The organism is uncultured Agrobacterium sp. (genome assembly GCF_913777885.1).
Lineage (GTDB): Bacteria > Pseudomonadota > Alphaproteobacteria > Rhizobiales > Rhizobiaceae > Agrobacterium.
Map to the genome: position 1 here is coordinate 1 of NZ_CAJYTV010000007.1, position 108,672 is coordinate 108,672.

Annotated in this window: 90 protein-coding genes, 1 rRNA gene and 1 pseudogene; 41 read left to right on the forward strand and 51 right to left on the reverse strand. The window is 57.9% G+C overall.

Annotated elements, in window-relative coordinates:
• The 11 genes from QZ869_RS05130 to treZ form a co-directional block, all read right to left on the reverse strand.
• A 16S ribosomal RNA gene (locus QZ869_RS05130) occupies positions 1–390 on the reverse strand; the annotation flags it as partial.
• A gap of 505 nt (positions 391–895) precedes the next feature.
• Positions 896–1,990, reverse strand: coding sequence for an acyltransferase (locus QZ869_RS05135; RefSeq protein WP_296102985.1), 1,095 nt, complete (start codon positions 1,988–1,990; stop codon positions 896–898).
• A gap of 72 nt (positions 1,991–2,062) precedes the next feature.
• Positions 2,063–3,142 carry a D-TA family PLP-dependent enzyme gene (locus tag QZ869_RS05140; protein WP_296102988.1) on the reverse strand — a complete coding sequence of 360 codons (1,080 nt, stop codon included), beginning with the start codon at positions 3,140–3,142 and terminating at the stop codon, positions 2,063–2,065.
• Positions 3,143–3,269: 127 nt separating this feature from the next.
• Complete coding sequence (locus tag QZ869_RS05145) at positions 3,270–3,686, reverse strand: carboxymuconolactone decarboxylase family protein (protein WP_296103121.1); 417 nt, start codon at positions 3,684–3,686, stop codon at positions 3,270–3,272.
• Positions 3,616–4,050 (reverse strand): MerR family transcriptional regulator, encoded by a 435-nt coding sequence (locus tag QZ869_RS05150; RefSeq protein ID WP_296013844.1) that lies wholly within the window; start codon positions 4,048–4,050, stop codon positions 3,616–3,618. The genes QZ869_RS05145 and QZ869_RS05150 overlap by 71 nt, the downstream gene beginning before the upstream one ends.
• Before the next feature lie 129 nt (positions 4,051–4,179).
• A complete protein-coding gene (locus QZ869_RS05155; protein ID WP_296102991.1) occupies positions 4,180–5,217 on the reverse strand; it encodes an NAD(P)-dependent alcohol dehydrogenase in 1,038 nt (345 codons plus the stop codon).
• A 148-nt stretch (positions 5,218–5,365) separates the two neighbouring features.
• A complete protein-coding gene (rutD, locus tag QZ869_RS05160) occupies positions 5,366–6,142 on the reverse strand; it encodes a pyrimidine utilization protein D (RefSeq protein ID WP_296102994.1) in 777 nt (258 codons plus the stop codon).
• Positions 6,143–6,147: 5 nt separating this feature from the next.
• Complete coding sequence (gene rutC, locus QZ869_RS05165) at positions 6,148–6,537, reverse strand: pyrimidine utilization protein C (RefSeq protein ID WP_296102997.1); 390 nt, start codon at positions 6,535–6,537, stop codon at positions 6,148–6,150.
• Positions 6,538–6,555: 18 nt separating this feature from the next.
• On the reverse strand, positions 6,556–7,293 hold the full coding sequence (gene rutB, locus QZ869_RS05170) for a pyrimidine utilization protein B (RefSeq protein ID WP_296103000.1): 738 nt from the start codon (positions 7,291–7,293) through the stop codon (positions 6,556–6,558).
• Positions 7,290–8,381, reverse strand: a complete 1,092-nt coding sequence (gene rutA / locus QZ869_RS05175; RefSeq protein WP_296103002.1) for a pyrimidine utilization protein A — start codon at positions 8,379–8,381, stop codon at positions 7,290–7,292. Before rutA ends, rutB begins: the two co-directional genes overlap by 4 nt.
• 368 nt (positions 8,382–8,749) lie before the next feature.
• Complete coding sequence (gene treZ / locus QZ869_RS05180; RefSeq protein ID WP_367115311.1) at positions 8,750–10,534, reverse strand: malto-oligosyltrehalose trehalohydrolase; 1,785 nt, start codon at positions 10,532–10,534, stop codon at positions 8,750–8,752.
• A gap of 252 nt (positions 10,535–10,786) precedes the next feature.
• On the opposite strand from treZ, the gene treY reads away from it, so the two are divergent.
• The 3 genes from treY to QZ869_RS05195 all read left to right on the forward strand — a co-directional run bounded on the left by treY (position 10,787) and on the right by QZ869_RS05195 (position 15,788).
• The gene (gene treY, locus QZ869_RS05185) at positions 10,787–13,318 is read left to right on the forward strand and encodes a malto-oligosyltrehalose synthase (protein ID WP_296103005.1); all 2,532 of its coding nucleotides are present in this window, start codon (positions 10,787–10,789) and stop codon (positions 13,316–13,318) included.
• A gap of 202 nt (positions 13,319–13,520) precedes the next feature.
• Positions 13,521–14,720, forward strand: a complete 1,200-nt coding sequence (locus QZ869_RS05190; protein ID WP_296013856.1) for an MFS transporter — start codon at positions 13,521–13,523, stop codon at positions 14,718–14,720.
• A gap of 273 nt (positions 14,721–14,993) precedes the next feature.
• Positions 14,994–15,788: a 2-keto-4-pentenoate hydratase gene (locus tag QZ869_RS05195; protein WP_296103007.1), complete on the forward strand. Its 795-nt coding sequence runs from the start codon at positions 14,994–14,996 to the stop codon at positions 15,786–15,788.
• Positions 15,789–15,967: 179 nt separating this feature from the next.
• On the opposite strand, the gene QZ869_RS05200 is transcribed toward QZ869_RS05195, so the two are convergent.
• Together QZ869_RS05200 and QZ869_RS05205 are read right to left on the reverse strand one after the other, a co-directional pair.
• Positions 15,968–16,789: a bifunctional allantoicase/(S)-ureidoglycine aminohydrolase gene (locus QZ869_RS05200; RefSeq protein ID WP_296038316.1), complete on the reverse strand. Its 822-nt coding sequence runs from the start codon at positions 16,787–16,789 to the stop codon at positions 15,968–15,970.
• 125 nt (positions 16,790–16,914) lie between these two features.
• Positions 16,915–17,940: a class I SAM-dependent methyltransferase gene (locus QZ869_RS05205; protein WP_296103124.1), complete on the reverse strand. Its 1,026-nt coding sequence runs from the start codon at positions 17,938–17,940 to the stop codon at positions 16,915–16,917.
• Between the two features lie 332 nt (positions 17,941–18,272).
• Here QZ869_RS05205 and QZ869_RS05210 point away from each other — a divergent pair, with 332 nt between their 5' ends.
• Positions 18,273–20,255 (forward strand): GGDEF and EAL domain-containing protein, encoded by a 1,983-nt coding sequence (locus QZ869_RS05210; protein WP_296103010.1) that lies wholly within the window; start codon positions 18,273–18,275, stop codon positions 20,253–20,255.
• Between the two features lie 139 nt (positions 20,256–20,394).
• Here QZ869_RS05210 and QZ869_RS05215 read toward each other — a convergent pair whose 3' ends face one another.
• Positions 20,395–23,124 (reverse strand): DNA translocase FtsK, encoded by a 2,730-nt coding sequence (locus QZ869_RS05215; RefSeq protein ID WP_296103012.1) that lies wholly within the window; start codon positions 23,122–23,124, stop codon positions 20,395–20,397.
• A gap of 315 nt (positions 23,125–23,439) precedes the next feature.
• On the opposite strand from QZ869_RS05215, the gene QZ869_RS05220 reads away from it, so the two are divergent.
• Genes QZ869_RS05220 through QZ869_RS05250 form a run of 7 tightly spaced genes read left to right on the forward strand, consistent with a single transcriptional unit; the run spans position 23,440 to position 30,206 of the window.
• The gene (locus QZ869_RS05220; RefSeq protein WP_296103015.1) at positions 23,440–24,324 is read left to right on the forward strand and encodes a dihydrodipicolinate synthase family protein; all 885 of its coding nucleotides are present in this window, start codon (positions 23,440–23,442) and stop codon (positions 24,322–24,324) included.
• 12 nt (positions 24,325–24,336) lie between these two features.
• On the forward strand, positions 24,337–24,996 hold the full coding sequence (locus QZ869_RS05225; RefSeq protein WP_296013867.1) for a GntR family transcriptional regulator: 660 nt from the start codon (positions 24,337–24,339) through the stop codon (positions 24,994–24,996).
• 55 nt (positions 24,997–25,051) lie between these two features.
• Positions 25,052–26,380, forward strand: a complete 1,329-nt coding sequence (locus tag QZ869_RS05230; RefSeq protein WP_296103017.1) for a sugar ABC transporter substrate-binding protein — start codon at positions 25,052–25,054, stop codon at positions 26,378–26,380.
• 2 nt (positions 26,381–26,382) lie between these two features.
• Positions 26,383–27,318 (forward strand): carbohydrate ABC transporter permease, encoded by a 936-nt coding sequence (locus QZ869_RS05235; RefSeq protein ID WP_296101066.1) that lies wholly within the window; start codon positions 26,383–26,385, stop codon positions 27,316–27,318.
• On the forward strand, positions 27,318–28,139 hold the full coding sequence (locus tag QZ869_RS05240; RefSeq protein ID WP_062423513.1) for a carbohydrate ABC transporter permease: 822 nt from the start codon (positions 27,318–27,320) through the stop codon (positions 28,137–28,139). The genes QZ869_RS05235 and QZ869_RS05240 overlap by 1 nt, the downstream gene beginning before the upstream one ends.
• Positions 28,140–28,181: 42 nt before the next feature.
• Positions 28,182–29,240, forward strand: coding sequence for an ABC transporter ATP-binding protein (locus tag QZ869_RS05245; RefSeq protein WP_296013874.1), 1,059 nt, complete (start codon positions 28,182–28,184; stop codon positions 29,238–29,240).
• Between the two features lie 6 nt (positions 29,241–29,246).
• Positions 29,247–30,206: a sugar kinase gene (locus QZ869_RS05250; protein WP_296103020.1), complete on the forward strand. Its 960-nt coding sequence runs from the start codon at positions 29,247–29,249 to the stop codon at positions 30,204–30,206.
• Positions 30,207–30,228: 22 nt separating this feature from the next.
• Here the strand turns inward: QZ869_RS05250 and QZ869_RS05255 are convergent, their stop codons facing one another.
• The 12 genes from QZ869_RS05255 to QZ869_RS05310 all read right to left on the reverse strand — a co-directional run bounded on the left by QZ869_RS05255 (position 30,229) and on the right by QZ869_RS05310 (position 42,155).
• A complete protein-coding gene (locus tag QZ869_RS05255; RefSeq protein WP_296103022.1) occupies positions 30,229–32,367 on the reverse strand; it encodes a sodium-translocating pyrophosphatase in 2,139 nt (712 codons plus the stop codon).
• Positions 32,368–32,570: 203 nt separating this feature from the next.
• On the reverse strand, positions 32,571–33,791 hold the full coding sequence (locus QZ869_RS05260) for an MFS transporter (protein WP_296103024.1): 1,221 nt from the start codon (positions 33,789–33,791) through the stop codon (positions 32,571–32,573).
• Positions 33,792–33,888: 97 nt separating this feature from the next.
• Complete coding sequence (gene nusB, locus QZ869_RS05265) at positions 33,889–34,386, reverse strand: transcription antitermination factor NusB (protein WP_296103027.1); 498 nt, start codon at positions 34,384–34,386, stop codon at positions 33,889–33,891.
• A gap of 4 nt (positions 34,387–34,390) precedes the next feature.
• Positions 34,391–34,837 carry a 6,7-dimethyl-8-ribityllumazine synthase gene (gene ribH / locus QZ869_RS05270; protein ID WP_296013881.1) on the reverse strand — a complete coding sequence of 149 codons (447 nt, stop codon included), beginning with the start codon at positions 34,835–34,837 and terminating at the stop codon, positions 34,391–34,393.
• Positions 34,838–34,973: 136 nt separating this feature from the next.
• The gene (locus QZ869_RS05275) at positions 34,974–35,609 is read right to left on the reverse strand and encodes a LysE family translocator (RefSeq protein ID WP_296103028.1); all 636 of its coding nucleotides are present in this window, start codon (positions 35,607–35,609) and stop codon (positions 34,974–34,976) included.
• 57 nt (positions 35,610–35,666) lie between these two features.
• Positions 35,667–36,278 (reverse strand): riboflavin synthase, encoded by a 612-nt coding sequence (locus QZ869_RS05280; protein WP_296013884.1) that lies wholly within the window; start codon positions 36,276–36,278, stop codon positions 35,667–35,669.
• Complete coding sequence (gene ribD / locus QZ869_RS05285; RefSeq protein WP_296103031.1) at positions 36,278–37,366, reverse strand: bifunctional diaminohydroxyphosphoribosylaminopyrimidine deaminase/5-amino-6-(5-phosphoribosylamino)uracil reductase RibD; 1,089 nt, start codon at positions 37,364–37,366, stop codon at positions 36,278–36,280. Before ribD ends, QZ869_RS05280 begins: the two co-directional genes overlap by 1 nt.
• A 4-nt stretch (positions 37,367–37,370) precedes the next feature.
• Positions 37,371–37,850: a transcriptional regulator NrdR gene (gene nrdR / locus QZ869_RS05290; RefSeq protein ID WP_296013887.1), complete on the reverse strand. Its 480-nt coding sequence runs from the start codon at positions 37,848–37,850 to the stop codon at positions 37,371–37,373.
• Between the two features lie 12 nt (positions 37,851–37,862).
• Entirely contained in the window at positions 37,863–39,152 is a 1,290-nt protein-coding gene (gene glyA / locus QZ869_RS05295; RefSeq protein ID WP_296038337.1) for a serine hydroxymethyltransferase, read from the reverse strand.
• Between the two features lie 188 nt (positions 39,153–39,340).
• A complete protein-coding gene (locus tag QZ869_RS05300) occupies positions 39,341–40,672 on the reverse strand; it encodes a murein L,D-transpeptidase (RefSeq protein WP_296101073.1) in 1,332 nt (443 codons plus the stop codon).
• 303 nt (positions 40,673–40,975) lie between these two features.
• Positions 40,976–41,485 (reverse strand): winged helix DNA-binding protein, encoded by a 510-nt coding sequence (locus QZ869_RS05305; protein WP_186330162.1) that lies wholly within the window; start codon positions 41,483–41,485, stop codon positions 40,976–40,978.
• Positions 41,486–41,717: 232 nt separating this feature from the next.
• Complete coding sequence (locus QZ869_RS05310; protein WP_296013891.1) at positions 41,718–42,155, reverse strand: DUF6163 family protein; 438 nt, start codon at positions 42,153–42,155, stop codon at positions 41,718–41,720.
• Positions 42,156–42,488: 333 nt separating this feature from the next.
• On the opposite strand from QZ869_RS05310, the gene hemB reads away from it, so the two are divergent.
• From hemB to QZ869_RS05335, 5 genes are all read left to right on the forward strand, one after another.
• Entirely contained in the window at positions 42,489–43,502 is a 1,014-nt protein-coding gene (gene hemB, locus QZ869_RS05315; RefSeq protein WP_296013892.1) for a porphobilinogen synthase, read from the forward strand.
• 64 nt (positions 43,503–43,566) lie between these two features.
• Positions 43,567–44,025 carry an RDD family protein gene (locus tag QZ869_RS05320; RefSeq protein ID WP_296103034.1) on the forward strand — a complete coding sequence of 153 codons (459 nt, stop codon included), beginning with the start codon at positions 43,567–43,569 and terminating at the stop codon, positions 44,023–44,025.
• Between the two features lie 124 nt (positions 44,026–44,149).
• Complete coding sequence (locus QZ869_RS05325) at positions 44,150–44,908, forward strand: arginyltransferase (RefSeq protein ID WP_296038347.1); 759 nt, start codon at positions 44,150–44,152, stop codon at positions 44,906–44,908.
• Positions 44,909–44,967: 59 nt separating this feature from the next.
• On the forward strand, positions 44,968–45,189 hold the full coding sequence (locus QZ869_RS05330) for an AbrB/MazE/SpoVT family DNA-binding domain-containing protein (protein ID WP_296103037.1): 222 nt from the start codon (positions 44,968–44,970) through the stop codon (positions 45,187–45,189).
• Positions 45,186–45,581, forward strand: coding sequence for a type II toxin-antitoxin system death-on-curing family toxin (locus QZ869_RS05335; RefSeq protein WP_296103038.1), 396 nt, complete (start codon positions 45,186–45,188; stop codon positions 45,579–45,581). Before QZ869_RS05330 ends, QZ869_RS05335 begins: the two co-directional genes overlap by 4 nt.
• Before the next feature lie 45 nt (positions 45,582–45,626).
• On the opposite strand, the gene parC is transcribed toward QZ869_RS05335, so the two are convergent.
• A complete protein-coding gene (parC, locus tag QZ869_RS05340; RefSeq protein ID WP_296103042.1) occupies positions 45,627–47,882 on the reverse strand; it encodes a DNA topoisomerase IV subunit A in 2,256 nt (751 codons plus the stop codon).
• Positions 47,883–48,107: 225 nt separating this feature from the next.
• Between parC and QZ869_RS05345 the strand changes: the two genes are divergently transcribed.
• The 3 genes from QZ869_RS05345 (at position 48,108) to QZ869_RS05355 (ending at position 51,111) form a co-directional block, all read left to right on the forward strand.
• Positions 48,108–49,298: a hypothetical protein gene (locus QZ869_RS05345; RefSeq protein ID WP_296103045.1), complete on the forward strand. Its 1,191-nt coding sequence runs from the start codon at positions 48,108–48,110 to the stop codon at positions 49,296–49,298.
• A 230-nt stretch (positions 49,299–49,528) separates the two neighbouring features.
• Positions 49,529–50,404, forward strand: coding sequence for a pyridoxal kinase PdxY (gene pdxY, locus QZ869_RS05350; RefSeq protein WP_296103048.1), 876 nt, complete (start codon positions 49,529–49,531; stop codon positions 50,402–50,404).
• 65 nt (positions 50,405–50,469) lie between these two features.
• Positions 50,470–51,111 carry a carbonic anhydrase gene (locus QZ869_RS05355; protein ID WP_296013902.1) on the forward strand — a complete coding sequence of 214 codons (642 nt, stop codon included), beginning with the start codon at positions 50,470–50,472 and terminating at the stop codon, positions 51,109–51,111.
• Positions 51,112–51,174: 63 nt separating this feature from the next.
• Here the strand turns inward: QZ869_RS05355 and QZ869_RS05360 are convergent, their stop codons facing one another.
• Together QZ869_RS05360 and QZ869_RS05365 are read right to left on the reverse strand one after the other, a co-directional pair.
• Entirely contained in the window at positions 51,175–51,990 is an 816-nt protein-coding gene (locus QZ869_RS05360) for a lytic transglycosylase domain-containing protein (RefSeq protein WP_296013903.1), read from the reverse strand.
• Positions 51,991–52,185: 195 nt separating this feature from the next.
• Positions 52,186–53,220, reverse strand: a complete 1,035-nt coding sequence (locus QZ869_RS05365) for an aspartate-semialdehyde dehydrogenase (RefSeq protein ID WP_296038358.1) — start codon at positions 53,218–53,220, stop codon at positions 52,186–52,188.
• 534 nt (positions 53,221–53,754) lie between these two features.
• Here QZ869_RS05365 and QZ869_RS05370 point away from each other — a divergent pair.
• Positions 53,755–55,287, forward strand: a complete 1,533-nt coding sequence (locus QZ869_RS05370; RefSeq protein WP_296103051.1) for a YifB family Mg chelatase-like AAA ATPase — start codon at positions 53,755–53,757, stop codon at positions 55,285–55,287.
• A gap of 431 nt (positions 55,288–55,718) precedes the next feature.
• Complete coding sequence (locus tag QZ869_RS05375) at positions 55,719–56,225, forward strand: cupin domain-containing protein (RefSeq protein ID WP_296103053.1); 507 nt, start codon at positions 55,719–55,721, stop codon at positions 56,223–56,225.
• A 14-nt stretch (positions 56,226–56,239) separates the two neighbouring features.
• On the opposite strand, the gene pbpC is transcribed toward QZ869_RS05375, so the two are convergent.
• From pbpC to QZ869_RS05390, 3 genes are all read right to left on the reverse strand, one after another.
• Positions 56,240–58,321 (reverse strand): penicillin-binding protein 1C, encoded by a 2,082-nt coding sequence (gene pbpC, locus QZ869_RS05380; RefSeq protein WP_296103055.1) that lies wholly within the window; start codon positions 58,319–58,321, stop codon positions 56,240–56,242.
• Positions 58,318–63,759, reverse strand: a complete 5,442-nt coding sequence (locus QZ869_RS05385) for an alpha-2-macroglobulin family protein (RefSeq protein WP_296103057.1) — start codon at positions 63,757–63,759, stop codon at positions 58,318–58,320. Before QZ869_RS05385 ends, pbpC begins: the two co-directional genes overlap by 4 nt.
• A 70-nt stretch (positions 63,760–63,829) precedes the next feature.
• Entirely contained in the window at positions 63,830–64,369 is a 540-nt protein-coding gene (locus QZ869_RS05390) for a GNAT family protein (protein ID WP_296103060.1), read from the reverse strand.
• Positions 64,370–64,631: 262 nt separating this feature from the next.
• Between QZ869_RS05390 and QZ869_RS05395 the strand changes: the two genes are divergently transcribed.
• The gene (locus tag QZ869_RS05395) at positions 64,632–65,351 is read left to right on the forward strand and encodes an outer membrane beta-barrel protein (RefSeq protein ID WP_296021121.1); all 720 of its coding nucleotides are present in this window, start codon (positions 64,632–64,634) and stop codon (positions 65,349–65,351) included.
• A 122-nt stretch (positions 65,352–65,473) separates the two neighbouring features.
• Here the strand turns inward: QZ869_RS05395 and QZ869_RS05400 are convergent, their stop codons facing one another.
• Positions 65,474–66,139 carry a GntR family transcriptional regulator gene (locus QZ869_RS05400; RefSeq protein ID WP_296101081.1) on the reverse strand — a complete coding sequence of 222 codons (666 nt, stop codon included), beginning with the start codon at positions 66,137–66,139 and terminating at the stop codon, positions 65,474–65,476.
• Between the two features lie 259 nt (positions 66,140–66,398).
• Here QZ869_RS05400 and QZ869_RS05405 point away from each other — a divergent pair, with 259 nt between their 5' ends.
• The 9 genes from QZ869_RS05405 (at position 66,399) to ligD (ending at position 76,715) form a co-directional block, all read left to right on the forward strand.
• Complete coding sequence (locus tag QZ869_RS05405) at positions 66,399–67,655, forward strand: NRAMP family divalent metal transporter (RefSeq protein ID WP_296103061.1); 1,257 nt, start codon at positions 66,399–66,401, stop codon at positions 67,653–67,655.
• A gap of 73 nt (positions 67,656–67,728) precedes the next feature.
• Positions 67,729–68,490, forward strand: coding sequence for a 5-oxoprolinase subunit PxpA (locus QZ869_RS05410; RefSeq protein WP_296103064.1), 762 nt, complete (start codon positions 67,729–67,731; stop codon positions 68,488–68,490).
• 16 nt (positions 68,491–68,506) lie between these two features.
• The gene (locus tag QZ869_RS05415) at positions 68,507–69,313 is read left to right on the forward strand and encodes a putative hydro-lyase (protein WP_296103066.1); all 807 of its coding nucleotides are present in this window, start codon (positions 68,507–68,509) and stop codon (positions 69,311–69,313) included.
• Between the two features lie 7 nt (positions 69,314–69,320).
• Positions 69,321–70,916, forward strand: a complete 1,596-nt coding sequence (locus tag QZ869_RS05420; protein WP_296103069.1) for a 5-oxoprolinase/urea amidolyase family protein — start codon at positions 69,321–69,323, stop codon at positions 70,914–70,916.
• A gap of 17 nt (positions 70,917–70,933) precedes the next feature.
• Positions 70,934–72,661 (forward strand): biotin carboxylase N-terminal domain-containing protein, encoded by a 1,728-nt coding sequence (locus QZ869_RS05425; protein WP_296103073.1) that lies wholly within the window; start codon positions 70,934–70,936, stop codon positions 72,659–72,661.
• 142 nt (positions 72,662–72,803) lie between these two features.
• Positions 72,804–73,034 carry a hypothetical protein gene (locus QZ869_RS05430; RefSeq protein ID WP_296085882.1) on the forward strand — a complete coding sequence of 77 codons (231 nt, stop codon included), beginning with the start codon at positions 72,804–72,806 and terminating at the stop codon, positions 73,032–73,034.
• A gap of 75 nt (positions 73,035–73,109) precedes the next feature.
• Positions 73,110–73,379 carry a hypothetical protein gene (locus tag QZ869_RS05435; protein WP_296034769.1) on the forward strand — a complete coding sequence of 90 codons (270 nt, stop codon included), beginning with the start codon at positions 73,110–73,112 and terminating at the stop codon, positions 73,377–73,379.
• 3 nt (positions 73,380–73,382) lie between these two features.
• Complete coding sequence (locus QZ869_RS05440; RefSeq protein WP_296103075.1) at positions 73,383–74,216, forward strand: Ku protein; 834 nt, start codon at positions 73,383–73,385, stop codon at positions 74,214–74,216.
• Positions 74,217–74,219: 3 nt separating this feature from the next.
• The gene (ligD, locus tag QZ869_RS05445; RefSeq protein WP_296103077.1) at positions 74,220–76,715 is read left to right on the forward strand and encodes a DNA ligase D; all 2,496 of its coding nucleotides are present in this window, start codon (positions 74,220–74,222) and stop codon (positions 76,713–76,715) included.
• 15 nt (positions 76,716–76,730) lie between these two features.
• Here the strand turns inward: ligD and QZ869_RS05450 are convergent, their stop codons facing one another.
• Positions 76,731–77,513: a Ku protein gene (locus tag QZ869_RS05450; RefSeq protein WP_296101089.1), complete on the reverse strand. Its 783-nt coding sequence runs from the start codon at positions 77,511–77,513 to the stop codon at positions 76,731–76,733.
• Between the two features lie 76 nt (positions 77,514–77,589).
• Complete coding sequence (locus QZ869_RS05455; RefSeq protein WP_296101090.1) at positions 77,590–78,261, reverse strand: phosphoribosyltransferase; 672 nt, start codon at positions 78,259–78,261, stop codon at positions 77,590–77,592.
• Between the two features lie 148 nt (positions 78,262–78,409).
• Between QZ869_RS05455 and QZ869_RS05460 the strand changes: the two genes are divergently transcribed.
• Positions 78,410–79,582, forward strand: a complete 1,173-nt coding sequence (locus QZ869_RS05460; RefSeq protein WP_296103079.1) for a M20 aminoacylase family protein — start codon at positions 78,410–78,412, stop codon at positions 79,580–79,582.
• Positions 79,583–79,588: 6 nt separating this feature from the next.
• On the opposite strand, the gene QZ869_RS05465 is transcribed toward QZ869_RS05460, so the two are convergent.
• The 7 genes from QZ869_RS05465 to QZ869_RS05495 form a co-directional block, all read right to left on the reverse strand.
• Positions 79,589–81,382 carry an adenine deaminase gene (locus QZ869_RS05465; protein WP_296103081.1) on the reverse strand — a complete coding sequence of 598 codons (1,794 nt, stop codon included), beginning with the start codon at positions 81,380–81,382 and terminating at the stop codon, positions 79,589–79,591.
• The gene (locus QZ869_RS05470; RefSeq protein ID WP_296103084.1) at positions 81,379–82,305 is read right to left on the reverse strand and encodes a nucleoside hydrolase; all 927 of its coding nucleotides are present in this window, start codon (positions 82,303–82,305) and stop codon (positions 81,379–81,381) included. Before QZ869_RS05470 ends, QZ869_RS05465 begins: the two co-directional genes overlap by 4 nt.
• A gap of 1 nt (position 82,306) precedes the next feature.
• A complete protein-coding gene (locus QZ869_RS05475) occupies positions 82,307–83,332 on the reverse strand; it encodes an ABC transporter ATP-binding protein (RefSeq protein WP_296103087.1) in 1,026 nt (341 codons plus the stop codon).
• Positions 83,325–84,104: an ABC transporter permease gene (locus tag QZ869_RS05480; RefSeq protein ID WP_296021087.1), complete on the reverse strand. Its 780-nt coding sequence runs from the start codon at positions 84,102–84,104 to the stop codon at positions 83,325–83,327. The genes QZ869_RS05475 and QZ869_RS05480 overlap by 8 nt, the downstream gene beginning before the upstream one ends.
• Positions 84,101–84,928 (reverse strand): ABC transporter permease, encoded by an 828-nt coding sequence (locus QZ869_RS05485; RefSeq protein WP_296103090.1) that lies wholly within the window; start codon positions 84,926–84,928, stop codon positions 84,101–84,103. The genes QZ869_RS05480 and QZ869_RS05485 overlap by 4 nt, the downstream gene beginning before the upstream one ends.
• Positions 84,929–85,012: 84 nt before the next feature.
• Entirely contained in the window at positions 85,013–86,035 is a 1,023-nt protein-coding gene (locus QZ869_RS05490; RefSeq protein ID WP_296103092.1) for an ABC transporter substrate-binding protein, read from the reverse strand.
• Positions 86,032–87,099, reverse strand: a complete 1,068-nt coding sequence (locus tag QZ869_RS05495; protein WP_296103094.1) for a LacI family DNA-binding transcriptional regulator — start codon at positions 87,097–87,099, stop codon at positions 86,032–86,034. Before QZ869_RS05495 ends, QZ869_RS05490 begins: the two co-directional genes overlap by 4 nt.
• A 310-nt stretch (positions 87,100–87,409) precedes the next feature.
• On the opposite strand from QZ869_RS05495, the gene QZ869_RS05500 reads away from it, so the two are divergent.
• On the forward strand, positions 87,410–87,934 hold the full coding sequence (locus tag QZ869_RS05500; RefSeq protein ID WP_296103096.1) for a flavin reductase family protein: 525 nt from the start codon (positions 87,410–87,412) through the stop codon (positions 87,932–87,934).
• 129 nt (positions 87,935–88,063) lie between these two features.
• Here the strand turns inward: QZ869_RS05500 and QZ869_RS05505 are convergent, their stop codons facing one another.
• The 6 genes from QZ869_RS05505 to bcsN form a co-directional block, all read right to left on the reverse strand.
• A complete protein-coding gene (locus QZ869_RS05505; protein WP_296038117.1) occupies positions 88,064–88,507 on the reverse strand; it encodes an Rrf2 family transcriptional regulator in 444 nt (147 codons plus the stop codon).
• Between the two features lie 296 nt (positions 88,508–88,803).
• Positions 88,804–91,101 (reverse strand): cellulose synthase, encoded by a 2,298-nt coding sequence (locus QZ869_RS05510; RefSeq protein ID WP_296103098.1) that lies wholly within the window; start codon positions 91,099–91,101, stop codon positions 88,804–88,806.
• On the reverse strand, positions 91,092–92,087 hold the full coding sequence (locus QZ869_RS05515; RefSeq protein WP_296103101.1) for a glycosyl hydrolase family 8: 996 nt from the start codon (positions 92,085–92,087) through the stop codon (positions 91,092–91,094). The genes QZ869_RS05510 and QZ869_RS05515 overlap by 10 nt, the downstream gene beginning before the upstream one ends.
• Before the next feature lie 50 nt (positions 92,088–92,137).
• Positions 92,138–94,630, reverse strand: a complete 2,493-nt coding sequence (locus QZ869_RS05520) for a cellulose biosynthesis cyclic di-GMP-binding regulatory protein BcsB (protein WP_296103104.1) — start codon at positions 94,628–94,630, stop codon at positions 92,138–92,140.
• A complete protein-coding gene (gene bcsA, locus QZ869_RS05525; RefSeq protein ID WP_296103105.1) occupies positions 94,627–96,819 on the reverse strand; it encodes a UDP-forming cellulose synthase catalytic subunit in 2,193 nt (730 codons plus the stop codon). The genes QZ869_RS05520 and bcsA overlap by 4 nt, the downstream gene beginning before the upstream one ends.
• A 113-nt stretch (positions 96,820–96,932) precedes the next feature.
• Positions 96,933–97,808 (reverse strand): cellulose biosynthesis protein BcsN, encoded by an 876-nt coding sequence (gene bcsN / locus QZ869_RS05530; protein WP_296103106.1) that lies wholly within the window; start codon positions 97,806–97,808, stop codon positions 96,933–96,935.
• Positions 97,809–98,163: 355 nt separating this feature from the next.
• Between bcsN and QZ869_RS05535 the strand changes: the two genes are divergently transcribed.
• From QZ869_RS05535 to QZ869_RS05570, 8 genes are all read left to right on the forward strand, one after another.
• Entirely contained in the window at positions 98,164–99,369 is a 1,206-nt protein-coding gene (locus QZ869_RS05535; protein ID WP_296103108.1) for an AGE family epimerase/isomerase, read from the forward strand.
• A 212-nt stretch (positions 99,370–99,581) separates the two neighbouring features.
• Positions 99,582–101,189, forward strand: coding sequence for an ABC transporter substrate-binding protein (locus QZ869_RS05540; protein WP_296103126.1), 1,608 nt, complete (start codon positions 99,582–99,584; stop codon positions 101,187–101,189).
• 34 nt (positions 101,190–101,223) lie between these two features.
• A complete protein-coding gene (locus QZ869_RS05545; RefSeq protein ID WP_296103128.1) occupies positions 101,224–102,180 on the forward strand; it encodes an ABC transporter permease in 957 nt (318 codons plus the stop codon).
• Positions 102,177–103,007, forward strand: a complete 831-nt coding sequence (locus tag QZ869_RS05550) for an ABC transporter permease (protein ID WP_296103110.1) — start codon at positions 102,177–102,179, stop codon at positions 103,005–103,007. Before QZ869_RS05545 ends, QZ869_RS05550 begins: the two co-directional genes overlap by 4 nt.
• On the forward strand, positions 103,004–103,810 hold the full coding sequence (locus QZ869_RS05555) for an ABC transporter ATP-binding protein (protein ID WP_296103111.1): 807 nt from the start codon (positions 103,004–103,006) through the stop codon (positions 103,808–103,810). Before QZ869_RS05550 ends, QZ869_RS05555 begins: the two co-directional genes overlap by 4 nt.
• Positions 103,810–104,598 carry an ABC transporter ATP-binding protein gene (locus tag QZ869_RS05560; protein WP_296085842.1) on the forward strand — a complete coding sequence of 263 codons (789 nt, stop codon included), beginning with the start codon at positions 103,810–103,812 and terminating at the stop codon, positions 104,596–104,598. Before QZ869_RS05555 ends, QZ869_RS05560 begins: the two co-directional genes overlap by 1 nt.
• The gene (locus QZ869_RS05565; protein WP_296103112.1) at positions 104,591–105,700 is read left to right on the forward strand and encodes an aminotransferase class V-fold PLP-dependent enzyme; all 1,110 of its coding nucleotides are present in this window, start codon (positions 104,591–104,593) and stop codon (positions 105,698–105,700) included. The genes QZ869_RS05560 and QZ869_RS05565 overlap by 8 nt, the downstream gene beginning before the upstream one ends.
• Before the next feature lie 232 nt (positions 105,701–105,932).
• Positions 105,933–106,121 (forward strand): hypothetical protein, encoded by a 189-nt coding sequence (locus QZ869_RS05570; RefSeq protein WP_296103114.1) that lies wholly within the window; start codon positions 105,933–105,935, stop codon positions 106,119–106,121.
• Between the two features lie 8 nt (positions 106,122–106,129).
• Here QZ869_RS05570 and QZ869_RS05575 read toward each other — a convergent pair whose 3' ends face one another.
• The 3 genes and pseudogenes from QZ869_RS05575 to QZ869_RS05585 form a co-directional block, all read right to left on the reverse strand.
• Positions 106,130–107,704 carry an FGGY-family carbohydrate kinase gene (locus QZ869_RS05575; RefSeq protein ID WP_296103115.1) on the reverse strand — a complete coding sequence of 525 codons (1,575 nt, stop codon included), beginning with the start codon at positions 107,702–107,704 and terminating at the stop codon, positions 106,130–106,132.
• 68 nt (positions 107,705–107,772) lie between these two features.
• Positions 107,773–108,477 (reverse strand): HAD family hydrolase, encoded by a 705-nt coding sequence (locus tag QZ869_RS05580; protein ID WP_296103118.1) that lies wholly within the window; start codon positions 108,475–108,477, stop codon positions 107,773–107,775.
• A 4-nt stretch (positions 108,478–108,481) separates the two neighbouring features.
• A pseudogene (locus tag QZ869_RS05585) lies at positions 108,482–108,672 on the reverse strand (mannitol dehydrogenase family protein); the annotation flags it as partial.

Here is a 108,672-nt window from a genome sequence, read left to right on the forward strand (position 1 = left end):
CCTAAGGCCTTCATCACTCACGCGGCATGGCTGGATCAGGCTTGCGCCCATTGTCCAATATTCCCCACTGCTGCCTCCCGTAGGAGTTTGGGCCGTGTCTCAGTCCCAATGTGGCTGATCATCCTCTCAGACCAGCTATGGATCGTCGCCTTGGTAGGCCTTTACCCCACCAACTAGCTAATCCAACGCGGGCCAATCCTTCCCCGATAAATCTTTCCCCCGTAGGGCGTATACGGTATTAATTCCAGTTTCCCAGAGCTATTCCGTAGAAAAGGGTATGTTCCCACGCGTTACTCACCCGTCTGCCACTCCCCTTGCGGGGCGTTCGACTTGCATGTGTTAAGCCTGCCGCCAGCGTTCGTTCTGAGCCAGGATCAAACTCTCAAGTTGAGAATTCAATCTTAACTAAATCACGTCGTTCTGAATCGACGAGAACTCACACCCATTACAATCGCATATCCATGCGCTCATAATGAGGTGTATTCTCTCATAAAACGTGACCGTCAAAGTCTATTCCAGAAACCCCAGATTACTCCAGGATCCCGCAAGCCTCGCCGCCCACGTTTCTCTTTCTTCTCATATTCAATTGTCAAAAAACAGACACCAATCAAGTGTCAAAAAATCAAACCCCTCAAGTCAACCTCGACCCAAGAGCAACAAGCATTAGCTCATCTTTTCCGATTTTCTCTAGAACAAAGGACTTCGTCGCCAGCAGCGCCGCCGCCCTCGTCAGTGAGCGGACTTATAAGAGAACACCCCCAAACAAGTCAACACACGTTTTTCATAAATCTGTCGTTTTTCTATAAGTGTATGTAATTAATGGTGTTTTTCGAACTGTCAGATGTTGGCGACTTTGGCCTGCCTCTCGTCGCTGTTGAACAAACCGCACAGCTCATCAGAAAGGCGTTGCATTCGCCATCTTTACCCGTTGTCTCAAGCGCCTCTGCATCGGCTGGTCGAAGTATCGCGTTAGAACCCACGCAAAGACGGTCGCGAATGCAGTGAAGAGCAACCCCGCAGGGTAGGCGATCCATCCGATTCCTGACCAAGGCATGAGGAAAGCAGCCCATGCAAGCAGCGGAATGTGGAGCACATAGAGACCATAGGACGCTGTGCCGAGAAATGCGGAAACCGCTGCAAGCCAGCCATCCGGCGCTATCTTGCTGGCAACCGTCAGCAGCACAGGCCAGACCAGGAAGACGACGAAGAGATCGAAGAAGGGGCGGACATCCTTCGTGATCGGAAGGAAGAGGATCAGGCAGACCAGCGCCAGGCACAGAAGAGCCAGGTACTGATGAATGATCTGCGCACCGCTGTGATAGCGATAGATCATCACGCCGACGAAGAAGGAAAAGAACACGCGGGCCATCCCGGCATACATTTCATGCCAGCGAAAACCTGCGTGCAATTTGCCGAATTCGATGGCGGCAATCACTAGACCCACAGCGGCGACTGAGATGATGATCGCCAACGCGCCGCTTTTCCAGCGCGCACCCCACCTTGCGTAGATGACGTTGGCCACAAGTTCATTGAACAGGGACCATGCGGGGCTTACCAGAAAGAGCGCACCGTTGAGCGTGAGGGTGAATGGCGCAGGCAGGAAGAGAATACTTGTAAGCAAAGCGAAAGCCAGCTCACCGAGGCTGATCTTTCTGTGCAAGTCATCAACCGGGGTCGGCAGATCAAGCGCGGAGAGGCACACGAAGAAGGCGGCCATCATCGTCAGTGCGATGATGTAGAGCGGGTAGAGTCTGTAGAAGCGGGCCTTCATGAAGGTGAAGGTGGAAATCTTGCCGGTGCGCAATCTTTCGCCGTAGGCATGCGCAAGAACGAAGCCACTCAGGGCGAAGAACAGATCGACGGCAAGATAGCTGGATGCATCTGGACGTCCGAAAAAGAATTCGGCGTGACGGTGAACGATCGCGACCGCCGCGACGCCTCGAATCCCATCAAGTAAAACGAAGCGCTCGGGCTGAGGGGTCGTGATCATCAAAACTCACAGAGGTCAATCAGGCACGCAAACGCGTAAGCCGCTCTCCGGTTCATCTGGCTAATCAAAATTTCAGACAATGAGGCCGCGGGCCGCGACCGGCCAGACTTCCGGCTCAGACATCCCTTGGCTGATTACCGTCAAGCTATCGACCAGGTTGGTAACGACGCAGGCGTGGTTCGGGACAATACGAAGCTTATCGCCGACTTTGAGCCCGATCGCTCCTTCGGTCACGAGGCGCCCATGCTCCTCTGACAACTGATCGATGGTAATGTCCTCACGGCCAAGCACATGGCCATAGCCAGTGAGCCCCAAAAGATCCGAAGTCAGCGCCTTCGAGCCAGCATCAATAATTGCGCGGTTTTCTGCCGGGACCGAAACAACAGTTGCAATCACGTTCAAGGCGCATTCGTCCCAGCCACAGACGCCGCGGCTCACAAGCGACCGATCGTTATAGACATACGTTCCGGGACGATATTCCGTAACAACCGGTGCCTTGGCCGCATGCATCATCGACGGCGTGCCGCCAGAGGTGATCACAGGAACCGCAATGCCTTTGTCTTCGATCAGTCGCTTGGCGTCTGTCATAAAGTTTTGGACATTCGCCTCGCCCGAAGGCGCTGGATAGGTCATCAATCCGCCGAATACCAAGCCCGGTGCTTGATCGATGATCGCAGCCAGTTCGGCGGCGGCTTCGGTCGTTGACACGCCGCAGCGATTCGCGCCGGTATCGCACTCGACCAGAACGTTCAGCGGTGCGTCGCTGTCAGCAAAGGTTCGCGACAGACCCTGGACAACGTCGGCACTATCGGCAACGACCGACAGGCGAACCTTACATGCCAGCGCGCGAAGTTGCTTCAATTTGGTAGAGCCAAGAATGTTATAGGTGATGAGAACGTCCTTGATCGCAACGCTTCCAGCAACCATAGCCTCGGCTTCCGACACCTTCTGACAGGTGATGCCGACCGCCCCGGCGGCAAGCTGCATTTCCGCAACAGCCGGCAGCTTGTGCGTTTTGATATGCGGCCTCACCTTCAGCCCGTGGGTATCGGCATAGTTCTGAAAACGGGAGATATTCTCCTTGGCGATGTCAAGGTCCACGACAACGGCGGGCGTGTTGAGTGCGGCAATCTGCTGGTCGGATAAGGGCATGACATCCTCGAAGGCAACTCTGGTTGGGCGGCGGGACGCTATATCCCTTTTTCTCCCATTGCTACAGGAAGATGGAGAAATAGCGCCCGTAATCAGTCTACACCGAGCGGGCCTCGAACGCTTGTCGTCACGCCACCGCCGCCTCGCGCTCGGCAACCAAAGCAAACACATCCTTGGCGGCAAACAGACCATTCAACGCGGCTGGAAATCCGGCATAGACCGCCATCTGCATGATGATTTCGGTAATCTCGTCACGCGAGAGCCCGACATTCAGACCCGCTTCGATGTGCACCTTCAACTGTGGCGCGGCATTGCCCATGGCTGTTAGTGCGGCGATGGTTGCGATTTCCCTTGCCTTGGTATTGAGTCCAGGCCTGCTGTAGACGTCGCCGAAGGGAAATTCGAGCAGGTAGGTGGCAAAGTCGGGCGCGATGTCGGCGAGCGCCGCCACCACCTTTTCTCCGGCCTCCCCGTCAATCTCCGCGAGTGCGCGCTTGCCCCTTTCCAGGCGAGTTTCGTTTGGGATTTTGTGTGACTGCGTCATCATCCGTCATCCTCTGATTTTCGCCGGCATATCCGGCTATCTTCTGGTCGAGGACGAGGAGGCACTGCTGGAGTTCGGCAACCCGATCACGAACCTCGTCGCGATGCGCTTCCAGCATCGCCTGCCGTTCAGGCCCGGTAGCACCACCCTGCTTTCGCAAAGCGGCATAGCGCAGCATATCCCTGATCGGCATTCCGGTCGTTTTCAGCCTTCCGAGAAATTCGATCCAGACAAGAATGTCGGGATCGTAATCGCGTCTGCTCGAGCGGTCACGATCGGCATAGGGTAAAAGCCCGATCCGCTCGTAATAGCGGATCGTGTAGGCCGAAAGGCCAGAACGTTTTGCCAGTTCACCGATCTTCATGAGCACCTCTTCGTCACAACGCAGAGGAAGCTACAAGTTAGAGCGCACTCTAGGTCAATAGCTGAACGGACCTTTAGAGCAAAATAGCTGAAAGGATGCCAAAGGGGTTTGCCTGCGTCATCGCCATCATCATTGCGGCATGAGGATTTGCAGCTTCACATCGGTTTCGCGGGCTTCCACCGCGCGGTCGAAACCGGAGATGCTGTCGTCGAAGGGGATGGTGGCTGAGATCAGCGGCTTCAGATCGACCTTGCCGGAACCGATCAGCGCGAGCGCCCGGTCATAGACGTTGGCGTAACGGAAGACAGTCTCGACACGCAGTTCCTTGGCCTGCAATCCCACGATATCCACCGGCACCGGATCGACCGGCATGCCGACAAGCACGACGGCACCGCCAGGACGCGCGAGCTTCGCCATCCCGAGAATGGCAGGAGCCGCACCAGAGCATTCAAATACGATATCGCAGCCCCAACCGTCCGTCGCTTTAGAGACTGCATCCGGCAGGGATGTCTCGCGGATATTCACCGTCTCGATACCATCGTAGGCGCCGATGATATCAAGTTTGGGCTGAGCGAGATCGGCAACAATGACCTTGGCGCAACCGCCTGCAAGTGCTGCAAGCGCAACCATCATACCAATCGGACCCGCCCCCGTGACGACCGCTACATCGCCCGGCTGAATCCGTGCCCGAAGCGCTGCCTGCATGCCAATGGCGAAGGGCTCGACCATGGCGCCTTCGCCGAAGGAAACATTATCGGGCAGTTTGTAAGTAAAGGCGGCCGGATGGATAACTTCCGGCGTCAGGCAACCGTGGACCGGCGGCGTTGCCCAGAAGGTCACAGCCGGATCGACATTGTAAATGCCGAGTTTGGCCGCACGTGACGTAGGGTCGGGAATGCCGGGCTCCATGCAGACGCGGTCTCCGACTTTGAGATGCGTGACGTCTGAGCCAACCTCGCAGATAGTGCCGGCCGCCTCGTGGCCGAGCACCATCGGCGCGTTGACGACGAAATGACCGATCTTTCCATGGGTGTAATAATGCACGTCCGATCCGCAAATGCCGACGGTGTGGGTGCGGATTTTCACATCTTTCGGACCGAGTGTAGCGGGAATGTCGAAATCGCGAAGCGACAGCTTTCCCTTTTCCTCCAGAACCAGCGCCTTCATAGTTTCCTCCTTAAACATCCAAGATGTGACACACGTTTATGAGAAGGTGATGAAACGTCAGGCTGCGGAAAGCAACCCCTTCATTGCACCATGATTCTTTTCGGGAGACGAGTGTTTCTGCTGGCCGCGACAGTGTCCAGGCGGAGCCTCAGGCGGGTTGTAAAAAATGCAGCACAGAGGTGTTGAAAGCGTCTGGCGCCGTGACGTTGATGGCGTGGCCACCAAAGTCAACGAGCTGCAGTTGACTGTTTGGCAAACCCTCTGCGAGACGTATCGACCGTGTGTAGGGAACCAGAAGATCATCGCGCGTGGCAATAACCAGCGTTTCTACCTCTACATCTTGCAGGCGGAGATCGATATCGAAAGCGCGCAACGCTGCGATACGGCGTAGGACATTGGCGCGGCCCTGAAAATGCTCGATCGCGTGTCGCTCCTCGGCTTCCAGCCGTTCGGCATTCTCCGACATCCACACCGCCGGATAAAGGAACAGAGGCTGTGCCTTGACGAAGGCCGTAACGCCCGATTTTTCCAGAAGCTCGATGCGTACGTCAAAGCAACGTCCGGAATGCGGATCGGCCTTGCTCCAAGCGTTGATCAAAACGAGCTTCCCAATTATCCCAGGCTTGCGAAGGGCGATATCAAGGCCGATCAGGCCGCCCAAGGCATGCCCCATGAAATCGAAGCGAGTGAGCCCCAGTTCCTCTGTAATCTCCAGCACGTCATCGGCCATGGCTGCGATCCCGCCATCATCTGGCACTTCGCCTCCGGTTCGCCCACAACCGCGATGATCGTAGGTGACGACCCGATAGTCGTTCGATAGCGCCACAAGCTGCGGCGCCCAGTAACTTGCGGAACCGCCGAGGCCCGACGACAGGATAATCGTCGGGGCGTCGGCATCCTGTCTTCCATGCAGATCGAAGTGCATCGCGTTTACGGCTTGCCGATATGAGCGACGGTTGCGATTTCAACCAAGGCGTCCGGCTTCACCAGACCGCATTGAATGCAGTAGCGGGCCGGCTTATCGCCCGGAAAATACTCGGCATAGACGGCATTGACCGCCTGATAATTGGCCCAGTCGGTGATGAAGATGTGGTTCATCGTTACGTCTTCCATCGTGCCGCCCGCGGTCTCGATCACCGACTTGATTGTCTCCAGCACATGGCGGGTCTGGGCGCTTGCATCACCCAAATGGACGACGTCGTTGTTCTTGTCGAATGGCAGCGTTCCAGACACGTACACAATCCCATCTGCCAGCGTACCGGGAGAAAAGGGTGCGATTGGCTTCGATGTGCCTTCGGGAACGATGATCTTTTTCGGCATGAGATGGTCCTTCTTCCTTCAGGAATTGGCAGGTGCTGCCTGGCTGATGGCACCGCAGAAATCATTGACGGTCGCCACCCATCCGAAAAACTTTTCGACGTTGTAGACGGTCGCCTGTTGAATGAAATCCGGGCCGAGGTGATGGGTGGCGTCTTCAAGCATGACGCCGAAATATTCGAGATGGAAGGCGTCGCGAAGCGAGCTTTCGACGCAGACATTCGTGGCGATGCCGACGAAGACGAGGTTGCGGATGCCTCGGGCTCGCAGGATGCTATCCATTTGGGTGTTGAAAAATCCGCTATAGCGGGTCTTGGGCACCAGAATATCGCCGGGCTTCGGCTGAAGCTCGTCGACGATTGCGTAATCCCAGGTGCCTTTTGCAAGCAGCTTGCCCTGCGCGTCCGGATTGGCTCGCATATATTTCAGCGCGTTGGATTTATGCCAGTTCGGCGAGCCCGGACCGCCAGCCTCGACATAATCCTTGTCCCAACCATTTTGGAAGTAGACCACCTGCACACCGGCAGTACGTGCCGCATCCAGCGTCTTGCGGATATTGTCGATGGTGCCTTTGGAGCCGGAAATGTCGAAGCCCGCAAGATCCACGTAGCCGCCTTCTGTGGAGTAGGCATTCTGCATATCGACGACGACGACGGCGGTTTCTTCGGGCTTCAGCGTGATCGGCTCTGGTCGCGCCGGCAATGTCACGCTTTTGCTGTGAACGGCGGGCGCTTGATATCCTGTTGTCATGGTGCTCATTCTGCCGCCTCAAGAAGGGGCTTGATGTGTTTGCGGCACGCCATCAGTGGCTGGATCTTGGTGCCGAAATCTTCGACGCCTTTGACGAAATCATCGAAAGTCAACAGCACACCGCCCGTTCCAGGCACAGTCGGAACCTCATCCAGAAGCCGTGCCACGGTTTCATAGGAGCCGACGAGCGTTCCCATATTGATATTGACGGCGGAAACGGGGTCGGCCATCTGCCGCACATTGGTGTCCGAGCCAGATTTCGTGTCGGCCGCACCCTGCACGCCAAGCCACTTGATGGCCTCCTGGTCGGCACCGGCTTTATAATGCTCCCACTTGGCGCGTGCAGCCTCGTCCGTCTCATCCGCAATGACCATGAAGAGAACGAAGGATGAAACGTCGCGTCCGGTCTTCGCGGTCGCTTCCCTCAGTCTCTCGGCGGCGGGCGCAAATGCGGTCGGCGTATTGACGCCAACACCGAAACAGAAATTATAATCGGCATATTTCGCCGAGAACTCCATGCCGGCATTGGACGAACCGGCACAGATGACCTTCATATCGGCCTGCGGCTGCGGCGAGAGGCGGCAATCATCCATCTGAAAGAAATCGCCCTTGAAGTCGCTCTGCCCCTTTTCCCACAATTCGCGCAGGATCGTGGCGTATTCAGCGAGATAGGCATAGCGCTTGCCGAAATACTCGTCGCCCGGCCACATTCCCATCTGCGAATATTCCGGCCGTTGCCATCCGGTGACGAGGTTGATGCCGAAGCGTCCGTTGGAAATGCTGTCTATCGTGGATGCCATTCTCGCGACGATGGCCGGCGGCATGACGAGCGAGGCGGCTGTGGCAAAAAGCTTGATGCGTGTGGTGACGGCGGCGAGGCCTGCCATCAGCGTGAAGGACTCCAGATTATGATCCCAGAACTCGGTCTTCCCCCCAAAGCCGCGAAGCTTGATCATCGACAAGGCGAAATCGAAACCGTATTTCTCAGCCTTGAGGGTAATCTCTTTATTCAGCTCGAAGCTAGGCTTGTACTGCGGCGCGTTCTCCGACAACAGCCAGCCATTATTTCCAATCGGGATAAAGACTCCAACTTCCATGAATATGCCTTTCTTCGAACGGTACCGATAATGCTCTGTGACTTGCATACCGAGGCGGCCATTGCTGCAAAACAGCTTCAAGCCTCGGCGGATCGACTATTTCGACGGCAGTTTGTTTTTGAGTCTTATCATCCCTCTCGCGCTGAAATCGATCAAAAAAATAGCGGTCCGATCGTTTGCTCGCGAAATAAGCAAATCGATCGGAATGGATGCTCACCCGACTGAACGCAAAGATCAACTAAAAATTTTGCATGCTTGCGTAACGGGATTATCGCTTGCAAGACAGACGCGTTCGACGCAGGAGAGACTGCCGTTTCTCGTCGTCGATGATGGCGAGGAGCAGCAGGCAAAGCTGCAGCCTGCGTTCATCAACAAGCTGGATGTAAGCTCCAGCGGACCGCCCATGGCGATACGGCCCCGGCATCTAAGGAGCCAAGACTGAAAAACGTTTCGCCCGCTGCTAGGTCGGCTTCCTTCTTACCGGTCTTTCCAGAAAGATTGGCAATCAGGCGCAGCCTTGCTCCATCCCGCATTCCCCACTCCGCGGCAACAACGCCATCGCTGACGTCGTAGCGCGTCGTCTCTGGAATAATGTCCTTTAGCAATGGTACAATGTGCCTTTTGCGTAGCTCGACAAGCGTTTGGTAGAAACTGAGCAAGTTGCGACCCTCAGCATCTTCCCGCTTCGACCAGTCGAGCTTGCTGGCTATAAAAGTCTCTCTCGCAGTGGGATCAGGCAGATCATCACCATCGAAGCCTGGCAGACGAGACAGCTCTTCGCGTCGACCATCCCTCACTTTCTGATTCAAGTCTTCGTTGAAGTCGCAGAAGTAGCGGAAGGGATCGCACGAACCCCACTCCTCGCCCATGAACAACATGGGGATTTGCGGCGCGAGCAGATAGATTGCGGTGATCGCTTTCAATGACGCTTGCGGAGCATATGCCTGCATCCTGTCGCCAAGCGCCCGGTTGCCGATCTGATCATGATTTTGAATGAAGGAGATGAAGGCTGTCGGCGGAAGATGCGCGCTCGGCTTACCCCGCTCCTCGTCACGATAAGGCATATGCTCGCCCTGAAATGCAAAGCCCTCTGCAAGAGCGCGGCCAATCTTGTCATCGTCGCCGGAATAGGCCTTGTAGTAACCGAAGGTTTCACCCGTCGCTGCGATGTGAAGCACGTGGTGAATGTCGTCGTTCCACTGCGCCGTGAAGCGCTCCGGCCGGCCCTGTCGATCCCTACTGAGCAGATCGCTGTCATTGTCTTCGTTTTCGACAATGAGGTGGATATGGCGGTCGGGTGCTGCAGCAAGGACACGACGCGCTAGCTCTGTCAGCAAGTGTTCGTCGTTATCATCGACGATCGCATGCACGGCATCCAAGCGTAAGCCGTCGAAGCGGAACTGCGTGATCCAGTAGATGGAGTTTTGAATGATGAATTCGCGTATATGCTCGGACTGTTCGTCATCGTAATTCACGCCCTGCCCCCAAGGGTTTTCGTGCCGCGCGGAAAAAAGTGGCGCGTAGTTGGGCATGTAATTGCCCTCCGGGCCAAAGTGATTATAGACGACATCCAGGAAGACACAGAGCCCGCGCTCATGGGCGGCATCGATAAGCGCCATCAGGTCTTCGGGTCGTCCGTAGCTGCTGTCCGGAGCATAGAGCATTACGCCATCATAACCCCAATTGTAGCCGCCCGGAAAATCTGCGACGGGCATAATCTGGATTGCCGTCACTCCGAGATCACGCAGGTGATCGAGGTGCGCTATCGCTCCCTGGAAATTCCCCTCATCGCTAAAGGTGCCGACATGGAGTTCGTATATGATCATCTCCTCCCACGGCCGGCCCCGCCATTCCTCACCGTTCCACCCATAGGCTGAGAGATCGACGACCTCGCTTGGCCCATGCACATCACGCGGCTGGTAGCGCGATGCGGGGTCAGGAACTTCCAGTCCATCCGGCATCGTAAAGCTGTAGCGAACGGTCTTGCCGGTTTTCGGCTTGCGCAGGCGATGCCAGCCGTCCTCGTCACGTTTCATCACTTCCGGCGCCTGACCTTCAATACGGAGAAGCACTTTGTCCTGCAGTGGCGCCCATAGGCGAAATTCGATGTCTTGATCGGAAATGGCTGGACCGAAGTCGAATGTGTGAACCATCGGAAACCTCATGAGAATGTGTGCAATGCAACGAACATTCGCGGATGCGAAAAGTTCACGAGTAGCCACGAAAATCCGCAGCGACGTTTTTGCCCGGGGAAAGCGCAATGACGGGTGGAACCACTCTAGCTCACATGCAGTTTGCGCAACGCTCTCAAGACGCCATCATGTCCGGACCCACGATGTCATCTATCGGTCCTTCGCCCAGATTCAACAGGCCAGCTTTTCCGGCCAACTCGACGGGATTGTCGTATGAAATTTCCGACCGCCACCTATCGCCTGCAGTTCCGCAACGGTATGACTTTCGACAGGGCACGCGACCTCGTTCCTTACCTCAAGCAACTCGGGATCAGTCACCTTTACGCGTCGCCGATTTTTACCGCGACGTCTCAGTCCACGCATGGCTATGACGTTACCGACGCAAACGAAATCGATCCCGCGATTGGCGGTCGTGGGGGATTCGACCGCATGGCAGAGGCACTGAAAGAGGCCGGGCTTGGCCTCATTCTGGATATCGTACCCAACCATATGGCCGCGTCGCTCGAAACGCCCTGGTGGAAGGACGTCATCGAGCACGGCAAGGAAAGCCGTTACGCACACCATTTCGATATCGACTGGTCCCGACGTTTAACGTTGCCTGTTCTCGGCGACGACTTCGAGGTGGTGCTCGAGGCAGGCGATCTCGCCATCAAGCCCGATCCTGAGACAGGCAAGCCCGCCTTTGCATATTTCGATGCCTTCTATCCGCTGAACCCCTCGACATATGACGGGCGCGGTACGGAGATTTTGGAAACGTCGGATAAGGCTGCGCTGGCGCAACTGCATGACCAACAGCCCTACCGACTGATGTCGTGGCGCGATGCCGCGCACGACCTGTCATATCGACGCTTTTTCGAGGTGACGGGACTTGCTGGCGTTCGGGTCGAAGATGAGGCCATCTTCGAAGACAGTCATCGTTTGATTCTGGAATTGGTGCGTGACGGGGCAGTACAAGGCCTTCGCATCGACCACATCGACGGTCTGGCAGACCCTAAAGGTTATCTCGACAGGTTACATCGGGCTGCCGGACAGGACTGTTATATCGTGGTGGAAAAGATCCTGGGCGCAAGCGAGCAGCTTCCTGCCGATTGGCCGGTGTCCGGCACGACCGGCTACGAGTTCATCGCCGCCCTCAGCAATGCCTTGGTCGATGGACAGAAAATTGAAGCCCTGCAATCTGCCTATCAAGACCTTGTGGAAGAACATCCCGACGCGAAGGCGCAGCTGCGCGCGGCAAAGCTCTTGATGACCGGCAGAAATTTCGAGGGTGAGGTGTCGGTGCTCGTAGGCTTGGCAGCCAAAATCGCCGAGGACGCCGGATGTCCACTACCTGAAAGCGACCTGAAGGCTGCACTCAGCGAAATCCTGATCGCCTTCCCAGTCTACCGCACTTACGGAACTCCCGAGGGTATGCGCGCGGATGACAAGGCCCTTCTGGACCATGTCATCGAAACTATCACGGGCTCTGATCACACAGTGTCAACCGAGGCGCTTGCCTTGATTACCGGCATCCTCAAAGGCGATGTTCCCAATTCTTCGATGCAGGGCTCGGTCACTTTCTGCACCAAGTTCCAGCAGTTGACCGGGCCGATCATGGCAAAGTCGGTCGAGGATACACTGTTTTTCCGCAACAACATGCTGCTCGGGTTGAACGAGGTGGGCGCCGAACCGATACGACCGGATTTTTCCCTCGATCACTTTCATCGGGAGATGCAGGTGCGCAAAGAGCGCCAGCCGTTTGGTATTTCCGGGACGTCCACGCATGACACGAAACGCGGGGAAGATGCCAGAACGCGCCTCTATGCCATTTCGGAGGCTCCTCACATCTGGAGTGAAGCTGTCGCAGACTGGCGCGCAATCAATTCCAAAGCCGTTCGCGAACTTCCGGACGGTCCGGCCCCGGAGCCGGAAGTAGAGTGGATGATCTACCAGGCACTCGCCGGCGTGCTCTCGCCGAATTTCAACACACAGGACGAAAAGGCGGTCGAGGAACTGAAAAAGCGCTTCCTGACCTATCTTGAAAAGGCGCTGCGCGAAGCCAAACTGAGGACCGATTGGGGGGATTCCCGCGAGGAGTATGAGGAAGCGGTTCTTGGCTACGCATCGCACCTCTTCTCTTCCTACAACAAAGATTTCCTTGGATACTTCAAGAAGACGATCAAACCGTTCCTGGAGGCCGGGCTTGCCAACAGCCTCGCCCAGACGATCATCAAACTTATGGCGCCTGGCATCCCGGATATCTATCAGGGAAGCGAGGGGTTCGATTTCAGTCTGGTCGATCCGGACAATCGGCGCGAGCCGGATTATGAAACCCTGTCGAAACGACTGGCAACAGCCCAAAAGCCGGACGCAGACGATATCTCTGTCTGGCACGATGGTTCGCTCAAGCAGTATGTCACAGCCACATTGCTGGACCTTCGTAAATCGACGCCCGATCTCTTCAATGAAGGTGACTATCTGCCAGTAAAGCCACAAGGTTCATCGGCAGCGCATGTGATCGCCTTTGCGCGGATGCATGCCGATGAGGCGGTCCTTGTCGTCCTTGCGCGCTTCACGCTTGACCGTGACGGCGTCCAAGTTCTCCCACCAAGGCTGGCCGAAGTGACGCTTGAGATGCCGAACGGGCTGCGAGACAGACGCCTCCATGATGTTTGGACGGGCGAGGAAATTGAAACGAGTGACGTTCTAGACCTAGCCGGCGCGGATAAGGCTTACCCATTTCTCGTCCTGAAGACGCTCCGGTAAACCACGCCAACGTCCTGCTCATTTCACGGCTCCGGCCCATTCGGGCCTGAGCCGCTCGCTCTCCAGTACCTCATTGCAGCAAAAACGACCGAAATTCTTATTTTGCTAAAATACTCAAAATCGGGGAATTCGACCTTGATCACAAACGGTTGAGCTCTCAGAAGGGATGGACGCGTGCAAACGCGTATGAGGAGATCCCCCAATGGCCAGAGTGACCAGTCCCGGCTTCACCCCCGAAGTCACCACATTTTCCATCATCGCAGCTGCAAGTTTCTGCCATATGCTGAACGACATCATGCAGTCGCTGCTGACCTCGCTTTATCCGCTCCTGAAAGCCAATTACGCGCTCGACTTCGGACAGATCGGGCTCCTGACATTCGCCTTCCAGGTGACGGCGTCGCTATTGCAACCGGCTGTCGGCGTTGCGACCGATAAGTGGCCCATGCCGTTTTCGCTTCCCGCAGCGATGCTCTCTACCTGTACCGGCCTGATCACGCTCGCCTATGCCCATAGTTTCCCCATACTGGTCCTCGGCGCCTGCCTCATCGGCGTAGGATCGGCGATCTTTCATCCCGAAGCATCCCGCGTCGCGCGGGTGGCGTCCGGCGGACGCCATGGTCTGGCGCAGTCTTTCTTCCAGGTGGGCGGGAATACAGGTACGGCAATCGGACCGCTGCTGGCAGCTTTCATCGTCATCCCGAGAGGACAAGAGGTTCTCAGTTGGTTCTCGATTATCGCCTTGACCGGCTTCGTCATCCTCTCATGGGTCAGCGTCTGGTATAGTCGTCACAGGCGAAGTGCGGCCGGTAAACGCCCGGTCAGCCGTGAATTGCCGCTACCGCGAAACAAGGTGCTGATGACACTTGCCGTGCTTGTTGTTTTGACCGCGACAAAGAACGCGTATCTCGCCAGTATTTCGAGCTACTTCACCTTCTTCACCATCGAAAAGTTCGGCCTGACGGTGCAGAATGCGCAAATTCTGCTTTTCCTTTTCCTCGGCGCTTCTGCGGCAGGCGTGTTCTTCGGTGGGCCGATCGGAGATCGCTTCGGCTCGCGTGTCGTGATCTGGTTCTCGATCCTCGGCGTCATCCCGTTCGCGCTTATCCTGCCCTATGCCAATCTCTTCTGGACGGCGGTTCTGGTGGTCGTGATCGGCTTCATCTTCTCGTCCGCCTTCTCCGCCATCGTGGTGTTTGCGCAGGAATTGGTGCCAGGGCGTGTCGGACTGATCGCCGGCATGTTTTTCGGCTTCGCGTTCGGTTTTGGTGGCATCGGTGCGGCGGTTCTCGGCGTGTTTGCCGATCGTCAGGGCATCGAGTTTGTCTACCACGTCTGCTCGTACCTGCCGCTGTTGGGCCTGCTGACGGTCCTCTTGCCGAAACTGCCTGGCCGCCGCATCTGAAAGAAAGACGCGTCCGATCATCCAAGAGGGGAAGGCGGAAGCTTTCCCCTTTTCTTCTTCCCGATGATTGTAACCGTCAAGCAGCGCGGTTTCACAATAAAACCAAATCGCTATCTCGAGTTTCATGCGTATGCCGGCGTAAAACTCGCGCGATTTCATGGTTAATATTGTGTTGAAGACCTGTTTTTGTTTGTTTGCCTCCTTGCCGTTCCCTTGTCAGTGCAGGATTTGCCTGCAATGAAGCTGTAGGGGCCTGACTATGCGGGGACATGGATGACGACAATCACGGAAGCGAATATCAGGCTCGGCATGATTCTGGCTGACGCTGAAGCACGGCGGACGTACGTCAGCTCCGAGAAGCTGGAGAGCAGAGACCTCCTGCCATCGAGCATTGACGCCGCCATGGCGGTCCAGGCACTCGCAGTCGGGACGATCGGCAAGGAGGTTGCCGGCTGGAAGCTTGGCTCCAACAACAGCCGTCCGGTCGCCGCTCCCCTGCTCGATCTTTATGACGAGGTCCAGGACAGCATGCTCGCCGTGCCGAAGCCTGGCGCGCTGGGCGTGGAAATCGAGATCTGCTTCGTTCTGGCCGATGATCTGCCTGCTCTGCCAATCGGCAAAACCTACACGCGCGAAACGATCCTGAAAGCTGTCTCGTCCGTCCATATTGGCGCAGAGCTTGTCAGCTATCGCCTGACTGAAGAAAACAGGGTGCCGTTCCCCCTGTTTCTGGCCGACCGGCTCGGGAACCATTCCTTCGTCATGGGACCGCCGATCGATTCATCCCTGGTAGACGCTTTTGCCAGACAGGATTTGGGATTGCCGCCACTGATTGTTGAAACGGAGGAGGATGTCCTTTTCGCCGCCGTGCCAACTCATCCACAGACCGATCCGCTGGCACCTCTTGTCGCTTACGCCAATGCGCCGAACGACCATCTCGGCGGTCTCAAGCGCGGCCAGGTCGTGACCACCGGCAGTCTCTGCGGCATGATCCGTCTGGGAGGCGCCACGCAGGTGAAAGCCAGATGGGACACGATCGCGAAAATGGAAATTCAGCTCACCCCATGACTGGCTGATCCCATGGAGGGATCAGCCTCGCTTTCGAAACAGGCTTGGTTTTGAAGCGTGTCGCGATCTTTCAGATTCGCTTCCTCACGCTTTAAGGCCTCGTTTCGTCGCATGTCGAGATCGTAAAACCGTACAACATTTTTGAGCGGGCCAAGCTTTAGCAGCCGTGCGTCTTGAGCCTACCACAGCTTCACGTGGCGGTTGACATCCTTGTAAAGAAGGTAGCGGAAACGTCCAGGCCCGCCAGCATAACACGCCTGAGGGCAAAATGCCCGCAGCCACATGAAATCGCCCGCCTCGACTTCGACCCAATCCTTGTTGAGCCGGTAGACGGCCTTGCCTTCCAAAACGAAAAGACCATGCTCCATCACATGGGTTTCCATGAAGGGAATGATGGCGCCCGGCTCGAAGGTAACGATGTTGAGATGCATGTCGTAGCGGCCATCAGCCGGATCGATGAACCGCGTCGTTGCCCACTTACCCTCCGTATCGGGCATCGCTGACATCTCATGCTCATCCTCATGGGTGAAAATGGCAGGAGGCAATTCAAGGCCTTCGACCTTGTCAAACACCTTGCGCACCCAATGAAACTTTGCGGCGACCTCGCCCGTCGCCCGCAGCGACCACTTGCTTCCCGCGGGGATATAGGCAAACGAACCGGATCGCAGCTCGTGGTCTTCGCCTTGAAGCGTGATGGTCAATTCGCCCTCGACCACGAAGATCGCAGCCTGTGCGCGTGCGTCTGGCTCAGGCCTCTCGCTGCCTCCGCCCGGCTGCACTTCCATGATATACTGCGCGAATGTCTCCGAAAATCCGGTCATAGGACGCGAGATAATCCAGGCGCGCGTCTCGCTCCAGTGGGGCAGCACGCTGGTGACGATATCGGACATGACCCGTTTTGGAATGACCGCATAGGCTTCAGTAAAGACCGCCTTGCTGGACAGCAGCTCGGTCTGCCCTGGCAGACCGCCAAAATCGGAGTAGTAACGCTTCTTGTCCATTATGCACCCCACATCGGCAAATTGAAATCAGGCGAGAAGCTTTAAAACGTTTCGCGGATGGTGGGAATCCACCACGAGCGGAAAACATGGTGTCCCCACATCTTCCGCACTGAGGCAAGGACAGCTTATCGTTTCCTGATGATGCCATAAACGATGTTCCGGTTCTGACCGTAAAATACCTCGCTATCGCCTGCCGATGGGGAAACGCTGGCGTTGATGATCCTCCACATATCCGCGCTGTTGCGAAGGAGAAGCGCCCAGTTCATGAAGGACTCCATATAGCCGTCCACTGCGATCTCTTCTGCAAAGTTTGCAAAGAGGAAGGTGCCCCCGGGCTTTAACATATCGAGGCATCGTTTAGTCAGCTTGATGGCGACCTTCTCCGTCAAGTAGTCGTAGAGCCCTGCGGCGTAAACGAAGTCGAAGCATCCGAGGTCGTGCGAGCGCAAAAGAATGTCCTTGACCGATCCGTCGACCGCTTCCACGCAGGAGCCTGCAAAGTCACGCGCAATGGAACCGACGCTCAACGGGTCCTGATCGAGGGCGACCCAACGCTTGATCCGCCTTTCCGCTAGTGCCCTTGAGCCGTTCGCCTCCCGTAGATGGCCAGCAGCAATTGTCAGTATCTCCGTTTCAGGCGCATGTTTTTCCGCGACCTCATCCACATAGCGCGTGAGGATGTCACGCCGCTCCCTTACGGCAACGGAGGACGAGGCATTGCGTGTATAATCGTAAAGGGCAGCGCCAAGGGGAGATGCGCTGGCGATGTGGCAGGCCACACTTTCATGCCCGTAGATGAAATCGAGAAGTTGCGCGTCTCCTGAGTAGCCGCGAGGCTTATCGAAGGACCACCGAGTAAAGGGATCTTCCAGAAAGCAATCGGCGACGGGGTGCTGCTGGATAATGGGCAGAAGGCTTGACCACACTCTATAGTCGTAATTTCTGCGTAATTGATGAAGCCTATCTGCAACCGCGTGTATTATCGTGGCAGGGGCGGTTCCGCCAAGAAACTGTTGTTGTGCCAGGTTGAGAATAAGTGCCACTTCTGCTTCTGCAACGGAAAGATCCCGGAGCAAATGACTACTATTTTGCGTCAGCAATTCCTTATATACTGCATCCGGCGTGACCAAGCTTTGTCCGTCCAACGACATGCCATTGTTGCGAGCCACCAGTTATTCCCCTTCCAAACTATTGTTAAAACAGAATAATTTATCAAAATGCCCGCTCGGCACGGATGATTGACGATCCAGGCAAGAGGAACTCGTTTCTAGGCCTTAACCATTAATGTATGACTAATGACTAAAACTAGATTGTTAGGATTCAAAGAAAGTTAATCGGAATGCGGGTAGGCTTATAAAGCTAGTACATCTCCTTCTCTGGCTGAGAATGGAGCGTAGCGCAGGTCGCGATGCTGATAGAGAATAGTATTATAGGGGCAAGAATGATCACTTGCCCAAAAACAATGCAACTTTTAGGAATGTGCATGAAGCACAGTTTGGCACAGGGTTTCGAGCCCGACCTGCAGACGGATGCATCTCGCAATCGGTCCGATGCGGCTGTGCGGCAACAATTCTTTGCCGATACGGACGTCACACGCCGGCGAGCGATACGGCGGGGTCTTTGGGTTGCCGTTCTCATTTATCTGCTGTTCTCGCTGACCGATATTCTGCTCGTTCCTGACGTTTCCATCCACACAACATTTGCGCGCTTCGTCGTCGGCATCGCTGCCCTGTTGGCACTTGAATTGCAGGTCAGGGCGGGAACCAGAGCGGACTTCATGGACCTTACCTGCGCGGTGGCACTGGTATGCGGCTATCTCGGCTGGCTGTTGCCAGCCATGATGACGAGCTACGCCACCAACATGTCCTACTACATGGTATTCGGCGCCATCTTCATGATGGGCGCGAACCTGTTCTTCACGTTCAATTTTGCTCTCTCTCTCGTGGCGTCCGGTGTGGTGCTGTGCATCTACTTCGGCGCTTTGAACTATCTGCATGAAGATATTTACTACCGGATCGCTTTCGGTACGTTCTATCTCGCCTGCTTCAGCTTTACCTCTTACGTCAATTGGCGCCTCAATCGCGAGCGCGCACGCGTTCTCCTCAGCGCTGTCGAGGCAAAAATTCGTCAGCGTGAAGCGGAAGAGCGGGGAGAAGCACTGTTAAGGCTTTCCAATACCGACCCGATGACGGGCGTTGCAAACCGCCGCGCCGTCGATGCGCAGCTGCGTCTCCTCTGGAGCGACTGGACAACGTCGAAGCGAAACTTCGCAGTTTTCCTGATCGACGTCGATTTCTTCAAAAAGTATAACGACTACTATGGCCACCAGGAGGGAGATCGTTGTCTCGTTCAGGTAGCTCGTGCCCTTCAACTGGCGGTCAGCGATCGCGATGCGTTGATAGGGCGTTACGGCGGCGAAGAGTTCATTGCACTGCTGCGCTTCAACACGCGACAGGAAGTGGATAAGGTTGCGGAGCTGCTTCGTCGCGCGGTGGAGGATCTTTGCCTCGCTCACGAACGGCGTCGAGACGGCACCTCCGTCATCACCGTCAGTGTTGGCGTGTCCTTCACACGTCCAGCTCCCGAGCATAAATTGGAACGCTTGATCTATGAGGCAGACCGGGCGCTCTATCTCGCCAAGGAAAGCGGGCGCAACAGGATCAAGCTGTTCGACCCTGACGATCCGCTGACGAGCGACGACACCGAAAATGTTGCGGCCCTTCTGGATATAGCCATTCAGCAGAACCTCGTTTCACTCGTCTACCAGCCGATCCGAAGCCTCGCCAACGATCGCGTCCAGGCGGCAGAAGCATTGATGCGCCTGCGGCTGCTGGACGGAACACTGGTTCCGCCCAGTATCTTCATTCCCATCGCTGAGCGGATAGGCAAGATAACCGATCTCGGCCTCTGGGCAATCCGTACGGCCTGCCAGCAGATGCTACAAACCGGCAAGGTTCAGGTCGTCAGCGTCAACGTGTCACCCATCCAACTGAAACGGCCGGGCTTTGCCACGTCGGTGGCTGCCATTCTAGGCGAGCTTGGCATTGGAGGCGGACAACTCGCGCTGGAAATCACCGAAGGCCTGGAGATGGACATGGATTCCGATGTCCTGCGCTGCATCAGCGATCTGAGGATGCTCGGCATCAAGATATGGCTGGACGACTTCGGCACCGGTTTTGCGGGGCTCTCCTGGCTGCGACTGATCGAATTCGATACCGTCAAGATCGATAAGTCATTTCTGCATGACGGCACGAGTCTGCGCGGTAAAGCCATGCTCAAGGATATTATCGGCCTGATCCGCAACCGCGGCCCAAAGATCCTCGTCGAGGGCGTCGAAACAGTCGAACAACTTCACTTGATGCAGCAATTCAAGATCGACCATGTTCAAGGCTACTTCGTCGGTCGCCCGGTTTCCGCCGAGGCGTTCGAGGTATCAAGAGCGAACGGCGTAAAGGGCATGCGCTGAAGTATCCGCGTCGACCAAGCGGCGCTTCCTGAAAATCCCTGTCTCGGCGGCTTTACACTTCCAGAACATGGTCTTGAAGTACGAAAGCCGGCCGCTTTAGGCAGCCGGCTTTCGTCGATGAAACTGTAGAGGCATGTCCTCAGTCGGTAGCGCCCGGAACCTCGTGGGCATCGCGTTCACCGATGATGATAGAGCGTTTGCCGACATGGTTTGCCGGGCCGACAATGCCTTCCTGCTCCATACGCTCCACCAGAGATGCGGCACGGTTGTAGCCGATCGACAGACGACGCTGGATGTAGGAGGTCGAGCACTTCTTGTCGCGCAGGACCACCTTTACGGCCTTTTCGTAAAGGTCGGCCGTATCGTCTTCTGCCATGGCGGTCTTGTCGAAGACGGCGCTATCTTCATCCTCGCCGTCATCGGCCTCGTCAGCATCTTCCGTTACCGTGCCCAGATATTCCGGACGGCCTTGCGTCTTAAGATGCGCGACGACCTTCTCGACTTCCTCGTCGGAGACAAATGGTCCGTGAACACGGGCGATGCGTCCGCCGCCCATCATGTGCAGCATGTCGCCCTGGCCAAGCAGATGCTCGGCTCCCTGCTCGCCGAGAATCGTGCGGCTGTCGATTTTCGACGTGACCTGGAAGGAGATGCGGGTGGGAAAGTTCGCCTTGATCGTACCTGTGATGACATCGACCGATGGACGCTGGGTCGCCATGATCAGGTGGATACCGGCGGCGCGCGCCATCTGTGCAAGCCGCTGGATCGCGCCTTCAATCTCCTTGCCAGCCACCATCATAAGATCGGCCATCTCGTCGACGATAACGACGATGTAAGGCATGGCCGTGAGGTCCATCTCCTCCTGTTCGTAGACGGCCTCGCCCGTTGCGCGGTCGAAACCGGTCTGGACGTTGCACATCACGGTCTCGCCCTTGGCGCGAGCGGCGGCAGCGCGGGCATTGTATCCATCGATATTGCGAACGCCGAGGCGCGACATCTTGCGATAGCGATCCTCCATTTCGCGCACCGCCCATTTCAGCGCCATGACAGCCTTTTTCGGGTCGGTAACGACGGGGGTGAGGAGATGCGGAATACCGTCATAGACGGAAAGCTCGAGCATCTTCGGATCGACCATGATCAGGCGGCAATCTTCCGGTTTCAACCGGTAGAGCAGCGATAGAATCATGGTGTTGATCGCAACCGATTTGCCAGAGCCGGTCGTGCCAGCCACCAGAAGGTGGGGCATCTTGGCAAGCTCGGCCACCACCGGCTCGCCGCCAATGGTCTTGCCGAGGCAAAGCGCCAGATTCATCCGCGTATCGGCGTAATCGTGGGATTCGATCAGTTCGCGGAAATAGACCGTCTCGCGCACCGGATTAGGCAATTCGATACCGATGACGTTGCGGCCAGGAATGACCGCGACGCGGGCCGAGAGGGCCGACATGGATCGGGCGATATCGTCCGACAGACCGATGACACGCGACGACTTGACGCCCGGTGCCGGTTCGAACTCGTAAAGAGTGACGACAGGACCAGGGCGCACATCGATGATCTCGCCCTTGATGCCGAAATCTTCGAGCACGCTTTCCAGCAGACCTGCGCTCTGCTCCAGCGCTTCGGGCGTCATCGTCGTCGTCTGCTGCACCTGCGGTGTCTGAAGCAGATCGATCGGCGGATACTCGTACTCGCCCTCGCCAAAGACAGGCGCATCAAGGAACATAGGCTGGTTGTTGCGCGCCACCGTGCGGGTCTCGCGGCGCGCAGCTGGCGTCTCGATGGCGACGGGTTCGACGATCTCGACAGAAGGTACAGTCTGTTCGATCGGTGCGGCTGCGACGATTTCTTCCTGCTCGCCTTGAGCAGGCTGATGGCCACGAACACCGACTTCGCGGTAGAGCGAGACAGCCGATCCGTCCAGGTCGGGGAATGCCGGCACTGTAGGCAAGCTTGGGCGCAGCTGTTGGCGAATGACGACAGGCTCAGCCGCGCGGGGCTGGCGCAGAAGCGGAACATGGATGGAAGCCGGCTGCTGAGGGGGCATAGCCGGTTTCGTCGCGGACAGGCGCTGGGCCTTCAGCCTTGCCAGTTCAGACAGACGCACGGGCTGCCGGTCGTGCGCAATCGTGCCCTCGACGTCGAGATTCATCACTTCCCAGAACATGTCGTCGGAAAGATAGGCGGCGAAGGATGGTACATCGAGCTTTGGCGTCTGCTGTTGCTCGGCAGGGAAGCAGGCGACGTCGATTTCTTCACGCGCGACAGCTTCTTCCGGCGCTTCAGCAGTGACCGGCTGGGCCGGAACTTCCCCTGACGAACCGGCATCGGCCTGCTGCAAAAGTTCCTGCTGCTGGCGTAATGCCAATTCGCGGCGCAGGCGATAACTCAATGCTCTAGCGCCTGTAGCGCCCGGAGGCTGCGGCAGGACGGCGGGTTTTGCAATACGACGCTCTACCGGTGCTGGCTGTGGCGCAGTCGAATTCGTTGCGTCGGTGGCAGTATCTTGACCACTAGGAGACTCCGACCCCACTTGCTCGCCCGGTTGATCGACGGCGACATCTTCGCCGGCAGCGTTCTTCTTGGCAAAAATGATCTGTGGCGTGCGGGAAAAGCGCACATTCGGGCCAAGCGTGAAGGCGTTTTGCCAGCCGGGCATATCGGGGCGGCCTTCGATCGCATTGGCAGCGATCTGATCGGCATGACGACCCACGGCAGCGCGCTCGGCACTCGTTAAGCTTTGCATCGGCACGCCTGATATCTGGGGATGCTGAACCATGTTGTCTGCCGATTCAGCCTCTCCCCCCTCTATCGCATTGCCTGGATTATTAAAATTGGATCGGGGAAAACGCATGACAGCCTGTACACTCATCATAAACGGACAATTGGCACAGCAACTGAGATAAAAAATAAAGGTTAACCACCTATTGCCAAAGCGGTCAGCAAAGCGAATTTCGGCAGAGTTAAAGCGAGCTGTGGCGCTCGTGCCACGCAAATCCAAGGCTTTCCGCTTCCAACTTTCTTCAGTCCTTACTGCATCGTTTTCCACAGCCTTTTGCAGCGGCTTTGAGCGGGCCAACCTCTCCCAAAAATTAATTCCGGGTCATGACAGCAAACTAAACACAGACGACTTTACAACTGACATGTTAATGCTCTATCACTCCTTCATCAGTTTTGGAGGAGCATGGACGTGACTGGTAAATTCGGCCTCTCGGCAGCGTTGACGACACCCTTTATGCAGGATGGAACGATTGCCATCGATGCGATGATCAAGCAGGCCGAGCGCGCTTTGTCGTCGGGTTGCGACAGCATCACGCTCTTCGGTACCACCGGCGAAGGGAGCTCGATTGGAACTCGTGAGCGCGCCGATATTCTGGCGTCGTGCCTCAATGCCGGTATCGCGCCGAACAGGATCGTGGTGGGCGTTCTGGTGGATTCCGCGCAGGATGCCGCCGATCAGGCCTTTGCCGCCCTCGATTCTGGCGTGCGCAACATTCTCCTCGCCCCGCCCTCCTATTTCAAGAATGTCAGCGATGACGGTCTGTTCGACTGGTTCGCCTCCGTGTTTTCGCAGATCGGCTCGGGGGCGCGCGATATCCTCGTCTACAATATTCCGTCGGTAACGATGGTGACGCTCTCGGTCGAACTCGTCGGACGCCTGAAGCAGGCCTTCCCCGGCATCGTCGTTGGCGTAAAGGACTCTTCCGGCAACTGGCCGCACACGGAGCGTCTTTTGAAGGAGCATGGCGAGCTGATCATCCTGATCGGTGACGAGCGCCATCTGGCTCAAGGCGTTCGCATGGGCGGTCAGGGTGCGATCTCCGGCTGCGCCAACTTCCTCCCCGCGGAAATCCGCGCAATGGCGGTCGATGGTAAGGATGACGAGCGCGTTCAGGATCTGGTGGTCGAACTGCTGAAATTCCCCGTGACCCCTGCCGTTAAAGTTCTCGTGTCCTACACGACGGGCGAAACGATCTGGCATGCGGTGCGTCCGCCGCTGGTTTCCATTTCCGCAGAAGATCGAAAAAAGATCGAAGCGGCATTCGGATCGCTGTTCAGCAAACAGGCGGCTTGAAAGGCGTAACGAATGGACGATGTGGCCGAACAGACGACGTTGCGGGAGAAGGCGTATGAGAGCTTTACGCACCATCTTCTCGCGCGTGACGTTCGGCCAGGTCAGTTCATCTCCCAGCGCCGCCTTGTCGAATTGACCGGCCTGCCTCTCGGCGCAATCCGGGAGGCGATCCCGCGGCTTGAAGCGGATGGGCTGATCAAGACAGTGCCGCAGCGCGGGCTGCAGGTCGCCCATATCGACATCAATTTGATCCGCGAAGCCTTCCAGTTCCGCATTCTGCTGGAAAAGGAAGCAGTGGCAAATTTCACGCGCACCGCCTCCGACGAGGCGATTGCCGACATGTTGAAGGAGCACCGGGAGATTGCCGAACTTGCCAATAGCGGCAAGGGTTCGCCTGAGCTAGATGCGCGCGCCCAGGCCGTGGACTGGGGCATGCATGACGCCTTTATCGATGCGCTTGGCAACTCGATCATCTCGAATGCCTATCGCGTCAATTCGATCAAGATGCGCCTGATCAATCAGGAGCGCTTCCGCATCGCAGGCCATGTCAAATCGGTCATGGCCGAACACCTCACCATCATCGAGGCCATCGAACGACGCGATGTCGATGAGGCCGTCGAGCGACTGGTCGCCCATATTCGCAGCGCGAGGGACAGAGCACTCGCCGTTTAAAAGATCACCATAAAGCCTGGATGAGGAGATCCTGGCGAATAAGAGGAGGAACTTCATGACACATTCATTTATGAGCCCAACACGTCGCGCCTTCCTGGCCGGCACCGCTGCACTTGGCGGGGCCGCCATGTTCGGCGTCCGCTCCGCATCGGCTGCGGTGGATTGGAAGAAGCATGCGGGCACAACGCTCGAGGTCAATCTGGTCAAGAGCCCACGTAGTGAAACGCTTCTAAAACATATCAAGGAATTCGAAGAGCTGACCGGCATCAAGGTTAATGCCGAGGCGACGCCCGAACAGCAGCAGCGCCAGAAGGTCGTGATCGAGCTTTCTTCCGGCAAACCGAGCTTCGACGTCGTCCACCTGAGCTATCACGTTCAGAAGCGCCAGTTCGAAAAGGGCAAGTGGCTCGCAGATATCAGCGGCTTCATGAAGGACCCGTCGCTGACCGATCCTTCCCTGGTCGAAAGCGATTTTGCCGCAGCCGGCATGCAGTTTGCCAAGGATAGTGACGGCGTCCTGCGCTCGCTTCCCTTCTCCGTGGATTACTGGATCCTTTACTGGAACAAGGACCTGTTTGAAGCCAAGGGTCTGAAATATCCGCAGACCTTCGAAGAACTGGTTGCCGCCGCCGAAGCGATCACCGATCCGTCCGCCAACACCTACGGTTTTGTCGCCCGCGGCCTGAAGAACGCCAATACGCCGGTCTGGACCACACTGATGCTGGGTTACGGCGCAGAGCCGATCACCGATGGCAAGATCAACACCGAGTCCAAGGAGGCGGTGGAAGCGGCCAAGCTCTACCAGCGCCTGATGACCAAAGCTGCACCTCCCGGTGTCTCGGGCTTCAACTGGGCCGAAGCGCAGTCTGCGTTTCTCCAGGGCAAGATCGGCATGTGGCTGGATGGCGTCGGCTTCGCACCGCCAATCGAAAACCCGGAAAAGTCCCGTGTCGTCGGCAAGACGGGCTATGGCGTGATGCCGAAGGGTCCGGCAGCGCAGGCCGCCGGTACATTCGGTGACGGCCTTGGCGTTGTCGAAGCCAGCACCAAGAAGGAAGCGGCCTACCTCTTCTGCCAGTGGGCGATCTCGCACGATATGGGCGCTCGTCTCCTGCAGGCCGGTGCGGGTGTTCCGTTCCGCCAGTCCATCCTTGAGGATGCGAAGGTGCGCGAAGGCGTCAAGATGCCAGCCGAGTGGCTGGATGCCGTGGTCGGTTCCGGCAAGGTGTCCAAGCTCGCGCTTCCAGTCATCATTCCGGTGACCGAGTTCCGCGACATCTATGGCGTCGGTCTCACCAATATGATCGGCGGCGCCGATCCGGCCGCAGAACTCAAGAAGGCGACCGAACAGTTCGCACCTGTTCTGGCACGCAGCGAGGGATAAAGGTGTCTATCAGCATCGAACATAGTGCAGCGGTGACGAAAGCCGCACAGGGGAGCAAGCCACCGCGGCTTACTCCCAACTACTGGCCTTTCGTCATTCCCGCTCTCGTCGTCATCGGCGCAGTGATCGTCTTCCCCTGGGTCTTTACCCTGTGGATGAGCGCGCAACGCTGGACGCTTGGGCAAGAGCAGAGTTTCATCGGTTTCGACAACTACATCCGTCTGGCTAGTGACGCGCGGTTCTGGGAATCGCTCTGGCACACACTGGTCTACACGGTGCTCTCGGTTGTCGCGCCGCTGTTCCTCGGCACCTTGGCTGCTCTTGTGTTCGATGCGCAGTTCCCGCTGCGCGGTTTCCTGCGCGGCATCTTCGTCATGCCGATGATGGCGACCCCGGTCGCCATCGCGCTGGTTTGGACAATGATGTTCCACCCGCAGCTCGGTGTACTGAACTACCTGCTCTCCTTCATCGGCATCGGTCCGCTGGAATGGATCTACAACCAGTCCACCGTCATCCCCTCTTTAGTTTTGGTCGAAACCTGGCAGTGGACGCCACTCGTCATGCTGATTGTTCTGGGTGGTCTGGCAGCCGTTCCGCGCGAACCCTATGAGAGTGCGGAAATTGACGGCGCAAATGCCTGGCAAAAGTTCCGCTACCTCACCATGCCTATGATCGCGCCGTTCCTGATGATCGCCGTCATTATCCGCTCCATCGATGCGGTAAAGAGCTTCGACATCATCTATGCGATGACGCAAGGCGGACCGGGCACGGCATCTGAGACGATCAATATCTATCTCTATAACACGGCATTCGCCTATTACGACATCGGCTATGCCTCGGCCATGGCCGTCGTCTTCTTCATCGTCATTATCGCGCTCTCCTTCGTCCTGTTGATGGTTCGTGCGCGCACCCAATGGAACGAGATGGAGGATCGCTGATGTCCCGCAGAAACTTAGACCGCATCGGCCTGTTCTTCATTGCGCTGGTGATGATTTCCCCCGTCATCCTCTTCTTCCTCTGGATGATCTCGCTGTCACTGAAATTCGAGATCGATAACGGCGCCTATCCGCCGATCCTGATCCCCGAGCGCTTCGCCTGGTCGAACTATGTGAAGGTCTTCGAGGAAAACAACTTCTTCCTCTATTTCTGGAATTCCGTGCTGGTCACGGGTGCAGCGACCATTCTGGCACTGGTTATCGGCGTTCCGGCGGGCTATGGCATTGCACGGCTGAAAGCGGAAAAGGCGGCGATCGTCATCATGATCGCCCGCATGACGCCCGGCCTCTCCTTCCTCATTCCGCTGTTTTTGCTGTTCCAATGGTTGAACCTGCTCGGCACGCTCTGGCCGCAGATCATCATCCATCTGGTGGTCACTGTTCCGATCGTCGTGTGGATCATGATCGGCTACTTCGAGACGACACCGAAGGAGTTGGAAGAGGCGGCAAGCATCGATGGCGCATCGTCCTGGCAGGTGTTCCGCCTGGTCGCGCTCCCCATCGCCAAGCCCGGCATCGTGGTCTCCTTCATCCTCGCCGTCATCTTCTCGTGGAACAACTTCGTCTTCGGCATCGTGCTGGCCAGCCGCGAAACGCGAACGCTTCCGGTCGCGGTCTACAACATGCTGTCTTTCGAGCAGGTCAGCTGGGGTCCGCTTGCCGCCGCAGCGCTGATCGTCACGCTGCCGGTTTTGTTGCTCACCATGTTTGCCCAAAAGCAGATCGTCGCGGGTCTTACCGCAGGCGCCGTCAAGGGTGGCTGATCGACAGATCGCTGGAACGAATTTCATTACAGGATAATCATCATGGCACCCGTCAATATTCAGAATGTCCAGAAGCGCTTCGGTGCGGTCAATGTCATCCACGGTATCGACATCGATATTCGTGACGGCGAATTCGTCGTGCTGGTCGGCCCGTCCGGCTGCGGCAAGTCCACGCTGCTGCGCATGATCGCGGGGCTGGAAGAACTGAGCGATGGCGAAATCCACATCGGTGCGCGGGAGGTGAGCCACCTTCCCGCCCGTGACCGCGACATCGCCATGGTTTTCCAGAACTACGCACTTTATCCGCACATGACCGTTGCCGAGAACATGGGCTTTGCTTTGAAGCTCAAGAAGGTCGATGCCGCCGTCACGAAGGCAAAAGTAGACAAGGCAGCAGGCATCCTTGGGCTTGAAAAGCTTCTGGATCGTTACCCACGCCAGCTGTCCGGTGGACAGCGTCAGCGTGTCGCCATGGGTCGTGCCCTGGTGCGCGATCCGCAGGTCTTCCTCTTCGATGAGCCGCTATCGAACCTTGATGCGAAGCTGCGCGTACAGATGCGCGGTGAGATCAAGTCCATGCATCAGCGCATCGGCACGACCACCATCTACGTGACGCATGACCAGGTGGAAGCCATGACCATGGCCGACAAGATCGTGGTGCTTCATGACGGCATCATCGAGCAGATCGGCGCGCCGCTGGAGCTCTACGATCGCCCGGCCAATCTCTTCGTTGCCGGCTTCATCGGCTCGCCCGCCATGAATTTCATTCGAGGCCGTGTCGAAGAAGGTGTTTTCCGCACGGCCAAGGGCGTAACGCTACCCTTGCCGTCAACGGCAAACCCGGCAGGACTCGGCGGGCGTGACCTTGTCTACGGTATCCGCCCCGAACATATCCGTGCTTCGGAAACGGGCATCGCGGGGCGCGTCGAACTGGTGGAAGGCACCGGCTCGGAAATCTACGCCAAGCTCAATTGCAATGGCGAAGAGATTGCCTGCCTGTTCCGTGAACGGCTGGATATTCGCTTCGGCGATACGGTGCGTATTGCCATCGACCCTGCTTCGGTACACCTGTTCGACAAGGAAACCGGCAAGCGAATCTGAGCAGCAATGCAAAGCATCACGAAGGAAGATAACCACGGTCGCCACGTACTTTGCGTCGGTGCGGCCGTTTTGGACACGCTGTTTCGCGTGCATGACATGCCGACGGGGCAAGGCAAGGTCTTGCCCTATGAAATGTTGCAGATTGCCGAGGGCATGGCATCGAGTGCCGCCTACACCGTCCGCCGCATGGGCGGGCGAGCAAGCCTATGGGGTGCTGTCGGGGATGACGAGACCGGAACTCGCATCCTGCGTGATCTATCCGAAAGCGGCATCGACACATCCGGCATGACGATCGCCGAGGGTGCGCGATCTGCGCTATCCACCATTTTGATCGATGATAAAGGTGAGCGATTGATCGTGCCCTTCTACGATCATAGGCTTCACGAGAACAAGCGCTCCTTCACGCCGACCGATCTGGCGCCGTTCGACGCGGTCCTGGTTGACGTGCGCTGGCCGGACTTGGCGCTCGACGTGCTGACTGTTGCGCGCCAGCTTGGAAAACCCGCCATTCTGGATGGAGATGTTGCGCCAGTGGAGATTTTGGAAAGACTCGCGCCCGCTGCAAGCCACATCATCTTTTCCGAACCCGCAGCGGAGCGGCTGACGAGCCTTTCCGATGTTGCCGCGATGCTGCCGGTCTTACATGCCCGCTACCCGGAGACATTTATTGCGGTCACCGCCGGGCCGGCGGGATGCTTTTGGACGGAAGCCGGCGATGCTGCGGTCCATTTTCAATCCACCATGGCGATCAAAGCAATCGACACGCTAGCCGCTGGTGACGTGTTCCATGGGACCTTTGCCCTGGCTGTCGCAGAAGGGATGGAGAGCCGCGCCGCCATTCAGCTGTCGTCCGTGGCTGCAGCGCTGAAGTGCCAGGTTTTCGGTGGACGGACGGGTACCCCGACGCGGACGCAAGCAGAAGCGGCGATGACCGCCTGGTTGGCAGAGACCGCCCTTCAAAACTGAAGAGCGGTCCGCTTCTTCTGGATCAACCGGCCAGGATCGCCAGCAGCAGCAGCGCTACGATGTTGGTGATCTTGATCGCCGGATTGACTGCCGGACCGGCCGTATCCTTATAGGGATCGCCTACCGTATCGCCGGTCACCGAAGCCTTGTGAGCATCCGAGCCTTTGACATGGCGCACGCCATCCTTGTCGACAAACCCGTCTTCGAAGCTCTTCTTGGCATTATCCCAGGCACCACCGCCCGAGGTCATGGAGATCGCGACAAAGAGCCCGTTGATGATCACGCCAAGCAGTGAGGCGCCAAGGGCAGCGAAGGCCGAGGCCTTGGAGCCGGAGATCAACAGCACACCGAAGTACACGACGATCGGCGCCAAGACCGGCAATAGCGATGGGATGACCATTTCGCGGATGGCGGCCTTGGTCAGCAAGTCCACCGCCTTGCCGTAATCCGGCTTTTCCGTGCCCTGCATGATGCCCGGCTTCTCGCGGAACTGACGACGAACCTCCTCCACGATGGAGCCTGCCGCCTTGCCCACGGCGGTCATGGCAATACCACCGAAGAGATAGGGAATGAGGCCACCAAAGATCAGGCCCGCAACCACGTAAGGGTTGGAGAGGCTGAAGGAGATTTCGCCAACATCCTGGAAGTATGGATAGGTCGCGCCATTCGCCGCGAAGTAGGAAAGGTCGTTGGCGTAAGCCGCAAACAGGACCAGTGCGCCAAGACCGGCAGAACCGATGGCGTAACCTTTCGTCACGGCCTTGGTGGTGTTGCCGACAGCATCGAGCGCATCGGTGGCCCTGCGCACATCCGGGTCGAGACCGGCCATTTCGGCAATGCCGCCGGCATTGTCCGTGACAGGGCCGAAGGCATCGAGCGCCACGATCATGCCGGCAAGCCCGAGCATGGCGGTGACCGCAATGCCCGTACCGAAGAGGCCCGCGAGCTGATAGGTGGAGATGATGCCGCCGACGATCACGATTGCAGGTAGTGCTGTCGACTCTAGCGAAACGGCAAGGCCCTGGATGACGTTGGTGCCGTGGCCGGTGACCGACGCCTGGGCGATGGAATTGACAGGGCGTTTGTTGGTGCCGGTGTAATATTCGGTGATGACGACGATCAATGCTGTGACCAACAGACCGAGAAGACCGCAGAAGAACAGATTGGTGCCGGTGATGTCCATTCCGGCCACCGTTCCAATAGAACCCCAGCCGATGGTGAGCGAGGTTGCAATCGCGAGCCCGGCAATCGAGAAGATACCGGTGGCGATCAGGCCCTTGTAGAGGGCGCCCATGATCGAATTGTTGGTGCCGAGCTTAACGAAGAAGGTGCCGGCAATCGACGTCAGTATGCAAACGCCGCAGATTGCCAGCGGATAGAGCATGGCGTTTTCCAGCACGGGCGCGCCAGCAAAGAAGATGGCCGCCAGAACCATCGTCGCTACGACAGACACCGCATAGGTCTCGAAGAGGTCGGCTGCCATGCCTGCGCAATCGCCGACATTATCACCCACATTGTCGGCAATGGTGGCCGGGTTGCGCGGATCGTCTTCCGGGATCCCCGCCTCGACCTTGCCTACGAGGTCGCCACCAACATCTGCACCCTTGGTAAAGATACCGCCGCCAAGGCGTGCGAAAATGGAAATCAGAGATGCGCCGAAGCCGAGCGAGACAAGGGCATCGATCACCTCACGCGAGCCGGTTGGATGGCCAAGCACCGAGGTCAGGATAAAATAATAAATGGAGACGCCGAGTAGGGCGAGACCGGCAACAAGCATGCCGGTGATGGCACCTGACTTGAAGGCGATGTCGAGGCCCGCGGCGAGGCTATGGGAGGCAGCTTGCGCAGTGCGAAGATTGGCGCGTACCGACACATGCATGCCGACGAAGCCGGCAGCACCAGAAAGAACCGCGCCGATGACGAAGCCGACTGCGGCTTCTGGAGAGAGAAGAAACCATGCGGCGACCGTAACGATGATACCGACGATTGCGATGGTGAGATATTGGCGGGCAAGATAGGCCTGCGCGCCCTCACGGATATAACCTGCTATTTCGCGCATGCGTTCCGTGCCCTGGTCGGCATCCAGAACGCTTTTCGTTGCCCAAATCGCATATGCGATCGAAAGGGCTCCGCATAAAATTACCAATGCAATGACGGTCATTCGCACTTACCTCCCATTGTGCCGGTTCGTCACATCTCCCCGGCGGGCGAAACCACATGCGGGGCGTGAGGCGCAGAACGCCTTACACCAGGATGAGCCACTTGTTCCCCTCCCCAGGAGAATGGCTTGCGGTTGCGAGATTGCGTTGCGACGAGGCGTCGCGTCAAGTGTGAAGATAGTGCCCGGCTGCTTATGGTCCTGATTCAGACAGCTTTTTGCTTCCGGTTGAAAATCAGCGACAGCACGAGAAGAAGGCAAAGGCCCGCGACCGGCCATATGACTAGGTTCATCACCGACCAGCCCCAGGCAGTGAAAACCTGGCCTGACGAGAAGGACGACAGAGCCACCGTACCGAACAGAACGATGTCATGAAAACCCTGTACCTTGTCTGCTTCGTGCTGCCGGTAGCTCGAGGATACGATTGAAGTCGCGCCGATGAATCCGAAATTCCATCCGGCCCCGAGCAGGATCAGCGCCAGCCAAAAGTTCCAGAGCTCCACACCCAAATGCGCAACAACGGCGCAAGCCATCAGTATGACGAGGCCTGACGCTACAACCTTTTCGGCACCGAAGCGGGTAATCAGCATCCCGGTAAAAAAGCTCGGCCCGAACATGGCGAGCACATGCCACTGTATCCCAAGTGTCGCGAGTTCGCTGGGAAAACCGCAGCCCACGACCATAGCAAGCGGCGCACCTGTCATCATGAATGTCATCAAGGCGTAGGAACCAATGCCGCAGATCATGCCAGTGATGAAACGGCGCGTGGCGATGATCTCGAGAAGCGGCCGTGCCGGAACACTGGACACTGACTGCCTCAACTCCGGCAGCTCCAGAAAACACAAGATCCCGGCGGCCAGAAGTCCAAGCGGCACGAGCGCGATGAAAGTACCAGCAAAGGTGACGGGAGCGAGCACATCCTTGCCGACGATGGCAAGCTGAGGTCCCACGATGGCGGATACGACCCCGCCTGCAAGAATGAAGGAGATGGCCTTAGGCTTATAGTATGAAGGAGAGGCATCGGCCGCCGCAAAGCGGATTTTCTGAGTGAAACCGCCGGCAAGCCCGATGAGCATAAGACCCAGAGCGAAGAGCCAGAAATCGCTGCGAAAGAGAGCGACTGCCGCCAAGGCGCCGCCCGTCGAGCAAAGGAGTGCGCCAAGAATGAAGCCTGCCTTGCGCCCGAGTAGACGAGATGCAAGCGCAACTCCCACTGCGCCGAATGCGACGCCGATGTTGAAGCCGGTGAGCGGTGCTGTTGCCAGCGATTTGTCGGCACCGAGGAGTTGATACCCAGCAAGCGCCCCGACTGAAAAGCTTAGTGGACCGGCGGAACCAAGAATGGCCTGTGCGGCGGTGAGCAGGAAAACGTTGCGCTTGGCCTCGGATAATTGGCCTTCCAGGCCCGTAATTGGCACCGCGCTCATCTGTTTCCCACCTTGCAAACCGGGATATCTCCCGCAAAGAATACAACGTGACTGTCAGTTCATCTTTGCGGGAAATCAAAAAGCGAGGACGGAAAACTTATCGTTTTGCGTCGCCGCGAACCTGCTTTGCGATGCGATCCAGCACCGCATTGACGAGCTTCGGCTCGTCATGCTCGAAGAAGGCACGGGCTATTTCGACATATTCGGTGACGATAACAGCAACCGGAACGTCTTTACGCTCAAGGATTTCGAAAGTACCAGCGCGCAGGATGGCGCGCACCGTCGTATCGAGACGCGAGAGCGGCCAGTCTTCCTGAAGGGCGGAACGCACCAGCGGGTCGATCTTGGTCTGGTCGCGCACGACACCGGACACGATGGAGCGGAACCAAGAGGGATCGGCCTTCAGATAGGTTTCGCCATCCACTTCCTTGCCGAGCCGGTGCGCCTCATATTCGGCAACCACTTCCAGGACGCCGGTGCCGCCGACATCCATCTGATAGAGCGCCTGCACCGCAGCCAGGCGAGCAGCTCCACGCTGGTTGACGGGCTTGGTGGAAGGCTGACGCGGCTCAGCGCCGTTTTCGACACTCGTCATCCGATCAACCACCCAGCTTTTTCTTCAGCTCGATCATGGTCAGCGCAGCACGTGCGGCAAAACCACCCTTGTCCTTGTCGGAGCGGCGAACCCGCGCCCATGCCTGCTCGTCGTTCTCGACGGTCAGGATGCCATTGCCGATAGCGAGCGACTCGCTGACCGTCAGGTCCATAATGGCGCGCGACGATTCATTGGCGACGATATCGAAGTGATAGGTCTCGCCACGGATGACCATTCCCAGCGCAACGAAGCCGTCATATTCCGTTCCACCATTATCTGCACCATCGAGCGCCATGGCGATCGCTGCCGGGATTTCCAAAGCGCCTGGAACGGTGATGATATCGTATGTGGCGCCGGCCTCTTCGAGCGCAAACTTTGCGCCATCAAGCAGAGCGTCGGCCATATCGTCATAAAAGCGTGCTTCCACGATGAGAAGATGAGGCTGGGACATGGGAGTTTCCTGAAAATCTGCGCCGGATCATACCGGCTTTTGGCGCGGTCAAACCATGGCTGGCCGCGCTTGGCAAGCACTTTTAACGCATTGCTGCCGCGTGCGCGACCCGGTGAACCCGATTTCTCACGCGCGATTAGCTTCTTTGCCATGCCAGATGGAGACCGAGCCCCATCAAAATCGCACCTGCTCCACGCCGGGCAACTCCTTGGGCGAAAGCCGACCGCTTCAGCCGCCCCGCGGCCAGTCCGGCCACCATGACAGCAACGAAGTCAGCAGAGGTGAAAATGATGTTCACCGCGACGCCGAGGATCAGGAACTGGAGCCAGACGGGGAATGCCGCGGCCGGATCGACGAATTGCGGCAGAAAGGCAAGGAAGAACAAAGCCGTCTTCGGGTTCAGCATTTCGACGACGACGCTATCGATAAATGCCCGCTTGGAAGACTTTTGGCCAATCGTGAAACTGCCGGTCGTGTTGTCACTGAGCCGGGCTCTCAGCATGGAAAAGCCAAGCCAGATGAGATAGCAAGCGCCGCAGAACTTGACCGCAATATAAAGCCACGGCACCGCCTGAAACAGCATCGAAAGTCCGGCAACCGCAGCAACAATGTGGATATAGCAGCCAAGATGAATGCCGAGCACGGCCATCAAGCCGGCAGCGCGGCCACGCGCCATGGTCTGTGCGATTGTATAGAGCATAGCGGGTCCCGGCACATAGGCAAACAGAGCCGTCGTAACCAGGAATGCCGCAAGCAGTTCATAAGACGCCATTGTAAGCTCCGCAGGGTTCGGCGCTCAAACGACGCCCCTTGCAATTTAATGAGCATCCTACTTCGACGGAAATTCTGCAAGCCGTGCCGCATAGCGCGCCATGGTATCGACTTCGAAATTGACGAAATCTCCAGGCTTGCGGTCGCCCCAAGTGGTCACAGTCAGGGTGTGTCGGATCAACAGGACATCGAAATCCGGTCCTTCGACAGCGTTCACGGTGAGCGATGTTCCATCCAGCGCAACCGAGCCCTTCGGTGCGACGAACTTCGCCAGATGCTCCGGCGCGCGCAGACGGATGCGCACAGCTTCCCCTTCCGACTCGACGGACAATATCTCCGCCTTGCCGTCGACGTGACCGGAAACGATGTGGCCGCCAAGCTCATCGCCTATCTTCAAGGCGCGTTCGAGATTGACGCGGGTTCCCTTCGCCCAAGCGGAGATCGTGGTAAGGCGAAGCGCCTCTTCCCAGGCCTCGACTTCATACCACCGTTCGTTGCTCCCCTCTTCCGGCAACTTCGTCACCGTCAGGCAGACGCCGCCATGGGAAATGGACGCGCCCATATCGATGGTTTTCGGATCGTAGTTGGTTGCGACGCGCAAGCGCACGCCCTCAGCAAGCGGGTGAAGCTCGGACACGGTTCCGACGTCGGTGACGATCCCGGTAAACATCAAAGCGGCCTTTCATAATCGAAACAGCGATCGCGACCATAGACGGTCTCGCTGGCAAGGAAATAGTCCTGTGGGATATCGGCGCGCCGGACCGGTGTTTCAATACCATCAGCACCGATGATGACCGGGCTTTCGAACAGCAGGATCCGATCAACGAACCCGGCATCCAAAAACGCGCGGGCGGCAACGGCCCCGCCTTCTACAAGAAGCTCTGACATTCCACGCTCAGCGAGCGCACGCAAAAGTGCATCGAGACTGGCTGCCTCGAGTATTTCCACGCCTTCCGCTTCCAGCAGGTGCCCCTGGAGCTTTCGGTGAGTATAGTCGTAGGGAAGGTCCGTTACGACGATGGTCTTTACCTGCCGCGCGGTTTTTACCAGCTTTGAGGTCAGGGGCAGTTCAAGCCGCTTGTCGAGCACCAGACGCACAGGCGAGCGATCCTCAAGGCCTGGAATGCGAACCGTCAGTTCCGGATCGTCGGCGATCGCAGTTCGGATGCCGACGAGAATGGCGTCGCAACGCGCGCGCAACTCATGCACGGCATGGCGCGACTCCGGACCTGTGATAGCGATCTGGCCCTCACCCTGGCGACCGATCATGCCGTCGGCGGAAACAGCAAGTTTCAGCACGACGTGAGCGCGTCGCCTGATCTTGCGTGTGAGATAGGCTGCAAGCGCCCTCTCGCCCTCCTCGCGCAGCACCCCCGTCTCGACATCGATACCGGCATTGCGCAGGATGCGATAGCCGCGTCCCGCAACGCGCTCATCAGGGTCATCCACGGCGACGACGACACGTGCAATGCCTCTGTCGACCAGGGCATTGGCGCAAGGGGGCGCCTTTCCCCAATGGGCGCAGGGCTCGAGCGTGACATAGGCTGTCGCGCCTTGGGCTGCTTCGCCTGCCATATCCAGTGCGTTGCGCTCTGCATGCGGTCTGCCGCCAACGGAGGTAATGCCTTCGGCGACGATCACGCCATCCTTGACGAGAACGCAGCCAACGGCAGGATTGGTATCGGTGAAGCCAGTGTTCTGACGCGAAATTTCAATGGCGTGCGCCATGAATCTTTCGTCTTCGGCCCGGGGAGCCACAGTATCAGGTCCCGGAATCTGTATCGCGGGCGATCTTGGCGTTGATTTCCGCAATCACGTTTTCGAAATCCTCGGCGTGAGAGAAATCGCGGTACACCGAGGCGTAGCGAACGAACGCCACATCATCCAGGCTTTTGAGGGCTTCCAGCACCTGGAGGCCGATTTCTTCCGACGAGATTTCGGTTTCGCCAGAGCTTTCCAGCCGCCGAACGATGCCGGAAACGGCGCGCTCGATACGGTCGCGATCGACCGGGCGCTTGCGAAGTGCGATCTCGAAAGATCGTACCAGCTTCTCCCGGTCGAATGCCAGCTTGCGGCCGCTCTTCTTGATAACCATCAACTCGCGCAACTGAACGCGCTCATAGGTGGTGAAACGGCCGCCGCAATCCGGGCAGATGCGCCGCCGGCGGATGGAGGTGTTATCCTCCGCCGGACGTGAGTCCTTGACCTGAGTGTCTTCAGAACCGCAGAAAGGGCAGCGCATCCAGTTGCTTTCTTACATGTAAGGGTACATCGGGAAACGATCGGTCAGTGCAACGACCTTCTCGCGTACAGTCGCTTCCACAGCGGCATTGCCTTCGTCGGAATTGGCAACCTTCAAACCGTCGAGAACTTCGACGATCAACTTACCGATTTCGCGGAACTCGGCTTCCTTGAAGCCACGGGTCGTACCAGCCGGCGTGCCAAGGCGAATACCGGAGGTGACGAAAGGCTTTTCCGGGTCGAAAGGAATGCCGTTCTTGTTGCAAGTAATGTAGGCGCGGCCCAGTGCTGCTTCCGCACGCTTGCCAGTGGCGTTTTTCTTGCGAAGATCGACCAGCATCAGGTGGTTATCCGTGCCGCCGGAAACGACGTCAACGCCGCCTTCGATGAGCGTTTCGGACAGCGCCTTGGCGTTCTTGACGATCTGGGCTGCGTAATCTTTGAATTCCGGCTTCAGCGCTTCACCGAAGGCAACGGCCTTGGCGGCGATGACATGCATCAGCGGGCCACCCTGGAGGCCTGGGAAGACTGCCGAGTTGAACTTCTTGGCAAGATCTTCGTCGTTGGTCAGGATCATGCCGCCGCGCGGGCCGCGCAGAGACTTGTGCGTGGTGGTGGTTGCCACATGCGCATGTGGGAACGGCGACGGATGCTGGCCACCGGCAACGAGGCCTGCAATATGCGCCATGTCGACCATGAGATAAGCGCCGACTTCGTCTGCGATCTCGCGGAAGCGCTTCCAGTCCCAAACGCGGGAGTAAGCAGTGCCGCCAGCCAGGATGAGCTTCGGTTTGGTTTCCTTGGCCTTGCGTTCCACTTCGTCCATGTCGAGCAGGTTGTCGCCTTCACGAACGCCATAGGAGACGACGTTGAACCACTTGCCGGACATGTTGACCGGCGAACCGTGGGTCAAGTGACCTCCCGAATTCAGGTCGAGACCCATGAACGTATCGCCCGGCTGCAACAGCGCGAGGAAAACGGCCTGGTTCATCTGCGAACCGGAGTTTGGCTGAACGTTGGCAAAGTTGACGCCGAACAGCTTCTTTGCGCGGTCGATGGCAAGCTCTTCGGCAATATCGACGAACTGGCAGCCACCATAATAGCGCTTGCCCGGATAGCCTTCAGCGTACTTGTTGGTCATGATCGAGCCCTGGGCTTCGAGCACGGCGCGGGACACGATGTTTTCCGAGGCAATCAGCTCGATCTCGTGACGCTGGCGACCCAGCTCCTTCTCGATCGCGCCAAAGATATCCGGATCGATTTCGGCAAGCGGCTTGGAGAAGAAGGCATCTGTGTTCGACATGATGAAGGCTCCTGAAACAGTAATGCGATGGCGTCTTAGCGCTCCACCCGTATAAGAGCAATAAGCGCAGCGAGATTTGACCGTCAAACTGCGACGTCCTGCATAAAAAATGCAAAATGCGCGACATTGACCAAATAAAAAAGCCGCGCTCGATAGAGCACGGCTTCCTGAACTTTTGTGGTCAGCGATCAGTTGCGCGGCAACAGATCCTCGCCGATGGAACCGGAAGGCTGCTCCTGGGTGTTGGTCGTGTTCAACGCCAGTTCGGCATTGCCGTCATTGCCGTAGATATCGTCACGGAACTGCACCACGCCATCCTTTGCCGACCATGCGGTGATGTAGACAAAGTAGACCGGGATTTCGGTGGAGAGTTTGATCGGCGTGTTGACGCGGCTTGCAATAACGCGCTCGATTTCCTGACGCGACCAGCCGGGCGTGTCACGCAGCATCCAACTCGTCAGGTCGCGCACGTTCTGCACACGCACGCAACCGGAGGATTCGAAGCGCATCAGCTTGTTGAACAGGCCCTGCTGCGGCGTGTCGTGCATGTATTCGTTGTTCGGGTTGTGGAAGTTGATCTTGGTCGAGGACATAGCGTTGTTTTTGCCGGGGTCCTGACGGAACATCAGGTTCGGAGCCTTGGGCGCAAACCAGTCGACCGTCTGCGGAGACACTTCCTGGCCACGACCATCCAAAAGACGGATGTTGTTGCGCTCCAGATAGGTCGGGTCCTTCTGCATCAGCGGAACGATGTCTTTCTCGACGATCGAGCGCGGAGCCGTCCAGTATGGATTGAGAATAATCTCGTAAATCTTGGAGTTGATAATGTGCGTCGGGCGGCTGGCGCGGCCGACGACTGCCGTATTGCGCAGAACCACGCGATTGTTCTCGACAGCTTCGATCGAGGCAGCCGGGATATTCACCATCACGTGGCGCTGGCCGAGGTCGCCAGCCATCGTCTGAATGCGGATAAGGTTGGTCTGCAACTGCGCCATGCGCAGCTGCGCAGAAACGTTCAGCGCCTTAAGCGTATATTCGCCGATCACGCCGTCTGCCGGAAGGCCGTGGCGCGCCTGGAACCGCTTGAGCGCACCATCGACGTAAGAATCGAAGGCGCTGGAAATACCCGCTTCGCGCGGCAAGTCACCCGAAACCATCAAACGCTGGCGAAGCGCCTGGACGGACGGATCGCTGACGCCGATCTGCAGACGCTGCTGGCTTGACGGCACTTCCGGCCAGCCACCATTGGAGACGATCTGCTGATACTGCATGATCGCCTGTTGCATGTAGGCGGGCGCCTCGGGGCCAAGAACCGGATTGTTGGAAACGACGCCAACGGCCGAGCGCGAGGAGTTCGCATCGAACTGATCGTCCCAGTTGCCGCGGCGCGACGATCCGATCAGATCGTTGAACGCGTCCTGCGCCAGCGCAGGTGCTGCCAGCGCGACAGCGCCGAGCGAAACGGCGGAGCGCAGCATGGCGCGGCGAGAGAGCAATTCGGGCACGGATTTCTTAGTCATTCTACCTACCAGCCAATTCGTCAGGCAACCTTATGGATGCCTAGAACAACATGATTAACAAACGTTTTCGGACGCCTGCCGGCAGGAAATACTTCACGCGAAAAAAACGACGCATCATGCGATGATAGAAGAGACCGCCGGCTCCCTCGCTTTGGCGGTCCCATACCAATATGGCCAATTCGTGTCACCTCGGCACTGCTCACGAAGCTGTGTCGCGGGGCGTTTTCAACGTGACCCGCACAAAAATGCAACAAGCCGGACGCGTTTTGGCATCCGGCTTTGCAAATATGGATGGCGCTGCTCTTAGAGGCGATATGCGATCGAGTCGTTCCAGAAGCGATCCAGGCGCTGGAGCAGCTTGTTCATTTCGGCGAATTCGCCGGTGCCGATGCCGCCAACCTTTTCGATCGAGCCGATGTGGCGTTCATAGAGGCGAGCGACCGTTTCGGCGATATCCTGACCCTTATCGGTGAGAGAGATACGAACCGAGCGGCGGTCGATGCGCGAGCGCTGGTGGTTGATGAAACCGAGGTCGACCAGCTTCTTGACGTTGTAGGAAACGTTGGAGCCGAGGTAGTAACCACGCGAGCGAAGCTCGCCTGCGGTCAGTTCGGAGGTGCCGATGTTGAAGAGGAGCAGCGCCTGAACGGCGTTGACGTCATCACGGCCCTGACGGTCGAACTCGTCCTTGATGACATCGAGAAGGCGGCGGTGCAGGCGTTCGACCAGGTGGAGAGACTCCATGTAGAGCGAACGGATGGCTTCTTCCTGTACGTCGGTTACAACTGCCTGTGGCTTTGCTTTGCTATTGATCATGACTGCCTCACTGTTTGTTTGGCGGTGTTGATTTTGTTTCCCGCCTTGAGAACAAACCTAAGCAATGCGCATAAAATTCTACTTAAAATGCATCATTAACGAGTGGTTACCGCAGACCAGCGCCTGGAAGCCAATGCACCAGAGGAATAGAGACGGATTTTCGATTTCCAACAAATTCAATCACTTGCACCGATAAAAACGTGAAAATCGCGCCAAAACAGCTTTATTATTATGGTGAATCAATTCTTGCGCGCTCGTCATTTTGACGCGCATCCAGCCAGAAAGCGATCTGAAATAGTATATAAATGGTTGCTACAACACAGTGCATGACGGGAACCAGAGTGTTGCTGCCGAAGATGTTGGGCCAGACCTTATACATGGCGATCTGCGCACCGGCGCCGATAACCCAGATGACCGCACCCCAGGACACACCGAGCCAAAGACCAAGCGCTGCAACAGGAAAGACGACGGCGAGGCCCGTGCCTGCGACACGCCAGGGCAGATTGAGCATGTCGAACCGGGCATGACCGCTTAGCGAATAGCCCGTCAGCATTGCCCAGTACTGCAGCCCGAACCAGAAACACGAGGCCGCCACCAGTCTGAGAAAGACGAGATAGAGGATTTCGGTCAGCGGCATTTTAGGCGAGGTTGGAGAATCAGGTTCCATGCGGCGAAGATACGTTTGCCGGGCCCAATCTGCCAATCGATAAATGCGCAAGGCCACAGCCCTCTTCAGCGAGGGGGAGTTCAACCTTTTTTGCGCCGCGGCAATGCCTGGACATGAAACGTCATCGCGATAGAACAGCGCCCAGGATTTTCGGCCACACTGTGGGTCACAGCGTCGCATTCGCATCCTGTTTCCCTTATGGTATGCCCTAAGCACATTCTGGCGTTCGATCACAGCAGGCTAGACGCCTGGCTTCAACCATTCAGACGCAAACACCATGAGAGAGCCGGGTCGGTGGACTTTGTACGCCGGACAGACTCCAAAGGAAAAGACATGACCGACAAAACCCATTTGGTAGATCACATCACTGGCCACCGCCGCATGCGCCGCATCCGCAAGGCGGACTGGACGCGCAGGCTCGTTCGCGAGAACCAGTTGACGGCGGACGATCTGATCTGGCCGGTCTTCGTGGTTCCCGGCACGAATATCATCGATCCAATTCCAGCCATGCCGGGCGTCAATCGCATGAGCGTCGATAAACTCGTGGAGGCGGTGAAGGAAGCAGCCGACCTCGGTATTCCCGCCATAGCGACTTTCCCCAATATCGAAATGGACCTTCGCGACGAAACAGGCTCGCAGGTGCTGGAAGCCAATAACCTGATCAACCAGGCAACGGCTGCAATCAAGAAGGCGGTTCCCAATATCGGCGTTATTACCGATGTGGCGCTAGATCCCTTTACCAGTCACGGCCATGACGGAATTTTGCGCGGCGACGATATCGTCAACGACGAGACGGTCGATCAGGTGGTGAGAGCGGCCATCATGCAGGCGGATGCGGGGGCGGATATCATCGCCCCCTCCGAGATGATGGACGGACGGATCGGTGCCATTCGTCGTGGGCTGGATGCGGCAGGCCACCAGAGTGTCGGCATCATGTCCTATGCGACGAAATTCTCTTCCGGATTTTATGGTCCCTATCGCGAAGCTATCTCCACGAGCGGCCTGCTGAAGGGCGACAAGAACAGTTATTATATCAGCCCGGCCAATGGCACCGAAGCGATGCGCGACGCGGCGCTTGACGTTGAAGAAGGCGCAGACATGCTCATGGTAAAGCCCGGTCTTCCCTACCTCGACATCTGCTGGCGCCTCAAAGAAGCGTTCGGCCTCCCAACCTTCGCCTATCAGGTGTCAGGCGAATATTCGCAGGTGAAGGCAGCGGCGATGAATGGCTGGATCGACGGCGACCGGGTGATGATGGAAACCCTGCTCTGCTTCAAGCGGGCCGGATGCGATGGGATTCTCACCTACTTCGCCGTCGACGTGGCGAAAAAGCTCGCAAAAGGCTGAGGGGCGAACTCATTGTATTTGCGGTGGTCGAACCCATATCTCTGTTGAAAAGGAGAAACCGCTCATGAGCTTCAACCCGAACCCGACTTATGTGCCGACAGAGGACTGGCGCGCCTATAGCGGCGTTCTGAGCCGCCGAGTCGTTGCATTCATCATCGACTATATGATGGTGCTCCTTCTGTGCATTCCAGCAGCGGTGATCGTGTTCTTTCTGGGTGTCATTACACTTGGCTTAGTCTGGATGCTTTTTCCGGCATTGTTTTTCATCGTGGCGATCCTGTATTTCGGGATGACGCTTGGCAGCTCGGCGCAGGCCACGCCAGGTATGCGGATGGCAGGCATTCAGATGGCGCGGCTTGACGGCGGCCGTATCGACTTCCTGATTTCGACCGCGCATATTGTTCTCTTCTGGGTGATCAATTCAATTCTGACGCCGTTCATTCTTCTGGCAGGCCTCTTCACCGAGAGATCCAGACTGGTCCACGACTTTCTTCTCGGAACGGTCACGATCAGAACAAGATGACGATATGCTGAGGCCGCTTCGGCGGCTTCAATTTTATTGACAGATCTCTTCGAGAGTTGACGTTTTCCGCCTTTTTGTCATTCTGACCGAGAAGGCTGATTTGCGAAGGGAGCGATTGGGTTCGATGAACACGCAGACGACGCCTTCGCCGCAATTCTACCTCACCGCACCGGCGACCTGCCCCTATCTTCCGAACCAGTTGGAGCGGAAGGTTTTCACACATCTGGTGGGTCCACGTGCGCCGGAAATGAACGATCTCTTGACCCAGGGCGGCTTCCGTCGTTCCCAAAACATCGCCTACCGCCCGGCCTGCGAGAATTGTCGCGCCTGTGTGTCCGTCAGGATCCTGGCCGATGGGTTCACGCCGACGAAGTCGATGCGGCGTGTATTGTCGATCAATAGTGATCTCGTGGCGACGGTCCACCGGGCTGAACCTTCCACCGAGCAATTCTCGCTCTTTCGCCGCTATCTCGATCACCGTCACACATCGGGTGGGATGTCGGACATGTCGGCTCTGGATTATGCGGTGATGGTGGAAGATACCCACGTCAATACGCGCATCATCGAGTACCGAAAGCGAGAGCCGGGCGCGGGTATCGACGACAGCAAGCGCGGAGAACTGATCGCTGTCGCTCTTACCGACCTGATGGGCGATGGCCTCTCCATGGTCTATTCCTTCTTCAATCCCGAACTTGAGAAACGCTCGCTCGGCACCTTCATGATCCTGGATCACATCGCCCGCACCCGCACGCTTGGCCTGCCCCATGTGTATTTGGGCTATTGGGTCGATGGCTCGGACAAGATGGGATATAAGACACGCTACCATCCCCAAGAGCATCTAACGCCGCGCGGCTGGGAATTATACACGCCAGAAACCGTTTGACCCTGCAATGCCACGTCTGTCACACCATGTTATAACAACGTTATAACGGAGTGTGACAGATGAATGTGACGGTTCGCAAGATTGGCAATTCGGAAGGGATCATCATCCCGAAAGAGGTTCTGGAAAGCCTTGGAGTAAAGGCTGGCGATGCTATAAGCCTCGAAAGAAAAGAAGGTGAATGGCACATCCGGCCAGCAGATGAGGCCTTTACGCGGCAGTTAGAGCACGCGCGGATCTTCATGGAGAAATATAAGGTCGCTTTGAAGAAGCTGGCAGAATGACGGATTTCGTTTTTCTCGACGGCAAACTTGTTGAGCAACTGCACCACATGCAAATTGAGCACTTTGGCGGAAGCCACGGGCTTAGGAACGGTGCATTGCTCGATTCTGCGCTCAATAGGCCTATCAACGAAGCTGGCTACGGATGCAACGATGTCTGCGAACTCGCGGCAGCCTATCTATTGGGCCTTGCGAGGAACCACCCTTTTGTTGATGGCAATAAGAGAATCGCGATCGTGACGACCGGCGTTTTCTTGATGGAAAACGGCTTCATGTTGGAAACGGATGACGCCAAGCTTTACGCGTTTGTCATGGCTGTGGCGGCAGGCGAAATTGACGAAGAGGGGATAACCCGCTTCCTAAAAGACCACGTTATCCCACTGACAAGCATCTGATGACCTGTGGCGTCGCAAAACCGCTATACGGTTTTGCGACGTCCTTTAGCCGCCGAACTTCCCACTGCGCGGAAAGCCCTTCGGAACGCTGCGGCCGACACCGGCGCGATCACCCATCCATTCAAGCAGCTCGTCCCCGACCTTGGAGAAGGAGCGCCCGGCGCTGTCTTCCCACGACAGACCGGTGGCGATCGTGAAGCACTTCACATCCGAGACGCCGCCATCCTTGTAACGCTGCAGGCGGACACCCTTGCCGCGCGACATTTCCGGCACTTGCGACAGTGGGAAGGTCAGCATCTTGCGGTTCTCGCCGACGACAGCGACGTGATCGCCGATGACGGGCACCACGAGCTTGGTTTCATCCGGCATAGAAACGTTCATGATCTGCTTGCCCTTGCGGGTGTTGGCGACCATTTCCGTTTCCGGGATGACAAAGCCATTGCCGCCGGTCGAGACGATCAGAAGCTTGCGGGAAGCATCGTGGACGAAGGCGGTCAGGATATCCTGATCATTCTCCATATCCACCATGATGCGCACAGGCTCACCATGGCCGCGGCCGCCGGGGAGCTTGTCGGCGCCCAACGTATAGGCCTTGCCGCCCGTGGTTAGGAGCAGCAGCTTATCGGTCGTCTGCGCCGGGAACGCCAGCTTAGGCCCGTCGCCTTCCTTGAAGGTCAGGCTTGACGTGTCCGACATGTGACCCTTCAACGCTCTGATCCAGCCCTTCTGCGAGATGACGATCGTGACCGGTTCCTTCTCGATCATCGCTTGCTGAATGGCTTCGATATCGGCGTTCGGGGCATCGGCGAACTGTGTCCGGCGTCGGCCAAGTTCTGTTGCCTTCGCGTACTTCTTCTTGACCTCGCCGATCTCCCAGGAGACCGCCTGCCACTGCTTCTCATCGGATGCCAGGAGAGACTCGATCTCGCCCTTCTCCTTGGTGAGTTCGTCGAACTCCGTGCGGATCTCGAATTCTTCCAGCTTGCGCAGAGAGCGAAGGCGCATATTGAGAATGGCTTCGGCCTGATTATCCGTCAGCCCGAACCGCGCCATCATGACAGGCTTCGGCTCATCCTCTTCGCGGATGATGCGGATGATCTCATCGATATTGAGATAGGCGATCAGCAGGCCGCCGAGAATTTCTAGTCGACGGTCGATGGCTGCCAGTCGGAATCTTGAGCGGCGAACAAGCACGTCCTTGCGATGCGCCAGCCACTCGGTGAGCACCTCGTTCAATGCCATCACCTTCGGCACACGGCCAAGCGACAGCACGTTCATATTCAGCGGAATGCGGCTTTCCAGATCGGACAGACGGAACAGCGATTCCATCAGCAGCGTCGCGTCCACGGTACGGTTCTTTGGCACCAGGACGATACGAATATCTTCGGCGGATTCGTCGCGCACGTCTTCCAGAAGCGGCAGCTTGCGGGCAAGTAGCAGCTCGGCGATCTTTTCGATCAGGCGCGATTTCTGTACCTGAAAGGGAATTTCGGTGATGACGATCTGATAACCGCCACGCCCCAGATCTTCCGTTTCCCACTTGGCACGAACGCGGAAACCGCCGCGACCTGTCTTGTAGGCTTCGAGAATGTTGTCGCGGCTTTCGATGATGATGCCGCCCGTCGGCAGATCGGGACCGGGGATGAATTCCAGCAGCGTCTCGACGCTCGCATCCGGATGCTTGATCAGATGAAGGGCCGCATCACAGATTTCATGGGCATTGTGCGGCGGAATGGACGTCGCCATACCCACCGCGATGCCGGAGGAACCGTTTGCCAAAAGGTTCGGGAAGGCGCCAGGCATAACGACCGGCTCTTCGTCTTCCTCGTTATAGGTTGGGCGAAAATCGACTGCGTCCTGCTCGATCCCTTCCAGGAGCAGGGCCGCGACGTCTGTCATACGCGCTTCGGTGTAACGCATGGCAGCCGCGCCATCGCCGTCGATATTGCCGAAGTTCCCCTGGCCATCGACCAGTGGGTAACGAATGGCAAAATCCTGAGACAGCCGCACGAGAGCGTCGTAGATCGACGCATCGCCATGAGGGTGGAACTTACCCATGACATCGCCGACGATACGAGCGCATTTCTTGAACGCGGAATTGGGACGGATGCCCATTTCGCTCATGGCATGGACGATGCGTCGATGAACGGGCTTCAAGCCGTCACGAACATCCGGAAGTGCGCGATGCATGATGGTCGATAGCGCATAGGCAAGGTAGCGCTCTTCGAGCGCCGCCTTCAAATCGACCGGCACAATATGATCGTCATCCCCGCCTGATGGCGGAACAGAATTTTTTCCCATGGCGTCTGCCTATCGGAAATAGGCGCTCCGGGCAAGAAATCCGGGCTTTCTGCGCTGTGGATGACAGGCGTTAAGCCTATATTTCCATACAATCTTGTTTTTGTGCCGCAATTCAGCCATTCGTTGCGCAGTACCACTTCGGTCAATCGCGCTCGTGCTGCAGCTATGGACACGTGGTGTGGCTATTGTTGTTGCGGATGCTCGCACCTTAAGGGAAGAAACAGAATGAGACTTGAAACGACACGGAATTTTCTGTTTGCCAGCGCGGCCGTACTGGCATTTGCGTCCCCGGCTTTTGCCCTGGACGGCGCCGATGTGCTGAAGAAAATAAATGCTGCCTATCGCATGCAGGGCGCGGAAATCACCGCCAAGTCCATCGCCACAAACGGTGACAATGTCACACTATCGGGCGTCATCATCGGCGACGCCGCAGGCCCGGCGCAGCAGCTTCCGATCGGCAACATCACGCTCGAAGGCGTCGAAGAAGACAATGGCGGTTACACCATTAAGAAGATGGGTTTCGAGAACGTCAACTATGCCAAAGAAAAGTTAGCGATCACCGTTGACGACATCTACATGACCGGCGTCGTGGTTCCAGCCGAGGCGACGGCAAATACAATTGATGGCATGCTGTTTTACGACGAGGCCCATACCGGCCCGGCCTCGATCAAGATCGACGGCAAGGAAGCGTTCTCGATCGCCGAGAGCAATGTTACGCTGACCAAGAGCGAAGATGGCGGCACGCTCAGCTTCGATCTCACGGCAGAGGGCTTCAAGGGCGATCTGAGCGGCGCCAAGGATCCGAAAACGAAAGAAGCGATCGACGCGCTGCAGCTGAACTCGCTCAGTGGCGTTTTTACCATGAGCGGCTCCTGGGAAGTGGCACCCGGAACGATCAATGTCGACCAATATGCCATCGACCTCGAGAATGTCGGTCGCCTGGATATGAGCTTCAGCATCTCCGGCTATACGCTGGCTTTCCTCAAGTCGATGCAAGACGCCGTAAACGCGAAAGAGGCCAACCCCAACAAGGAACAGGCCGATCAGGCTTTCGGTCTTGCGATGCTTGGTCTCATGCAGCAGCTGACATTCAACAATGCCAAGATCAGCTTCGATGATGCCGGCATCACCAAGCGCGGCATCGATTACGCCGCCAAGGAGCAGAACACGACGAGCGAGCAGCTTTCGCAGATGATCAAGGGCATGGCTCCGCTGATGGTGGCGCAGCTCAACATTCCGGAACTGCAAAATGCAGTTTCAGCAGCCGTGAACACCTATGTCGACGATCCGAAGAACTTCACGATTTCGGCGGCACCGTCGAAGCCCGTTCCATTCCCGATGATTATGGGTGCGGCAATGGGCGCCCCGAACACCATCCCGAGCGTTCTCGGCGTCACCGTGACAGCCAACCAATAGTCTCTCAAGAAAGCCCCGGATTGATCCTCCGGGGCTTTTTCACTAAGCGCCACTGGCAAGCAGGACTTCAGTGAGATGTCTGGCGGCTGGCTCCGCGAATGAAAATCACAGAACGACGCCTGATCTTGCGCGCGCGTGTCGCGCCCTTTAAAACCCTTGAAGCTTCTAGACCTCTGTTTAAGGCAGAAGAGGAATGTCCTCTCCTGCTCTTCCAAGATGGAATGACCTTCGTGCAAGACAATATCAGCGGCTCCGTCATCGTCATTTCCAGCCATGTCATGCGCGGCTCGGTGGGCAATCGGGCTGCCGTCTTTGGCCTGGAGACGCTCGGTTTTCCTGTTTGGGCTGTGCCCACGATCGTCATGCCATGGCATCCCGGCCAAGGACCCTCCACGCGTCTTCGTTTCGATGGCGAGGCCTTCGACGCTGCCATGGGCGACCTGGCCGCATCGAAATGGCGTGGAGAAGTCAAAGCGGTCCTCACCGGCTATTTCGGCAGCGCCGACCAGGTGCGTTCGGTCGCGCGTTTGATCCGCACACTCAGAGAGAACAATCCCGATCTGATCTATGTCTGCGACCCTGTTATGGGAGACAAGGGCGGGCTCTATGTCCCGATCGAGACGGCCGAAGCGATCCGCGAAGAACTCGTGCCGCTTGCAACTGTTTCCACACCCAATCGCTATGAGCTGGCCTGGATGAGTGGAGCTGCGCTCGACACCAATACCGAAATCATGGATGCGGCCTTAGCGCTTGGTCCGCCAAAGATGCTCGTCACCTCCGCCGTTCCAATGATGGCAAACGGCATTGGCAATCTGTTTCTCAGCGGCCGCCATGCGCTGCTTGCCGAACACCGCGCCATCGATAATGTGCCGAACGGACTTGGCGACCTGCTTGCCGCAGTCTTTCTCGCCCGCATGCTTCAGGGCGTGGATGACGAAAAGGCGTTACAACTGGCAACCGCCAGCGTCTTCGAAATTCTAGCCCGCACCATGAAGCGTGGCGCCAACGAGCTGACCCTTGAGACCGACGCATCCAGCCTGTCCACACCCATGGCGATGGTTCAGATGCGCCATCTCTTGCATCCTGCTCGCGTCAAGGGCAAATAGCGGACGAATTCATGCGCCTTATGAGAAGGCGTTCCTGGTAGGGAATAACGGCACTGCGAGATCGAATGAAAGATTTTCCAGACTATCTTCTAAACGGCTACAAGAACTTCATGAGCGGCCGTTACGCCGGTGAACGCGACCGATACCGCGTTCTAGCCGATACGGGACAAAGACCGCAGACCTTGGTCATTGCCTGTTGCGACTCCCGGTCGGCACCCGAAACGATTTTCGATTGTGGCCCGGGAGAGCTTTTCGTCGTGCGCAATGTGGCCAACATGGTGCCGCCTTTCGAGCCCGACGGACAATATCACGCGACCTCGGCAGCCATAGAATATGCCGTTATGGTTCTGAAGGTGAAGGACATCGTTGTTATGGGTCACGGCCGCTGCGGTGGCATTCAGGCGGCACTTGACCCGAATTTCGAATCCCTCTCGCCAGGTGATTTTATCGGCAAATGGATGAATCTCGTCAAATCCGCTGCGGAGCAGATCCAGAGCAATGACGTGATGACGTCTGGCGAACGTCAGACAGCGCTCGAACGCGTCTCCATCAGAAACTCCATCCGCAATCTGCGCGGCTTCCCCTTCCTCAAGGAGCAGGAAAACGCCGGCAAGGTAAAGCTGCATGGCGCCTGGTTCGATATTTCAACCGGCGAATTGTGGGTAATGGACAGCAAGACCGGCGATTTTCGTCGCCCCGACGTGTGACCCCCGGCACAAACCGGGGGGATGCTATCGTGTCAAAAGGTCTTCGAAGGGCCGCGGTGGCGATTATTGCCCGTCAATAGCCTTGCCGATATGGGCAATCGCCTGCTGGTACACGGTCGCCGCGTTCCAGCCCTGAATCGCAGCAAAGCTCGGCTGACCCGGTTGATACCCTGCGCCACGCTGCCAGCCATGACCGGCGAGGAAATTGGCAGTCGACGCCAGGGCATCGGCGCGTGAACCCACGAGATCGATCCGGCCATCGCGGTCGAAATCGACGCCGTAGCGCACAACGTTCAGCGGCAGAAACTGCGTCTGCCCGATTTCGCCATGAGCAGCACCCTTGGCGTTGATGTTGAGCGAACCGTTGCCCACCAGCTTCAAAGCTGCGTAAAGCTGCTCGGTGAAGTAATCGGACCGGCGGCAATCGTAAGACAGCGTCGCAACGGCAGACAGCGTGTGCTGGTTACCCATGAAACCGCCAAAGCCGGTTTCCATGCCCCAAATCGCCAGAAGCGGGCCGGCTGGAACGCCGTAGGCGCGCTCGATATTGGCAAACAGCGCCGCATTGTTCTTCTTCATCGCCTTGCCGCGCGAGATGATGGCCTGACCACCGCGCTTTTGCATGAACTGATCGAAGGAAAGCTTGAAGCTGTGCTGACCGCGATCGGCGCGGATCGTTGCCTGATTATAGGTGACGTTCGAGAAAGCGCGATCAAGCACCGACTGGCTGACGCCGCGGCCAGCCGCTTCCTGCTTGAAGGATTGCACCCAGTTGCCGAAACCAGCCGAGGTGTTACCACATTGCGCTGCCTGCAGCGGCGTCGCCGCCAGCATCGCAACGAACGTTGCACCAAGGGAAAAAGCCGTTATTGCCCGCATCCGTATCTGCCTTTGATAAGGCGAGGGATGGCCCCTCGCCATGTTCGCCTTGCTAGCGAGAATTGAAGAGGTACAAATTGCCTACCGTCTTCATGACCAGCAAATAAACTGGCCGTGATAGGCACGAAAATTGAAAACCCGTCCATTCTCGAAAGTAACGGACGGGTTATAGTTAATAGTTGTTAAAAAACCGTATCACGCAGCTGCTTTGCGCGGCTTGATGAGACCGCGGTTGATCAGGAGTTCGGCAATCTGAACGGCGTTCAGGGCCGCGCCCTTGCGCAGGTTGTCGGAAACGACCCAAATGTTGAGACCGTTTTCAACGGTTGCATCTTCACGGATGCGCGAAATATATGTCGCATCTTCGCCTGCGCACTCGACCGGGGTGACGTAGCCGCCGTTTTCATGCTTGTCGATGACGAGGCAACCGGGCGCTTCGCGAAGGATGTCGCGCGCCTGATCGGCAGTGATTTCGTTTTCGAACTCGATATTAACCGATTCCGAATGGCCGATGAAGACAGGCACGCGCACGGCCGTGCAGGTCACCTTGATCTTCGGGTCCAGCATCTTCTTGGTTTCTGCCAGAACCTTCCACTCTTCCTTGGTGTAACCGTCTTCCATAAAGACATCGATATGCGGAATGACGTTGAAGGCAATGCGCTTGGTGAACTTCTTGGTTTCAACAGGGTCAGCCACGAAGACCGCACGAGTCTGCTGGAACAGCTCGTCCATGCCTTCCTTGCCAGCGCCAGAGACGGACTGGTACGTGGAGACGACCACGCGCTTGATCTTGGCAGCATCGTGCAGCGGCTTCAGCGCCACGACGAGTTGCGCCGTCGAGCAATTCGGGTTGGCAATGATGTTCTTCTTCTTGAAGCCCTCGACGGCGTCGGCGTTGACTTCCGGCACGATCAGCGGAACGTCCTGATCGTAGCGCCAGGCAGAGGAGTTATCGATAACGACGCAACCCTGCGCACCGATCTTCGGGGACCACTTCTTGGACACATCGCCGCCAGCAGACATCAGGCAGATGTCGGTATCGGAGAAATCGTAGTTTTCGAGATTGGAAACCTTCAGCGTACGGTCGCCGTAAGACACTTCCGTGCCCTGGCTACGGGCAGAGGCCAGTGGAACGACTTCGTCTGCCGGGAACCCACGTTCCGCCAGAATATTCAGCATTTCGCGCCCGACATTGCCGGTGGCGCCTGCGATTGCAACTTTGAAACCCATGATCAAGCTCTCTTTCTGCCTCTCCTCTTTTTGGTGAGGGGGAGCCGCCAAACTGCGGCTTCCTTTCCCCGGCCAAACCGGGGAGAGAGCGGCGGGCCAGAGACGTCAGACGGTTTTAATCGTCGTTTTGGCCGTAATTCGGATGGAATAGGAAAGGCGCGCAGGATCGCCGGCTGAACCCGCCGGGCTTTGCATGACGGTCATGTGCTGAACATGTCGCATGACGTTGCGCTCCTTTTCGTGCCAAAGCTATTAGGAGGTTTGTCTTTTCTGTCAAGCGCAAACATAGCCGCCGCCTGGCAGGTTTATCGGGTTTTTGCCGACAAGTTTGCGCACGCCGCAGCGCAGATAACATGGTCGGTCTAGTTGTCATACAGGTTACCAGCCGTGGCCGTGAACGATCTCAAACACCACCCGCAGTAAGAACATCGAATCTGACCCTTATGTTCTTGTTTTATTCTCTTTCCCGTGCCAAGTTAACTGCACGATAGGGTAGAGCCGTGCGGACGGCGAATACGGCTGTGGGGGCCATTCATGGTAGCGCGCGTCAATACAATTGCGTTTCAGGGTATCGAGGGCGTCCCTGTCGAAGTTCAGGTCATGGTGGCACCTGGCAAAGTCGGAATGCAGATCGTCGGCCTGCCGGATAAGGCTGTCGCCGAAAGCCGCGAACGTGTCCAGGCGGCACTTCACGCATCCGGCCTCGCCATGCCCGCCAAGCGGGTCACGGTCAATCTCGCCCCTGCCGATCTTCCCAAAGAAGGCTCGCATTTTGACCTCCCAATCGCGCTTGGCCTTATGGCCGCACTTGGCGCCATTCCGGCAGAGGCGCTCAACCGCTTCGTCGTGTTGGGAGAACTTAATCTGGACGGTACAATCGGTGCGGTGGCAGGTGCTCTTCCAGCCGCGATTGCCGCCAACACGCAAGACAAGGGTCTGATCTGCCCCGCCGATAGCGGACCCGAAGCCGCATGGGCGGGTGCCGATATCGACATCCTTGCGCCTCGCAGCCTGATTGCCATCGCCAACCATTTTCGCGGCACGCAACTTCTCTCAAGACCGGTTCCCGCCATTCGCGCCAACCCGGACAATCTGCCGGACCTGGCAGACATCAAAGGCCAGGAGAGCGCCAAACGCGCGCTCGAGGTTGCGGCAGCCGGTGGTCACAATCTCCTGATGGTTGGCCCGCCCGGCTCCGGCAAATCCATGCTGGCCTCCCGTCTGCCTTCAATTCTGCCACCGCTTTCGGCTTCTGAACTTCTCGAAGTCTCGATGGTACATTCGATCGCAGGCCAACTTTCCGGCGGTAAACTCTCCGATCGACGCCCGTTTAGAACACCGCACCACTCGGCGACGATGGCCGCCCTTGTCGGCGGAGGGTTGCGCGCCAAGCCGGGCGAGGCCTCGCTCGCCCACCACGGGGTGCTGTTTCTCGACGAATTTCCAGAATTCTCGCCGCAGGTGCTGGATGCGTTGCGCCAACCGCTCGAAACCGGTGAATGCATCATCGCCCGCGCCAATCACCGCGTCAGCTATCCCGCCGAGATCCAGCTGGTGGCAGCCATGAACCCCTGCAAATGCGGCATGGCCGGTGAACCCGGCTTCATCTGCGCACGCGGCCCAAGATGCGTTTCCGATTACCAAGCGCGTATTTCCGGTCCGCTGATGGACCGCATCGATATCCGTATCGAAGTTCCTGCCGTCTCCGCAGCCGACCTGATCCGCCCCATGGCAGCAGAAGCGAGCGCCGATGTGGCCCGCCGTGTCGCGCGTGCCCGCCAGATGCAGGAGGAACGCTTTGCAGCCGCAGGCTTTCAGGGCATTCGCACCAATGCACGCTGCACCACGGCACTGATCGAAAAATACGCCGAGCCCGACGCAGCCGGTCTTCAGCTTTTGCGCGACGCCGCCGAGAAGCTGAAATTCTCCGCTCGCGGATATCACCGCATCCTCAAGGTTGCGAGGACGCTCGCCGATCTGGACGATAAGTCTGTCGTCGGGCGACTGCATCTGGCGGAGGCTATTTCTTACCGCATCGCCGGTGAGAGGCTTTCTGCTGCGGCTTGATTTGTTTACCGGACGGTTTCACTGCCACGGCTTTGATAAATGACGTGAAAAATTCTTTTTGTTGGCAGGATCAGCCAGCCGTAACGAAGCGTCCAGGACCTACTCTGGAGTGACTCACAGCAAAAGAGACAAAAAGCTAATCTCGGTTTTGCGGTAAAAGTGTCGCACGGCGGTGACTGGGTTCTGCTCTTACGAGAGTTTTGGAAAAGACTCCGATCGGCATGGCGGGGAAGTCTAGAGCGCCTGAAGTCAACACCCAGTTTTTAATCGAAACGAACTTAAAAGTGTGGCGACTTTCCTTAGTGTTTGGCCTGATGGTCAAGGCGCGCCGACAATCTGTCACCGAGGATAAGTCGAATTCGACGTAATTTGTGAAGCCTTCGCTCACCCGTCATTGCTAAAATCGAGCCGATCAAGGTGGGGGACCGACGATGGTTGTGAAGATGATGATAGCGAGTGCCATTGCGATGGCGTCGCGGACAATGCCACTGATGCCGATTTCGATGGGGCGCAGACGAACAGCGCCGGTGATTTCGGCTTCATCCGGACATATGGAGATGAAGCCAGCTCCGATCAATCCGGAGTGGATTATCTCTGGTGACCCACAAGCGCGCATGGCGGACCATTCTCGCAGTGGTGACCGGGCTGCCTATACCGCGCTGTGGGATTGCACGGCGGGGACGTTCCGTTGGTTCTTCATGTGGGATGAGACCGTTCATATCATTGAGGGAGATGTGCATGTAACGGCGGCCGATGGGTCGGTACATCATCTCCATGCAGGTGATGTTGCCTACTTCAAAGCTGGGACGTGGGCCACGTGGCGCGTGGACACCTATGTTCGCAAGGTCGCTTTCCTTCGCAGGCCCTTTCCGATGGCGCTCGCCCTTGCCTACAGCGTCAAGAACCGAGTTTTCCCGACAAAAGTGCCATCGCTCTGAGGCGGCAATCCGCTCTATTGAACGAAAATGCGCACGCTCGACGCCCGGCCATCGGCGTCGATGACGGTCAGCGTGGAAAAGCCTTGACCCTCCGGCTGCCACTCGTTGCTGCGTTTGCGCGTGAGATCCGGCAGCGGCTTGCCATTGGCAAGCCAGCGGAACGGCGCACGGCCACCCTGAAGTTTGAGGACCAGCGGCGAAATTGCGCCTGTGCTATCTGACAGTTCGACCCGAGCACCCTCCGGCGGATAGACGATCAAAGGCGAAGACTCGCGCCTGGATGATGAGAGAAGTCCGCTGGATGTTGTGGTGAAGCGGCGCTGATTGGCAGGAAGGTCGCCGTAACTCAGCCTTAAAACGCCGCTTGGTGCGGGTGCAAAGGGCGTGACCGCCACGGAGGACTTGGCAAAGGCATCGAAAAGTATAGGGGCTGCAGTCGCGTAACCGGCAATGCCGGGAACGGAGCCGTTATCGGCGCGCCCCACCCAGACCCCAATCACATATCGGCCATCGTAACCGACCGACCAGGCGTCGCGATAGCCGTAGCTTGTGCCGGTCTTATAGGCGATGCCGCGCTGCTTCATGCCGAGCGGCGGCAGAACGCCAGACAGCGTGTTGGTGACGTTCCAGATTGCGCTACGGGAAAAGACAGGCTCGACATCCAGCATCTCCGGCTTGTTTCTCACGCCGTCGCCGAGCTTCACAGGCTGTCCCTGATTGGCCAGGCTGGCATAAAGCTGAACAAGGTCGACCAGAGAGATGCCAGCGCCGCCAAGCGCGATGGCAAGCCCTGGTGGCTCGGTCTTGGGAAGCGTAAGATTGACGGAAGCGCGCCTGAAGCGCACCATCAAAGCGGCTGGGCTGACGGCATCTAGCAGCTTGACCGCAGGCACGTTGAGAGACAATTGCAGGGCTTGGCGGATACTGACATCGCCCTGATACTGCATATCGAAGTTGCGCGGTCGATAGCCGGAGAAATCCGCCGGGCGATCCTCGATGATCGTCTCCTGCGAGACGAGGCCATTTTCGAAAGCAAGCCCGTAGATGAAGGGCTTCAGCGTCGAGCCCGGTGAGCGGATGGCGCGGCTCATCTCCACCCAGCCACGACGGTCGCTATCTAGAAAACCGGCGGAGCCGACGTCTGCAAGAATTTCGCCGGTGCTGCTATCGGCCATGACGATGGCGACCGACACCTTGTCGTTAATCCTGTCTGCTGCATGTCGCGCCAAGGCTTCGAGCTCGTTCTGGATGCCGCGCCGCAACGTGGAACCGATGACATGCTGGCTTGGAAACTTTGTCCGCGCAGCCTGCGCCAAATGCGGAGCGAAGGCAGGCAGCGCCAAACGATCCCTGGGAACAGCTGTGGCGGATGCACGTTCGGCTTCTCCTTCCCCAACAATGCGAGCGACAGCGAGCCTTTGCAGCACGCGCTCGCGAGCCTCTTTGGCAGCGTCCGGAAAACGATCCGGTCTTCGCTTTTCGGGAAGTTGCGGTAGCGACACCAGAAGCGCCGCCTCTGCCGTATCGAGCCGCCGTGGCTCCTTGCCGAACCAGGCGAGACTTGCTGCGCGAACGCCTTCGATATTGCCGCCATAGGGCGCGATGTTGAGATAGAGTTCGAGGATTTCGTGCTTGCTTAAACGGCGCTCGATCTGCACGGCGCGCAGCATCTGGCGGAATTTGGCGCTGAAAGAACGATCGGCGCGTGGCTCGATCAGCCGTGCCACCTGCATCGAGAGCGTAGACGCGCCGGAAACGATGCGGCCATTGGTCAGCAACTGCCACGCGGAGCGTCCCAGCGCCTGGATATCGACGCCGTGGTGGTCGTAAAACCGCTGATCCTCATAGGCGATCAGCATCTTGATAAATTGCGGATCGACCTCTGAGGCAGTGGTCTGCAGTCGCCAGCGTCCGTCCGGCGTAGCGAAGGCGCGCAGAAGATTGCCATCGGCATCCACCAGTTCCTGCGAAACAAGGCGGGCATTTTCCAACGGGGGCGGATAGGCACGATCCAGACGATCAAGCCCATACATGGCGGCGCCAGTTACGCACGCCGCCAGAGCAAAGCCTAAGAAAAAGCTGTGCCAACCCCTCATTGCTGCGCTGCGCGAACCTCCATGCGGCCCGTCGCGGTACGGGCGGAGAACTGCGGACGATACATGTCCTCCACGCTCGCGGCCGGGTTGTCATAGGTACCGGGCGTTACGGCACGTACCACATAGGCCAGCGTGATTTCCGAACTATCGCCCGCACTTCTGTCGAAAGCCGCGACGAAGCGGTCGTAACGGAATTCCGTATGCGCCGCTTGCGTTTCCGGCAACCAGTCGAAGTTGGCAAGCGCTGCACTGTTGACGAGGCTCGGATTATCGATCTCGAAACCGGCTGGCAGAAGATCGGTGACGAGAATGCGTGCCTGCCAGTCATTTTGCGGAATGGCAGTCAGCACCACAAGGTATCGTTGGTTCTGCTCGACCTCGCTGACATTCACCTCCTCGCCATCCATCGAGTAGTAGGTCTTCTCGATGGTAAAGCCGTCGCCGCCCGCCGGCAGGGGCTTGGACGGCGGCGCCACGGTGGTAACGACCGCCGTGACAGGGTTAGCCGAGGCGTTGGTGACGTTGAGCGGTGCCTTAAGCAATTCATCGCCGCTCAGGCGCTGGCTGAAGCCACCCTGCTGCAACGTGCCGTTCACATCGAGGCGAATATCTTTGTCCTCGCCCTTCAAGGCACGGGCGGCCAGAACCATCCAGGCTTGCTCCTGCGTACTGGTATAGCTCCTTGACTCGAAATCCTTGGCAACGACGCCCGCAAGCTGAGACACGACCGCCGGAACCGGACGGCTTTCTGCCGCCAGCGCCAGAGAGGCGGCACCATCTCGCAACGCTGAACCATAATCGGCGCGCGCCAGCGGCACGTTCGCGCTGGAAGAGGCCATGGTCAACGAGGCTCCGAAGGCGGATTTGGCGCGTGCCGCATCGCCATAGAGAGACAGTGCTGCCGCAACCTGAGCCTTGGCTAGCGGCGTCGGGAACTCGTTCAAGGCCGTATCAGAATAATAGCGCAGATCGTTGATCGCAGCCTTGCGGTTGCGCGCCAGAACGTAGAGCGAATAGGCGATCTCGTTGCCGCGATCCTTGACATTGCTGTCATAGGCGAGCCCATTTTGTAGATTGTTCAGTGCCTGCAACATGGCCGCTTCCGGCACATCGTAGGACTGCTCACGTGCCCGCGTCAGGAAATCGGTGATGTAGGCGTCCAGCCATAGATCCCCTTCGCCCGGCGACCAGAGACCGAAGCTACCTGCGCTCGATTGGAAGGAGAGCACCCGGTAGATCGCATCCTGCACACGCTTGCGCAGTTCCGGATCGTCCTTGCCACCGCTGTCCTTCATCAATTCGGACGCGTAAAGCAGCGGCAGCGCCCGGCTCGTCGTCTGTTCGGCGCAGCCATAGGGATACTTGTCCAGCGTCATCATCAGTGCCGGAACATCGAAGGCAGGAGAGCGGGTGACGTTGACCGACACCGACGAGCCAACCAGCAAGCTATCGGCCAGGAGGTTGCCGTCCACCGTCAGGCTGCTGTTCGGCGCAATCTTGATGTTGCGGCGTGTCGTGACCGGAAGAACCGATGGACGCACGGGAATGATCAGCACCTGCTCCAGCGAAATACCGCTGGCATTGCTGACCCTGATCGCGATCTCCCCCTCACCGGGAAATTCGCCCGTCAAAGGCACTGTCAGGGACGTCTTCCCACCCTTCTCCAGTCTCTTTACCTCAGAGAATTCGCCCTGATCCACGGTCACAGCCATGTTGCTGGTGACATCTATCTTGTAATCACCTGCCTCGCCATCGGTGTTGGCAATGTCGAGCCGCAACTGCGACACGTCGCTTGGGCTGAGGAACTTTGGTGCGCTGGCAGTCACAACCACCGGATCGCGAATGACGACATCCGAAACCGCATGGCCGACTCCGGTCTTGGTCCAGGCAACCGCCATGACCCGCGCCGTGCCGTTGAATTGCGGAATATCGAAACTGACCGTCTCCTTGCCCTCACTATCCAATTCAACCGGACCGGCAAAAAATGCAACGAGCTTCTCTTTCGGCGGGCTGCCCTGCAGCGCAACCTGCCCGCCATCGCCACCGGTTCTGAGACGCCCAGTGGCACCGAGCGAACCATCGATCAGGCGGCCATAGATATCGCGGATTTCAAGCCCAAGCCTACGCTGGCCGAAATACCATTCATCCGGTTTCGGCGGCTCGTAGCGGGTGAGGTTCAAAATGCCGACATCCACGGCTGCAATCGTCACATAGGCCTTGTCCCCAGCACCCGCACCGGAGACATGCACCGGAATCTGCAGCGCCTGTCTTGGCAATGTCTGCTTGGGAAGATCGAGCGCGATGCCGAGCTTGCGCTCGCCCGGATCGACCGCAAGCCACTTCACGCCAATGGCGCGCATCGGCATGCGGCTTTCCTGCGCATCGCCGGGGCGGAACAGGGTTGCCGTCACATAGGAGCCAGCGCCCCAATCTTCGGTCACCGGGATTTCGACTTCGCCGCCCTTGTCACCGATCTCGACATTCTGCACCGAGATCAGCTTTTCGGAACCTGCGACCACCATCAACTGTCCGGCGTAACGGGAGGTGACCTGAAGCTTGGCGGTCTCGCCGACCTTATAGCTTTGCTTGTCGAGCGCGATTTCCAGCGCATCCGGCGTCTCGGTCGAGCTTGCGGTGACGAACCAGCCAGCATCGAATTCCACGCTGGAGACTGCACCATCATTTTGTGGGGCTTCTACCTCCAGCCGGTAACGGCCCCAGTTGACGGGAACGGAAATCTCCGCACCATCCGATGTTACGGAAAGCGTACCGGTCTCTACCTGCTTGGTATGAACCACCGGCTCATAGCGCCAGGAATTGCCCTGACGATACCATTGATAATTGCGCTCGACCTTGATCAGCTTCCAGGTGAGGTCCTTCATGGCCTGCCTGCTGCCATTTGGCGCAAGGCTGATCACATGGAAACGGCCGATGGAGTTTTCCGCCAGATCCCCCGAGAATTGCGGCTTGATGCCGATCATGTTGGCGTCGGACTTCACCGGCAATGTCAGCGAACGCTCCACCGCACGGCCGCCCGCCTCGCGCATGCGGACCGTGATGTTGCCCGACAGGAACTGCGTGGTTGAGGGAAGATCACCAAGCTCCACCGGGAAGCTTGCCTTGCCGTTTTCATCCAGGGCAGGAAGATTATCGAGCGTCGTGCGGCTTTCCTCTTCCGTCTCCTCATCCGCAAGGCCGAAGAAGTAGCCTTCGAAGGCCGGGTTGGTGCGCGTCGGCTTCAGCGCCACTTCGCCTTCCAGCTCAAGTCCTGCCGCCGGTGCGCCATAGAGATAGCGGCCATCGACGTCGATCTCGGTCTCACCCGCCGGATCGATCTCCTTCGATGCGCTGGTCAGCTCGAATTCGGTGCGATCAGGAACGAAATCATCGACCAGAAAGGATTTTTCGCTGATCGCGCTGGCCTTTGGATCAGTGTAAATCCGCATCGTCCAGGGCCCACGCATGGCAGATTCCTGAAGTGGCAGATCTACCGCGTGACCGCCGAGCGCCTTGCCATCACTGACGAAGCGCCGATCCTCGACGCCGTCAGGGCGCGAGAAGATAAATGTCAACGGCAGGTTTTCGATCGCATTGCCTTCGACATCGCGCGAAAGTGCGGATGCATGCACCGTTTCACCAGCGCGGTAGATACCGCGCTCCGTCCAGCTGAACACATCGATGGCACCGGGTGCGGCGCGACCGGTCACGCCGCGGTCGGAAAGATCGAAGCCAGCGCGTGTCATGTCGAGGAAGACATAGTCCTTTTCGCCATTGCGCGCTGTTATGATGGCAGGCGCCTGTCCTGCAGAACCTCGCATCAAGCCTGCGGAAAATGTTGCACGGCCTTGGCCATCCGTAGTGGCGGAACCGAGCACTTCGTTGTTCTTGGCCAGAAGCTGAAGCGAGACGCCTTTCAATGGTTCGGCCGTACTCAGAGCCCGCACAAAAACATTGAGACCATCGGTTCCGGCATAGGTGGTGATGCCAGTATCGGAAATCAGAAACCACTGAGTGGCGCGCGCGTCCCAGTTTTCCGGAGCCGTGCCGGGCGGAACAGCAGTCATGACATAAATACCGGGCTTGCGATCCGGCAGAGCCTCGTCCACCGGGAAACTTGTGACCACGTCCTTGTTCAGTTCGGTCTGGATATCGATCCCGCCCTGCCAGACGAGTTCCCCCAACTCGTTCTCGATCTTTTCGGCGCCATAGCCATCCATCTGGGTAAGGAACTGTGAATTGGCCAGAAGCGAGGTGATGTTGCGATCGCCTACACGATAAAGCTTCAAATCCGCATGATCGATATTGACCGAGACGAGCGGAATGCCGCGACGCGCCGTGCCGGGAAGCACGAAGTTATCGCCGGTGAAGCGCACCGAGCCTGCGCGGTCGCGCACGTAAATGTCGAGATCAACCTGCTTCTCCAGCGGCTCTTCCACGGAGGACGGCAGGCCGGCGCGAAGGGCTATCTTGTATTTCTGCCCATGGGTCAGACCTTCCACGCAAATCTCGCTGCCCTTGGCTTCGAGCGCTTTTGGCGCAGCGCCATCGAGTGTTACGAAGGGCGAATAATCGGCATTCTTGACCAGGGGCTCTGAGAACTGAATGCAGGCACGCGGCGTCACGCTATCGTTGTCAACCGTGTTGTTAACGACGCGGAAGCCCTGGCGGGTGCGAAGATCGTTATAGGCCGTGCGTGTCTTGGCGACATCCGAAAGCGCAAGGCTTGCCTTGTAAGAATTCAGCGCCGCGCGATAGTTCTGACCCTTCTCGAACGCCTGAGCCAGCCGGTTCAGCGCCGTCAACCGAGCGCTCTGCGTTCGGCTGAACTGGTAGGCGTTGAGCGCTGCCGCTGGTGCCTCGCCGAGAATTTCATAATTGTTTTCGACCTTCGCTTCGACGGAGGAAAGTTCAGCCCACAGATCACCATTTTCTGGGTTGAGAGAAAGCGCGGACTTATAGACTTCCACAGCCTGCGGGATGTCGAATACCGCTTGCTGGCGGGCCTGCGACAGCAGGGCATCAAGCCCTTGCGTGTCATCGGCCTGCGGCAGGTTGGCCTTCAGCTTTCGCGCCTGCTGGTAGAGACTGTCCTCGACGAAGGAGAGACGCTGCGGTGCGCCAAGGTCTGGCTCGCTGGCTGCTTCGACGATCTTGCCGGCGACAGCGCCCGGAAAGGCGTTAAGCTGGTTGTAATCCGACTTCAGAAAACACCACTTCACCTTGGGGTTATAGGTGAAGGCCTTGCAGCCCTTGTCATCGATGCAAATGCTCTTGCACTGGTCGAGCGAGACATTCTGCTCGGTGCGCAGATCGAAACCGAAATAGTCGCCATTTGCGGTCGTCACCACCTTGCGCGTCGCATCCTGTGCCAGGAGCGGAGATGCGGTCAAAGCGGCAAGAACAAGAGCAAAAGCGTGCGAAACGACGCGAAAGGACATCGGTCTCTCCCCGAAAACACAATGATCGGCGCGACTTTGGTCCTATTCAAGCTTCTTTGTCAACGGAGCCTTATGTCTGCGCCTGCCACTCCCGGCGCAAAAGTGCATATTGCATTGTATTCTCGTAAAGCGGGTGTCCAGCCTCGTTCTTGGTGAAGGAAATGAAGTCCAGGAACAGCCCTTCGCGGCGCATCCCGAGCCTCTCGCATAGCTTCTGAGAGGCATAATTATTATCTTCGACGTAGGCGTAGAGGCGACGTATCTGCCTCTCGACGAAAAGCCAGCGAAACAGGGCGCGAGCCGCTTCCTGCGCGTAGCCACAGCCGGCATAGTCGCCATTAAAATTCCACCCAACGGACAGCGTATCACCCTCCTCATCGGCAATGGCAAAGAGATCGCCGATCACCCTGTCATGCTCGGTGGAATAGACTGCAATATAGTCATCGGAGCCGCCACGCTTGCTTGCTTCTGCCTCGGCCTCTTCGAGGTTTTGAAGCCGTTGCGAGAGAAAGCAGTTCGGCCGCGGATCGCGCAAATAGGCAAGCAGGTCCTGCGCGTCTTCCGCCTTGAAGTTTCTGAGAGCCAAACGTGTCGTTCTAATCTCGTCCATTTACGTCTCCTGAGAGTGGCACCTTCTGGTGCCAACAAATTGGCGAGCACGGCCATCCGTTGAAAAAACAACAACATTATGTCGAGCAGGCTTGGTCATTCGGCTGCCCTTACGTCAACTCCTCCATTCGTTGCCGCCTTGCAACGGATCGAGGATTTCAGCTTGCAATCATCTGCTAATTGAATGCGACGTCGTGGACACAGGAGGAACTCGCGCGCAGTGTCACGGCATTCGGCGGGGGCTGATTCAGAAAGGTTTTCAAATGAGAAACGTCTTCAAGCTTGCTGCACTCATGGCAGCGCTTGCTTCTACCACCGCCTATGCGGCTGACCTTGCCGTTCAGACCGAACCGGCAGTCGTTGCCGATCCAGGCGGCTTCTACATCGGTAGCCTGAACAGCCTGACATTTATGGACGACACAAACTTCTCGATCGTTGGCGCTGGCGTCAACACCGATTACGATGTCGGTTACTACAGCGCATTTCGCGCCGGTTACAGCTTCGGCTCTTACGACTTCGTTTCCCCACGCGTGGAACTTGAAGTCGGTTACGGCCGCTCGGATGTCGATACGCACACGGTGAACGGCGTGGGCGCTGCTGGCTCCTTCGGCTCCGCCCGCAACTTCCAGGGCTACGTCAACGGCTACATCGACGTTCCGACCGGCACGGCCTTCACCCCTTACTTCGGTGGCGGTATTGGCGCGATGAACCTCAAGCTTCGTGATCAGGGCACAGCTGGTCCTGGCGTGATCATGAACGACAGCGACACGGCATTTGCATACCATCTGGATGCAGGCGTGGGCATCGAGTTGAACACCATCTCCTTCCTGCGTGACAGCGCGCTGTTTGCCAACACCACCTTCGATATCGGCTATCGTTACACGGGTGCGGACAACTTCGACTTCACCGCAGCAGACGGCACGGTTTCCAGCACAGACTTCAAGAGCCACGCCATCACCGCCGGCTTCCGTCGTCAGTTCTGATCGAACAACGGTCGCTCCGAATGAAAAGGGATCGCGCCGTGCGCGGTCCCTTTTTTGTTGAGGCGAGTGGTTTGAAAGTCGAATAGCGCTAGTGCGAGAGCGAACCCAAAGCGCCGCGCACTTTATCTCGATTTGCTGGAAAGTTTCCCAAAGGCTTTTAGAAGACCGTTCTCGGAGATCACCAGATAGTCTTCCATCTTCTCGCTTGCCTCTGCAAACCTGTCCTCTTCGCACAGAGTGACGATCTCCTCGTTCATGTCGACGAAGGGCGAGTGCAGCAGACGCGGATCCTCAATGAGAGCAAAGCCCAGACGAAGCTCGGCCGACACCCTTTCATAAAGCTCGCTCAATCGCTCGCTATCGGCAAGCGCGACCACAGCGGAGTGGAACGCCATATTGGCGCTGCCGACCTCGAGCCAAAGCTCCTGCTCGCGCTTCTGCTTGGCCTCCTCCACCGCCTGGCGCATGGCTTTGACAGATTCATGCAGGCGCCACGCTTTGCGGAGCGCCCCGCACTCGAGCATGCGCCGCACGCGGTAAATATCCATGATCGAAGCCATGGTCGGCGTCTGCACGAAAACGCCGCGATTGGTCTCGTGCCGCAGAAGACCCTCTTTCGTCATGATGCGAAAGGCCTCACGCAGAGAATTGCGTGACACTTCCAGATGCTCGCTGAAGGCTGCTTCCGATATACGCTGACCCGGTCTGAGTTCGCCCGAAATCAGCATGAGGCGGATGCGCTTGGCGATCCAGTCGGACAGCGGCATGCTTTCACGTGTGTCTGTCACAGGCTTCCTCGCTTCTTCTTGCGCGGTCTTCAGATAACAAAAGACTGGAGGAATCAAGCAATAGTTTCAACGGCTTTAACGGCTGCGCCGCCAGGACGAGGAAGTATTGTCCAAGACGTCACTGTTGACCTGAGAAACGGCATATGAATGAACAAAACAAAAAAATTGTTGAACAATATTGACATCACAAACAAACCATCCATGATGACCTGATAAGCATCCGCGAGGGGCGGGTGACGATAAGAACAGGAAAACTCTCATGCAGCAGACCGAGCAAATGCCCGGCCGCACGAACGCGGCTGCGTCCAAAACAAACTCCAGACGCTTTGCACTGCTATCTGCCATCTTCCTGATGGCGACATCGGCCATCGGCCCAGGCTTCATCACACAGACGGCGACATTCACGACGCAGTTGGGCGCCGCCTTCGCCTTCGGCATTCTTGCCTCCATCCTCATCGACTTCGTCGTCCAGCTCAACATCTGGCGCATCGTCACACTGACGCGTATGCGCGCCTCCGACATTGCCAATGCAGCCATTCCGGGATCAGGCTATCTTCTCGCCATCCTGGTCATTATCGGCGGTCTGTTCTTCAACATTGGCAACATCGGCGGCACCGGCCTTGGGCTCAACGCCATGTTTGGCCTCGACCCGAAGATCGGCGGCGCTATCAGCGCGGTCTTCGCTATCGCCATCTTCCTTTCCAAGCGCGCTGGCCTGGCGGTTGACCGCTTCATCATATTCGCTGGGATCGTGATGATCGTGCTGACGCTCTATGTCGCGTTTGTTTCTGCACCGCCCGTCGGTGATGCGTTCCGCCAGACGTTCCTGCCGGACACGATCAATTTCGCAACGATTACCACCATCGTGGGCGGCACCGTTGGCGGCTACATCACCTATTCCGGCGCTCATCGTCTGCTGGACCGCGGCATGGTCGGCATCGAAAATCTACCCGCCGTCAACCGCGCAGCACTGACGGGTATCGCCGTCACCGGCATCATGCGCTACGTGCTGTTTCTTGCCATTCTCGGCGTCGTCGCCAGCGGTGTCATCATCGATACCTCCAGCCAGGCGGCCAACCCGGCCGGTCAGGCATTCCGCTCGGCTGCGGGTGATCTCGGCTTCCGTCTGTTCGGCATCATCTTCTGGGCAGCCGCGATCACGAGCGTCATTGGGGCGGCCTATACCTCCGTTTCATTCCTGCCAGTCTTCAAGCAGGACATGAGCGAGCGCGCCCGCAACATCGCGACGGTCATCTTTATTGCCGTGTCGCTCGTCGCCTACATTCTGATCACCACGCCGCCTGCGGCCATGCTGGTCTTCGTCGGCGGTCTGAACGGCCTGATCCTGCCGATTGGCCTTAGCATCTTCCTTTTCGCCGCATGGAAGCGTGAAGACCTGATGGGCGGTCATCGCTACTCCCGCGTCCTGCTCGGCCTCGGCGTCCTGACCTGCGCATTGACATGGTACATGGGCTACAAGTCTGCTGGCACGATCTTCGGCCTGCTCGGTCTTTGATAAGACTGTGACAAAAAACACGTGGCCGCCCCGGGTGGCCACGCTTACCAAAACGGTTCAGGAGAACACCACCATGGCGCATATCGACCTCAACAGCGATCTTGGCGAAAGCTACGGCGCATGGAGCATGGGCGACGACGAAGCGATGCTCTCCATCGTCTCCAGCGCCAATATTGCCTGCGGTTTTCACGCGGGCGATCCGACCGGCATTTTCAAGACCGTGAAGGCGGCAACTGCCAATGGCGTGGTGATCGGCGCGCATGTGTCCTATCCTGACCGCGTCGGCTTCGGCCGTAGAGATATGGACGTAACGCCGGAGGATCTGATCGCTGACGTGATATACCAGATCGGCGCGCTGAAAGGCATTGCCGCTGCCGCTGGAACCACGGTTCGCTACGTCAAGCCACACGGTGCGCTTTACAATCGCATCGCCCACGATTCCAAGCAGGGACAGGCCGTCGTTGACGGCATCAAAGCCGTCGATCCATCGCTGGTGCTGATGGGTCTCGCCAACGCGCCAATTCTCGATCTGGCACGCAAGGCGGGACTTTCCGTTGTGGCAGAAGCTTTTGCCGACCGTGCCTATACGCCGGATGGACAACTCGTGTCCCGTCGCGAGAAGGGTGCGGTCCTCCACGATGCCGATCAAATTGCCGACCGCATGGTGCAACTGGCCCGCCAGGGAACGCTGGAAGCCATTGACGGAAGCATCATCAAGATCGAGGCGCAATCCATCTGCGTTCACGGCGATAGCCCAGGCGCGGTCGATATTGCACGCGAAATTCGCCGCCGGTTTGAAACGGACGGTATTGCCGTTCGCTCTTTCACCTCTTGAACGATAGGAGCGGCCAATGACCATCCCTACATCGCACACCGCCAAGAATGTCGAGCTTGCACAAAAAGCACGCGCCAGCTACCGCGCCGGTCTCGTGCAGCCGACCTCCGGTATCGCGCCGGGCTTCACGCAAGCCAACATGATCGTGCTGCCGCGCGACTGGGCCTTCGACTTTCTGCTTTATGCGCAGCGCAATCCAAAGCCTTGCCCTGTACTGGACGTCTCCGATCCCGGCTCACCCACCACGCTTCTGGCGCCCGGTGCTGATCTACGGACCGATCTGCCGCTCTACCGGATCTGGCGTGATGGCAAGCTCGCTGAGGAAACCCATGATGCCACGTCGGCCTGGGCCGAATGCGACGATATGGTGGCCTTCCTGATCGGCTGCAGCTTCACCTTTGAAACGCCGATGGTGGAAGCGGGTATCGAAATCCGTCACATGACGGACAAGAGCAATGTTCCCATGTATTTGACGAACCGCGCCTGTCGTCCTGCGGGACGCCTGAAGGGCAATATGGTGGTCTCAATGCGGCCGATCCCGGCATCGCGGGTTGCGGATGCGGCGACGATTTCCGGTCGCTTCCCGGCTGTTCATGGCGCACCAATGCATATCGGCATGCCAGAGGAACTGGGCATCACCGATCTCGCGAAGCCGGATTTTGGCGATCCTGTGCGCATCGAGCCCGGCGAAGTGCCGGTGTTCTGGGCTTGCGGCGTGACCCCGCAGGCGGCGGTCATGGCGTCTGGCGTGCCCTTTGCCATCACCAATGCGCCGGGCCATATGTTCATCACAGATATTCCCGATTCCGCCTATCACGCGTGAGGATATGATGCGTTTTCTTCCCGTCAGTCTCACGACGATCCTGGTCGAACTAGCCGATCTTGATGAGACGCTTGCGCTTTTCGCCTCTCTCGAAAACGATCCGGTCGACGGCGTCGAGGAGACCGTTCCAGCGGCCCGCACCCTGATGATCCGCTTCCGTCCGGAAAAGATCGATCGCAAAGCGCTAGCCGCGGAACTTTCCCGTCGCGACCTGACGGCGAAGATCCCGCCTTCGGATCAACTGGTTGAAATCCCGGTTCGTTACGATGGCGAAGACCTTGCCGATGTCGCAGGTCTGACGGGACTGAGTGTTGATGAAGTTGTTCGCCGCCATACGGAGAGCGAGTTCACTGTCGCCTTTTGTGGCTTTGCACCGGGCTTCGGCTATCTTGTTGGTGGCGATCCGGCGCTGCATGTGCCGCGGCGTCTAAGCCCGCGCACGCGCATTCCGGCGGGCTCTGTGGCGCTGGCGGGTGCCTTCAGCGGAGTCTATCCGCAAAACAGTCCAGGCGGCTGGCAGATCATCGGCACAACGCCGGTGAAAATGTGGGACATCGACCGAGATCCCGGCGCGCTGTTCCAGCCAGGCTACCGGGTCCGTTTTGTCGACATGGACAAGGTGACGGGAAAGATCAGCCTACCGGCGTCTGCTCCTGCGAAGCAGGCTACCGAACCGTCGAGAGAAAAACCACATTTCGAAGTGCTTACAGCACCCATGCCCGCGCTTTTTCAGGACCTCGGCCGCTTCGGACAGACCGGTCAAGGCGTTTCCGCCTCCGGTGCGCTTGATCGCGGCGCCTTCAATGCGGCAAACCGCATCACCGGCAATCCACATAACACGCCCTGTTTGGAACTGACGCTCGGCGGCTTTTCCTTCCGCGCCTCGAGCCGGGCCGTGATCGCTCTTGCCGGAGCCCCCTGCCCCATTACCATCGAGACGGCACACGGGCGCTTCACAGCCGATATATACACGCCGATCTCGCTTGAGTCCGGCGACGTGGTCACGTTTGGCCAACCTTCCAAGGGCATGCGCTGTTATCTCTCCGTCCGCAGCGGCTTTGACGTCGAGCCGGTGCTGGGAAGTTTCGCTACCGATACGCTGGCCATCGTCGGGCCTAAGCCGGTGGTCGCTGGCGCGATCCTGCCGCTCAAAAGCGAAGCCAAGACGCTGTCTAGCGTTGCCATCGATGAAGTTGCGAGCTTCGAACCGCCGTCCGTAGACGATGTTGTCACGCTCGACGTCGTTCTCGGTCCGCGCACCGACTGGTTCTCGCAGAGGGGTATCGAGACGCTGACAAACCAACTCTGGCAGGTGACACCGCAATCCAACCGCGTGGGCATTCGCCTGGCAGGTGAGATTCCTGTGGAACGCCGCGATAGCGCAGAACTGCCGAGTGAGGGCACCGCCACAGGCGCAATCCAGATTCCCCATAGCGGCCAGCCGGTGCTCTTCCTTGCCGATCATCCGCTGACCGGCGGCTATCCGGTGATCGGAGCCGTGGCGGAGTATCATCTCGATCTCGCGGGGCAGATCCCCGTCAATGCCAAAATCCAGTTCCGCCCGATCGGGCCTTTCGCCGACATCACAGCCAAGAACATTTGAATCCGAGGAGAATAGCGATGAAGAAAGTTCTGATTGCCAATCGCGGCGAAATCGCTGTCCGGATCATTCGCGCCTGCGCGGATTACGGTCTCCAGTCTGTCGCCGTCTATGCCGACCCGGATCAGGATGCGGTGTTCGTGCGCATGGCGGATGAGGCCTATGCGCTGGAAGGTGTGCGCCCTTCGGAAACCTACCTCGATATCCCCAAGCTGATTGCCATCGCGAAGCGTTCGGGTGCGGACTCCATCCATCCCGGCTACGGTTTTCTGTCCGAACGCGCCGAATTTGCGCAAGCCGTGCTTGATGCAGGCCTGATCTGGATCGGCCCTGACCCGAAGGTGATCGAAGCATTGGGCGACAAGGTCGAGGCGCGACGCATCGCGACGAGCGTCGGCGCGCCGCTCGTTGCTGGGAGCGACGGTCCGGTGGACACCGCGGCAGAAGTCATCGCCTTTGCCGAAGAACACGGCCTGCCGGTCGCCATCAAGGCCGCCCATGGCGGCGGTGGACGCGGCCTGAAGGTTGCGTGGAAAATGGAAGAGATAGCCGACCTTTATGAATCCGCCGTCAGAGAGGCGACGGCCGCGTTCGGTCGTGGCGAATGCTTCCTCGAACGTTTTCTCGATCGGCCGCGCCACATCGAAGCGCAGGTTCTGGCCGACAGGCACGGTAACGTGCTGGTGCTGGGTACCCGTGACTGCTCGCTGCAACGCAGAAACCAGAAGCTGATCGAAGAAGCGCCTGCTCCCTTCCTCTCGGACGAGCAAAGGCAGAAGATCCACTCCTCTGCCAAGGCCATCTGTGCTGCAGCTGGATATAGCGGTGCTGGCACTGTTGAGTTTCTGCTGGGCGTCGACGGTACGATTTCGTTTCTGGAGGTTAATACCCGCCTTCAGGTTGAGCACCCCGTTACCGAGGAAACGACAGGTATCGATCTGGTCATCGAACAGTTCCGCATCGCCGAAGGCAAGTCGCTGCGTGTTCTGGAGACGCCGGAACCTCGCGGCCACTCGATGGAGTTCCGCATCAACGCCGAGGATCCGGGCCGTGGATTCCTGCCCACACCCGGCGCCATCACACTCTTCGATCCGCCCGCCGGCCCTGGCGTTCGTCTCGATAGCGGCGTCGTGACTGGCTCAAGCGTGCCTGGCGTGTTCGATTCTCTGATGGCGAAGCTGATCGTCACCGGTGAAAATCGCCAGCAAGTGTTGCAACGCGCGCGCCGTGCCCTGAAAGAGTTCAAGATCGAAGGTGTGGCGACCGTTTTGCCTTTCCACCGTGCGGCGCTGGAGTCGGACGACTTTGCAGGCAAGGATCGTTTCAACGTCCACACCCGCTGGATCGAAACCGACTTCGCCGCAATGCCGCATGCGATGGAGCGCCCTGTCCAAGCAGAAGATCCATCCATCCAACGCACCTACCTCGAAATCGATGGCAAGCGCGTTTCCGTGGGTCTACCCACCGTTCTCCTCTCCGCCCTCGGCAAAGTCGGCACCGTATCTCCGATTGGTTCGGATAGCGCAGCCGTTCAAAAGGATGGCGAGATCGCCGCTCCCGTTTCAGGCACGTTGCAATCCTTCAAGGTTGAAGATGGGCAGAGCGTCTCCGAGGGAGACCTCTTGGCGGTGATGGAAGCCATGAAGATGGAAACGCAAATCATTGCCACGAAAAGCGGCAAGATCCGCCTGTTGGTCAAGGAAGGCGATTATCTCCAGGCTGGCGCCGCGCTAATGTCGATCGATTGATCGCGCTTGGGGGAAAGGCGCAAACTCCGCCCTTTCCCCAACACTCTGTGCGCCTACAATCAACATCGCGCCTTTGTCACGTTCTCCTGAGGGAACACATCCCACACTCCGAGGTTAGGCCCATCAACCAACGGAGGTTCCCATGAGTTCGGAGAAAGAAGTCGACAAGATCCATGCGGATGCAAAACCGCAATTTGCGCCGGGCAAAAAGACCTCGGGCAATAACGGCGTTGCAAGCGCCAAACCCACTGTCATTACTGGATCTGACGACGCGACAGCCAACAAACTCCCGCCGGGTGAAAAAAAGCCTGAAAAGGACTGGGACGTAAATTACGACGAGCGTGAAATGAACGAGGGCGATTTCCGGGGCTAGGAGCACAGGAAACCCCCTCCACCTGGCGAAGCTCGTGTTCAGGGAACTTTCGATGCCATGCCGAATTTAAGAGACATGGCAAATACCGCTAGACCCGCACAGGCGCAGAACCATCAACCCGACATTCGCGACCGGTTGATCGTGGCGCTCTATGCGCAATTAAAGGCGGAGCGAGACACGCGTGAAGCGATGGAATGGGTCGCTCGCCACGGCGGACTATCGCCGGAGGTGATGGAGGCTATGACTTCTGACCCCGTCCCGGCGTTCTCGCAGGACGATCTGGTCGCAGTAGAGCGCATCATCGAGCGGGATCGTTCCGACCGATCCAAAGTGCAAGAAAGCTGACAAATGGCCCCGAGAGCCGTGTGGAGAGGTAGCATCAAATTCGCTGATTTTCAGTGCGATGTCGGACTCTACACAGCCATCTCGTCGTCGGAGAAAATCTCATTCAACATCATTAATCGCAAAACGGGTAATCGTGTCGAGCGACAGTACCTGGATAGTGAAACTGGCGATAAGGTCGAGCGCGACCAACAGGTTAAAGGTTACGAACTTGAGAATGGCGATCATATCGTCATAGAGGGCGATGAGCTTGCCGAGCTGTTGCCAGATGCCAACAAGACAATCCGGATCAAGAATTTCCTCGATTGTACCGAAATCGATAAGCTCTATTTCGACAAGCCCTATTACCTCTCGCCTTCCACGGACGAGGACCGTGAAGCCCTATCGCTTCTGGCGCAAACGCTGAAAGACCGCCAGGTCGCGGCACTTGCGGAAGCGATACTCTTTCGCCGGAACCGAATGCTATTGATCCGGCTCGATGGCGATGCGCTGATCGCCACGACATTGAACTATGATTACGAGGTGCGCTCGCAAGCCGCCGCATTCAAATCCATTCCCGATATCGAATTCGATGATGAGATGCTGGAACTTGCAGGTCACATCATCAAGAAGCGGGCAGGCAAGTTCGATCCGTCGCATTACAGCGACCGCTATAATGATGCTCTGACAGAACTCGTGCAGGCGAAAATCGAAGGCAAGACGATCAAGAAGCGCGAGCCCGAGAAGCGCGATAACGTCATTGATCTGAAAGAAGCGCTGCGCCAGAGCGCCGGTGCCTCTGACAAAAAGGCTACCAAGCCCAAGTCATCCGGCACCGCCAAAAGCAAGAAGGCAAGTTGATCCATGGGCCTTCAAACCTATAATCAGAAGCGCAAATTCGACAAGACGCCGGAGCCGAAAGGCGAAGCGGCTGCCACCGCCGGCAACAGTTTCGTGGTGCAGAAACACGATGCCCGGCGGCTGCACTACGATTTCCGCCTGGAAATGGACGGCGTGCTGAAGAGTTGGGCGGTGACCAAAGGCCCGAGTCTCGATCCGAATGAAAAGCGGCTTGCCGTTCATGTCGAGGATCATCCGCTAAGCTATGCGGACTTCGAAGGCACCATTCCGAAGGGACAGTATGGCGGCGGCACAGTTATCGTCTGGGATCGCGGCACCTGGTCTTCAATCGGCGATGCGAAGAAGGCCTATAGCAAAGGCCACATGGAATTCGAACTCGACGGCGAGAAGCTGAAGGGCCGCTGGCATCTGGTACGGATGAAGGGAAAACCAGACGAGAAAAGGGAAAACTGGCTGCTGATCAAGGCGCATGACGAAGAGGCCAGCGACACAATCGATCTGCTCGACAAGGCTGCCGATTCCGTCAAGACCGGTCGCAGCATCGAGCAGGTGGCGAAAAAACCCGAGGACACTTGGAATTCCAAGCCGGTGTCTTCAAAGGCCAAAAGCGCGGGGACCGTCAGCAAACAGGTGCATGATTTCCCAAAGGGCAGCCGCAAGGCTGCAATGCCCTCCTTCATAAAGCCCGCCTTGGCGACCTTGAAGAACCGGGCGCCGGAAGGATCTCGTTGGCTGCACGAAATCAAGTTCGACGGGTATCGTCTGCAGGCCAGGATCGAGAAGGGTGAGGTCGTGCTCCTCACCCGTAGCGGGCTGGACTGGACGGAGAAATTCGGAGAGGCCATCCGCCAATCGCTCGCCGCACTGCCGGTGGAAACTGCCATCATCGACGGCGAACTGGTTGTCGAAAAGCAAAGTGGCGTTTCCGACTTCTCCGCACTTCAGTCCGATCTTAGCGAGGGTCGGCATGATCGTTTTCGCTACTACCTCTTCGACCTGCTCTATCTGGATGGCCGGGACCTGCAGGAAGCGCCACTTGTGGATCGCAAGGCGTTGCTGGAAAAACTGTTACCCTCCGACGACCCTGTGCTGCGCTACAGCGCGCATTTTCAAGAGGACGGAGAAAAGGTTCTCCAGAATGCCTGCTCGCTTGGACTGGAAGGTGTCATCTCTAAGGTCGCCGAGTCTCCCTACGTCTCCGGGCGCAAGGGACAGTGGATTAAGTCCAAGTGCAGCAGCGGTCAGGAATTTGTCATCGGAGGCTATACGCTGTCTTCCTCATCGGACGAGGCTATCGGCTCTCTGGCGCTTGGCGTTTACGAGAATGGCAAGCTTCGGCATGTCGGCCGGGTGGGAACCGGCTTCACCGGCGCGACCGCAGAGATGATCTTTAACAGGCTCAAACCTCTGACACAGACAGAAAGTCCCTTCTCGCAGAAGCTGACAGCACTTGCCCGGCGCGATCTTCACTACGTCAAACCAGAGCTTGTCACGGAAGTCGAGTTTCGTGGCTGGTCCGGCGATGGCAATCTTCGCCACGCCTCCTTCAAAGGGCTGCGCGAAGACAAGGCACCCAAGGAGGTCAGCCGGGAGACGGAAGACGTAACAAAGTCTAAGACAGATGGCGCAACACAGGCACCACAGACGAAGATCAAATTCACCCATCCCGAGCGGGTCTATTGGCCGGATCAGAAGACTAGCAAGGCAGACCTGGCAGACTATTATGCGACGGTGTGGGAGTATATTGCACCCTACGTCACCAATCGCGCACTTTCCCTGCTCCGCTGCCCGGAAGGGATCGACGGCCAAACATTCTTCCAAAAGCACCCCTGGCGCGGTATGAACAAAGCGATCGGTTCGATTAAGGACCCGAAAGACCGCGCGGGCGAACCGCTTGTGGTCATCAGCGATTTCGATGGCATGATGGCGCTCGTTCAATCCGCAGTGCTTGAAATTCACCCTTGGGGTTCGAGCACCAAGGCTTGGGAAAAGCCGGACTTGATCACCATGGATCTCGATCCGGGGAAGGACGTGGTATGGAGCGCGGTGGTCGAAGCCGCGCTTGATCTCAAATCCCGGCTGGAAGCGGCGGGGTTGGCAGCATTCGTAAAGACTTCCGGCGGCAAGGGCCTGCATGTCGTCGTACCCCTTGAGCCGAAGGCGGGCTGGGCCAAGGTAAAGAGTTTTGCGAAAAAGCTTGCGACTGACATGGGCAGAGATGAGCCGGATAAATATCTGGCTGTCGCAACGAAGGCCAAACGCAATGGTCGCATTTTCATCGATTATCTGCGCAATGGGCGCGGAAGCACGGCGGTCGCACCCTATTCCACTCGTGCGAGGGCTGGCGCGACTGTGTCGATGCCGCTCGAATGGTCCGAGCTTTCCACTGTCAAAGGACCGGCGGAGTTCAACGTGAAGAACACGCCGAAGCACGTCAAGGAGAGGAAGACAAACCCATGGGCCGAATTCTGGGCATCCGCCAAGCCGCTTCCTGGTTAAGATGAACGTGGATTTCTAGGACTGTAAGCTCTTCTTCAGCGCGTCCATGATATTGATGACATTGCCGCCCTTTTTCACCGGCCCTGGCGAGGTCTTTGTCTTCGACTTCGGCCCGCTCTTCGCTTTTGTCTTCAGCAGCTTCTGTACCTTTTTCTGCACGGTATCTTGTACCAGAGACGGCTTCCAATTCGTCAGTTGCTTGTCGATCTGCTTATCCAGCGCCTCTTGCAGCTCTTTGTCGATCTTTATCTTTTTGTCGATCGTATCGACGGCCTCGCGAACCTCGTCGCCATAATGCAGCGTCCAGAGGATGATGCCCTTGCCCGACGGCTCCAGCAGCACCGCGTGCTCGCGGCGGTAAAGCACCAGGCGGGCGATGCCCACCACCTTGTTGGCCTTCATCGCTTCACGAATGACGCTGAAGGCTTCTGCCCCGATCTTGTCTTCCGGTTTGAGAAAGTGCGGTCGATCGTACCAGATCCAATCGATGGAGCCTGCGGGCACGAAGGTCTGGATATCGATGGTTCTGGTGCTTTCCAGGGCGACCGCATCGATCTCGTCATCCTCGAGAAGCACGAAGTCACCGTCCTCCTTCGGGAAACCCTTCACCTGATTTTTTTCCGCTACGGGCCGGTGCGTGACACTATCCACGTAGCGGCTTTCCACGCGATTTCCGGTTTCGCGGTTGATGACGTGGAAACGGATCTTGCCGCTTTCAGAGACTGCGGGCGTGAGTGACACCTTTGCCGTGACAAGCGACAGTCTCAGGTGACCTTTCCAGAATGTCTGTCTCGGCATGGAAACTCCTCGGAGGCGACGATTTCTTCCAACAGCCTCTTCTAATCCCCGGAGCGGAGATGAAGTTCCCCGACTATCAGATCCAGCCCTCTCCTTCTTTCTGCAACAAAGGCGTGGAGAAGGCAGTACGGACGCGCAGTGGCCACTTTTGGTCGAGCTTTTCCAACGCCTCTCGCCAGCGCTCGGATTGCAGCATGGCAGCACCAACGACGACCGGCTCGATACCGGATGCACCCAACAGGGAGAGGCCCGCGACAATGGAGGTACCGGAGGAAATAACATCGTCAATGAGCGCCACGCGCCTCCCTTGCAGAAGCGGCAGCATGCGGGGATCGACATAGAGGCGCTTTTCCTGCTGCGTCGTAATGGACGACATCGGCACCGAGAGCGCATCGAGATACCAGAATTTCCGCGACGTACCGAGCGGTACATAGCGTGAATGGCCGAGGCGACGCGCCACTTCGCTTGCGAGCGTCAGGCCAAGGGTGGGCAATCCCACGACCACATCCGGTTCGAAGGCCTTCAGCTTGGCAGCAAGATCATCCGCCAGCACCCCCAGCACCTCGAAGGAGGCCTGATTGATAATCAGGGAGGCCAGCGCATGCGCTCCATCGGCAAGCGGACGGATCGGCAAACGCAGTTGCCGCCCATCGTCCAACGTCACCGGGTAGAAGCCGACCTTCGTTCCTTCGGTGGGAAAGCTGCCTGGCTCATGTAGCTCCTGCCAGAACTCGTGAGGCTCCATCATGCGTCTTTCCCCATCATTTGTTTCCTCAACATCGTCTGCATTCCTGTTAAATTTCCTATTAAATTCAACGTACTTTTGCACTACAAATACCTCTGATATCCGGGCAACACTGCTCGGCTTCCACACACAAATCCCAAGGACTTCACTGATGACTGCGTCGATCATGACCGCCGAAGAGCTTTCCTATCTGACGGCGCTGCGTCGCGATCTGCATGCCCATCCAGAGCTTGGCTTCGAAGAGGAGCGGACGAGCCAGATCGTCGCCTCGCTGCTGGAGAAGGCGGGCATCTCCGTCCATCGCAGTCTGGGGATCACAGGTGTGGTCGGCACGCTTCAGGTGGGAAACGGCACGCGCCGGATCGGGCTGCGCGCAGACATGGACGCCCTTGCCATGCCTGAACTCGCGGAGCGACCGTATAAATCGACCAGACCGGGCAAGATGCATGCCTGCGGTCATGACGGACACACCGTCATGCTTCTCGGTGCTGCCCGCGTACTTGCGCAGACCAGAAACTTCTCCGGCACCGTACACTTCATTTTTCAGCCTGCGGAAGAGGGTCGCGGCGGTGCCAGGAAAATGGTCGAAGACGGGCTCTTCGAGCTTTTCCCCTGCGATGCGGTCTATGGTCTGCACAATATGCCCGGCCTCGATACTGATGAGATGGCGGTGGTGGAGGGGCCGCAGCTTGCGTCTTCCGACAGCTGGCGCGTGGTTTTCAAGGGCGTCGGTACCCATGGCGCAAAACCGCATCTCGGGCGCGATCCGATCACGGCCGCAGCAAGCTTTCTCGCTTCGCTGCAGAGCATTGTCGGACGTGTGGTCGATCCGCTGCAACCCGCAGTCGTCAGCGCCTGCTCGCTTCAGGCGGGGGATCCGAATGCGCTGAACGTGATTCCCGATCTCGTCCATATTGGCGGCACGGCCCGGGCCTATGCGGCTCATGTGCGCGATCAGTTGGAGGAAGAAATCGGCCGTCTGGCGCACGGCACTGCATCGATGTTTGGCATTGAGGCCAACTACGAATTCATCCGCCGCATCCCGCCTGTGGTCAATGAGGCGAGCGCGACCGAGCGCGCATTGAAGGCGGCGCGAAGCGTGTTCAGAGCCAAGGTGCGCACGGCCTTTCCGCCGTCCACTGCCGGTGACGACTTCGCTTTCTTTGCCAGCGAAGCACCGGGCTGCTACGTGTGGCTGGGCAACGGACCTGCCGTGGACGGCGCACTGCACCACAACACCTCCTACGATTTCAACGATGATGCGATCGCATCCGGCGTTGCCTTCTGGAAAACGCTGGTGGAGCAGGAATTGGCGGCGCAATAGCCGCGTTTACGCCAGAACCTCAAGCATCGGCGTTTCCAGTAGCTTTCCGGTCAGCACATCGGCAATGCCCATATCGGTCTGGTGTGGGCCGATATTGCACGCGAGCGTCGCGCCAAAGCAGGCCTTGAAGACGAGATAAGGCGGCTGCCACTCGACCACCTTGCCGACAGCCTCTCGCACCGCTTCGAAACCTGCGGCGACCTCGGTCAGCGGCGCATCGGACACAAGACCGGAGAGAGGTAGAGGCAGCAGAGCCGTCACCTTTCCGCCGGAGGCCACAGCCATACCGCCGCCCGCCGTGATAATCGCGTTGGCAGCGAGTGCCATATCCGTCTCGTTACCGCCAAAGACCGTCAGGTTATGACTGTCATGCGAGACGGTGGTCGCGAACGCGCCATTCCAAGTTCCCCATCCCGTCAGAAAACCTGTGCGCGTCACAGGCTCAGCCTTACCATGCCGGTGCGTGACGGAAATCATCGTTGTTGCCTCTGGCGGCACAACGAAGCCATCGATCACATCGGCTTCGATCTCTCCCCATTGGGTGAAGCGGGGTTTATCGATGGTGGCAAGACGCACGCGCTTTCCCTCGCTCTTCACCCGGAAATCCTGAGGCGAGCGCAGCGACAGCTTCATGGAATGTTTCAAGGGCGCCGCATCAACCGTGGGGACATCAATGATCATCCGCCCCTGTTCGGCAACCCGCGTGCCGCTGACCAGGACATGGCGGGCGGCAAATTGCGTCAGATCGTCGAAAATCACGATGTCGGCCCGGCGGCCCGTAGCTACAAGACCGAGATCGTTGCGCTGAAGGCGCGCGGCGGCATTGAGTGTCGCGGCCTGCAAAGCCCATTGCGGACGAAGACCGTAGCGCACCAGCCGCCTTACGACATCGTCCAACCCGCCACCCTTTAATAGATCGTCCGGGAAGACGTCATCGGTGCAGAGTGTTAGCGTCGGCGGCAGATGACCGAGCGTATTCAGGGCTTCGACAAATTCCGGCAGCAGATGATCGTGCGAGCCGCGCAGCTCGATCGTCAGACCGGCACGCAGCTTCGCCATCAAGTCCTCTGCCGAGGTCAGTTCGTGATCCGAGCTGACGCCGGCGGCCATGAAGGCGTTGAGATCGGCACCCGCCAAGCCACGCGCATGTCCGCAGATCAGCTTGTCGGCATGCAGTCCTTCCTGCAGAATAGCGCTCATGCGCGGATCGCGATCAATGACGCCACGCATATTCATGACTTCGGCGACACCACCGACTTCCGCCCAGAAGAGAATCTCGGCGAGCGCACTCGCATCGAAGTCGGCACCCGCCTGCTCCAATCCGGGCGCCGAAGGCACGCATGAGGGCGCAAGCAGGATAGTGCGAAGCGGCAAGCTGCGGCTGGCCGTTGACGCCCAACACATGCCATCCAGGCCATGCACATTGGCAAATTCATGCGGGTCCCAGACGATTGTCGTGACACCCTTGGCCACCACCGCCGCAGCATAAGCCGCCGGTGTGACCATTGAACTTTCGATATGCATATGCGTATCGATCAATCCCGGCGCGATGTAACCGCCGCTGGCGTCCAGCACGTGTGTCGCATCCTGCCGAGAGCCGGAAGAATGGACACTCGCAATCAGCGGGCCGACGAGGCCGATGTCAGCAGGCCGCAATTCGCCGGTCACGACATCCACCAGAGTGCCACCGGACATCAGGATATCGAAAGGCGCATCACCCCGCGCCGCTGCGACGGCACGAGTGCGCACATTCGCGTCATTCACGCCATCGCGATCGACAACGATCGACGTTTCGCTCATCGGCTTGCCTCTTGCAGAAGCGCGCCAAGAATGGCCTCTCGCGCAAATTCAGCATCGACGCTTTGCGCATAATGGGCATTGAAACGCTCGGCGTGGGCAGGCCGCGCCTCCACAACCGTTCGCCCTCGGGTAAGAACACCGTGCAATTCAATATCGATACGGGCCTGTTTCCAGGTAACTCTCTGTGGAGCGACGATGGCAACGGCAGCGCAAGGATCGTAAAGCGCCATGGCGTCGCGTCCCCGGCTGATGGCGATATTGATAAAGCCTTCCAGCATGTCGGCCAACAGCTTTGCGTTTTTGCCGCCCGCTTCACGGATAGGGGTCACATCCGAAAGGGAGGCCGTCACCTTGCGGCAGAAATCGAGATCGACCATGCGCAACGGAAGTTCGTGTGAGATAACAATCGCTGCGGCTTCCGGATCGGCAAAGGCGTTGAATTCGGCAGACGCGGTATGATTGCCAAGCGTAACACCACCGCCCATCCAGGTCAGTTCGGTGATGCGGGCAGCAAGGTCTGGCCTGGCAAGACAGACGGCTGCGATGTTGGTGAGAGGGCCAAGCGCTAGGATGCGCTTCTCCCCTTCCCCGTCGGCCAGCCACTGGCAAAGAGCTTCGAAGCCATCGGACGCCAACAGATCATCCACTAAGGGAAGCGTGGCGCCGACGGTCGGAATACCGGTTTCGCCGAGAATGCGCTGTGCAGTTTCGATTTCACCCAGCACGGGCTTTTCACGCCCGGCATGAATTGGAAAGCGCCAGGAAAAGGCGGACGCCGCGCCGGCAGCGTTCCTGCGCACCTGATGGAGCGGCGCGTTGCCGAAGACCAGCGACACACCGTCGATCGGCAGGTCCGATGCAGCCACCACCAGAATGGCAGCGATATCGTCGAAGCCCATATCGGTATCGATCCAGAGGCCCATCTTAGCTGAACACCTTCAGGCTGGCCGCCTTTTCAATGGGCAGATCGAAGGCCAGATGTGCGCCGATTTCATGAGCTGGCAGGGCTGCATCGACCTCGGCCTTAATGGTCCCGAGCGCGCTGTCCAGCAGATATTCGCGGCTGCTGCCCGCAAAAGACGTGCCGCGCACGGTTCCCTCGAAAGGACCTGAACCGAGGGTTACCATGCGCGGCCTCCATGCCAGTCCCGCCGTACTCGGAACCTGGCCAGAAAGCGTAATGCGTCCAGCGTCTGTCTTTAGCGCCGTGCCTTCCAGACGGAAAATATTTTCAAAACCGACAAAATCGGCAACGAAGGCCGAAACAGGAGCATTATATATTTCTTCCGGCGTTCCGATCTGCTCAATCGCGCCGTTCTTCATCACAACTATGCGATCAGCCAGCGCCAGGGCCTCCACCTGATCATGCGTGACGAAGATCATTGTCACGCCCGTTGCCTTCTGCACACGCTGCAACTCGGTGCGCATTTCCAGACGAAGTCGCGCATCGAGGTTGGAGAGTGGCTCGTCGAGTAGCAGGACTTTCGGGTCCATGACCATGGAACGGGCAAGCGCCACGCGCTGCTGCTGACCGCCGGAAAGTTCTGCCGGCTTGCGCGAGGCAAAGCTTGAGAGACCGACAGATTTGAGGCCCGATGCCACCTTCGTATCAAGATCACTGCCTTTCATGCCCTTCAGCCGCAGACCAAAGGCGACGTTCTCATAGACGCTGAGATGCGGAAAGAGCGCATAGGATTGGAAGACGAGACCAACGGCGCGCTTGTTGGCGGAAACGCGCGTAATGTCCGCGCCATCCAGATCGATACGACCGCCTGCAACCGGCATCAGCCCGGCAATCGCACGCATCGTGGTGGTCTTGCCGCAGCCGGAGGGGCCGAGCAGAGCCAGAAGCTCGCCCTTGCGGATATCGAGATTGAGCCTTTCGACGGCCATTGTGGAGCCATAAGCCAGCGAAAGGTTCTGCAGCGAGAGGTACTGTGCGTTAGACATAGCGGGAGAATCCCAGAAAACGTTCGGCCATGAAAACGATGCCGATGGACAGGAAAGCGAGGAGCGAGGAAAGAGCGGCAACCGACGGATCGAAGACGATTTCCATATAGCCCAGCATATCGATCGGCAGCGTGCGAACGCCCGGCCCCGACAGGAAGAGCGAGACCGGCACCTGATTGAAGCTGGTGACGAAACCAAGAATGAAGGCCGACAGAATGCCGCCCCGGATGTTCGGCAGCACGACGCGGAAGAAAGCACCAAGCCGCGACGAGCCGAGCAGCACCGCAGCCTCTTCGATATCCGAGCGCAAATTCGTCAGGCTGGCGGACACCACTCGCACGGCATAGGGAAGGATCAGCGCGGTGTGTGCGAGGAAAAGGGCGAGCGTAATGCCGATGCCGAAAGGCACAACGAAATAGCGAAGCAATGCCAGACCGACGATGATTCCCGGAACGATGATCGGAGCGGAGACGACGGTGCGGATCGTTTCCGAAAAGGGAAGTTTGTAGCGAGACATGGCATAAGCCGCCGGGATGCCAAGCAGGAGTGCTGCGAATGTACCGCCAATGGCGAGGAACATCGACATGGCGAAGCTGTCGCGGAAGCTTTCCACCGTGAAGACCTTGGCGATCCATTTCAGCGAAAAGCCCTGCGGCGGGAAGGCCAGCGTATCGCCGGCCGAAAACGATGCGGCAACGATGATCAGGAAAGGCCCGATCAGAAAGCCGATAACCAGGACAAGGGTCAGGGGAATGAAGAGATGGCGGGTCATTTCCTGTTCCTTGCCGTTGCAATGCGCTTGAGCAGGATATTGGCCGCAAAACTCATGACGATCAGAATGAAGGCAATGACGCTTGCAGCGACGAAATTGTTGGACACCGTCACCTGCTGATAGAGCAGCGTTTCCAGCATCAGGACCTTGGATCCGCCGAGGATGGCGGGTGTGATGTAGGCAGTGAGCGAGCCGGTGAAGACCAGCGTGCCGCCAACGACGAGGCCCTCTTTGGTCAGCGGAATGATAACCTTCCAGAACACCTGAAACCAGTTTGCACCCAGAACCCGCGATGCGGCCACCACATCGCGCGGCATGTTTTCCAGCGCGCTGATCAGCGAAATGATCATCAAGGGCAGGAAGAGTTGCAAAAGTCCGATGAACACCGCCGTCTCGCTAAAGAGGATACGGATGGGACTGTCGGTCAGACCGAGGAACTTCAGCGCCTCGTTGACGATGCCGGTGCGACCGAGAATGACGATCCAGGCATAGGTGCGTGCCACCGGCGAAATCATCAAAGGGAGAATGACCAGATTGATCATATGTCCCTTGGATCCTGGCGGCAGGCTGACGATAGCAAAGGCCGCAGCGTAACCGATAACGGCCGAAACGGCCGTCACCAGCCCTCCGAGCTTTAAAGTGCGCAGAAACACCGCTTGGTTCAAGGGATCGGAAAAGAAGCCCGTATAGGCTTGCAACGTCCATCCGTCCGCAGAGCGAAAGCCTTCCGACAGCAGAATGAAAACGGGCACGAGAAAAACTGCCGCCGCAAAGATTGCGGCGGGCAAGGCAAGTACAAAAGCCTCGGTCCGATTTTGAAACATGGCGGTGTATCCTCAAGGGTTCATCAGCAAAATCACGCCATCTGGAAATCCGGATCGGATCCGAGATTGACGTCCAACTGCAGATTATTGCCCCACCTTCGCGTTCCACTCGGCAACCCACTTATCACGGTAGTCGAGCGCCGTGGCGGATGGGATGAGTTGGAGACTTTTGACCGTATCCTCACCATAGGTCAGGTTGTTCGCCGCCTCTTCGGAAACCTTGACCTCCTTGTTGGTCGGGCTATCCACCAACTTGTCTGCCAGCGCCTTCTGCGTTTCGGTCGAGAGCCAGAAATTCATGAATTGCAGCGCCAGATCCTCGTTCTTCGTACCCTTCGGCACGACGAGCACGTTCATGCCGCCTGTCTGGCCTTCCTTGGGCGTCGCCCAGGCGAGCGGCAGATCTAGCTTTGTGAAAGGCGCCCAGGAGAAACGACCGATGGGTGCTGCCCAGATTTCTTCCTGCTGCATCAGCTGCACCAGCTGCGACGACTTTACGTAGAAAGTAACGATATCATCCTTCTTGGCGCCGACGGCCTCGATCGGTCCGCCGAGATCCGGCGTATCCTTATCCAGGGCCTTACCAAGCATATAGAGTGCCGGCGGACCCTGATTGGTGGTGACATTCGGGAAAGCGATGTGATCGACCACACCATCCTTGAGAAGATCGGCCCAGCTATCGATCTTCATCTTGTCCGTCCGGTAGACGATGGAGGTCGCATAAAGATTGACGCCGACGCTCATGCCATCGCCATTCGGATCTTTGGCAATGTCGTAGAGCTTGTCGATGTTGGGCACCTTGGCCGTGTCGATCTTTTGGATCAAATCCTTGCGTGCAGCGGACAATGCATCCGCCATCGAGACGATGGCGAGATCGACGACCGGATTTGCTTTGTTGGCTTCCATCTTGGCCAAGCGCTCGACGCTGTTGCCGGTTTCGACGACGAGTTTGCAGCCGCACTTCTTTTCGAAGGGCGTGTAAACCAGTTCCTTGAACTCGTCCTGCGCGAAGGCATAGACGGAAATCGTCAATGTCTTATCCTGCGCCTGAGCGACACCGAGGGACAGCATCAGGGCCGTTCCCGATGTCAAAATGATCTTCTTCATGTGTGTTCTCCAGCTGTGAGGGGTCTGTCTTCAGTCTGCTTCTTGTTATTGGCGGCGGAGGAGGAACGGCGAATGACGAGCTCCATGGCCACTTTGGAAATATCGGCGATCACGCCCCCCGTCTCGGGCCGGAGCGTAGGGTCTTCGGTGTCGATGGCGCGAACGAGCGCTGCGATCGCAGCATCGGCAATGCGCGTCATATCCATGCGTACAGTCGTGAGCGACGGCGTGACGACCGGCGCAAAGATAAGATCATCGAAACCGGTGACGCTTGCCTGCTCCGGCACTGCAATCCCTTCGTCCTGAAGTTCGGTCAGGACACGCAGCGCATGCAAATCCGACGCAGCGGCAAAAGCGGTAAAACCTTCCTGCACCTTATCGGCAACACCTAGCCGACAGCCCTCACCCCTTTGGTGTTCGAGCGGTGCGATCCAGAGCGTTTCGCTACGGGCCGATGCGGAAAGACCGGCGCGAATTCCTCCAACGCGATCGTTCTGCACGTTGGAATCCGGATTTCGGGCAATGATCACGACATCCCGGTGGCCGAACCCGGCAAGGTGGCGGCCGATTTGCACGCCGCCGTCCCAGTGATCGGCGGCAACGGTGTTGCCAGGCGTGGAGGGAGAATCGATCACCGCTACCGGGCAATCGACATTTGCAATCCTGGTGCCGCGGCGTGGAATGACGACCATGGCTTCGACACCGCGCTCAATCAGCCGGTTGATCGCTTCTGTCTGCTTGGCGATCTCACCGTGGGAGTCCGCAATCAGAACGCCATAACCGGCATTTGCCGCAGCCTTTTCGATAGCTTGAGCGATCTGAGGAAAGAGAGGATTGCCAATATCGGGAAGAACGAGGCCCAGAACGCCGCTTCGTCCGGTACGTAGCGCCCGCGCAGCCGGGCTTGGCACGTAGCCGAGTTCAGCCGCCATGCGACGTATCCGGTCCGTCAGCTCCGATGATACCCTGCCCTTGCCGGAGAGCGCGTTGGACACAGTGGCGCTCGAAACGCCGAGGGCGGCGGCAATCCCGGTCAGATTTGCGGCAGGCTTTTGCGAAGCCATCACTCGTCGCCCCTGCTAACTCTTGCTTAAACGTTTAATCACGTTATTCGAAACAAGCCTTCTTGTCGAGTCGGGGCGCGTGAATTTTCGATTCAAGGAGAGAAACATCAAGGTGAGTTGACGTGCGACCTTGGTCCTCAGGTGGATGGGATTCCGAGCACGCTTCGATATGCAAGCGCTACGGTAGGAGCCAGTCGCACACAGATCATTCTACAAAATCGATCAACAAAGAAATCCTTTGGCTGTGGTCCGCGCAGCGACGTTGCTAGCTTTAAGCTGTTCGGGGGAAGAACGCTGAAAGGTGGAAACGATGACAGCGACAGTGACTTACATACATGAGGAGCGAGAGAATATCGCTCGCGAAGCGGCAGACCTGAAAGCCGCCATGCGCCAGGTTGCGTCGGGCGTCAGTATTATCACGGCCGGTCATGGCAGCTATCGTTCGGGCGCGACCGTCACCTCAGCAACGGCGCTGTCGACGGAACCGCCGACGATGATCGTCAACATCAACCGATCTTCTTCCACATGGCCGGTCATCGCCCGCTTCAACCACTTCTGCGTCAATATCCTGTCCAGCGATCAGGAAGCGATTGCGTCGCGCTTTGCGGGCGTGGGTGGTTTTAAGGGTGCTGAACGCTATGAGGGGGCGGACTGGTTCGAGCTTGAAAGCGGAGCGTCTGGTTTGCGCGGCGCGCTTGCGGTGATCGATTGCGCCGTCGAAGATGTGGTGGAGCGCCACACCCACGCCATCGTCATCGGTCGGGTGCTGTCCATCACCCATAGCGAAGGACAAGCGCTGGTCTACCGCGCGGGGCAATATTTTCCTGTCGGTTAGGTGCGGACCCTCAGAGCTCCGGTATCATCAGAAGCGCGCAGGGGGCGCTCAAACGACTTTTATCGGCACACTGTGCTTTAGAAAAATCAGTGTCGGTTTTCGGGCCGATGCTGTCGAGGTCGTATTGCCTCAAGCCGTCTTGTTCACCGATTTGTCGCCGGTGTTCAGGACGAACTGCTCGAGCGTCATGGTGTCGAGAACGGAAGCCATGGCGTCCCTGACATCCGTCATCGAGCGCCGGACCTGACAGCTCTCCGGGTCGGAACAGTCTTCGCAAGCTTCGAAGGCCGTACGGCTGGCGCAACGGATGGGGGCAAGCGGTCCATCAAGGGCACGAATAACCTGGCCTATGTAGATTTCAGAAGCTGGCTTCGACAGCGCATAGCCGCCGCCCGGCCCCTTCTTGGAGCGCAACATGCCTTCGTTGCGAAGCTCAAGCAAAATCGCATCAAGGAATTTCTTCGGTATATTGTTACGGGAGGCAATATCGCTGACAAAGGCGGTCTGGCCCTTGTCGAGACCGGCAAGATCGATCATCGCTTTAAGGCCGTATTTTCCCTTTTTTGTCAGCATTACGGTCTTTCATCAAAAGTTGTTGCTTGCAAGTCGGGATGCAAATGGGCTGACCCCATCGCTCCTAATGGTCATTCACGCATTGACGGTCAAAAACGCGTTCGAACGTTCGTACGAAATAACCCTGTCCAGCCAGCCTGCGGTCACGAGATTCACGCCGCAACAGAATATCCGAAGTGTGTTTCACACGATGAAAGATCGCAACGCTCTTCCAGCTGACTTTAAAAACCACATACTGTTCCCGACATGAACTTTCAATGAATTCCATGAAAATAGTCGAATAGGTGGACGCTGGCTTATCCGCCTTGTGGGCCGCGGCTCGGACGCGCGTCGCGCGCCGCGGCCAGACCTCGAATGGCATCGGGATTTCCGGTCGCTGCAGTTGCCTCGAAAACCTGGACTGCCTCGCCATACCGGTTCATATTGAGATAGGCATAACCACGAATGACCATCAGATCGATGCGCTCGCTGGCGTACCTCGCCCGCTGATCGAGAAGGATGAGCGCTTCCTCGTAATGTTTGTTACGATAGGCTGCGAGCGCACGGTCGGTGAGGATCGCGACCTGCAGCTCCGTTGCCTTTTGCCGGTCCATCGATGATTTCGTGGCCGACACCGCTGCATTGTCGGTCAGCCCCATGCGAAGATAGGCAAGGCTCTGGCCATAGGCGGCATCGCTGCGGGTTGTGGGCTCCCCACGTTTGATTGCGACGGAGAAAGCCTGTGCCGCTTCGGCTGGCCTGTTCACCTCCATCAAACACCAGCCCTGTTGCAGCGCGCCTTGCGCGGACAATGTTTCCGGATTGGGATGGGTTGAACATCGTCCCGGCCTGCGCCCAGTCCGAAAATTCTGTGCCTGACGCGGCATTGCCGGTTCGTAGGCGACCGGACCGGTGGGTGGTGATACGAGGCGCGACCCTTCGGCGACTGCCCGTGAGGATGCCTGGACAGGTGCGGGCGCCGTTACCGCCGGGTTGGACGCAATAACGCCCGTCTGGGCCACAGGGCGGCCGACATCGAGGATGCGCTGGGATTTGGACCCCCATTGCTGCTGAAGACGGCGAACCTCTGCGATATCATTGAGCTCTTGATACGTCAGCGCAAGACCATAAGCCGAAGGCTCATCATCCGGCTTCCATTGTATTGCCGTTGAAAACCACTGCTGCGCCAGTTGCGGCTGCTGGAAGGCGCGAGAGTACCAGCCAAATTCCTGTGCGACTGCCGCGTCTTTCTGCGCTACCGTTTCTGCAGCGATACGCTGCAACACAATTGGCGTGAGAACGACCGGTGGATCGAGCGCCAGAAGGTTCGCAGCCGCCGCCAAATAGGTCGCACGCGCGCCATCCGAAGAGTCGCGCCATTTAAACATGATCTCCTCAGCCTCTCGCGGCTCTCCGCGCGCCACCAATGCCAGCGCGAGTCCTTCCGAAGCCGAAGCGGAATCGTCAACCTCTCTTGCACGGCGGAACCACTTTTCCGCATCGTCCATCTTCTCACGCTCGACATTGTACCACCCAAGCAGAAGCGCATCGCTTGCAAGCTTGTTGGTTTCCGCCAACCGTTCCAGACGGGACAGATAGGCAGGCGGCACACTCACCTTGGGATCTTCACCAGCCTTCGCAACGAACTGGCGTGCGAGATCGTCCTTTAACGGCTCAAATTCGAGCTGCCCGTCAGGCCCAGGCTTCTCACGCGACAGAAGATCTTGGGTCATTGAAATCGGCAGCAGTTCCGAGGCCTTTTGGACCGTCGCGAGACGTTCAGCCGGATTTTGGCAGTTGCTGAGCAGGTAATTATAGGCGTCACGCGCACGCTCCGGCTTTTCGACGCGGACAAAAGCCTCCGCCACGCGCCAGAGCACATCGACCTCGCTGCAGGTCAACAGACCGGGATTTTCAGCAGCGACCCCGATCACCGCATTATATTGCTTGAGATCCGATGCGTTGACGAGGCGCTGGCGGGCCTCGGCAAGGTCCAGCATTTGCTTGAGATTATCCGGCGGCTGCCATCCGGCTTCGGCAGCCTGACGATCGGCAATCGCCTTTCGCGCTTCGGAGTAGCGGCCACTGGCGTAAAGCTGCCACATCGCCTCCAACTGCGGGTCGCCGGTCGGAGCGGCTGCCGCAGGATCGGCGGGCGGCGTCCAGTTTGGATAAAGGGCTTTCAAGCGGGCGATTTCCGCTTGCAGACGCGCCGTATCGCCGCGCGCGGCAAAGTAACGAAGCGCACTTTCATCCACCACCGGTACGGTTTCGCTGGCGACAGGCTGTCCGGACTGGACAGTGCCTGGGCTGGTGCGCGGCGGCGATGGCGCATTGTGCGGCGCCTGTGCGACATCTACCGATGACTCCGGCGGCGCGGATAAAGCCGTGGAGGATTCCGCCGGCTTCTGACCCGAGGTCAGCGGGGCAGTGCTCTTTTGCGCATATCCATTGCCGAGCTCGCCGGCGAAAGCGCCAGCCGCTGTTTTATGGTCCGAAGTTGGATGAACGCTCTTCACATGACCAAGAAGCTCGTCGCGCGACTGGTACAGTGCGACGGCGCACAGGGACAGCACGGCAGCGGAAAGCAGAAGTGGCTTCTTGTTCATAGGCATTCCTGATTCGCTTGCGCTACGAAAGACAAAGCCAAGAGATGCAACGTAGATGGATAATAAAGTGTTGACGTGTAGTTTCGAAGTTCTGCCGGAATGGGCTTTTTCGCGGCCTTGCAGGCCAGAAGAGCAGGCATGATCCGGTAGCCCGCATCCGAAAGCACATCCTTGGCCGCTCCTGATTTCAGGTCGAAGGTCGCGATATCTCCACCCTCCAGCGACATGCCTGCTGCCATACGGATGTAAAGATCGGGCGAGCCGACACCGCCTCTCGCGAGATAGAGTGGAATACGAACGGAATTGTAACCGAACTCGCTCGGGAACCCATCGGCAGGGCGGGGTTTGGTCCGGACTGACACCCAGTCGGCAGGCAATTTGCGCGGGCCAAATGCAAAACCGTTAAGAGCGCTCAAACCGTCTGCCGAAAGCCTGTCCCAGACGGGCGAAGGCGCAAGTTCGTTCAGCAGCGGAAACGCCTCGAAGATATAGTAGGATGGGTTGGTGACCGGCCCGTCCTGTCTGTCGCGGTCTGCGAAGCCCGACACCGCCGGAAGCAGCAACGTCCTTCCGCCCCGCTCGATAACCGCCTTGTCAAGCAGGGCCTTTGCAATAACGCGACCGGCCTCTGCAAAATCCTGGCGTCCCCATTGCCGGGCGGCAAGGGCAAGCGCCTGTGCAATGAGAATATCGCCGTCTGTTGCGTTGTTGATATCGGAGACATGCGGCTTGGATTGCGGGTCCCATTTCCAGGCAGCGAGGCCATCATCCCGGATGAGAAGTTCCGTCCTTGTGAAAGACCAGATCAACTCGAACGTGGCGGGATCGTCCGCAAGAACCGCAAGCCACATGCCATAGCCTTGTCCCTCGCTATGGCTGATGCCGTTATTGCCGGTATCGACAATCCGTCCCGAGGCATCCAGAAAGGCTGCGCGATAGCTCTGCCAATCCGCTGCATCGATAGATGCGGCCCTGCCGCTTAACGGAACCATCGCGATCCCCAGCAGCACTATCGTTTGGAGGAATTTTAGGACAAATCTCGTCATGGTTTGCGACCCAGCCCCCGCAGAAGCAGGAAAGTCACAAACCCCAGAAGCGACAGAAAGCCGATAAAAAACAGCGAATAGGATAAGGTGTTGCTGGACAGCCAGTTGGCCGCGATCAGTCGCCAGTTCGAAAATGTAAAGGGGCCGGTGGTAAAGAACGTCTGCTGCTTTGCGACAATCGACTCGACCTTGTCGGCGCCCGCATCGTAGGTCGCGATCCGCCCGGAAAGGCCAGACCATCGCTTCATTTCCGTCATCGCCTTCATGCCGGAGCGCAGGGTGTCTGTCGCCGGTGCGGTCGCAAGGGTCCAGACGCCTTCTCCTCCTGGGCTGAGGCCTTGCGCCAGCATGAAACTAACATTTGCGGGCGGTGCGTAGATCTCCTCCGCTCCAGGCAGAAACCGCAACGTGTCGGCGCTGATATCGAAATTGCGCCGCATCCACTCCTCGAAGGAGGATATCTGGCCCTGCCAGAGCCCACCATCCACACGCTGACGCCAGTCTTCGAAGAGTTGGTCTGTCTGCTCGGCGGCTGGAGCCGACTGCCTTCCTTCGCCCCAAGCGGTCTGACTGGCGGACGCTATGTTGAACTGGGCGGCAAGCGCCGGCTGGATCTGCGGAAGTGTGCCGATGAAGATCGCATCCCTGTCTCCGACGCCTGCGATAGATCCTACCATATCCACGTCGACGGGCTGCCCCGCCGCAACGGCCAGACGCCCCATAAGGGTGGCGGCAGACGACAAGAGATCGGGATCGATCCGCTCCAGAAATATAGCCACGGGCTGTTTTGCGGAACGATATGGCTGCGCAACCCCACTGGTAGCGGCAAGGTCCGGTGCGCGCCCGATCCTGGCGAAGTTCGGCATGTGAAACTCAGACGTATCGAAGAGAGCGAAACGCGGTGTCGCGCTCGCCGTGGTGCCGGGCAGGCAGGTCTCGTCCGCCTGAGTTTGCAAAACAGCTTCTATTGTCACTGTATTTGCGCCAGGCACGAAGTGCCTCAACGTGACGTTGATCGGCAGGTGCCGGAAGATGCCACCGCCCCGGTTGGAAATCGGCACGGTGGATGCGATGTTTCCGTTCACGTAGACGTCGATATGACTTCCGGGAAGCACCTCTGCGGCATAGGCGGCATCCAGAAGAAGAGTGGCTTCGCCATAGGCTGCGGCGTAAAAATTTGCGGGGACGCCGATAGTGAAATCGGTGCGAAAGCGCCTTCCTGAAAATTCGGTGCTCGTCACACCAAGCGACGAAAGCGAGAGACGGCGGTCGCCAAGGACAAGAGGCGCATCTGGCGTGTGCCAGTTCCTGGTCGACAAAAAGGAACGAGACGACTGGTCGGGAGGTTCGACCGACGCAACCAGGCTGGCGATCGCCGCTTGCGTGGCTTGCGATGTCGGGCCTCCGACAATCAGAGCCGACGCACCATTGATCAGATTGCTTTCGAAGCCAGCATAGGGGCCTGCAAGGACTTCTGCGGGGACTGTGTTTGTAACCGCTGCAATCTCACGCGAAGTGCCAGCCAGCACGAGAAGCGAACCCGCCTTTCTTGCCTGCGGAACGTTTGCGTGAAAGACGATCTCCTGATTGGGCATTTGCGTGCGCAACGCCAATGCCTGCGAGAGTTTCAGCAGAGACGAAGCCATCACAGGGTTGGACATGCCGGGCGCGACGATGTCGATGGTGGTCAGCCCGTCGGAACCGGCCCCGATAGCCTGTATGTCCTCGATTGTCTCGAAACGGCTTGCCACATCGGCATTGAGAGTGATGAAGGTACCGGACGGATTGATGTCGGTCCACAGATCGTATGTGGATTCGATCGTGCAGTCAGTTCGGTGCCGTTGCTTGACGCCAAGTGTCACCACATTAGCGCCACCCTGAAGTAGACCGGGCGGAATGGTGATGGAAAGATTGCCCTCCGCGTCGGGAGAGGCAATGCTTCTTTGCTCCAGCGGGACATTGTTGATCGCGATCTCGAGGCTTGAGCTTTCCGGCGCAACCACTACGGCGTTCTGGTAGGCAACGGTCAGAGCCCTGGCCGCATCAGCCTGTTGTGGCGTCATGTAGATCGTCCATTGCCGCTGGTCCATTTCGCCAGACAGGCTGAGTTCGGTGAACGGCAGGATGTAGCGGCGGCGCTGATCGACGGATTTGGAGATGGGCTCAGGGGCTGCCTGCGCCGACCGCGGTGCGGCCATCGGCGGCGTCGAGGCGCTGGGCGTGACGGATGGAACAGACGATGGAGCGATTTGCTGCGTTGGTGGCGCACCCGCGGGCGAAGCCGCAGGTGGCGGCCTGACAGGAACTTGAGGGGTCGGTGGTAACGCTGTCGTGGGCGCTGACGGTGCGAACGGTGGCACTGGACCCGTCGTTGCTGGCGGCGAACCGGCTGGCCGCTCCGGTGACATATCGAAGGGTGCGGACTGAGCAAAAGCTGTCGCCGCGAAGGCAGCGTAAAAGGCCAGAAAAGCAAGCGGCTTTTTCATCATTTTGCCACTCCCGCGGGAGCCTTCTGCTTTGCCTTGGATTGGAAAGACCGCATGAAGTAAAAGAGGCCGCGCTGCGTCTGGAAGAGCGCAATCGCCAGAAAAGAGGCTGTTCCTCGAATCAAACCGGGATTTCGTCTGCGAGCGCGCTGGAATTCCGTCCATTGCTCTGAATTGGCGAAAATCAAATCTGCGATCAGTCGGCGTTCGATATTTTCCTTAGGCGCGAAAGTGCAGCCGATGGACATGAAACCCTGTTGCTTGACGGTTCTAACAATATCAATCGTCATCGTGGACGGAGACCCTGGGCTGTAGGGTTCTACCTTGATGCGAGCCGAGCTGCCTTTCTCGATACGATCGAGATCGTCTTCGAAAACATTGATCAGCATGCCGTGAACCGAAACGTTCTGAACAGTCGCCGGCAACCACGGGCCGTCTTCCTGGAATTGCAACTCGCAGCGACGCTTGACGGTGATGCGCCGTGAAGCAGACCTTTCGCCGCGTTCGGACACGACGCCGAGTGCGCAGCCGGCAAAGATGATATTGAGCAGGTTCCATCCGCCCACGACCAGCGTCACATCCGCCTTATAGGGCTCTGCGTAGATGCGATAGATCGCAAAGACCATGGCGATGACCAGCACGAAAAAGATGACGAAGAACGGACGGCTGATTTCCGACAGTCTGGCTTCGCTGATAGATTCGTCCTTGGCGGTGACCTTGAAGGTCGGCTTGCTGGGATTGAACAGGACCGAGACTACGGCCGGCAGAAGATGCACCGTCTGCACATATTCGTAGAGTTCGGAAATCCAGGGCCAGCGGAAACTTCCATAGAGGAAGTTCTGCATCATGAGGTTCACCAGCATATACGCGGCCGTGTAGGCCAGGAATTCGCCACCCGAGGCCACGAAGATCTGCAGATCGAAAAAGAGATAGAACAGAGGCGCAAAGAGGAAGATGGTACGCGGGAACGGAAATAGCCAGAACAGCGTGGACGACATGTAGCAAAGCCGTTGGGTGAAGGAGAGTCCTCGGCGAAACAGCGGCTGCCGGAAGATCAGGATCTGCATCATGCCCTGCGCCCAACGGCTTCTTTGGCCGATGAAGCTGGTGAAAGTTGCCGGCTGCAAACCTGCAATCAGTGGCTTGTCGACATAAAGGCTATTCCAGCCGCGCGAATGAAGTGCAAGCGCGGTCTCGCAGTCTTCAGTGATGCTGACCCCGCTGAATCCCTCGGTTTCCTTCAATGCCGTCCGGCGCAGAACCGCCGCCGAACCGCAGAAGAAGGCACCGTTCCACTTGTCCAGTCCGCGCTGAATGATGCCGTAGAACATTTCGTTCTCGCTCGGCATCGTTTCAAAGGTGCGCAGATTGCGCTCGATGGGATCTGGATTGAGAAAGAAATGCGGCGTCTGCACGAGGAAGAGCTTCGGATCTTCTTCGAAATAGCCGACCGTTTCGAGAAGAAAGTCACGAGCGGGGGCATGGTCTGCATCGAAAACTGTCACCAGTTCGCCGGTGGAATGCTCAAGACCGTTGTTCAGATTGCCGGCCTTGGCGTGGACGTTACGCTCACGCGTCAGGTAGTTGACGCCGAGATCGGCGCAGAGCCTCTGCAATTCCGCATGCCGTCTGGCGGCCGCCTGCGCTTCCAGAATGTTCGGCGCATTGCGTTTCTGTAGCGTCCCGCCATCATCCAGCAGCCAGACCGTGAACCTGTCCGTCGGGTAATCCATGTTTTTTGCCGCAGCCAGCGTATTGGCGAGAAGTTCGGCGTCCTCATTATAAGTCGGAACGAAGACATCCACCGTCGGCACATAACCGGCAGAACCGGGGCGTGTCTTGCGCGAGGGCAAAGGCATGGAGACAATGACGAGGCTGAGCGCCAGCATCATCACGCTGTACATCTCGGCGAGATACAGCAGAAAGCCGGGAATGAAGTTTTCGAGTTGATTGACGGGCGGCAAGGTACTTGTCGTGCGCCAATAGACATAGCGCAGAACGATGGCGGTTCCGAAGCCCAGGCCGATCAGCCGCCATGCTCCCTTGCCGTTCAGGGTTTTGATCGTCGCGAGAAGACCGAGCGAGATTGCGGTTGCGATGAGGTGTGTCTGCAGGCTGACGGGCAGAGTGATGATCAGCAGCACACAGGCCGACACGAACAGCCAAAGGATGAAAGTGATGGCCTTGCTCATCCGCAAACCTTTACATCAAGTCGATAAGAAGCAGGTCGCTCCTTTGGCCTCATGCCACCGGCCATCCGACGGCATGTCGAAAAGCCATTGTGGAGCAGTTACACTCAAAACAGTTAATTGCAGGTTTGCCCGCTCGTCTGACCAGCAACACAGCCGGGCGACGGGATGGCAATCCGTTTCGTTTCAATACGTCGCGCTGGCGGAGCCACATCCGCCGGTCGGCCACTGGTTGCCATGGGTCGTGCGGGAGAGGGAATCACCACGGCAGGTGCTGGCTGAGGCTGAGGCGGGCTTGGGCGAGTATTGGACGCAGGCACCGAAATAGGGGCAGGTCTCGTCACCGCGCGGACTGGCGCCGCCGCGGGCGTTTGGGTTCCAGGCGACATCGGAGCGTTACCCGACACGGGGTAGACAGGATTGCCGGCGCGGCCTAGTCCACTGTCAGGCCTCTGCGCCGTTCCGTAGGGGTTCCAATTGCTGGACAGATAATTGCCGGTAATGATGTAATTGTACATTACAGCGAGAAGATCGCGGGTGGTGACGCCAGATTGGCAGAGGCGCAACGTGACATTGATGCGGCCCAGATTTTTGAAGCCCTGGCGCATGCTTTCCGCAGAGCGGATCTGCTGCCAGCCATAGATGCACGCGTCATCGCCATAACCTTTGCCTGAGGCGTAGGAAAAAGCGCCGTAATTGTTCTGGAGATATTCCGCGGACATCGACATGGCCACACCGGGAAATGCGCTCCGAATTTCGCGCGAGATCGAGGAAGCGCGCAGACTGCTTTCCGAAAGCCCGTCTTTTCCCGTATCCTCGGCTTTTTGCGGCCCGAAAATCTGGACTTTCAAGTAATTCTGGCCAGGCGTCGTTGCGTTCGAGCGCAGGATCACATCCTGCTGAACCGCATTGGAATAATTGCGATTGATAACAGTCAGGATCTCTGGACCACCAGGTGGTGGAAAAATCAACGCCTCTTCCGGCGATGCCATTTTGGGTGCGCCTGATTGCTGCACGCCCGCTGGGGTATTGCAGCCCGAAAGCGCAAACGCCACACCACACAATGATGCAATGGCAGCGGCCTTTTCCGCCCCTGCACTATATCCCCTTAACGAGGTTTGAGCATAACGAATCACGTGTGACCAGTTCATCGTTTCGAAATACGTGAGCCCTGCGATTTAGCAATCCTAAATATGGAGGGTTGAGACTTATGCCTGCGGTTGTAGTCTACGCTTTACGACAGCCTGCGGGAACTTTGCCGGTGCAGAAGGATTTGGAATTGTTGAACGTCGCCATGATGGCCTATCGTGCGGCATGATGAAATGAAGGATCAAAAAGCGTAGCAGGATGACTGACCAACCGTTAAGCACGACAGCACGACTGACAGAGGAAATTACCGCACTGCGCAGATGGCTGGAGGAGGCTGCCCTGCCTCTATGGTGGGAGGCCGGAGCGGCAAAGCCGGATGGTGGATTTCATGAACGGGTCGGTCAGGACGGCAGGCCTATCCTTGGAGATGATCGCCGCGCCCGCGTTCAACCGCGCCAGGCCTATTGTTATGCGGCGGCGGGCGAAAACGGCTGGGGCGGCGACTGGAAACGCGCCCTAGACCAAGGCCTCTCGTGGTTTGACAGGGTCTACCGTTTGGAAAGCGGGCTATACGGCAACCTGGCGAACGCGTCTGGGAAACTCATCGATCCGTCGTTCGATCTGTACAATCAGGCCTTTGCCCTTTTCGCAGCGGCCCAGACCGCGAAAGTGCTGCCCGAAAGAAAGGGCGAGATGCGCGAGCGAGCGCTTTTGATCCTGTCAATATTGAAAGCGCAGTACGCCCATCCGGTTCAGGGGTTCGAGGAAGATAATCCCCCCCGTTATCCTCTATGCTCCAACCCGCATATGCACCTTTTCGAGGCGATGCTGGCTTGGGAAAAAGTCGACCCATCCGGCCCGTGGACAGCCGTTGCCGATGAGATTGCCGATCTGGCCATGAGCCGCTTCATCGATCAGGGCAATGGTGGCTTGCGAGAGTTTTTCGATAAGGACTGGATGCCGGCTTCTGGTGAGGACGGCCGTATCATGGAGCCCGGCCACCAATTCGAATGGGCGTGGCTTCTCACCCGTTGGGGGCTTCTGCGCAACAGTTTCGATGCGGTGAAAGCGGCCAAGCGCTTGTTCGAGATCGCCGAAAGTCACGGTATTTGCCCACGGCGAAAAGTCGCCGTCATGAGCTTGCTCGACGATTTCTCGCCGCATGACCGGCTCGCCCGCTTCTGGCCGCAAACGGAATGGCTCAAGGCGGCCATTCGACTGGCGAGTGTGACGGAAGGAGAGGAGCGGCATCGATATCTGACCTCCGCCTTGCGGGCAGTCGTGGCAATTCAACCCTTCCTCGACACACAGATCCGCGGCCTGTGGTTCGACAAATGGCCCGACGATGCACCAATGATCGAGGAGCCAGCGCCTGCAAGCACTTTCTATCATATCGTCTGCGCCATCTACGAAGCCGACGCAGTATTGAAGGCATTGAAGTCAAAGACCGCGGAACCGCGATAGGTCTATCAGTTTCTTCGATACTTCAGAAACAGACAGACATTCGCATGAATGCGAATGATTTCGCTTCGTTACCGCGGGCGAGGAAAAGAAATATCCTCCTCGTTTCAAGCAGGATGAAAACATTGCTGTCCATGTGGCGGCTTCCCATGGACACTGAAGTGGTCATGGTCGTAAATGCGACCGAGAACCACCGTCTCAATCCGGAGCCCTTCATGCCGTCCCCGATTTCGCGCCGATCCCTCCTCAAGACCCTGGCACTGCTCACCGCATCCACAGCATTGATGCGCATCGACCGTGCCTGGGCGCAGGAGAGCGGCGAGCGCCTCGTCGTCGCGGCAGACTCCGAGCCTAAAAATCTCAACCCTGCAATCGTCGCTTCCAACGGCGTCTTCTATATTTCCAGCAAGATTGTCGAACCGCTGGCGGAAGCGTCCTACAACGGGAAAGATGGGCTTGAGCCTCGGCTTGCAACCGCTTGGGAAGGCTCGCAGGATGGCCTGAGTGCAGCCTTCAAGTTGCGTGAAGGCGTGACGTGGCACGACGGCAAACCCTTCACTTCGGCGGATGTGGCCTTCTCTGCTCTGTCCGTCTGGAAACCGCTGCAGAACCTCGGACGGCTGGTCTTTGCCAACCTTGAGAGCGTAGACACGCCCGACGAGCACACCGCAATTTTCCGCTTCTCAAAGCCTACACCCTTCCAGCTCATTCGCAATGCCCTGCCGGTAGTCACCAGCGTTCTGCCGAAACATCTGTACGACGGCACCGATATCGCCACCAACCCGCTGAACAACAAACCGGTCGGCACCGGACCTTTCGTTTTTGCCGAGTACAAGCCCGGCGAATATTATCGCCTGACGCGCAACGAGACATATTGGGGCAAGGATCGGCCAAAGCTCAGCGAAATCATCTATCGGGTGCTTCCCGACCGCGCTGGCGCAGCAACCGCGCTGGAAGCGGAGGAGATACAGCTTGCCGCTTTTTCTGCCGTTCCTCTTTCCGATCTTGCGCGTATCTCCAAGGAACCCGGCATCAAGGTGATTGCCGATGGCTATGAGGCTTTGACCTATCAACTCGTCGTCGAAATGAATCACCGCCGGAAAGAGCTTGCCGACCTCAAGGTGCGACAAGCCATCGCTCACGCAATCGACAAGAAGCTCGTGGTCGACACGGTGTTTCTTGGCTACGCGACCAATTCCACCGGTCCTGTGCCGAAGAACGCGTCGCAATTCTACACGTCCGACGTCACGTTGTACGACTTCAACATCGACAAGGCGAACGCTCTTCTCGATGAGGCTGGCTATCCACGCGGTCGGGATGGGAACCGTTTCTCCCTGAAGTTGCTGCCTGCGCCTTATTTCAATGAGACCAAACAGTTCGGCGCCTATCTGCGCCAGGCTTTGTCTGCCATCGGTATCGATGCGCAACAGGTAAACAACGATGCTGCCGCTCATCAGAAGGCGGTCTACACTGACCACGACTTCGACCTCGCCGTAGCACCGACCGTCTTTCGCGGCGATCCCGCCATTTCCACAACCATTCTGGTGAAATCGGGAACACCTGCCGGTGTTCCCTTCTCCAATCAGGGCGGATATCAAAACAAGGAATTGGACGCTCTGATCGACAAGGCGGCGGAAACTGTCGACGAAAAGCAGCGTACTGCGCTCTACAAGGAATTTCAGCAGAAGGTGAAACAGGATCTGCCGTTGATTAACGTGGCAGAGTGGGGCTTCATTACCGTTGCCCGCGACACGGTGAAAAACGTTGCCAGTAACCCAAGATGGGCGGTTTCGAACTGGGCGGATACCGCCATCGAGGAATAGAGTGGCAGTTGCAGGCCGCATTCTCCGTCGCAGAATGATCAGCGCCGTACCAGTGCTGGTCATCGTGCTGATCTTTACGTTTCTGCTTTTGGAGAATGCGTCGGGTGATGCCGTTGACGCCTATCTCGTCTCCATAGGCGGCGGGGATGCAAGCCTTCGCGATACTCTGCGTACACAATACGGGTTGGACCAATCGGTCCTCTGGCGACTGTGGCTCTACGTCACATCGATCGTCCGGCTGGACCTCGGCTGGTCGGTCGCCTTCGATCGGCCCGTCCTTTCGCTGATCTTGGAGCGTCTACCGAACACTCTGCTATTGATGGGTAGTGCAACGCTGCTGTCTTTCATCCTCGGCACGACACTGGGGATTGCCGCTGGCTCAAGGCCCGGAAGCCTCCTGGATCGGGCACTGTCTTCTGTATCGCTGGCAATTTACGCCGTTCCGGGCTTCTGGCTCGGCCTCGTCCTCGTGCTCGTTTTCGCCGTCAAGCTCCGCTGGCTCCCGACCTCGGGTCTGGAAACCATAGCCTCTGGCAAAGAGGGTTTTGCGCGGGCACTCGACATCATGCGCCATCTCGTCCTTCCAGTTGCAAGCCTTGGCCTTATCTACCTAGCCCTCTTCCTGCGCGTGATGCGTAGCGCCATGGGGGACCTCTGGCATACGGATTTCGTCGCCTTCGCTCAGTCGAAAGGGCTGTCACGTTGCCGGGTGGTGCTGCGCCACGTTGCGCGCAATGCCGCACTTCCTCTTCTCACCGTGCTCGGTCTCCAATCGGCTACCATGCTCGGTGGTTCCGTCGTCATCGAGAGCGTCTTTGCAATCCCTGGCTTCGGGAGACTGGCGCAAGAGGCGGTCGCCGGGCGTGACACGCCATTGTTGATGGGCATCATCCTAGTCAGCGCCGTTTTCGTCATCCTCGTCAACCTGATCGTCGATTTGCTTTACGCATTTCTCGATCCGCGTATCGGTACGGGGGAGAAAGCGGCGTGACCATTCTTCGCCGGGTATCTCGCAGTCCAGAAGGTGTGGCCGGCCTCGTGATCCTTCTCACAGTGACGTTCGCTGGCATTTCGGCGCCTTTTGTCTTCCCCAACGATCCGCTTTCCATCGTCGCGGCACCACTGATCCCGCCCTTTACCGACCGTGCCCTGCCGCTCGGCACCGATACGCTCGGCCGCGATGTTCTTGCCTGTCTCTTCCATGCCGTGCGCAGTTCGTTTCTCGTCGGTCTTTCCGCTGCAGCAGCGGCGCTTCTGATCGGCACGTTCATGGGCACGATAGCGGGCTTTGCTGGAGGCATTGTCGACGAAGCACTGATGCGGATCGCCGATGCCTTCCAGATCGTTCCGAGTTTTCTTCTCGCGCTTGCCTTTGTCAGCACCGTAGGCCCGTCCCTGCCGATTGTCGTGATGGCCATTGCACTCGGCGCTTGGGCCGATCCCGCGCGGTTGACGCGCGCGCAGGTGCTGTCAATTCGCGAGCGGGATTATGTCGCAGCCGCTCGGACCATCGGCATGCATCCAATGGAAATCGCCTTTCGACAAATCCTGCCAAATGCAGTGCCGCCCGTCATGGCACTTGCCGCGATCATCGTTGCAGCAGCCATTCTGACGGAAGCAGCGCTTTCCTTCCTTGGTCTTGGCGATCCGAATATCGTCACCTGGGGTGGAATGATCGCGGAAGGAAGAAACGTGCTTCGCTCTGCTGCTTACCTCTCAATTATTCCGGGTGTCGCTCTGCTTGCCACGGTTCTCGGGGTCTATCTGCTCGGCGAGGGCATCAACAAGGCGCTCGCATTCCAAAAAGGTGTGCAATGAGCCCATTGCTACTTCTTACGATCAAGGGGTTGGGCGTCACCTATCGCGGCGCGTCCGGACCCGCCTTGAGCGATGTGTCGCTTACCCTTGAAGAAAAACGCCGGCTCGCCATCATCGGCGAAAGCGGCTCGGGCAAAAGCACGCTGGCACGCTGCATTGCAGGGCTGCTGCCAGCTGGCGCCAGAACGACCGGCGAATTGATCTGGAATGATGCGAAGGTGAGGACGAAACACGGGTCTTTTCCGGCACCTGGACGCGATATCGCCTATGTATTTCAGGATCCCGGCGCTAGCCTCAATCCTATCCTGACGATTGGCGAGCAGGTGTGTGAAGCGGCCATACGCCATCTCGGCCTGACACGCAGACAGGCGCTAAATCATGCACGCGATCTGCTCGCAGAGGTACAACTAACCCATGCGGAGGCGCTGCTCTCGACCTACCCGCATCAGATTTCCGGAGGTCAGCGGCAACGAGTTGCCATCGCCGCTGCCATTTCCGCTAACCCCAAAATCCTGATTGCGGATGAAGCCACAAGCGCGCTCGACACGATAACCCAGGCGGCCATCGCAAGTCTGCTGGACAGACTGGTTCAAACCAACGGTATGACGCTGATCTTCATCACGCATGACATTGCGCTCGCTTCCAACCTCGCAGATGATATCACCGTGTTCAAATCGGGCCACTTGGTGGAAGCCGGCAAAGTATATGACGTGCTTCCCAATCCGGGAAGCGTCTACACCAGACGTCTATTGTCTTCTCATCTTGACCTTACCACTCCGCCGCTCATCGGGACTGCAGGCTGATGACCCCGTTCTTCTCAGTCAGCCATCTTTCGAAGCGATATGAATGGGAAGGCCGAGCAGTGCAGGCGCTGGCCGATGTTTCCTTCACGCTGGAACGGGGCGAAACACTTGGACTTGCGGGTCCATCAGGCTGCGGAAAATCTACTCTCGCACGGATCATCATGCGGCTCTCTCCGGCGGATAGTGGCCAAGTGCGCTTTGAGGACCAGGACTGGCTGAACCTGAGAGGCCGTGAACTGAGAGCCGCTCGCCGCCGCCTGCAGATGGTGTTTCAAGATACCCATGGCGCCTTCAATCCGCGCGCCACGGTGGAAGATGCAATTGGCGATCCGCTGCGCATCCACCGCATTGTGGCGAGCGGTCAAAGACCTTACGAAATCACCCGGCTGCTGGAACGCGTCGGTCTCAGCCCGGACGTGGCCAAACGTCCCGTACTTCATCTTTCGGGGGGCCAGCGGCAACGTGTTGCGATTGCGCGTGCGATCGCCTGCCGCCCGTCCTTGCTCGTGATGGACGAGGCGGTTTCGGCGCTGGATATCTCCATTCGCGCTCAAATTTTGGAACTACTTGTGTCGCTTCAATCCGAGACCGGCCTCTCCTGCCTTTTCGTTTCGCATGATCTGGCCGTCATTCGCGCTGTTTGCCATCGCGTCGCGATCATGGAGAGCGGACGGATTGTCGAATATGGCCAGACAGGCCGCATTATCTCCAGCCCGCAATCGGACACTGCCAAGCGATTGATTGCCGCCGTTCCCACACTTCGACTTCAGGACAAGAACCATGTCTGACCGCAACTGGAGCCACCTGCTCGATGTCCCAGCTTTCCCACAAGAGCGTTATGCAAAGCTCGCGGACAGGCTGGCCGCATTGATGAAGACGCAAAACGACGTGCTCCTCATTCAGGCCGAAGCCGTTCTCGCGCTGGAAGCGGTGGCGACCAGCCTGGCCCAGCCGCGACTGAAAGCGCTCAACATCATTACCAGCCCCTACGGCGCATGGTTCGGGGACTGGCTGAAGCGCGGTGGCAGTGAGGTCGTCAACCTCGTGGCCGAAGCTGGGCGTCCAATCACGGTAGACGCTGTTTGGAGCGAGCTTAATCAACACCCCGACATTGCCGTGCTGTCTCTCGTTCACGCCGAATCCGCCAGCGGCATTCTCAACCCATTGGAAGAAATTGTCCGGCTCGCCAGAGAAAAAGGCGTGCTTGCCGTCGTGGACGCAGTTGCATCGATTGGCGGGCATAGTCTCGATGTGGACAAGGATCACATCGACATCGCCGTGATCGGTCCGCAAAAATCGTTGGCTGGGCCGGCAGGCCTTTCGGCAATTTCAGTCAGCGACCGCGCCTGGGCCATGCTGAACCATGGCAACGCGCCACGCGGTTCGATGCTCTCGCTTCTCGATCAAAAAGAACAATGGCTCGATACCGGCAGAGGGATTTTGCCTGGTACGCCCGCACCGCTTGAATTTTTTGCGCTCGAAGCTGCATTGGATCGTGTGGAGGCGGAAAGCATAGACGTCAGCCAGAAGCGACATCGGCTGGCTGCAACGGCAACGCGAAGAGCTCTCACCGCACTCGGCGTTGAGCTCTGGGTGCCGGACGAAGAAGCCTCTGCACTCGTCACAGCAGTCAAGCTCCCGGTAGCTGTCCAGCGCGCCGATCTCGTCTCTCAGGCAAAAATCGATGGGTCCGATATCTTAGCCGCTGTCGGCCCCGGAACAGACTATCTGATCCGCCTCAACCATACGGGACTGCGCGCCAACAAAGAGCCCGTGCTGGCCAATATCAAAGCCCTCGCCCACGCACTGCGCCACCACGGACATTCAAACAAAGTGGATAAGGCAATCGAGGTGGTAGATGAGACCTACTCTTCTGCCGCCAAGCAATAGACCCCGGGCGGCCCGATGGACAAGCAAAAAGCCGCGTTCATCGGCGTATAACGCGGTCCGACTCTGCGGGGCAGCTGATGCTCCCGAGAAAAAATCCCTAGCTGTAACGCTGCAAATGGAAGGATCTTTCTCTCCCGTCCACAGCTCTAATATAGGAATCCCTCCAGCAATCTTGACGAAATCGTGGCAAAACGCGAAACTTTACACATTGTTAAGTTCGGTGACTGGAGGAATGAAAATGGTTGCAGGCTACAACATGCTTTCCTTCGATCTCTTCGGCCTCGGCCGTCGGGCGCAGGAAGAAAAGCTCAAAAGCGAGAGCGGATCGAGAAAAGATCACACCGTTCGTGACGAGGCTGAACAGCGTGATCGCGATCAGGAACATGATCTGTTTTTCTGGTCGCTCTATCCGGTGATCTGAAGCGTCGCTCAGAGACGATCCAGTTCCTCGCGATGCCGATGCATTGCGAGGAATTTTCTGTAATCGCGCTCATAGGCGGATGCGCGCGTCCCATCCGGGTGGCGCTCCTCATAACCGGGATACATGGCAGCGCCAGCTTCAGACAAACTCGTATATACGCCACCCGCTACCGCGGCGGTCATGGCTGTTCCGAGAAGCACGGCATCGCTGGTCTGCGGCACGACGACGTGCTTACCCGTCGTGTCAGCATAGAGCTCCATCAATAGTGGATTACGAACATGCCCGCCCGCTAGGTGAAGCGTGGCGATACGATATCCGAAACTCTCCATCGCCTCCAGAACGTGGCGCGTTCCGAGCGCGATCGACACGGCGGTACGCCAGTATAGGGCGCAGAGGCTATTAAAAGACGTATCGAGAGTGAGGCCACTGATCACGCCCCGAGCATGTGGATCCGCGAAAGGCGATCTGTTGCCATGAAAATCCGGCAGGACATGCAGACGGTGGGCAAACCCGTCGCCCTTTGTGGCCCGTAACGCCATGACTCGGTCGACGATGCGACGGTGAAGCGCCGCATCCGGCTCGCCGCCCGCAGCATGCATGCGCACGATATGGTCGAGCAAAGCACCCGTTGCCGACTGCCCGCCCTCGACCAGCCAGTGATCGGGCAGAACGGCCTGCCAGTAAGGCCCCCACAGACTGCGACCATGCATGCGTTTGGGCGTGAGAGCGACGAGACAACTCGATGTGCCGGCTATTAGCGCAACATTGTTTTCCACATGGTTGCCGAGACTACCGCCGAGCGCACCCAGGGCGCCCGCATAGGCGTCGATCATGCCGGTTGCGACATGGCACTCAGTATCCAACCCCAATTCATCGGCAGCCCTGGCCGACAGAACACCAACGGCTTGACCAGGCGCGACGGGGCTTGAAGGGAGCGAAGCCCGCTCTTTCAGATCCCCGAGACCTGCAAGGCCAAGATAATCCTGACACCAGCCTTCTTGCTCATGCGCCAGGAAATTCCATTTTGCCGTCAGTGTGCAGTTGGAGCGCGCCGCACTGCCGCTTGCCCTCCAAGTAAGGAAGTCGGCAAGATCGAAGAAATAGGCCGCTTTCGACCAGCTTTCAGGCAGGTGTTTCTTCAGCCACATCAGTTTCGGCATCTGCATTTCGGGGGATATCGATCCTCCGACGAAATCCAGAACCGGGTGACCCGACGCTGTCAGAAAATCCGCCTCGGCAATGGCGCGATGATCGAGCCAGACCACGGTGTCGAAGCGGTCCTCGCTCGTGGTTGAGACCGACACTTGCTCGCCGGATTTGCCGCGCGCAACAAGCGAACATGTTGCATCAAAACCAATACCGGCCACACTTGCAGGGCCAATCGCTGCCTCAGCCATGGAAGACCGCACCGAAAAACACACGGCCCTCCATATGTCCTCGGAATCGTGCTCGGCGTGGTTTTCCTTCGGTTTCTGCATAAGGATGGGATGGGTCGCACGGGACAGCATTGTGCCATGACGATCGAACACCCCGGCGCGCGCGCTGCCTGTTCCGACATCGACCGCAACGAGATATTGGCGCATAAAGCTAGTTTCCCATCCCTGTTTTACCGAAAACCGGGAGAGAAGCGTTCCGTGTCGTTATCTGCACGTCAACCAGCCTCTGCTCTTGAGCCCTGGCGGCCCTTTCGGTCGCGCACAAGGTGAACCAAATCCGGCATGGCGTCAAACACGAGATCGGGCTCAAGTGCTGCGATCTGTTGACGGAACGCGGGGAAGCGTGCGTGAGAGCCGCCTGTAAAAGCGAAAACGCACATGCCCGCCGCCTTAGCCGCGGCAATGCCAGCCGGGCTATCTTCGATAACGATGCAATTGGCCGGCTCCGCACCCATCTCTTGCGCGGCGTGCAGGAAGAGATCCGGCGCCGGTTTGCCGTTCTTCACCATGGTGGCGCTGAAAATATGGGGCTCGAATTTCTCGATCAGACCCGTAAGGCCCAGAGAATAGCGGATGCGTTCCGGCTGACTTGAGGACGCTACACAACGAGGCACGTTGAGCCGGTCCAGCGTTTCGGCAATGCCGTCAATCGCCTTCAATTCCAGGCGAAAGCGTTCGAAAAGGGCGCTTCGCATGTGTTCGAGAAAATCGATATCGGTCTCGATACCATATTCCTCCCAAAGCGTTGCCGTCATATTGGCAAGGCTGCGACCGAGAAATCGCTGATAGGCCTCTTCCTCAGTCATCTGGACACCGAGACGTGCCAGCATGTCGATCAGCACTGCGACAGAAACCGGCTCGCTGTCGACAAGCACGCCATCGCAGTCGAAAATCACCAAGGGGCCGGTTTCGGTAGGCATGATGTCAGCTTTCGATAAGTTTATCGTCCAGATAGAGTTCGAGCGTCTTTGCGGTACCCTTTTCCCACAATGTGTTTAGAGCATGGGCGAAGCGGGTGCGGAAGAGGTCTGAGTTTGCGACGTCGCCAAAAATATCGCTGAGTGCGAGGAAGGCCATGGGATCGTCCTTTGCCTTGATCGCGGCCGCCTGCAGGC

Excerpts from the sequence above, each read along its gene's own strand:
- QZ869_RS05135 (WP_296102985.1), bottom strand. The coding sequence starts at position 1,990 with ATGATCACGACCCCTCAGCCCGAGCGCTTCGTTTTACTTGATGGGATT.
- QZ869_RS05140 (WP_296102988.1), bottom strand. The coding sequence starts at position 3,142 with ATGCCCTTATCCGACCAGCAGATTGCCGCACTCAACACGCCCGCCGTT.
- QZ869_RS05145 (WP_296103121.1), bottom strand. The coding sequence starts at position 3,686 with ATGACGCAGTCACACAAAATCCCAAACGAAACTCGCCTGGAAAGGGGC.
- QZ869_RS05150 (WP_296013844.1), bottom strand. The coding sequence starts at position 4,050 with ATGAAGATCGGTGAACTGGCAAAACGTTCTGGCCTTTCGGCCTACACG.
- QZ869_RS05155 (WP_296102991.1), bottom strand. The coding sequence starts at position 5,217 with ATGAAGGCGCTGGTTCTGGAGGAAAAGGGAAAGCTGTCGCTTCGCGAT.
- rutD (WP_296102994.1), bottom strand. The coding sequence starts at position 6,142 with ATGCACTTCGATCTGCATGGAAGACAGGATGCCGACGCCCCGACGATT.
- rutC (WP_296102997.1), bottom strand. The coding sequence starts at position 6,537 with ATGCCGAAAAAGATCATCGTTCCCGAAGGCACATCGAAGCCAATCGCA.
- rutB (WP_296103000.1), bottom strand. The coding sequence starts at position 7,293 with ATGAGCACCATGACAACAGGATATCAAGCGCCCGCCGTTCACAGCAAA.
- rutA (WP_296103002.1), bottom strand. The coding sequence starts at position 8,381 with ATGGAAGTTGGAGTCTTTATCCCGATTGGAAATAATGGCTGGCTGTTG.
- treZ (WP_367115311.1), bottom strand. The coding sequence starts at position 10,534 with ATGGTTCACACATTCGACTTCGGTCCAGCCATTTCCGATCAAGACATC.
- treY (WP_296103005.1), top strand. The coding sequence starts at position 10,787 with ATGAAATTTCCGACCGCCACCTATCGCCTGCAGTTCCGCAACGGTATG.
- QZ869_RS05190 (WP_296013856.1), top strand. The coding sequence starts at position 13,521 with ATGGCCAGAGTGACCAGTCCCGGCTTCACCCCCGAAGTCACCACATTT.
- QZ869_RS05195 (WP_296103007.1), top strand. The coding sequence starts at position 14,994 with ATGACGACAATCACGGAAGCGAATATCAGGCTCGGCATGATTCTGGCT.
- QZ869_RS05200 (WP_296038316.1), bottom strand. The coding sequence starts at position 16,789 with ATGGACAAGAAGCGTTACTACTCCGATTTTGGCGGTCTGCCAGGGCAG.
- QZ869_RS05205 (WP_296103124.1), bottom strand. The coding sequence starts at position 17,940 with ATGTCGTTGGACGGACAAAGCTTGGTCACGCCGGATGCAGTATATAAG.
- QZ869_RS05210 (WP_296103010.1), top strand. The coding sequence starts at position 18,273 with ATGAAGCACAGTTTGGCACAGGGTTTCGAGCCCGACCTGCAGACGGAT.
- QZ869_RS05215 (WP_296103012.1), bottom strand. The coding sequence starts at position 23,124 with ATGATGAGTGTACAGGCTGTCATGCGTTTTCCCCGATCCAATTTTAAT.
- QZ869_RS05225 (WP_296013867.1), top strand. The coding sequence starts at position 24,337 with ATGGACGATGTGGCCGAACAGACGACGTTGCGGGAGAAGGCGTATGAG.
- QZ869_RS05230 (WP_296103017.1), top strand. The coding sequence starts at position 25,052 with ATGACACATTCATTTATGAGCCCAACACGTCGCGCCTTCCTGGCCGGC.
- QZ869_RS05240 (WP_062423513.1), top strand. The coding sequence starts at position 27,318 with ATGTCCCGCAGAAACTTAGACCGCATCGGCCTGTTCTTCATTGCGCTG.
- QZ869_RS05245 (WP_296013874.1), top strand. The coding sequence starts at position 28,182 with ATGGCACCCGTCAATATTCAGAATGTCCAGAAGCGCTTCGGTGCGGTC.
- QZ869_RS05250 (WP_296103020.1), top strand. The coding sequence starts at position 29,247 with ATGCAAAGCATCACGAAGGAAGATAACCACGGTCGCCACGTACTTTGC.
- QZ869_RS05255 (WP_296103022.1), bottom strand. The coding sequence starts at position 32,367 with ATGACCGTCATTGCATTGGTAATTTTATGCGGAGCCCTTTCGATCGCA.
- QZ869_RS05260 (WP_296103024.1), bottom strand. The coding sequence starts at position 33,791 with ATGAGCGCGGTGCCAATTACGGGCCTGGAAGGCCAATTATCCGAGGCC.
- nusB (WP_296103027.1), bottom strand. The coding sequence starts at position 34,386 with ATGACGAGTGTCGAAAACGGCGCTGAGCCGCGTCAGCCTTCCACCAAG.
- ribH (WP_296013881.1), bottom strand. The coding sequence starts at position 34,837 with ATGTCCCAGCCTCATCTTCTCATCGTGGAAGCACGCTTTTATGACGAT.
- QZ869_RS05275 (WP_296103028.1), bottom strand. The coding sequence starts at position 35,609 with ATGGCGTCTTATGAACTGCTTGCGGCATTCCTGGTTACGACGGCTCTG.
- QZ869_RS05280 (WP_296013884.1), bottom strand. The coding sequence starts at position 36,278 with ATGTTTACCGGGATCGTCACCGACGTCGGAACCGTGTCCGAGCTTCAC.
- nrdR (WP_296013887.1), bottom strand. The coding sequence starts at position 37,850 with ATGCGCTGCCCTTTCTGCGGTTCTGAAGACACTCAGGTCAAGGACTCA.
- glyA (WP_296038337.1), bottom strand. The coding sequence starts at position 39,152 with ATGTCGAACACAGATGCCTTCTTCTCCAAGCCGCTTGCCGAAATCGAT.
- QZ869_RS05300 (WP_296101073.1), bottom strand. The coding sequence starts at position 40,672 with ATGACTAAGAAATCCGTGCCCGAATTGCTCTCTCGCCGCGCCATGCTG.
- QZ869_RS05310 (WP_296013891.1), bottom strand. The coding sequence starts at position 42,155 with ATGGAACCTGATTCTCCAACCTCGCCTAAAATGCCGCTGACCGAAATC.
- hemB (WP_296013892.1), top strand. The coding sequence starts at position 42,489 with ATGACCGACAAAACCCATTTGGTAGATCACATCACTGGCCACCGCCGC.
- QZ869_RS05320 (WP_296103034.1), top strand. The coding sequence starts at position 43,567 with ATGAGCTTCAACCCGAACCCGACTTATGTGCCGACAGAGGACTGGCGC.
- QZ869_RS05325 (WP_296038347.1), top strand. The coding sequence starts at position 44,150 with ATGAACACGCAGACGACGCCTTCGCCGCAATTCTACCTCACCGCACCG.
- QZ869_RS05330 (WP_296103037.1), top strand. The coding sequence starts at position 44,968 with ATGAATGTGACGGTTCGCAAGATTGGCAATTCGGAAGGGATCATCATC.
- QZ869_RS05335 (WP_296103038.1), top strand. The coding sequence starts at position 45,186 with ATGACGGATTTCGTTTTTCTCGACGGCAAACTTGTTGAGCAACTGCAC.
- parC (WP_296103042.1), bottom strand. The coding sequence starts at position 47,882 with ATGGGAAAAAATTCTGTTCCGCCATCAGGCGGGGATGACGATCATATT.
- QZ869_RS05345 (WP_296103045.1), top strand. The coding sequence starts at position 48,108 with ATGAGACTTGAAACGACACGGAATTTTCTGTTTGCCAGCGCGGCCGTA.
- QZ869_RS05355 (WP_296013902.1), top strand. The coding sequence starts at position 50,470 with ATGAAAGATTTTCCAGACTATCTTCTAAACGGCTACAAGAACTTCATG.
- QZ869_RS05360 (WP_296013903.1), bottom strand. The coding sequence starts at position 51,990 with ATGCGGGCAATAACGGCTTTTTCCCTTGGTGCAACGTTCGTTGCGATG.
- QZ869_RS05365 (WP_296038358.1), bottom strand. The coding sequence starts at position 53,220 with ATGGGTTTCAAAGTTGCAATCGCAGGCGCCACCGGCAATGTCGGGCGC.
- QZ869_RS05370 (WP_296103051.1), top strand. The coding sequence starts at position 53,755 with ATGGTAGCGCGCGTCAATACAATTGCGTTTCAGGGTATCGAGGGCGTC.
- QZ869_RS05375 (WP_296103053.1), top strand. The coding sequence starts at position 55,719 with ATGGTTGTGAAGATGATGATAGCGAGTGCCATTGCGATGGCGTCGCGG.
- pbpC (WP_296103055.1), bottom strand. The coding sequence starts at position 58,321 with ATGAGGGGTTGGCACAGCTTTTTCTTAGGCTTTGCTCTGGCGGCGTGC.
- QZ869_RS05385 (WP_296103057.1), bottom strand. The coding sequence starts at position 63,759 with ATGTCCTTTCGCGTCGTTTCGCACGCTTTTGCTCTTGTTCTTGCCGCT.
- QZ869_RS05390 (WP_296103060.1), bottom strand. The coding sequence starts at position 64,369 with ATGGACGAGATTAGAACGACACGTTTGGCTCTCAGAAACTTCAAGGCG.
- QZ869_RS05395 (WP_296021121.1), top strand. The coding sequence starts at position 64,632 with ATGAGAAACGTCTTCAAGCTTGCTGCACTCATGGCAGCGCTTGCTTCT.
- QZ869_RS05405 (WP_296103061.1), top strand. The coding sequence starts at position 66,399 with ATGCAGCAGACCGAGCAAATGCCCGGCCGCACGAACGCGGCTGCGTCC.
- QZ869_RS05410 (WP_296103064.1), top strand. The coding sequence starts at position 67,729 with ATGGCGCATATCGACCTCAACAGCGATCTTGGCGAAAGCTACGGCGCA.
- QZ869_RS05415 (WP_296103066.1), top strand. The coding sequence starts at position 68,507 with ATGACCATCCCTACATCGCACACCGCCAAGAATGTCGAGCTTGCACAA.
- QZ869_RS05420 (WP_296103069.1), top strand. The coding sequence starts at position 69,321 with ATGCGTTTTCTTCCCGTCAGTCTCACGACGATCCTGGTCGAACTAGCC.
- QZ869_RS05425 (WP_296103073.1), top strand. The coding sequence starts at position 70,934 with ATGAAGAAAGTTCTGATTGCCAATCGCGGCGAAATCGCTGTCCGGATC.
- QZ869_RS05430 (WP_296085882.1), top strand. The coding sequence starts at position 72,804 with ATGAGTTCGGAGAAAGAAGTCGACAAGATCCATGCGGATGCAAAACCG.
- QZ869_RS05435 (WP_296034769.1), top strand. The coding sequence starts at position 73,110 with ATGGCAAATACCGCTAGACCCGCACAGGCGCAGAACCATCAACCCGAC.
- QZ869_RS05440 (WP_296103075.1), top strand. The coding sequence starts at position 73,383 with ATGGCCCCGAGAGCCGTGTGGAGAGGTAGCATCAAATTCGCTGATTTT.
- ligD (WP_296103077.1), top strand. The coding sequence starts at position 74,220 with ATGGGCCTTCAAACCTATAATCAGAAGCGCAAATTCGACAAGACGCCG.
- QZ869_RS05450 (WP_296101089.1), bottom strand. The coding sequence starts at position 77,513 with ATGCCGAGACAGACATTCTGGAAAGGTCACCTGAGACTGTCGCTTGTC.
- QZ869_RS05455 (WP_296101090.1), bottom strand. The coding sequence starts at position 78,261 with ATGATGGAGCCTCACGAGTTCTGGCAGGAGCTACATGAGCCAGGCAGC.
- QZ869_RS05460 (WP_296103079.1), top strand. The coding sequence starts at position 78,410 with ATGACTGCGTCGATCATGACCGCCGAAGAGCTTTCCTATCTGACGGCG.
- QZ869_RS05465 (WP_296103081.1), bottom strand. The coding sequence starts at position 81,382 with ATGAGCGAAACGTCGATCGTTGTCGATCGCGATGGCGTGAATGACGCG.
- QZ869_RS05470 (WP_296103084.1), bottom strand. The coding sequence starts at position 82,305 with ATGGGCCTCTGGATCGATACCGATATGGGCTTCGACGATATCGCTGCC.
- QZ869_RS05475 (WP_296103087.1), bottom strand. The coding sequence starts at position 83,332 with ATGTCTAACGCACAGTACCTCTCGCTGCAGAACCTTTCGCTGGCTTAT.
- QZ869_RS05480 (WP_296021087.1), bottom strand. The coding sequence starts at position 84,104 with ATGACCCGCCATCTCTTCATTCCCCTGACCCTTGTCCTGGTTATCGGC.
- QZ869_RS05485 (WP_296103090.1), bottom strand. The coding sequence starts at position 84,928 with ATGTTTCAAAATCGGACCGAGGCTTTTGTACTTGCCTTGCCCGCCGCA.
- QZ869_RS05490 (WP_296103092.1), bottom strand. The coding sequence starts at position 86,035 with ATGAAGAAGATCATTTTGACATCGGGAACGGCCCTGATGCTGTCCCTC.
- QZ869_RS05495 (WP_296103094.1), bottom strand. The coding sequence starts at position 87,099 with ATGGCTTCGCAAAAGCCTGCCGCAAATCTGACCGGGATTGCCGCCGCC.
- QZ869_RS05500 (WP_296103096.1), top strand. The coding sequence starts at position 87,410 with ATGACAGCGACAGTGACTTACATACATGAGGAGCGAGAGAATATCGCT.
- QZ869_RS05505 (WP_296038117.1), bottom strand. The coding sequence starts at position 88,507 with ATGCTGACAAAAAAGGGAAAATACGGCCTTAAAGCGATGATCGATCTT.
- QZ869_RS05510 (WP_296103098.1), bottom strand. The coding sequence starts at position 91,101 with ATGCCTATGAACAAGAAGCCACTTCTGCTTTCCGCTGCCGTGCTGTCC.
- QZ869_RS05515 (WP_296103101.1), bottom strand. The coding sequence starts at position 92,087 with ATGGTTCCGTTAAGCGGCAGGGCCGCATCTATCGATGCAGCGGATTGG.
- QZ869_RS05520 (WP_296103104.1), bottom strand. The coding sequence starts at position 94,630 with ATGATGAAAAAGCCGCTTGCTTTTCTGGCCTTTTACGCTGCCTTCGCG.
- bcsA (WP_296103105.1), bottom strand. The coding sequence starts at position 96,819 with ATGAGCAAGGCCATCACTTTCATCCTTTGGCTGTTCGTGTCGGCCTGT.
- bcsN (WP_296103106.1), bottom strand. The coding sequence starts at position 97,808 with ATGGCATCGCCGGAAGAGGCGTTGATTTTTCCACCACCTGGTGGTCCA.
- QZ869_RS05535 (WP_296103108.1), top strand. The coding sequence starts at position 98,164 with ATGACTGACCAACCGTTAAGCACGACAGCACGACTGACAGAGGAAATT.
- QZ869_RS05540 (WP_296103126.1), top strand. The coding sequence starts at position 99,582 with ATGCCGTCCCCGATTTCGCGCCGATCCCTCCTCAAGACCCTGGCACTG.
- QZ869_RS05545 (WP_296103128.1), top strand. The coding sequence starts at position 101,224 with ATGATCAGCGCCGTACCAGTGCTGGTCATCGTGCTGATCTTTACGTTT.
- QZ869_RS05555 (WP_296103111.1), top strand. The coding sequence starts at position 103,004 with ATGAGCCCATTGCTACTTCTTACGATCAAGGGGTTGGGCGTCACCTAT.
- QZ869_RS05560 (WP_296085842.1), top strand. The coding sequence starts at position 103,810 with ATGACCCCGTTCTTCTCAGTCAGCCATCTTTCGAAGCGATATGAATGG.
- QZ869_RS05565 (WP_296103112.1), top strand. The coding sequence starts at position 104,591 with ATGTCTGACCGCAACTGGAGCCACCTGCTCGATGTCCCAGCTTTCCCA.
- QZ869_RS05570 (WP_296103114.1), top strand. The coding sequence starts at position 105,933 with ATGAAAATGGTTGCAGGCTACAACATGCTTTCCTTCGATCTCTTCGGC.
- QZ869_RS05575 (WP_296103115.1), bottom strand. The coding sequence starts at position 107,704 with ATGCGCCAATATCTCGTTGCGGTCGATGTCGGAACAGGCAGCGCGCGC.
- QZ869_RS05580 (WP_296103118.1), bottom strand. The coding sequence starts at position 108,477 with ATGCCTACCGAAACCGGCCCCTTGGTGATTTTCGACTGCGATGGCGTG.